Raw genomic sequence first — 107830 nt, 5'->3', positions numbered from 1 at the left:
CTCCGAGACCTCGAAAGGCGGCAGGTCGCGCACCGCCGCTTGTCGTGCCATTTCCAGCCGGTCGGCGCGGATCGCGAAATCACCCGCGGCGAGCCAGGGGACATCGGGCAGCGCGGCCATTGCCGGTGTCCAGTGGTCCTGGCCCGCGTGGTGGCGGATCATGTCGGCGAGCGTGGGGTAAGCGCCGTTGTGGCCGTAAGGAGCCGTCAACGCGACGTTGCGCAGGCTGGGGGTGCGAAAGAGGTAGGCGTCTTCGGCGCGGTTGGTAAAGCCCATGCGGCCCACGTCGCGCGGCATGGGATCCCATTGCCGCGTGCGGCCGGGGCCGAAGGCGGGAAGACCCAGGGCATGGAACTGCTGATCGGTAAAAAGCGGGCCAGAGTGACAGGCGGCGCAGCGCAGGTCTTCGAAGAACAGCTGGCGCCCGCGTTCGGCATCTGCGGGCAGGGGGGTGCCTGTCAGCCAGGCGTCGTAGGGGCTGTCGTTCGAGCGCCACTCGGAGGTGATGAAAGCGCCCAGGGCATTGCCGATCTCGACGATGGTCACGTCGCTGGGTTCGTCAATATGATCAAAGGCCTGCACGAACATATCGCCGTATTCCGGGATCGTGCGCACGCGCTTGGCGAGGATCGGCCAGGCGGTGTCGATCCGGTCGTGGATCGCGCCCGCGATCTCGTTCTCGCGGGGGTTGCCGGCCATCTCGAACTGTGCTGTCAGCGGGAAGAGCGCCTGCGCCGCGACGAGGTTGTCGAGGCCGGGCGGCAGCCATTCCTGCGCGGGGCTGTCGTAGCCGTTGCCGTAGATGTCGGAGTGCGACAGGCGGCCATCGTGGAACAACACGTCGATAGAATTATGACCGAGATTCCAGAGGCTTGGCGCGTTGCGCGGGATGCGTTTCGGGATCGCGTCAGGGCCGGTACCGGCGGTGCGCAGGGGGCCGACACCCGTGCCGCCCTCGCCGATGCCGAGCGACAACCCGTCGGTGCCCGCGTGGTCGTGATGGTGGCAGGTGCCGCAGGAGATATTCCGGTTGCCCGACAGGATCTTGTCGTAGAACAGAAGCTGCCCGATGCGGGCTTGATCGGGGTCGAAGGGGATGTAATCGTCGTCGGTGATGACCTGCGCTGTGGCCGTCGCCACGCCGAAAACGAGGCCGAGGAGAGCGGTATGAAACACGTGCACAAGGCGTGCACCGGGCGTGCACTGGTTTTTGCGCTTCTTGCTTTCGCGACTCCGGTTGCTGCCGACATGGAAGAGGCGCGCGATCTGATGGAGGCGGGGGAGTTCGAAGCGGCGCGCGGGCTGCTCGACATCTACGCCCGCTCCGGCAACGCCGAGGCGGAGGAGTTGATCGGCGTCATGTATGCGCTGGGGCTGGGGGTCGCGCGCGACGACGAACGGGCGTTCGACTGGTATCTGCGGGCGTCTTTGAAAGGCCATGCGGGCGCGCAATCCGGTCTAGGCTGGTACTACGAAGTCGGCCGCGGCATCCCCGCGCCCGATCCGGTCAGAGCGTATCTGTGGTATGCCTTGTCGGCAATAGGCGGGGACGTGGACGCGCCGGATTCGCTGGAGGAAATCACGCCAAGGTTGACGGCGGAGGAGCGGGCGCGGGCGCAGCGGCTGGTGGATGACTACAAGGGGTGGATGTATCCGTTTCGGTGAGGGCGGAATTAAATATTCGTTAACCGTGAGTTGCGAATTTCGCAACTTCATCGTTGCGTTTATTTCGTTTGTGCCTAGGTTATGGGCACAGGAGAACCACTATGACTGCTTATTCCAACATTGCCCGACCATTCGGTGATGGTCTGCCATCTGGTGATGCACAAGCTGCGGCGCAGACCTTGCGCCGTGTCATTGCAGCTGCTCAAGACGCAGGATCCGATTTGGAATTGTCGACAAAGAATGGCGACAAGGCGACCTTGACACTCACCCCGGAAATGTCGGCGTTGTTGATGTCTGTCCTGCGACCGATCTCGCAGGGGGAGGCAGTTGCCTTGGTGCCCTTGGGCAAACAACTGACGACGCAAGAGGCGGCGGATATTTTGAATGTATCGCGCCCTCACCTGATCAAGTTGATCGACGAAGGTGAATTGAACTGCACAATGGTGGGCAGGCATCGCCGTGTGCAGTTTGCAGAATTGCTGGCTTACAAGGCGAAAAGAGACAACGCGCGCTCCGATGCGCTCGATGAACTGATGCATCTGGATGCGGATATCATCTAGACGTGTTTGCCAATCGCTTCACGGTCGTCATTGATGCATGTTCTTTGGTCCCCGCACTACAACGCAACCTGCTATTGTCGTTTGCCGAAGTAGAATTGTTCCGGCCACGTTGGTCAGCGATCATTTTGACCGAAACCGAACGTGCAATCTCAAGGGTGATGTTCCAGCATGGAATGCCAGACCCGGATCGTGCTGCGCGGGCTGCGATCACTGCTATGAACAAGGCATATGGCGATGCAATCGTGACAGGGTTCGAGCCCTTGATCGAAGGCGTCCGTGGGCTCGCTGACGAGGCCGACCGCCATGTGGTTTCCGCCGCGATCGAGACGCGAGCTTCTGTGATTGTCACAGAAAATCTCCGCGACTTTCCGGCGCAGATACTGGAACAACATATGCTCGAAGCGCAATCGGCAGACACTTTTCTCGCCAACTCCATCGACCTCGATCCGGTTCGCGCGATGCAGGCGGTCGACCGAATGCTTGGACGGCTGAAAAAGCCTGAAGTGAGTTACACTGACTTGCTCTCCAAATTGGAAGCGAACGGACTGCTGCAAACGGTGGATCAATTGCTGGAACGCAGGAGAACTTGAGCAGCCGTGTCTTGTCGTAAGTGGCGGGTCAGAGCCCTGCCCTACGGATGATCATGACGGTTGTGGATTGCGGCTGGGTGGGGCTTCGACCCGCCGTTTGCGCAAGAAAAAAGGGCCACCCGATGGGGTGGCCTTTTCCTTGGTATATGACGCGAAACTCAGTTCAAATCGCTCTCATACGCAGCCTCAAGCTCGGCTTCGGCCTCGTCCACCGCCGCGATCAGCGCGTCGAGGATTTCGTTGCCGCCGTCGACGTTTTCACGGAACCAGTCCTGCACGGGGGCGGCTGCTTCGGCGAAGGCGGCTTTCTCTTCGGGGGTCGGCACGTAGAGGTCACCGCCGCCGGCGACAAAGGCCTCATAAGCCTCGATCGACTTGCGCTTGGGCGAAGCGAATGTGGCCTGCTGTAACTCGGCAAAGCCGTCGACCACGACGCGGCGCAGGTCTTCGGGCATCGCCATGAAGTTCTCGTTGCTCATCCACCAGAGCGCACCCATGTAGGCGTGGCCGTCAAGCGTCAGGTACTGGAGGCCCGCGTCGGGGAATTTCATGCCCATGATGTCGGTGATGCCGTTCTTGGAGCCTTCGACGACACCGGTCTGGAACGAGGTGAAGAGTTCGGGCCATGGGATCGGCGTCGGCGAGGCACCCAATGCGCGAACCAGTTCCTGCGGCAGGTCGGCCACGACGGTGCGGATCTTCAGGCCTTCCATGTCGGCAGGTGCGGCGATGCGGCGCTGCGTGTTGGCAAAGTTGCGCCAGCCGCCGGTGTTGCCGATGGTCATCAGGCGGATCGCGCCGTCGGAGGTTTCCAGCGCCATGTCACGCATGGTGCGGGTGAAGTCGCCGGTCAGGACGGCCTCGGCCACGCGGTCGTTCGCCATCAGATACGGCAGGTCGAGGACCTGGACGTAGGGGAAGATGCCGGCGGCACCGCCGGAGGTGGAGATATAGACGTCGATGGAGCCTTCGGCGACGCCTTCGAGGCATTCCGCACCGGTGGAGCAGAGCTGCGTGCCGATGAAGAGTTCCACGCCGATGCGGCCGTTCGATGCGGCCTCGACGTAGTTCTTGAACACGACCAGACCGTCATAGTCCTCGTCGTTTTCGTTGGAGTTGGCCGTCGCGCGGATCGTGAATTCCTGATGGGCATCGGCCCATGCGGAAGACGCTCCGGCAAGCAGCGTGGCGGCAAGTGCGCCCTTGATGATGGATTTCAGCATGTGATCCTCCCTATGGATATTGCTGGGCCTTGGGTTTTCCCCGCAGCCTTTGGGCGGTTAGCCACCCGGGGTTGGGCTTATACAAGCCGTGAAACCGACCTCGGGGCCGCAGCCCAGAAAACCGGTGAGGTATGGCACTGTCATCGAAATGGCAGGGACATAGGTGATCAGGAATATGACGGCGATCTCGACCGCAAGGAACGGTAAAATCGCGCGCGCGATGGTTTCGACCTTTTCGCCGGACACGGTCGAGGCGACAAAGAGCACAAGCCCCATCGGCGGTGTGGCCAGACCCACCGTCAGGTTGACCGACATGATGATAGCGAAGTGCACCGGATGCACGCCGAGGTCGACGAAGATCGGCCCCAGGATCGGGCCGAGGATGATGATCGCTGGCCCGGCATCGAGGAACATGCCCACGATGAACAGCAGGATGTTGATCAGGAACAGCAGGATCAGCGGGTTTTCCGACAGCGACAGGATGTAGTCGGACATGATGATCGGAGCGTTCGACAGGGCCACGACGGTCTTGAACGACACGGCAGCGCCCACCAGCAGCAGCACGGCGGAGGTGGAGAGCGCCGATTTCGCCAGCACCTCCCACAGGTCCTGCCCGTTCATGGAGCGCAGGACGAGGAAGCTGACGATGAGCGCGTAGGCGACCGCGATGGCCGACGCCTCTGTCGGGGTCATCACACCGGCGAGGATACCGCCCAGGATGATGATGGGCGTCTGCAACGGGGCTACGGCTTTTTTCGCGACCATGCGGAAGTCGTGGGACGCGGCCTTGCGGTATTGCATCAGGATCAGGTGTGCGGCGACCAAAGCGGCGACGAAAAGCGCCCAGCCCGCGGCGGCCCCGGCAGGCAGAAAGAAGCTGCCAAGCCACCAGAGCAGGCCCGCGAAGTTCAGGCGCAGCAGGGCGAAGCTGACCCAGTATTCGACCGGCGTAATGCTCTGGCCCTTGTTCACGATCCGCTCCGCCTTTGGCAGGTCGTAGCGGTCGGCCATCAGGCGCACCATGACCATGAGCCCCACGCCCACCAGCACACCCGGCACGATGCCGGCGAGGAACAGCGCGGCCACGCTTTCGCCCATGACATAGGCATAGATGATCATGATGCCCGAGGGTGGGATGATCGGGCCGATGACGGAGGAGGCGGCGGTGATCGCGGCGGCGAACTTGCGGGTGTAGCCGTTTTTCTCCATCGCGGGGATCAGGGTGGAGCCGAGCGCGGAGGTGTCGGCCACGGCAGAGCCGGACAGACCGGCGAACAGGATGGACGAGAGGATGTTCACATGCGCCAGACCACCGCGCAGGTGCCCCATGAAGGCCTGTGAAAACTCGACAAGACGGGTGGTGATCCCGCCACGGTTCATCACCTCGCCTGCCAGCATGAAGAAGGGCAGCGCCATTAGCGGAAAGCTGTCCATGCCGTTGTAGAGATTGCGGTAGAGGCCCGCGACGACATTGCGGGTATCGCCCTCCAGCATGATCAGCGAAACGGGGGCGATCAGCAGGGCGAAGACGACGGGCAGGCCGACGAGGATCAGGACCAGAAAGAAGGGCAGGAACCAGAGCAGCATGTCAGGAGGCCCCCGCGATTTCTTCTTCGGGGGCAAGCCGTGTCAGACGATGCCCCTGACCTGCGGCCGTGATGATCTGGCGCAGGACGAGTTCGATATTCACGAGGATCAGCAGGTTGATACCGACCCAGAGCGAGGCGTATTGATAGCTGTTCTGGAATTTCGCCTTGCACTTGCCGATCTCGATACCGAAGGGCCAGCGCAGCGACGACGAACAACCGCGCCCGGAGAGCGTATCGACGTGGTTGTTCAGGCCCCTTTCCCACAGGATCAGCAGCACCCAGAACGACAGCGCCAGCAGCGTCAGCGACAGGACGGCGGACAGCACACGCGGCAGGGCGCGTTCGAGCATGTCGATGGCCACGAACCCGCCGAGGCGGTAGGCCAGCGGTGCCATCAGCCCGGTCATCCAGAGCATCCCGAAGCGGGCGCCTTCCTCCGTCCAGTTCGGTGCGTCGTTCATGACGTAGCGAAAGAAGACCTGCCCTAGGATGAGCGCCACCATGATCGCCAGCGCGATCACCGCGATCACCCGGCCGATGGCCAGCACCGCCGTGTTGAGCCGCTCCAGCGGCCAGAGTAACGCAAACAGGACCGACATTCCGGCTCCTCCCCTGTTTTGACCGAACGGAGATCGGGCAAGCCCGATCACGCCATTATTTTGTTTTCGGGGGCTTTGCCCCCGCCGCTTGCGCGGCTCCCCCAAGGTATTTGCGACCGGAAGAAACGATCAGGTCGCCGATCTGAAACGTCCGTATTTGCCGGCATGAAAGACCAGCGGGTCGCCGCCCTTGTGGTGTGCCTTGGTGACACGGCCCACGACGATGACGTGATCGCCCGCATCGTGTGTGGTTTCCAGATTGCATTCGAACGTCGCCAGCGCGCCCTCGATGATCGGCATGCCGCAGTGCGACTTGTGCGTTGGTACCTTGGTGATCGCGGTTTTGGAACCGATGATCGCGGCGCAGATGTCGCGCTGGTCGGCGGCCAGCACATGCACGGCAAAGCGGCGCGAGCCCGCGAAATGTTCGAACCGCTTGGAGGCCTTGGCAGGCGACCAGAGCACCAGCGGCGGGTCGAGCGATACGGAGGCGAAGCTGTTTGCCACGATGGCGACCGGGCCTTCGGGGCTGTCGGTGGTCACGACGGTGACACCGGTGACGAAGCTGCCCAACGCGCCACGAAAACTGTCAGCGTCGGTGGCCGGGTTGAAGGTCGCCAGTGTGCCTGCGTCCATTACGGGACCTCCTGTCCGAGGGCTGCGGTATAGAGTTCGAACCAGGTCTGGCGGTCGATGTCGACTTTCAGCGCGTCCGAGAGTTTCGCGATCCGGCTCAGGTTGTTGGTGCCCATCACCGGCATGATCCGCGCGGGGTGGGCCAGCAGCCAGGCCACGGCGACGGCGGCGGTGTCGACACCGGCGGCATCGGCAATCCTGCCCATCATGTCGCGGGTGTTGGAGTTGGAGGTGAGCAGCGACCCGCCACCCAGGGGCGACCACGCCATGATCGGCACATCGCGTTCCTGCAGGTAGGCCACATCGCCGTTTGTGAAACCGTCATGCGCCGTCAGGCTGAGTTCGATCTGGTTGGTGACCAGCGGTGTGTCCATGGCCGATTGCAGCAGTGTCCAGTCGTGCAGCTTGAAGTTCGACACGCCGACAGCGCGGACCTTGCCGGATTTCACCAGCGCGTCCAGCGCGGCACCCGTGTCGCGGTGGTCCATCATCGGGTCGGGGCGGTGGATCAGCAATGTGTCGATCCTGTCCACATCCATCAGCCGCAGCGAATGATCGACGGAGGTTTTGATATGGGCCGCAGAGGTATCGTAGTACTTCACCCGCTTGTCGGCATAGCGGCCCATGGGGGCCACGATATCGCATTTGGTGACAATCTCGATCCTGTCTTTCAGGTGCGGCGCGGCCTTCAGCGCGGCGCCCAGCACCTCTTCGGCCTCGTAGCCGCCATAGATGTCAGCCTGATCCATCGTCGTAATGCCCTGATCGAGGCAGGCTTCGATCTTGGCCTGCACGTGGGCAGGGGAGGTATCGTCGTCGTCCGACAGCCGCCACATGCCATAAACGATCCGGCTGAAGCTGAGGTCCTTGGTGATCTGGATGCGGTCCATCTTAGGGGCGGTCTCCTGCGCCAAGCGGCGTCATCGGTGTTGTCGCTGGAACGCGGCCATAAATCTCTGGCAGCGATACGTTTTTCAGGTCGGGCAGGCAGCGGCTTCCGAAATGCTGTGCCTCGTCGATATGCGGATAGCCCGAGAGGATGAAAGCACGGATGCCCATCTTACGATAGTCCTCAAGTTTGCTCATCACCTGATCGGTGGAACCGACGATGGCGGCCCCGCAGCCCGACCGCGCGCGCCCGATGCCGGTCCACAGGTTGTCTTCGGTATAGCCGAACTGGTCGGCCAGCTCGCGGGCGCGGGCCTGATGCGACACGCCGAGAGAATGAGCGTCATGGGCGCGTTCGCGGATGAGCTTTCCCAGCTCGTCGTCGAGTTTAGACACGAGGCTTTCGGCATATTCGCGGGCCTCGGCTTCGGTATCCCGCACCACGACGTGCACGCGCAGCCCGTAGTCCAGCGTGCGACCATGGGCGGCAGCGCGTTCGTTCACCGCTTTCATCCGCTCGGCCAACTGATCCTTGGTTTCGGGCCACATCAGATACACGTCACACTGTGCGCCGCACAATTCCAGTGCGTCGGGGGAGTAGCCGCCGAAATACAAAAGCGGACCGCCGTTCTGCTGGTAGGGTTTGGCGGGGGCGGTCGTGACCTGATCGAATTTGTAGAATTCACCGTCGTAGGTCACTTCGTCCTGGGTCCAGCATTTGCGCAGGATCTCCACGACCTCGTGGGAGCGGCGATAGCGGAGCGCGCTTTCGGCCATTTCCCCGGGGAAATCGGAGGAGATGACGTTGAGCGTCAGCCGCCCCTTCATCATGTGGTCGATGGCGGCGACCGTCCGGCCCAGCATGAGCGGGTGCAATTCGCCGCAGCGGATCGCGGCCAGCATGTTGATGTCTGTCGTCAGCGGCGCCATGCCCGACACGAAGGTCAGCACGTCCTGGCCGACCTGATAGGACGAGGGGCAGAGTACGTTCTTGAAGCCCTGCTTTTCGGCCTCCAGCACGATGTCGCGGCAGTGTTCCCAGGTGGGCGCGAGCGATCCTTCCGGCACGCCGAGGTAGCGGTAGTCATCGCCGCAGAGCGCGGAAAACCAAGAGACTTCGGCCCCGTCCAGATCGGGGCTGGTGATCGGCACGATTGTCATTGATTCTTCTCCCCCGGCGGCTGTCTCGGGACTTGCGTAGCACGCGGAGTTGTGTGCATCAATACTATATCAATTTGCAGGGCAGGCCAGAGGAGGGCGTGTCGTGGCACAGCGCCCCGGGCCAGTCGTGCTTCCCAAATACGTGCAGGTCAGCGAGATGCTGATCCGCGAGATCGCCGCCGGGCATCTGGCGGACGGCGCGCGTCTGCCGCCCGAGCGGGACATGGCGGCGGACCTGGGTATCTCCGTCGGCACGCTGCGCAAGGCGCTAGACGATCTGGCGGGCAAGGGGTTGCTACGGCGGGTGCAGGGGTCGGGCAACTACGTGCAGCGCCGGGCCGAGGTCGCCTCTGTCTACGCCTTCTTCCGGCTGGAACTGCTGGGTGGCGGCGGGTTGCCGACGGCAGAGGTGCTGTCGGTCGACAGGCTGGCAAAGCCCGCAGATGTGCCCGATTTCGGCCCCGACCGCGACGGGCACCGGATCAGACGGTTGCGGTATCTGGGTGCGACGCCGATCGCACTGGAGGAGATCTGGCTCGATGCGAGTTACGTCGATGCGATCACACCCGCGGACCTGTCGGATTCGCTCTACTACTTCTACCGGCACACTCTGGGGCTGGTGATCGGGTCGGCGGTGGACGAGGTCGGCGTCGCCCCTGTCCCCGACTGGCGGCCCGCGCGGTTCCCGCTGGCGCCCGGCACCGATGCCGGCTTTATCGCGCGGATCAGCCGGTCGCAGGACGGCACTGCGGCCGAGTATTCACGCACATGGTTCGACCACAATACCGCGCGCTATGTCGCGCGCATGGGAAAGGGATAGGGCACAAATGGTCAGATACGGGATCATCGGCTGCGGGATGATGGCGCGCGAGCACATCCAGAACATCAATCTGCTGCCGCATGGCAGGGTGACGGTGGTGTACGATCCGGTCACGGAACTGGCGCAGTCAGCCGCCGTGCTGGCCGAGGACGCGCATGTGGCGGACAGCCTCGATGCGCTGCTGACCTTCCCGGATGTCGACGCCTTCGTCATCGTCAGCCCGAACTACCTGCATGTGGAGCAGTTGCGGATGATCGCCGCCAAACGCCCGCTGCCGGTCCTTTGCGAGAAGCCGCTATATACCGATCCGCAGGATGCCGAAGGGGTCCGGGCGCTGGCGGCGGCATATCCGGCCCCGTTCTGGGTCGCGATGGAATACCGTTACATGCCGCCCGTCGCGGCCTTCATCGAGCAGGCGGAACAGGCGACCGGCGGCATCAGGATGCTGACCGTGCGCGAACACCGCTTTCCGTTCCTACCCAAGATCGGCGACTGGAATCGCTTCAACGCCAAGACCGGCGGTACGCTGGTGGAAAAATGCTGCCACTTCTTCGATCTGATGCGGCTGATCCTCAAGGACGAGCCGGTGCGCGTGATGGCCAGCGCCGGGCAGGGGTTCAACCATCTGGAGGAGCGCTACAACGACCGGACGCCGGATATCTGGGACCACGGCTATGTGATCCTCGATTTCGCGGGCGGGGCGCGGGCGATGCTGGAGCTGTGCATGTTCGCCGAAGGATCGCGCTATCAGGAGGAGCTGATCGCCATCGGCCCGAAAGCCAAGATCGAGGCGCAGGTGCCCGGGCCGGGCCGGTTCTGGCCCAAGGCGCTGGGCGAGGCCCCGGTGCCGCAACTGGTGATCTCGCCGCGCGCGCCCAAGGGGCCGTTCGTGGCCGAGATCCCGGTGGACCCGACCTTGCTGGCCGCGGGGGACCACAACGGATCGACCTTCTACCAGCACCAGCGGTTCAACGCGGTGGTGCGCGGCGAGGGCGTGGTCGAAGTGACGGCCGACGACGGCGCGCGCGCGGTGGCCATGGGCATGGCCGCACAGGAAAGCGCGCGGACGGGGCAGGCGGTGCTGCTCTAGGACGGGGCATATTTCGGTTTCGATGGCGGGTAGATGCGTGGCCTTTTGCGTTGCTGCGCATGACTGGTTTGAGACCACGGTGTTAGATGCTGTATTCTGTCCAAATAGCTGTTTTCAGGTGGGGCAAAACCCAACAAAATCAAGGCGATTGTATATTTGACAAACCCTTGCCGTAAGTCTTCAACCTATGCTACCTCTGCCCTATGAAGCGGATTGCGACAAAAAACGATGAAATCGACGTGTTCACCGATTGGCGGCACGTGCTTTGCTATACCCGCCGCCCAAGGGTGAAAAAGTCGATTCGAAAGGGCTACAACAAGCGATTCCGCAAAGCGGCCAAAAATGATTCCCAGCAAAGACTGGACGACTAGTCGTCTTTCTTGTCGTCTGGATTCTGCTTCACCAGCTTGCCCAGCTTTTCGTTGAACTTCGCTTCGTCGTCGTCCGTCCCGATCTCGCGGGCGGCTTCCTTGAACCTTTTGAGCTGTTCTGCTTGTTTGACATCCATAGCGTAGCCTCTTTGGAGTGAAGTGTTTGGGAGAAAAAATTTCTGAAGATCGAGTAAAGGAATTATTTCAGCAGTATATAGGTGAAGACGGCATATTTGAACTAGCTACGGTCACTTTCAACGATCACGAAGGCAGCGAGGAACAGGGTTACTTCCTCAAGCATCCCTGGCAAGACCCAATTCTTGTGCTGAATGTGCCAACCGATGAAGCTGAAGCTAACGAACTTGTATCCGTTTTTGAGAGAGTCGAATTGCCCGACAACTACTCGGCAATTTTTCACAAAGATAGTAGTTCCCTTGAGGTCTTTTGGACGGCCTTCAAGATGCGACAAAAGCACGAGGGACTGGCGGGACGCACGTTTTCATTTTGGTGGAGGGGTGTCCAGCGCGAATGTAGATTTGGTCCCGCAAGTGCTGATGCCCTAACAATCGCCAAAAATGCACTTCCATATGCTGCTGCTAGCCATACTGAGCACAGAAGTATCATTTCATTCGTACAAGCAGCCCATGATCCTGAACATCACAACATGGGCGATCCAATGTGTTTTTGGGTGGATTGCGCTGATGTCGAAGAATGCGACTTGGATGAATATCTTCGAACCATAAATTTTTACATGACTTACTACGACCGAGAGACGCCGCGGGTCCTCATCCACGAGCAGGGCTTAAAGGTGAACGGTAGCACCCGCCCTCGATACGTTGAGGGCGCCTTTCCGGCTGAAATCGTAGCTGGCGATATCGACCCTGCTGTTGCGTCATTCTGGTTGGGGGCCTTTGAGACTCGAGATCCAGCGATGAAGTATCTTCTGCATTATCGTTTGCTTGAGTTCCTTGCTATGTCGCATATCAACGCCGAACAACGGAAAGACCTGATTAGCATCTTGCGACGACCTCATTTGATCGCATCTACCGAAGGCGCAGCAGCAGAAATCGCCAGCCTGTTTTCAACAAAAAGGGGCGATACAGATAGGATGAAGCACTTTGTTCAAGAATCTGTGGGGGCCGAGAAGGTCTGGGCTGTCTTAGAAATGAACAAGGCAGAGTTCTCAGCGGACTCGACTTTTGACGGTGGCTACGTTGCTAAGTCCGTGCTTAATGAAAATTCTACGTTTGAGTCTTGGAAGAAAGGCGGACCCATCGGCTTAGTTGACAGACTTCGAGCCGTTAGGAATTGCTTAGCACACGGACAAGATGAAGGCACTCGAGGCGTCATACATACGACACAAAGGAACCGTAGGACCCTTATGCCGTGGGTTAATCTTATTGAAACCTTTGCGGCAGAGTCTATGTTATATTCAAGACGAACCTACGTCATAGGAGACACGACATGAGCACAACTGATTAAGCCTTTCAACTAAATGTTGAAAAATCGTGGGAACCCGCCGAAACAGTTTCGGCGGGTTTTGTGTTTTTTAGTGAGGCTGATCGTATGTCAGTCGCTTGCCAACTGCCCCTGTTAGCGCGATCTTGCCACGTTCTGTATCGTCCACACCGTTACCAGCGCGGTTGTTGTAGCGGAGTCAAATTCTGCGGCGTAACGGTGCAAGTGCTGCTTGCCACAGTGCTGATACACGCCCTTCATGCCGCGCTTATAGATGCTGTAGAAGCCTTCAACCGTGTTCGTGTGGATTTCGCTGTCGCTGTAATCGACATACTGGCCAGTACCGTGCTGGGTCCAACCGTGGGCCTCAAACACGCGACCAGCGCCGATGTTCTCATACTGCTTGGCCTCGTCCGTCATAACGTAGGCTTCCTTGGCGATGTTCTCTTGCAGGATTGGGATTAGCGTTGCCTTGGTCAGATCATCAACAACGATGGACTTTGTGCGCTTTGTGTCACGATCCAGAAGCGTCAGCATCTTCATCTTGTGAGCATAGCCACGGGCGTTCTCCGCCTTGGTTATGTTAGGCTCTTTGCCGATGAAGGTTTCATCCACTTCAACGATGCCGCCACCGCCACCAAAGCCCGCCAACGCACCGTCACGCATACACTCGCGGATGCGGTGGGTCAGGAACCATGCGGACTTGTAGGTAATGCCCAGAACGCGGTGTAGCTGGTGGCTGCTGATACCCTTCTTGCTGGATACCATCAGGTGAATGGCTTGTAGCCACAGGTGAAGCGGCAGGTGGCTTTCTTCAAAGATGGTGCCCTTGCGGACGGTGAATTGCTTGCGGCACTCGCGACACTTCCAAAGGCCGTGACGCTCTTTGCCTTCTGGGTTCTTTTGGGAAGGCTTCGTGCGGACGCCCTCAAGGCGATACGCCTTATCGACTACGCCACAGTGGGGACAGACCGGACCGTCAGCCCAGAGGATGCATTCAACGTGCGCAAACGCTGATGCTTCGTCGTGCATGTAGGGAGCGGAAAGAACGGACATTGGAATAACCTCTGACTTGTTGAGATTAAACTATCCATTCAGAGTGGGTTTGTCAAATATATAATCGCCAAAATCAAAGATGTTTCTGCTAGGAGATTGTGTTGCGAGTCTTCAGGGAGCAGGCTGTATTGCCAACGATGATTGGATTTAGGCGATAAACTGCAAGAAATAAAATATTTAAGGTTTTTACTCGAGTGGTCTGGGTAAACCAAAAGTATTTTCAAATTGACACGCTATGGTATAGTGAGCAATATATAAATATTAGCTACTTACTATAAATTTTTTTGGAGTATAGCATGCCATTTGAGAACGGAAAATATGACCAAGCTACGGAAGTAAATCTACTGCATTCCGGGAATAAAATAATTCCGAAGGCTATTGCGATGCACTACACAGTTACCGACACGCTACAGAAGGCGGTTGATGCTCTGAATGCTCGTAGACTAAGCTATACTTTCTTGATTGATCGCGACGGCACGGTGGCTCAAACGCGAAAGCCAGATGTTCATGCAGCCCATGCGGGGCGCAGTCACTGGAAAGCTACACAAGGCTTGCAAAACACCTCAAGCTTAAACCGGCAATCTGTAGCTATCTCTTTCGTTTCGCGTGGTTACTTTGGGCATTTAGACAATGGTTTCGCTTATGATACAGATGCGCATGGCAACATTTTCGGAGGGGAATATACAGATAGTGAAGTAGAACGCGCTCCCTCCCTTTATGATCCGGGATGGCGACCTATCTGGCACAAATACACCGATGAACAGGTTTCTGCTGCAGAGCGTCTTGTCAACTCGCTAAAAGAAAATTATCCTTCTATTGAAGAAATTTATGGGCATGATGACATTTCTATTTCTGGGAAATCCGATACTGGTCCGCTTTTCCCTATGCAGCGATTCCGCGAACAGTTCAACCTCGAGGGTGGACTTGGCTTTAAGACGGCTATCCAATCACACGATGGAATAGCAGAATTGCGTAGAGGCCCATCTACCCGGCACAGTTCATTGGGTCAATTACATAGCGGCGACACCGTATTCGTGCGAGCCTTTGCTTACACATACAGAAAAAGCAATGCGCTCGTCGTGGATAGTCCGAGGAGGCGCTATCTAACCGGCTGGGCATCGGTTGATACTGACGGTAGCAACTCCCATGCCGGTTTTGTTCATGCCAGTCTATTTTCCGATACACCGCTGGTCAGTCAACTTGCAAGCCGCCTTCATGTTTAGTGAAGCGCGTGAAACTAAGCTATGAATCCGCCTCGCAAAACAGGCTTGAAATGAAACATGAGCTTGATTTTCCGACCCACAAAGAGTCTTCTGCGTCGACCGGCTGACCGAAAGCGGCCTTTGGTGCGGCCACAGCGAATTGGCGCCTCGTCCGGCAAAGCGGGCGTCGGACAATCCGCCTGTATTCTGTCGGACATCACGCTAGCGCCCCCGTCCGGTGCAGCGTCACCCGGATTCCGCCGTGCGGCACCGGTGTGCCGGTCGGTTTGAACGGCAGTCCAGTCGCCTTTGCCAGCCCGTTTTCGCTGGTGATCAGCCCGACGCGCCAGCCCGCGAACCACTCTTTCAGAGTGGTGCCAAGGGCGGCGTATAGACCGTAGAGCAGATTCTTGTTGCCGATCCGTCCGCCGTAGGGCGGGTTCACGATAACGAGGCCGGGCGGGCCGTCGGGGCGCGCAAGATCGCTGATCGCGTGGGTCTGGAACCGGCACAGGTCGGCGACACCGGCACGGGTGGCGTTGGCAAGGCTCATCCGGGTGGCACCGGCATCGCGGTCGGACCCGTGGAACAGCAGATCGGTGGGCCGCGGCGTGTGCGTGCGCATTGCGTCCCATGCGGCAGGGTCGAAGCTGGCGAGGTCCTCGAATGCGAAAGACCGCGAGCGACCGGGATATAGGCCCCGCGCGATCTCCGCCGCCTCGATCACGAAGGTGCCGGAGCCGCACATCGGGTCGAGCACTGGCTCGGTGCCGTCATAGCCGCATTGGCGCAAAAAGAGTGCTGCGAGGTTCTCGCGCATCGGTGCCTTGTTCACCGCCTCCTTGTGGCCGCGGATGTGCAGGGCCGGGCCGGTCGTGTCGAGTGAGACGGTCACGAGGTTGTCGTCGATCCGCACTTTCAATACGGTTTCGGCTTCCGCAGAAACGGGGATGCCGGCCTCTTCTTTCAAAGCGGTTTCAATCCGTTGTGCGGCGGCCTTCGCGTGATAGATTTTCGACGCGCGGGTAGTGACGTCCACCTTTACCGGCTGGCCCGCGCGCAGGGTGTCACCCCATGGAAACTTGCGCGCGCGCTTGTCGAGTTGCGCCAGATGGAAGGCGCGGAAGCTGCCGATGCGGGCCAAGACGCGGGTCGCGCCGCGCAGCACCAGATTGGCGCGCCAGACGTCCGGCCAGCCGCCGGTGAAGGTGACGCCGCCGGGTGTGGCTGAGGCACCGGCGAAACCGGCGGCCATCGCTTCCTCCAGCAGGGTTGGTTCCATGCCGGGCGCGGTAACCAGGAAGATGTCGAAAGTGGCTGTCATGGCCGCACCTCTAGCGCCAATCGTGCGGCGCGGCGAGGGTTATCCGTTTGCGCGCAGGAATTCCAGCAGGCGACGTTCCGCTGCTTTCAGCCCGCTGGGCGTGGACTGCGGCGGAATCTCCGGCTGATCGCCGGCAAGGTCAATCACCGCGGGGTGGATATAGCTGTTCCGCGCGATGGTGGGTGTGTTGTGCAGCCGGTCCGCCGCGGCCTCCGCCATCGCCTTGATCGTGGCTCCGCCGGTTTCTGCCACCTCGAAGGCGGCCAGTGTGCCGGACCATGTGCGGAAGGTCTTGGGGGTGATGCCGTCGCGATCCGCCGCCTCGCACAGATAGGCGCTCAGGTCGCCCGCGTGCAGCGGATGCGGGTCACCGTCGCCATCGACCCAAGTGAGCAGTTCCGCGCCGTCCAGCTCTCCCAGATCGTGCAGGCGGCGGGCGAGCGACGTGTCCGACAATTGCTTGCGCACTCTTTTGCCGCCCTTGGCCTTGTAATCCACGGCAATACGGTCTTCCCGTAGTTTCAGATGCTTGTTGCGCAAAGTTAAAGCGCCGTAGCTGCCGTTTTCAGCCGTATAGTCGGGGTGACCCACGCGCATCGCGAAGCGGTCGATCATCGCGACGGCGCAGGCCAGCGCAAAGGATTTCTCGCCCGCTTCGGCATCAAGATCGCGGCGCACGCGGGCGCGGATGCGCGGCAGGCGTTCGCCGAAACCGGCGAGGCTGTCGAATTTCTGGGCCGCCCGCGCGGTGGTCCAGTCGGGGTGATACCGATATTGCTTGCGCTTGCGCACGTCGCGGCCCGTGGCCAGCAGGTGCCCGTTTTCGATGGGCGACATCCAGACATCCTCATAGGCGGGTGGCACCGCCATGGCGGCCAACCGTGCGCGTTCATCCTTGTCGGCGATGGTGGTGCCGTCGGGTGCGCGATAGCTGAAGCCGCGCCCGCGGCGCAGGCGTGTGATGCCGGGGCGGTCGTCGGGAAAATATACGAGGCGGGTCATGCGGCGGGGTCACTCCGGCGGTGTCATGGCGATATAACCTGCACCTTGCCGGGCAGGTTCCGTCGTGCCGCATCTTTTGCCCGTTCGACCTGCGTGCTATGCGCGGAACCGACCCGACCCCGCGATGGATGGACCGACAGGTGGCGCAGACAGACCCGACGACTGGACAGCCGATGCCGCTGACGCAGGCCGCGCGCCTGTCCGTCGCGCCTATGATGGACTGGACCGACAGGCATTGCCGCTACCTGCACCGGCTGATGAGCCGTCATGCGCTGCTCTATACCGAGATGGTGACGGCACCGGCGGTGATCCACGGTGACCGGGACCGGCTGCTGGGGTTCGATGCGGCGGAACATCCCGTCGCGGTGCAGTTGGGCGGGTCGGACCCGGGGCAGTTGGCGCAGGCCGCGGCGATCTGCGCGGATTATGGCTATGACGAGGTGAACCTGAACTGCGGCTGCCCGTCCGACCGGGTGCAATCGGGGGCCTTCGGCGCGGTCCTGATGGAAAGCCCGGCGCTTGTAGCCGATTGCGTAGCCGCGATGCGGGCGACGGTGGATATTCCGGTGACGGTCAAGTGCCGGATCGGCATCGACGATCAGGTGCCTGAGGCGGTGCTGCCCGATTTCATCGCACAGGTAAGTTCCGCGAGTGTCGACCGCTTTACCATCCACGCGCGCAAGGCGTGGTTGCAGGGGCTGTCGCCCAAGGAAAACCGGGACATTCCGCCGCTCGATTACGATCTGGTGCGGCAGATGAAGGCGGTGTTTCCGCATCTGCACCTGTCGATCAACGGCGGCGTGAATACGCTGGACGCGGCGGCGGCGCATCTGGACGTGATGGATGGTGCGATGATTGGGCGGTCCGCCTATCACACACCCTGCGATGTGCTGCTGAACGCGGATGCACGGATATTCGGGGACGACAGCGCGCCGCGCGCGGCAGAGGAGGTCGTGCATCTGATGCTCCCCTATGTCGCCGCGCATCTGGCGGCGGGCGGCAGGCTCAACCACATCACGCGGCACATGCTGGGCATGTTCCAGGGCCGCCCCGGCGCGCGGCTGTGGCGGCGGCACCTGTCTGAACAGGCGCACCGCGAGGATGCGGGGCCGGAGGTGATCTTGCAGGCGCTGGCCCATGTCGAACGGCTGGCGGCATGACGACGCTCGTCGCCATGGGCGCGCTGCTGCTGGTGATCGGGGCCTTCGCGGGCGTGCTGGCCGGGTTGCTGGGCGTCGGCGGCGGGATCGTGCTGGTGCCCGCGTTCTTTTATGCCTTCGCTGCCCTCGGTTATGACAGCCCGCAACTGATGCAGATGTGTCTGGGCACTTCGCTGGCGACGATCATCGTTACGTCGCTGCGCTCGCTCCATGCGCACCACAAGAAGGGCGCCGTGGACTGGACGATCCTGCGCGGCTGGGCACCGGGGATCGTGATCGGGGCGGTGCTGGGGTTCTTCACCGCCGCATCGCTGCGATCGGACGCGCTTCAGGCGATATTCGGAGTGCTCGCGGTGATCGTCGGGCTTTACATGGCGCTGGGCCGGGCAAGCTGGCAAATCGCGCCGCAGATGCCCGCAGGCCCGGTGCGCGCGGTGCTGTCGCCGCTGCTGGGCTTTCTGTCGGTGCTGATGGGGATCGGCGGCGGGTCCTTCGGCGTGCCGGTGATGAGCCTTTACGGCGTGGCGATCCACCGCGCGGTGGCGACGGCGGCGGGGTTCGGTGTGATCATCGCGGTGCCGTCGGTGGCGGGATTTCTGACCGTCGACATGGCCGTGGCCCCGCCGTGGACGGTGGGTGCGGTGAACGGTGTGGCCTTTGCGTTGGTGATCGCGATGACGCTGATCACAGCGCCATGGGGTGCTGCATTGGCGCACCGGATGGACCCGAAACCGCTGAAACGGGTCTTCGGCGTGTTCCTGATCCTCGTTGCGCTGAACATGCTGCGCAAGGCGGTCGGGTGGTAGCGGCGGATTATCGGCGCGACGGCTACGTGCGGCTGCCGCAGGATGTGCGGGTTGTGGCATGGGCGGCTGCGGCGCTGGAGGCCGCGCGCGCGGTTTGCGAGACACCGGGTGACCTGCGGCATGGCGGCACGTGGCGTGTCGGGGTGGATGAGCTGCCCAATGCGCCAGACGGCAGCATCGGCGGCGCGCCGTTGGCAGGGCCGTGGGCGGCGCTGGTGCCTGCGCCCGACGTCTGGCACCGGGCGCAGTTATCGGTCGTCTATCCCGGCTACCCCCTGCAAGACGAAGGCGAGAGCGACGCCGCACACCGATTCCGGCTGCGGCGCGACGCGGCCCATGTGGACGGGCTGCTGCCCGAGGGGCCGGACAGGCGGCGGCACCTGCGCGAGCCGCATATGTTCATCCTCGGCCTGTCGCTGAACCCCACGGCGCAAAGCCCGCTGGTGGTCTGGCCGGGCAGTCACCGGATTATCGCAGCGGCGTTTCGCGCCGCGTTCGACGGCGTGCCACCCGCGCGGTGGGGCGATGTGGACGTGACGGAGACCTATCAGACGGCCCGCCGCCGGGTCTTCGACACCTGCGCGCGGGTGGAGGTGCCAACCGTGCCCGGTGAGGCGGTGCTGGTGCATCGGCATCTGGTGCATGGCGTGGCCCCCTGGGGCGGGGCGGAGGGGCCGGAAGAGGGGCGCATGATCGCCTATTTCCGACCGCAGTTCACCGATCCGGGCGATTGGCTTACGGCGGAGGCCTGATTTTTTGAGTATTTCCGGCAAGATAATACATGCGTCGGGCGTCATGTCTGCGCTTTGCGATAGGCGGCCAGCGACTTCCCCGGCTCGTCAACGAAAAGGCTGGGCAGTGTGGTGAGTGCGTCGATCTGGTCGACCCGCAGTTCGGCAAAGCCGCGCGTGGTTTCGCACCAGACCACGCAGGTCCACAGCCGCCCCCAGTAGTCCAGTTGCAGGGGCCGCACGGTGCGCGTGCGGTCTGGCAGCACCAGCCGCAGTTTCTGGCGACTGCGGATCGCCTGCCGGATCGCGGGCAGGTGCTGGAACCCGCGGGCGGCGTCGGCAAAAGGATAGACGGCGAACCCGTAGCCTGCGGGCGCGCGGGTCCGGTCCTCTGGCATCACCGCGTCGATCTTGGCCGACAGGCTGGCGGCGGCGGCAGAGAGTTCCGCATCGCCGCCTTGCCCCACGGCGGTCAGGCCCAGATGCAGCGCCTCCATCTCCGTCATGGTCAGGTTCAGCGGCGGCAGGGTGACCGCCGCCGTGACACGATACCCTTGCCCGCGCTCGCCCTCGATCGGAACGCCCGAGGCGGCGAGCGTTTCCATGTCGCGATAGATGCTGCGCAGGGACACACCGGTGGCGCGGGCGATATCCTCGGCCCGGTGCAGGGTGCCGCCGCGCAGCAATTGCACGATCTGCATCAGGCGGTCAGCGCGTCGCATGGCGATTCTCCGGTTGGTCGGAGCAGTTTTGCCAATTTTCCGACAACTGACAAGTATTTGTCACAATTCGACGGAACACCTTGCAAAAAAGGGGTGATCTGACCGGACGATTACACGATTGCCGCTTTCAATGGGCGCGCTTCGGCCCTATCTAGCAGGAACGGACAAATGTGACCGGGCCGTATGCGGCCCCTGTGACGGAGACTTCACATGTTGAACAATATCGGCCTGCCTGGCCTTCTTTTGATTGCGGTCGTCGTGCTGGTGCTGTTCGGGCGCGGCAAGATTTCATCGCTCATGGGCGAGGTCGGCAAGGGCATCACCGCGTTCAAGCGCGGCGTGGACGACAGCAAGAAAGAGCTCGACGACAGCTTTGCCGACGCCCGCGACGTGACGCCGGAAAACGAGACCGACAAAGACAAGGTCTGAACGCCGCACCGCGCTTTCGGCAAGATAGGATGATCCGCTGATGTTTGGCATGGGCTGGAGCGAAATGATGCTCGTGGGCATCGTGGCCCTGATCGTGATCGGGCCAAAGGACCTGCCGGGCCTGTTCCACCAGATGGGACAGTTCGCCGGCAAGGCCCGCGGCATGGCGCGCGAGTTCACCAACGCGATGAACGACGCGGCCCGCGAAAGCGGCGTCAGCGACATTCAGAAAACGCTCAATGCGGCGGCCAATCCCAAGAAATTCGGCGTCGACAAGATTCGCGAGGCGACGGGCACGATGAAGCCCGGCGGCGCGACAGAGGCACTTTCTGCCGAACGTGCAGAGGCCAAGGCGAAATACGAGGCCGCCGCCGCCGATCTGGTGACGAAGCGGCAGGGGTTGAAGCCCGATCCCGAGGCCCCCGCAGCGCCTGCGGCAGCGAAAACAGCGGCAGCAAAGCCGAAAGCCGCCGCCAAGCCAAAAGCGGCAGCGAAGCCAAAAGCGGCTGCAAAGCCGAAGGCAGCGGCAAAACCCAAGGCGACGGCCAAGCCAAAGGCGAAGCCGGCCTCTGCACCCAGCGGGGATAAATCATGAGCGCCGCCGACGAGATCGAGGACAGCGCCGCCCCGTTGATCGAGCATCTGGCGGAATTGCGCACGCGGCTGATCTATTCTGTCATGGCGTTCCTTGCCATGATGATCCTGTGTTTTACCTTCGGCAGCGCGCTTCTGGATTTCCTGCTCGGTCCGATCGAACGGACCATGCGCGGCCTCGGCAACCCCAACCCTGTGATGCAGTACACCGCACCGCAGGAATACTTTTTCACCTTGATCCGGATTTCCGTAGTCGGCGGCCTGACGCTTGCCTTTCCGGTGATCGCCTATCAGCTGTGGCGGTTCGTGGCGCCGGGCCTCTATCGCAATGAAAAGAACGCCTTTCTGCCGTTCATCATAGCCTCGCCGATGCTTTTCGTGTTGGGCGCGGCATTCGCGCATTATATCGTCGTGCCTTTGGCGATGGCGTTTTTCCTGGGCTTCGCCGATCTGCCTTCCTTCGTTTCCGCGATCATGGCAGAGGCGGTGCCCGCGCCCGACGGCACGCTGTTGCTGCCGGGGGCCGAAGGCGGCGCGGCATTGCCGCCGCCGGCGATCACCGGACGCACCGAAGGCGTGGATATCGTCTTCAACGGCAAGGTGAACGAGACGCTGGACATCACGCTGAAGATGATCGTGGCCTTCGGCATCTGTTTCCAGCTTCCGGTGCTGCTGACGCTGATGGGGACTGCGGGGCTGGCAAGCTCGCGCGGGCTGCGGCGGGTGCGTAAATATGCGGTCGTGGGTATTCTGGTCGTGGCGGCCCTTGTGACACCGCCTGATGTGACGACACAGTTGATCCTGTTCGTGGTGGTGTACGGGCTCTACGAAATCTCGATTCATCTGGTGAAGGCGGTGGAACGGCGCAAGGACCGGCAGGCGCGCGCCGACGGTGTGATCGGCGAGGGCGAAAGCCTCTTCGACGATATGCCCGACGATGACTTCGACGACGAGGACCCGGAAGCGGTCGCCGACGCCGCAGAGGACGAGCCGCGCCAATGAGCGACGACGCGCTGGAACGGATCGCGGCGGCGCTGGACCGGCTGGCCCCGCCGCCGCAGCCCGCGCCTGACCTGAGCGCCGCGCCCGCCTTCGTCTGGCACACCGATCCAGACAGGCTGGTGCCGGTGGACAAGGTGAACCGCGTGGACGTATCGCTGCTGATCGGCGTCGACCGCGCGCGCGATACGCTGCTGAAGAATACCGAACAGTTCGCGCGCGGCTTGCCCGCCAACAACGCGCTTTTGTGGGGCGCGCGGGGCATGGGAAAGTCCAGCCTTGTGAAGGCGATACACGGCGCACTTCAGGCAACGCATGAAGATCTGAAAATTGTCGAGGTCCAGCGCGAGGACCTGCCCAGCATCACCCGCTGTCTTGACATCCTGCGCGGCGCGCCGCAGCGGTTCATCCTGTTTTGCGATGACCTGTCGTTCAGCCATGACGACGCGCATTACAAATCGCTCAAGGCTGTGTTGGACGGCGGGATCGAGGGGCGGCCGGAGAACGTCGTGCTTTACGCCACGTCCAACCGCCGCCACCTGATGCCCCGCGACATGATCGAGAACGAACGCTCCACCGCGATTTCCCCGTCTGAGGCGGTGGAGGAAAAGGTGTCGCTGTCGGATCGTTTCGGGCTGTGGCTGGGCTTTCACCCCTGCGATCAGGATCAGTACCTGGCGATGATCCGGGGCTATTGCGATGCACACGGGGTGCAGATCGACGACGCAACCCTGCGGGCCGAGGCGATCGAATGGCAGGCCACGCGCGGATCGCGGTCGGGACGGGTGGCCTGGCAGTATTTTGTGGATTTGGCCGGGCGGTTGGGTGTGGCGGTCGGCTGAAGAGCCAGACCGTTCCAAAGCTACTGTCGGGACCGGCCAGAATTTTCGAAAATTCTGAGCAAAATCCTTGGAAGGATTTTAGGGCAGGAAGTCCGCCGGGTCGACAGATTGCAACCCGCGCCGCACCTCGAAGTGCAGGAAGCTGGGGTCGGCGTCCCGCACGCGGGCGATCTGCTGGCCGCGGCTGACGCGGTCGCCCTTGGCCACGGACAGCCCTTCAAGGTTGGTATAGACCGTCAGCAGGTTGTCGGCGTGTTTGATGACCACGATGGCGACGCCGCTGGTATCGGTCGTCACTGCGGCGACCTCGCCCGCGTCGGCGGCCTTGACGGCGGTGCCAGGGGGCACGCCGATGTCGATGCCTTCGTTCCGGCCCGCGGCATAGGCGCGGATGATCGTGCCCTGCACCGGATAGACCAGACGGGCGTTGTCGGCGGCAGGGGCCGGAGCCGGGGTGCCGATGTCCGGCGTGTCGGGTGCCGCAGGCGTGGCCTCCGGCGCGTCGGGGTTTTCGTCCGGTAGGGGGGCTGCGGCACTGGGCGGCACCGGCGTGACGGAGCCTGTACCGGGCTGTTCGACGACCGGTTGCGTTGGCGCGGGGGCAGGTGTCGCGCGTGCGCCCTGCGGAATGAGCAGGAATTGCCCCTCGCGTACCGTCAGTTCCGGCCCCAGCCCGTTCCAGCTTGCGATATCGCGCACCGGCACGTCGTAAAGCCGTGCCAGCGAGAATACCGTTTCGCCGCGCGCCACCTGGTGGCGCAGCGGTTCGGCCCCCGCTGGGGCGGTGGGGGTCACGCTGGCCTGCGGTGCGGCCACGGCGGTCTGCGGTCCTGCGCGGTCCAGCGCGGAGGTCGCGATAGCGGTCACGTCGAGCGGGCCGGTGGTGGCGGAGCCTGTCGCGGGCGAGGGTTCGGTCACGCGGCTGGGGAGGGCGATGATCTCGTCGCGGCGCAGGATCGTATCGGCGTTGATGCCGTTGTAGCGGGCCAGTTCGCCCGCGTTCAGCCCCAGACGCTGGGCGATGGCGGCGATGGTATCCTGATCGCGGGCCACGACGACCTGATAGGTGGGGTAGGAGATCACGCCGCGGTCGTCGGGCGCGGGGCGGTTGGGCAGGTTGGCCACCGCCTCGGAGGTATCGAAACCGTTGCCGATATCGCGCATGTCGAAATCGAAATCCGCACAGCCCGCCAGTAGCGCGGTCGTGGTCGTCAGCATCAGAAGGCGGGTCGCCATGGGTCTGCTCCTCGTCTGTGGCTTTGCGCGTCTTATCTGCACGCTTGCCTGAAATCCTGTTGCCCGTCAGTCCTGACCGATCCCTTCGAGCAGGGGCACAAAGCGCACGGGGCGCAATTCGTCGTAGTCGTAGCCGGTTTCCGTGCGCGTGACACGGATCAATGTCTGCACCGCATCGGACTGGCCGACCGGCAGGACCATGATACCGCCGACGCGCAGTTGCGCCAAGAGCGGGCTTGGCGGGTCCTCGGCGGCGGCGGTCAACAGGATCCGGTCGAACGGGGCCTGTTCGCGGTAGCCGTGGCTGCCGTCGGCGGTGAAGGTGGTGATGTTGGTCAGGCCCATCAGATCGAATGTCGCGCGCGCCTCTGCCACCAGCCGTTTGAACCGGTCGACGGTATAGACCCGGCGCGCCAGCAGCGACAGGATCGCAGCCTGATAGCCGGAGCCTGTCCCGATTTCGAGCACCTTGTGACGCGGCTGCACATCCAGCGCCTGCGTCATAAGCCCCACGACGGACGGCTGGCTGATCGTCTGGCCGCAGGAGATCGGCAGCGGCATGTCCTCGTAGGCGCGGTCGGCGAAGATGCCTTTGACAAAGGCCGCGCGGTCGATCTTTTCCATCGCCGTCAGCACCCGCGCCGCCGTCACCCCCTTGGAGCGCAGCGCAAAGAGGAACTGCATCTTGATGTCGGCGTCGGCGTTCACGCAAGCGCCCTTTGCAGATCGTCGAGCAGGTCGTGGGCGGTCAGGTCCACGCGCATCGGTGTGATGGAGGTATAGCCGTCCATGTTGGCCTGCGCGTCGGTGCCGGGCAGGGTGGGCGTGGTCTGGTCGCCGCCCTTGATCCAGAGGTATTTGCGCCCTGACGGGGCCTCGTGCGGGACGGTGGTGAAACGCGCGTCGCGGCGATAGCCCTGTGCCACGACCTTGTGGCCCTTCACCTCTGCCGCCGGGACAGGCGGAAAATTGACGTTGTAGAACACACGGTAATCGGCCTGATCCCAGACGCCGTTGTCGAGCAGGTTGCGGATCAGCGGTGCGCCATGCTCCGCCGCCGCCTCGAACGGGTTGTCGAGATGGGCGTTGCGCTTGCCATAGTATTGCGACAGCGCGATGGCGGGCACACCCTGCAGCGCGCATTCGATGGCGGCCCCGATGGTGCCCGAATAAAGCGTGTTTTCGGCGGCATTGTTGCCGCGGTTCACGCCGGACAGCACCAGATCGGGGCGGTTGTCGGCCATGATCTCGTAAAGCCCCGCCAGCACGCAATCGGCAGGCGATCCTTCGGCGGCGAAACGGCGGGGGCCGAATTCTGAGATCATCGTGGGTTTGGTGTAATTGATGCAGTGGCCGACGCCTGATTGTTCGAAGGCGGGTGCGACTGTCCAGACCTCGCCGCCGTCGCCCGCGATTTCGGTCGCGATGTCATGCAGGACCTTCAGTCCCGGCGCGTTGATCCCGTCGTCGTTGGTGATGAGAATGCGCATTGTGCCCCGCCTGTTGTTGCACCGTTCCTAAGCCAGCGTGGCAAGGGCGGCAAGCGATGCGGGGCGGGAATTGCCGGCTGTTGCGCGCGGGACTCTACCCCGGTGCGGCCGTCAGCCGGTGATCTGCGGCAAAAGGCGCTGTGCCTCGTCCTGTGGCGTGGCTAAGACGGTGCGGTCTTCACCGGGGAAGAACCGCGCGCGGGTGGCGGTGGGCATCGGATTGGGGCGCAAAATGGCGACGCGCGGACCGGTCTTGGCGGTCTCCTCCTGCCAGCTTTTGGCAAGTGCTGTCTGCGCGGATTTGGTGGCACCGTAGGCGCCGAAGAAAGGCTCTCCACCGCGCGGATCGTCGAAGAGCACGGCCTTGCCATCGGTGCCGAGCAGTGGCGTGAGATACCCGATCAGGCGCGCGGTTGCGCTGACGTTCACGTCCACCGACTTTTGCAAATCCTTGGGCGCGATATGTCCGGCGGGGGCCAGCGGGGCCGCGTGCACGGCGCAGTGCACCCAGAGATCCAGCTTTCCCCAGCGGTCGAAGATCGAGCGGCACAGCTGCTGCATCGCGGCCTCGGTGGTGATGTCCATCGGGGCCAGCGTGGTCTGGCCACCCGCTTTCTGGATGCGGTCGTCCAGCTCTTCCAATGCGCCGGTGGTGCGGCCCACGGCGACGATGTGGTGCGTGGCGGCAAGGGACTCTGCCAGTGCCGCGCCGAGGCCGCGCGATGCGCCGGTGACCAGTGCGATTTTGCTGTCTGTCTGTGTCATTATCAGCGCATCGCACCCTTGGTCGCGTCAGGTCAAGAGGCGTCTTGCCTGGCGCGCTTCTCCTCCGCCCGTTCGCGCAGTGCGTCGGCCATACGCCGTGGCTTGGGGTCGTCGCCGGTGCTGGGCCAGCCCTCGCGCTGCTTGGCGCGGTCGCCGTCGTGTTCGTCGGTCTGGTCGTGGAACAGGTGCACCTGCGTCGGGTAGGGCATGTCGATGCCGTCCTCGTCGAGCGCGATATAGACGGCCTGCAACACCTCGCCGAAGGTATGGATCTGGCTGGCGCGGTCGGATTTCGTCCACCAGCGCAGGCGGATGACGTTGGCGAAATCGCCCAGTTCGATGGGGATGGTTTCGGGCGCGGGGTCGTCCAGCACGCCTTCGACGCCCTTGGCGGCCTTGATCATCAGGGTGCGGGCCTTTTCCCAGTCGTCATTGCAGCCGACGCCGATGTCGTATTGCGATCGGCGCACATCGTAGGCCGTATTCACGATCACGCTGTCGGTGTAGATGTCGGCGTTCGGGATAACCACGCGGCGGCCGTCGTATGTCTTGATCAGGGTGGCGCGTGTCTCGATCCGCTCCACCGTGCCTTCGTGCCCGCCGGAGACGATCTGGTCGCCCACCTCGAACGGCTGGCGCAGCAGGATCAGGATACCGGCGAGCATGTTCTGCAGGATGTCCTTGAACGCGAAACCGATGGCGACGGAGCTGACGCCAAGGCCCGCGATCAGGTCACCGGGTGTCAGGGTCGGGGCCACGATGGTAACTGCCAGCATCACGCCGATGATGGTGATGGTCCAGCGCACGAGGCTGCCGCCGACATCCGCCAGAGACGGGCGGTCGCGTTTGCGAGCGGCGCGGCGGATTAGGGCGGAAACACCCTTTGCGACGAACCAGAACACCAGCAGCACGACAAGTGCGACAGCGATGTTGGGGAGCAGTTTGAACAGGCCGTCAAGCCAGGCATCCAGCTTGTCGAAAATCAGGCCGGGGTTGGCTTCGACGTCTTCCATGGTGTGATCCTTGCGCGTTGAAATTCAGGGTCAACGCGCAGGGCTTTGGGCGGTTCCGCAGGGTCGTCAGCCCGACGCGATCTGCAGGACATGGGCGGTACCGGCGGCATCGACCAGATGCACGGCGTCGTCGCCGATGGCGGCGATGGTCATGCCGAGCGTTTCGTCGCCCGGCGCAACGCTGACAATCGCACCGCTGTCCTGCCGCAGCAGGGCGGTGTTGCCGTCAGGCTTGCCAAAGATGCCGATCAGCGTCAGCCGGTCGAGTGGCAGTGCATCGGCGATCTGCGCGGTTTCGGCGACATTGGGCGGGGTCGGACCGGCGATCTCGAAAGACATCGTATCGTCGTCTTGGGTCACGGGCGTGGTCATGATTACCTTCGCATTTATGTGGAAGGCATCGTCTGATGCCGCGCCGCAGCATCGTAAAGTGTGGGTCAGTATTGACGCAGGGGCATGTGCAGAAAGGCGCGCATCGGCATTGGAAAGCCGGCGCTATTCCGCCGCTTCCTTTGCGCGGAAGCCCTGTTCGATCATGTCGGAGGGGGCGACAGGATACTCACCTGAAAAACAGGCGTCGCAATAGGCCGGATTGGCCGAATCGCGGCCCCGTGCTTCGCCCACGGCGCGGTAAAGCCCGTCGAGCGAGATGAACTTGAGACTGTCGACGCCCAGATGTTCGCGCATCTCGTCCTCCGACATGGTCGCGGCCAGCAGTTTTTCGCGCTGCGGCGTGTCGACGCCGTAAAAACAGGGCCATGCAGTGGGCGGGGACGCGATGCGGAAATGCACCTCTGCGGCACCGGCATCGAGGATCATGTCCTTGATCTTGCGGCTGGTGGTGCCGCGCACGACGCTGTCGTCGACAAGGATCACCCGCTTGCCGCGAATGAGCGCGCGGTTCACATTCAGCTTCAGCCGCACACCCATATTGCGGATCGATTCCGTGGGTTCGATGAAGGTGCGACCCATATACTGGTTGCGGATGATCCCCATGGCGTAGGGGATGCCGGATTCCAGTGCATAGCCGATGGCGGCGGGGGTGCCGCTGTCCGGGACGGGGCAGACCAGATCGGCTTCGACCGGGGCTTCCTTGGCCAATTCGCGGCCGATGTTTTCGCGCGTCTCGTACACCGACCGGCCGCCCAGCTGGCTGTCGGGGCGGCTGAAATAGACGTGCTCGAAGATGCAGAAGCGCGATTTCGCGGGGCGGAAGGGGAAATGACTTTCCACGCCCTTGGCGGTGATGACGACCATCTCGCCCGCCTTGATCTCGCGGACGAATTCCGCGCCGATGATGTCGAGCGCGCAGGTCTCTGACGCCAGTACCCAGCCGTCGCCGACCTGTCCCAGCACCAGCGGGCGCACGCCCAGCGGGTCGCGGCAGCCGATCAGTTTCGTGCGGGTCATGGCGACGACGGAAAACGCGCCCTCGACCTTGCGCAGCGCCTCTTCCATCCGGTCGGGGATGGTGCGGCCCATGGAGCGCGCCATGAGGTGAATGATGCACTCGGAATCGCTGGAGCTTTGGAAGATCGAGCCGCGCTCGATCAATTCGCGGCGCAGCGACATGGCGTTTGTGATATTGCCGTTGTGGGCGATGGCCGCACCGCCCATGGCGAATTCGCCGAAAAACGGTTGCACGTCGCGCATCGCGGTATGCGCCTTCGATCCAGCGGTGGAATAACGCACATGGCCGATCCCGATGCCGCCGGGCAGTGCCTCCATCATCGCGGCGTTGGTGAAGTTGTCACGGACCAGCCCCATACGGCGCTGCTGGTTGAAACCGGTGTCAGGGTGATGCGTGACGATGCCGCCCGCCTCTTGCCCGCGATGCTGCAGCGCATGTAGGCCGAGGGCCACGAAATTTGCCGCGTCCGCGACGCCGACGACGCCGAACACGCCGCATTCCTCGCGCAGTTTATCGTCGTCGAAGGGATGGGCGGGGGGCATGGCATGGGTCAAGAGTGGCAGCTCCGAGCGATTCCGATGTGTCCTTGGGGGTCATGTATCGGGTTCGGTCGGGACTGTCACGACAGGATGCGGGGCCGTTCGCCAAAAGCGCGCCGCGCTGTTGCATCTGATCCGGGTCAGCCGCCGGACACGTCGTCCAGCGATCGGGTGGCCGGAATTTGCGGCACCCGGAACCCCATCGCGATCCATGCCGTGAGCAGGCGGCGGAAGAAGCCGAAACTCTGCCGGTTCGCGTTCGGGATATCCGTCGGCAGTGCGCTGCGGTCGGGGTGGTTCACCGCCATGGTGCGCATCTGCGCGGGCGGGTGGGTGCCGTCGGGCCAGAGAGTCGCGAAGATGCTGAGCCAGTGCCCGTGCGAGAATTCCAGAAAGGCCGGCGTATTGCAGCAGGTCGCGACGACCCGGCGGGTCTTGGCTGTGGGTGACAGGCGGAATTCGGCGAGGTGTTCCGTGCCGGACAGAAACGACACACGGTCCTTGCGATACATCACGTAGGGCACGGTCTGGTGGTCCGTCATGATGGCGGGTGTGTCGCCGAACGTGGCGATCCGCGCCGCACCGGCACGACAGGAGGTGCAACAGCATTCCACGCTGGCAATCGGTGCGCCGGTCAGCTCAAACCGGGTCTGGCCGCAGGCGCAGCCGATGATCGTCGTCTCGGACATGCGCAAACTTTCCGTTGACTGTTACTGAGTGGCCGCGCCGCATTCACCGACAAGCTGTTCGTATTGCGTGGTGATCCAGCCCAGTGCCGCCTCGGGATCACGGTCCTCGATCTGGCCGGTGAACTGCTTGAACACGGCGGCCGAGCGGCTGTTTTCCACCATTTCGATCTGCTGGGACGACAGCACGGTCTGGTAGACGAAGAACGCCACCGCGACGAGCAGGATGCCCCGGAACACGCCGAACAGGAAGCCCAGGCCCTGATCCAGACCGCCGAGTGCGGAGCGTTGCACGAGGCTGGAAAAGAGCGGCGTGAAGATCGACACGACGACGAGTGCCACGGCGAAGACGGCGGCGAAGGCCGCGATGATCGACAATTCGCAGCTGTCACCGATGAAATCGCCCAGCACGGGGATCTGGCGGACCAGCGGCTGCACCTGATCGGCAAAGATGAACGCCAGAATCGTGGCTCCGATCCAGCCCGCGATCGCCATCGCCTCGCGCACGAGGCCGCGGCTGTAGGCCAGTAGGGCCGACAGCACGATGATGATGGCGACGACGCCGTCGATGATGGTAAAGTCCATGTTCGTCTTACTCCTGCCGCACCGGCAGGATCAGCTGCGCGGCCCGAAAATCTCTTCCACGAAACCGGCCAGATCGGTGGTCTGGCGCTGGTCTATCCCGTCCACGGCCACCTTCTTGTTCATCTGCGGCGTGATTGCGGAGGTAAAACCAAGTTTTTGCGCCTCTTTCAATCTATTTTCGGTCTGCACCACCGGGCGCAGCGCCCCCGATAGGCTGATTTCCCCGAAAACCACCGCTTCCTGTGGCAAGGCTGCATCTTCGCGGGCCGAAACGAGCGCCGCCGCCACGGCCAGATCGGCGGCGGGTTCGGAAATCCGCAGCCCGCCCGCGACGTTGAGGTAGACATCGAGCCCCGTGAACGGCACGCCGCAGCGCGATTCCAGCACCGCGAGGATCATCGCCAGCCGGCCGCCGTCCCAGCCCACGACGGACCGGCGCGGCTGGCTGTGGGGCGAGGGGGCGACGAGCGCCTGGATTTCGCACAGCATCGGGCGCGACCCTTCGATCCCCGCGAACACCACCGATCCGGGTGCGGGCGTGCCGCGATCCGACAGGAACAGGGCAGAAGGGTTCTTGACCTCCGCCAGACCCTTGCCCGTCATCTCGAACACGCCGATTTCGTCCGCCGGGCCAAAGCGGTTTTTCACAGCGCGCAGGATACGGAACTGATGGCCGCGCTCGCCCTCGAAATAGAGCACGGTATCGACCATGTGTTCGACGACGCGGGGGCCGGCGATGGCGCCTTCCTTGGTGACATGGCCAACCATGACGACGGCCATGTTCCGTTTCTTGGCGAAATTCGTCAGCTCATGCGCGGAGGAGCGGACCTGACTGACCGAACCGGGTGCGCTGTCGACGTTATCGGCCCACATCGTCTGAATGGAGTCGATGATCGCCAGATCGGGCTTTTCGTTTTCCAGCGTCGTCAGGATGTCGCGCAGGTTGGTTTCGGCGGCCAACATCACAGGGGATTTTTCCAGCCCAAGACGGCGCGCGCGCATCTGGACCTGAGCCGCCGATTCCTCGCCCGAGACATAGATCACCTTCAACCCGTTGCGGGCGAACCGGGCGGCGGCCTGCAACAGCAGGGTGGATTTGCCGATGCCCGGATCGCCGCCGACCAGCAGGGCAGAGGCTTCCACCAGACCGCCGCCCAGCACACGGTCGAGTTCGGCCACGCCCGAGAGCGTCCGTGGCGGGGCCTCTGTCTGGGTGGCCAGATCGGTAAGCGCGATGGATTTGCCGCGTTTGCCACCCAGCGATTTCTTGGACGGACCTGCGGCCAGCGGCACCTCTTCTACGATGGAGTTCCACGCGCCGCAGGCGTCGCATTTGCCCGACCACTTGCCGTGGGCCGCGCCGCATTCACTGCATTTGAAGTTGAGGTCTTTCGCCATGTTCCCCTTTTGTGCCAGTTTTAGGGGTTTGGCAACGATTGATTGTGTAACCTCATGGTCATCGCAGAAATGAAGAGGGAGGCCAGAATACATGCCGTGAACAGCCATAGGCCCCAAGCGATTTCCACGGTGCCGACGCCGACACCTTTCACCACAACGACATAGAGGGCGATCAGGAACACATCGGCCATGGCCAGCTTGCCCAGATAGGCCAGCACCGGGAGCGTCGATTCCTTGAGCAGGTCGAAATGCACCAGCGCCAGGCCGATGGTTTTCAGATAGGGCGCGAAGAGCGCGAAGACGGTGACCAGCAGCGCAAGGGCCACGTCACTGTCCCACAGGCTTTGCAGGCCGGAGATCACGCTGATTTCCGACAATCCGAAAAGCGGCAGCAGCCCTGCGCGCATCAACGGCGCGAACCATGCCAGCGGAAACAGCACCAGCAACGTCAGATTGAAGAAGCGCAGAAACGTCGGCATGTCAGGCCCCCGAGTGGCGGTCACCCTCACATGGGTGGCGGACGGTGCAACCTCAAGCCTTATTCGGCGGCCGGTTTCTTGGGCAGCTTGACGATATTGTCGTCCTTTGGCGGTGGCGACGCGTCGGCCACGGTCTCTGCCTCGGAGATGTCGTCGTCCAGATCGTCGTCATTCATTTCCTCGACGATCTCTTCGGGCTCATGCTCCAGGCTGTAGCCAAGGGCCGGCAGCGCGGCCTGCAACTGTTCATCGAGCTGGGCCAGTTGCGAGGCGACGATGCTTTCTTCAAGCTCTACCTGCTGCGCCCACTTGCGGATTTCGGTGCAGGCGTGCAGCGCCTCGACGATGCGTTCCTGCTGGCGTTCGGCGTCTTCCTGACGCTGGCGCAGGAAATCCTTGGCGCGGGCGACCTTGTCGTCGTTATAGACATCGGCCAGATGCCGGGCCTGCTGGCTCATCTGGGCGGCGACCTCCATCACCGCCGGTTCCAGCCGTTCCAGATCGGGGTGGTCACGCAAATAGGACAGACGCTCGCGCACCGCGTCGAATTCGGACGAGAGCGAGAACAGACCCGCGCGATCGGCGGTATGCACGACGTGATAGGCATGCGCGACATCCTCCATCCGCACCTGAAAGTTGCGGTGGCTCTGTTCCAGCGCGAGCACGCGGCGGCTTCCTGGGATGAAGAACAGGAGCGATCCGACCAATGCGGTGATCACAAGCTGCAGGTAATAACCCGCGTCGGGGAAGGTATATTCGCCGAAGGTCGCGCTGAGGCTGAACCACGGCGCATAGCCGAGTGCGGACAACGCGGTATAGCTCATGGCGAAGATGGCGATCACAGCGACCACGAAAAGCGCGACCGCGTGCAGCAGCCGCGTGAAGTTCTGGAGTCCTGTCAATCGCAAGGCCTGTTTCCCCCGTCGCGCTCACGTCAATCATAGGCTACGGCAGACTACGACAGTTCCCCAAGCGGAAAAACGCCGATTGGTTCCCCGTGAAATGCAAATCGGGACAATGAGAGGGCGGCGCGGTCATTGTTTCGGCGGTGTCGCGGGAATCGGCGGGACGGGTAGTGCGCTGTGCGCATGGTCACCACTATGGGGTGTGGTCAGGGGTCAGGGTGCTACCATGTATTGATCACGGTGCTCGCAGCGGCATACCCGGAAAAATCCGTGCAGATACAACACATTCGCATATTTTTCCGCGTGTGAGGGCGGACATATCGCGAAAACGCGTCTGCGTCGGCCACGCAAGCGCGCGTCAAGGACGAATCACCGCGGTGGCGTCTCCGGCGGGCCGACGGGTGCGACGAACCGCGCGACGACCGGGTCGTCGACCGCCATCAGTGCCTTTGGCGTGCCGGTCCAGTGTGCCCGGCCGTCGTGCAGCAGCGCGACCCGATCGGCGATGGCGTGCACGGAAGACATATCATGGGTGATGGTGATCGCGGTGACGCCAAGGTCGGTCACCACGGTGCGGATCAGGGTGTTGATCGCCTGCGCGCGGATCGGATCGAGGCCGGTCGTGGGTTCGTCGAAAAAGATCACGTCCGGGTCAGCGGCGATGGCGCGGGCGAGGCCCACGCGCTTTTGCATGCCACCGGACAGTTCGGCGGGCAGACGGTCGGCTACATCGGCCTCAAGCCCGACACGGGCCAGCTTGTCGATGGCCAGCGCACGGGCCTCAGCCTTGGGCAACGTGCGCAATAAGCGAAACGCCGCGTTCTGCCAGACTGGCAGACTGTCGAACAACGCCGCCCCCTGAAACAGCATCCCGAAGCGCGTCATGAAAGCATCGCGGTTAGCGGGCGTCGCGGGCTGGCCGTCGATGGTGATGGTGCCCGCGTCCGGCGTCAGCAGCCCGAGGATACATTTCAGCATCACCGATTTGCCACTGCCGGACGCGCCGATCACCACCATGCTTTCACCGTGCGCGACATCTAGATCAATTCCGCGCAGCACCGGTTTGTTTTCAAACGTCTTGTGGATGCCGGACAGGGTGATCATGCGGAAAAGAACGCCTCTGTCAGGAAGAAGTTGGTGGCGAGGATCAGGACGGAGGCGGCGACGACGGCCCCTTTCGTCGCGGCACCGACGCCCGCAGCCCCACGGGTCGAGCGCATGCCGTAGTAGCAGCCCATCAATGCGGCGATGAAGCCGAAGACCGCGCCTTTGACCAGCGATGACGCCAAATCGCGCGCCTCCAGAAAATCGACCGTGTTCTTGATATAGCTGGCCGGGTTGAAGCCCAGCCGCTCCGTGCCGACGATATAGCCGCCCATGATCCCGATGGTATCGCCCACCGCGACCAGCAGCGGTACCACCAGCGTCGCAGCCAACACGCGCGGCACGGTGAGGTATTTCATTGGATGGGTGGACAGCGTTACCAGCGCGTCGATCTGTTCGGTCACTTTCATGGTGGCAATCTCTGCGGCGATGGAGGAGGTGACGCGCGCCGCGATCATCAGCCCCACCAGCACCGGGCCCAGTTCGCGCACCATGCCGATGGCGACGATCTGCGGCACCACAGCCTCTGCGCTGAACCGTGCGCCGCCGGCGTAGATTTGCAGCGCCAATGCGCCGCCGGTGAACAGCGCGGTCAATCCGACGACGGGCAGCGACAGAAAACCGATCTGCCACAGCGCCTTGCCGAATTCACCGCCAAAAAACGGCGGGCGGATGAGGTGCATGAACGTCTGGCTGAGAAAGATCGTCACACGGCCCACGGCGGCCAGCAGCGCCAGCACGGCGGCCCCGATGGCAGCTAGCAGGCGCACCTATCCGGTGGTCCGGCGCGAATAGCGCGCGCCCAACGAAGTGAGGATTTCATACCCGATGGTGCCCGCCGCGCGGGCCAGATCATCGACGGTTTGCTGCGGCCCCAGCAGGGTGAGCGCCTGCGGGGTTTCCGGCAGGTCGGTCACGTCGACGGTGATCAGGTCCATCGATACGCGGCCCACAAGGCGGCAGGGCGTGTCGTCATACCAGAACCGCGCCCGGTCCGACATCGCGCGGATCAGCCCGTCGGCATACCCGGCAGAGACCGTGGCGATTTTCGTCGGGCGCTCGGCCTGCCAGGCGTTGCCGTAGCCCACAACCTCGCCCTGTTCCAGATCGCGTATCTGGATCACCGGCAGGTCGAGCCGGGCCACGGGCCGCGCCTGCGCGAAGGGCAGACCGCCGTAGAGGCCGACACCGGGGCGCGTAAGGTCAAAGTGGTATTCCTTGCCCAGCAGGATCCCGCCCGTCGCGGCCAGCGACCGTGGCGTCGTGATCCCGTCCGTCATCTGGTGAAAGACGTCGAGCTGGTAGGCGTTCATCGGATGGTCCGGTTCGTCGGCGCAGGCCAGATGGCTCATCACCAGCGTCGGGCGCTGGGCCAGCGCCAGTTCCGCGATGGCGGCCCATTCCTCCCACTCCATGCCAAGCCGGTTCATGCCAGTATCAAGCTGGATGCCGAACGGGTGGCCCGGCAGGCTTTCCAGATGGCGGGTGACCTGATCGACGGAATTGAGCATGGGCGTCAGGTTCAGATCGCCGATCATGTCGGTGTCGCCGCGCATGTGACCGGAAAAGACGCTGATTTCGGCATTGGGGCCAAGCGCCTGCCGAACGGCGGCGCCTTCCTCGGCCATGGCCACGAAAAACTTGCGCGCGCCCGCGCGGGCCAAGGCCTTGGCGACGGTGCCCGCCCCCAGGCCATAGCCATCGGCTTTGACCACGGCGGCGGTCTCGCAATTGGTCTTCTTGTCCAGCGCGCGCCAGTTGTCGGCCAGTGCGCCAAGGTCGATGGAAAGATGTCCGGTGCTCATGCGCACTCTCTTGTTGTCAGGCGCGCGCGCCGTCAAGGGGGCAGCGGTCTATTCCGGCGGCTCCGGCAGAAAACCGTAGGTGACGAGTTCGTCCTGCGTGAGCAGATAGATCTCGTCCGGCGGGGTGGCCAGCGCGTGCTGCATGACCAGCGGGTCGATGCCCATATCGTTCAGATAGGCCATCACACGGGCCTGTCCGCGCTGGATGTCCTCGACCGCCAGAAAGGCGGGCAGGGCCACGTTTTCGTCGAAGAAATGCTGGTGCACGCCGACCCATGCGCCTTCGGGGATGGTGCGGGTGGTTCCTGCCGCCAGCATGTAGGGGCAAGCGGACAGGCACACGTCGCTGTCGGACATCGCCGTCGCGGCCCCGATGGCGCGCAACTGCCGCCCGATGGCAAGCGCGTCGCTGACCGACCCGCCGGGGGAGTTGAGGAACACCAGTTCCGGGTCCTCGCGCGTGGCGATGAAATCGGTGAAGCGGTCGGCGTCACCGCCCGCGATGGCCCCGGTGACGACCAGCGCGCGCTGGCCTTCCCACTGTGTCGCCTCGAACAGCAGGCGCGACGGCATGTCGCCGGTGTTGGGCAGCGGACGACTGCCGGGGTTCGCCTCTCGCGTGGGCACGCGGGAGGGATCATAGCGGCGGGTCTGGTCGCCGGGGCGCAGCGGTTCGGTCAGCGCGGGCGCGCTGGACGGGCTGGCGATCTGCGGCAGCACGCGCGCCAGATCGCCGCCGAAGAGTACCGCGGCAAAGCCGAACTGCACCAGCAGCACCGCTTTGAGCATCCGCGATGCTGTCCAGAACGGGGCGCGGGGCGGTTTGGCCACGGGATGCAGCGTCGCGCTCATTCCGCCGGTTGCTTTGCTTCGACCGGGGTAAACTTCGTGGGCGGCGGCGGGGCCTTTGCAGGGCCGTTGCTCTGCTCGATCTCGCGCAGGGCGACCATGGCGGCGCGCAGGTCGGCCAGCGTCATCATGTTCTCGGACGTGGACCCGTCACGCCCGGCCCGGATCGCCGATTGCGTCACCGCGATGATCAGCACCAGCACCATCGGCAACAGGTCGATGGCGATGGCCCCGGCCCAGGACGGAATGAAATTCCCCGCATAGCGGATCACCGCGTCGGCGGTGGAGATCGGCGTGTAGATCGTGTCGGGCGCCGGGGCCATTTCGGTGACGGATGTCGCCGCAAGGCGCAGGGTTTCAGCCCGCTGGCCCAGCACGACCAGCACCGAATCGACCGTTGCGGCCTGCTGATCGCGGGTTTCGGCGTTGCGGGTGTTGAGTTGCGGTGTGACGACGGAGGCCGACAGGTCCTGCGCCGCCCGCACCACCAGCGGGGCAACGGACAACTGCCGCAATTGCGTGATGATATTGGCCAGACGCACCGCCTCTTCGCTGAACAGGACGGATCGCGGCTCGACCGGCCCGGCCTCGACCGTCAATGCGCGCATCCGACTCAGGATTGCGTTGCCCTCGGCAAAGGCGGCATCGACGAAGGGCTGCTGGCCGGCGATCTGGTTTTCCAAGGCGGCGAGTTCGTCGGATTTCTGCTGCAAGAGGCGGAACACGGCTCCTTCGCCCGCGATCCCGGACAAGTTCCCGGTGGCCTCCTGCGCACTCAAATCCTCGAACCCCTGCCTTACGCGGGCCACGTCGCGTTGCAGGCCCTGTGCGGACACCGCGATGGTATTCGCCCGTTCCAGCGCGGTCTGATAGTCTTGCACCGTGGTCGCCAGATGCTGTTCGACCGCCGCCGCCCCGGCCAGTGCGGCGGCGTTCAGCCAGGACGACATCGCGATGATCGCAAGGCTGCCCATGCACATGGACAGGAACAGCCCGATCCGCGCACCCGCGGTGCGCACGGCGGGCAACAGCCGCATCAGGTAGGACCAGAACACGAAGATCGCGACCGACACGGCCACCGAATAGGCCATCGCCGCAAAGAAGCTGAGCGCGCCGGTGTCATCGAGCAGCGAGGACACACCGAGGTAGGTATAGATGCCCGACGCCACCGCCAGCACGCCAAGTGCCGTGCCGGTGATCCCGTCGAGCCAGGACAGATGCCCCTCCAACTCGCGCGCGTGGCGCAATGCCTGTGTCTGGGAGCGGCCGGTCTGCGGGTCGTGATCTGTCATGCGGGGATTCCCTGATGGTCCGGCGCACAGGATAGGCGCGGGCGACGGCAGGCGCAAATCACGCTTTGTCGCGTGGAGCGCGCCGAAAACTCAGCTGCCTGACGTAGGCTCGCCGATATGCGCCAGCCGGGACGCAAGCGATCCCGCGTGCAGTTCCAGCTTGTGATCGTCGGGGTCGAGAAAATAGACCGACGCGCCTTCACTGCGGTTGGCCTTCCAGCGGGGTGCGGTGATGCGCGCGGCGTCCGCGTCGAAATCATCGGTGGAAAAGGCGATATGGGTGTCGTCCGCGCGCGGGGCGACGCGATCCGCGTGTTCCAGACACAGCCAGAGCGGGCCGATTTCAAGGTAGGCCCCGCGCTCCCAGCGGTGGCGCAGGGCCGCCCCCAGCTGATCGCGGTAGAACGCGACCGACCGGTCGAAGTCGGCCACGCACAGGGTGACGTGGTTCACGCCGGTCAGCGCCACCTTAGAATTCCTGATCGCCACCGCCCGCGCTTTGCCACGGCTTCACCAGATTGCCGAAGCGTGTGAAGCGACCCTCGAACGACAGTTCGACCGTGCCGATGGGGCCGTGGCGCTGCTTGCCGATCACGACCTCGGCCTTGCCGTGCAGACGTTCCATCTCTTCCTGCCAGGCGGCCATCTTTTCCATCTCGTGATCGCCGGGCTTCTCGCGTTCCTTGTAGTATTCTTCGCGGTAGACGAACATCACCACGTCGGCGTCCTGCTCGATGGAGCCGGATTCGCGGAGATCGCTGAGTTGCGGGCGCTTGTCCTCGCGGGATTCGACCTGACGTGACAACTGCGACAGGGCGACGACGGGGATTTGCAGTTCCTTGGCGATGGCCTTGAGGCCCATGGTGATTTCGGAAATCTCGTTCACCCGGTTTTCAGACCGCCCGGTGCCGCGCACAAGTTGCAGGTAGTCCACGATCAACACGTCCAGCCCATGCGTCCGTTTCAGCCGGCGGGCCCGCGCGGCAAGCTGTGCGATGGGCAGGGCGGGCGTGTCGTCGATGAACAGCGGGCAGGCTTCCAACTCCTTGGCGGCATCGACGAAGCGGCGGAATTCGGCCTCCGTCATGTCGCCGCTGCGGATCTGGTTCGACGGCACTTCGGAGGCTTCCGACAGGATGCGCGAGGCAAGCTGATCGGCGGACATCTCCAGCGAGTAGAACCCGACGACGCCGCCGTTCACCGCTCCTTCGGTCCCGTCGGGCAGGGTGCCTTTGCGGTAGGCACGCGCGATGTTGTAGGCGATGTTGGTGGCCAGAGAGGTCTTGCCCATCGACGGACGCCCGGCGAGGATCAGCAGGTCGGACTTGTGCAGCCCGCCCAGTTTCTTGTCCATGTCGATCAGACCGGTAGAGACTCCCGACAGCCCGCCGTCGCGCTGATAGGCCGCGTTGGCTGCATCAACTGCGGTCGTTACCGCCTTGAGAAAACTCTGAAATCCGCTTTGCACCGTGCCCTGTTCGGCAAGCCGGTAAAGCTCCTGCTCGGCCTCGACGATCTGCTCGCGCGGCTCTGACGCGACATCGACCTTGGCGGCCTTGGCGGCGATGGTCTGGCCCACGGTGATCAGCTCGCGCCGGGTCGCCATGTCATAGATCATCTGGGCGTAATCCTTGGCCGCGAAGGCGGAAATCGCCGCCGCCGCAAGCCGCGCCAGATAGGCCGGACCGCCCAGTTCCTTCAGGCCCTCGTCGTCCTCCAGAAACGCCTTGAGCGTGACCGGGCTGGCCAGCGCGTTCTTGGCGATGCGGTTGGCCGCGACCTCGAAGATGCGGGCATGTACGGGATCGTAGAAATGCTGTGGCCCGATGACCGACGCGATGCGGTCAAATACATCGTTGTTGGTCAGAATCGCACCCAGAAGCTGCTGTTCCGCCTCGATGGAGTGCGGCATGGTATCCGCCTCTGCGGTCTCCACGCCGGTGGCGTTGAATGTTGTGATCTCGTTCATTGGCCCGCTGTCCCCGCCTGTTTTTTCTGTCCCGCGTGGGTCTTACCGCACAGCCCCGCGGACAGCCCATCTGGATAAGTGCCGCGTGGGTGTGGATGGTTTTGCCGATACTAGCAGATCATGCGCGAACCTGCCAACATCTGGTAGTTGTCGGGGGTGTCGGGCGCAGATGATGTAAATTTGATCCACATCCTGTGGAGGATTTTCAGCCCGCCCGCGCCGCCGACCAGCCTGCGGGATCGCGCAGATAGGATTCGACCTCTGCCAGCGTGGCCGGGTCGTAGGCGTTGCGCGCGCGGGCCTCTGCCAGGACATCCCACCACGTGCACAGGTGGAGCAGTTGCACGCCGTGATCCGCCAGCGTCTTCTCCACGCCGTCGAAGATGCCGTAGTAGAAGATCACCGCGGTGGCGTTGCAGGTGGCCCCGGTATCGCGGATCGCATCGACGAAGGACAGTTTGCTACCGCCGTCGGTGGTCAGATCCTCGACCAGCAGCACCCGCTGGCCTTCGGTCATCACGCCCTCGATCCGGGCGTTGCGGCCATAACCCTTTGGTTTCTTGCGCACATAGGTCATCGGCAGGGCCAGCCTGTCGGCCACCAGCGCCGCGAATGGAATGCCCGCCGTCTCGCCGCCCGCAATGTTGTCGAAGGCCTCGAACCCCGCTTCGCGCATGATGGTGACGGACAGGAAATCCATCAGCGTGGCGCGGATGCGGGGAAAGGAGATCAGCTTGCGGCAATCGACGTACGTAGGCGCCTGCTTGCCCGAGGCGTGCGTGAACGGCGTTTGCGCATTGAAATCAATCGCGCCGATTTCGATCAGCATCCCGGCGGTCAGGCGGGCCATTTCGTCTTTGGTGGGAAAGCTGGTCGGGATCATCTTTTTCTTTCTGTGTCAGTGATATGCGCGACGTTCTTCATTCAATTCGAGACACGCCAGTGCAACGGAAATCCCGGATCGAACACGGTCACGGGGCCGTCGCCGGTGGGGATGTGGCCGGGGTAGTCGACAGGATCGCCCTTGGTCAGGGTTATCGTCCCGGCGTTCGGCTCCAGCCCGTAAAAGCGCGGGCCGTTCAGCGAGGTGAACGCCTCCAGCTTGGGCAGCGCGTCCGCGGCCTCGAACACCTCTGCCAGGCAGGACAGCGTGTTGGTGGCGGAAAAGACACCGGCGCAGCCGCAGGCCTGCAATTTCAGAGGGTCGGTGTGGGGCGCGGAATCGGTGCCCAGGAAGAACCGTTTGTCGCCCGAGATCGCGGCCTGCACAAGGGACACACGGTGCTGTTCGCGCTTGGCGACGGGCAGGCAGTAATAATGCGGGCGGATGCCACCGGCCAGGATATGGTTGCGGTTGATGATCAGGTGATGCGTCGTGATCGTTGCGGCCAGGTTTTTCGGCTGGTCGCGCACGTAATCCACCGCGTCCTCGGTTGTGACGTGTTCCATCACGATGCGCAGATCGGGGTTTTTCTTGCGGATCGGTTTCAGCACCTTGTCGATGAACACCGCCTCGCGGTCGAAGATGTCGACGCTGCTGTGGGTGACCTCGCCGTGGATGCAAAGCGGCATGCCGATATCGGCCATGCGGTCCAGCACCGGGCGCACCTTGTCGAAGTCGCGCACACCGGAGGCAGAGTTGGTGGTGGCCCCGGCGGGGTAGAGTTTCACCGCCGTGGCGATCCCGTTCTCATGGGCGGCCTGCACATCGTCGGGGTCGGTATCCTCGGTCAGATAAAGCGTCATCAGCGGTGTGAACGCCATATCGGCCGGCAGTGCGGCCATGATCCGCGTGCGGTAGGCGCTGGCATCGGCCGCGGTCACGACAGGCGGCACAAGGTTGGGCATGACGATCGCGCGGGCGAAATGCCGGGCCGTTTCCGTCAGCACGGCCCGCAGCATGGCACCGTCGCGGAGATGCAGATGCCAGTCGTCGGGGCGCCGGATCGTCAAGGTGGTCGTCTGTTTGTCTGTCATAAACGCCTCTTAAAGCGAAACCATGGCCGCTGACCAGCCAAAGCTATCCGATTGCGGCAAGGTCAGGAATACGCGGCCTTGGCAGATTGGCGATTTTTTGGAACATTGAAGCGAGCGACAGGAGATTTTCATGAACAACACATTTTTTGCCCCCGTTTTCGCCGCCGCCTGCCTGGCAGCGCCACTGGCTGCCGCCGAATGCTTCGACGCCCGCGATCTGGGGCGCGGCCTCGTCGTCACCTTCGAGGACGGCAATCAGGTCTATATGCAGCGCATGGGAACGGGCGATGTGGCGGTGACGGAAACCTATAACAACGACGACATGGATACACGGTTCACCGGGCCGCATGGTTTGTATTTCACCGAAGAGATCAACGTACTGAACGGTGTGCTGCAGCCAGACTCGCGTTTGGTCATCGATTTCAGCACGGCCGACAGCTTTCCGCCGCCACCTGCGATCGGCGTCGACTGGCGTGGCCCGACCGTCAACATCTGGGCCGACGGTGGCACGCGCGACGAGATCTACAGCGTGAAGATCGCCGACAAGACCACCTATGACATTTCGGGCTGCACCTACGAGGCGCTGATCGCGCAGGTGCGTTACGAATGGCCGGGCGAGGGCGGCGGGTTCGGTCTGGAATATGCCTATCTGCCCGCCATCGGGTCGGCGTTCCTGCTGTCGAGTGCTGTCGACGACGGATCAATTCCGCCCAACGTGCCGGCAAGTCTCGACCGGATGGCGAAGTGACTACTCCGCCGCTTCGGTATTGAGGGGGATCGTGGGGGCGTGACCCTTGGCGACCAGTTCTTCCAGTTTCTTGCTGAAGAACCCGTCCGGACCCTCGCGCAGCACGTAGGCCGCCACATTGGCCGCCAGCACCGGATGGTCGCGGCGGATCATCTGTGCGAACAGCCCCCGGCGATAGCGCACGTGGCCGCGGCGCGCGCGGATCAGCCTGGCGAAACTTTCCGTGGAAAGCGTGCCGTCCATCGCGGTGCGGATCATGTCGTCGTGGATACCCATCTCGTCCAGGCTGAATTCCAGCCGGTCGCCCATGCAAACGCAGCGCAACGGCGTCATGTTCTTGCGGGTGAAAAGGGCGGCGTGCACCGCATCCATCTGCAACAGCGGGTCGAAGGCGATGAATGCCCGGTCCGTCGCGTCGATCATGTCGGGGGCATAGCCGTAGCGGCTTGAGAAATCATGCTTGCGCTGGTCGGTATGGCGCGGGTCGAACCCGGTGATCTGCGGGTCCAGCGTGGCCTGCGGGCGGATCGCAAGCACCGTGCAGCCGGGGGCGGCGACGCTGTAGGCGGCAGCGGCATAGCCCGCAGCATTGGCCCCGTGAAACAACACGCGGTCGAAATCCTCGAAAAACCCGTCGTCGATCAGCCGGTCGAAATAGCGATAGACAGCCGGGTCGCGGAACCAGCTTTCGCTGTGCGAGATGATCGCAAGATGCGACCAGCCATCTTCGCGCACATAGGCAAAGCCGCGCGGTTCGGCGTCGGGGTAGTGTTTGCGGATCGTTTCGGCATCCTCGAAGGTGACGAGCAGTTTGGGGCCCGCGTCAATGAAGGCGGCGGAGTGGGCATCGCCCAGCGGTTCGAAATAGCCAAGCTCGTCCACGACCGTGTCGAGTTGCTCGACCCAGGCGTCGTGATCCAGCCCTTTCAGGCCCGCTTCGAATGCGATCCGCGTGTCTTTCATCTCAATGCCCTTACTCGTCAATCTTGCCCTTTGCGTCAGCTTATACCGATCCAATGCGGCAGAATTGGGCAATCAAATTGCCCGTATTGCGGTTTTGGGGTCAAAAAAACGCCTGCAGACCTGTCTGCGCGCGACCCAGGATGAGCGCATGCACGTCATGCGTGCCTTCGTAGGTATTGACCGTTTCCAGGTTCACCATATGGCGCATGACTTGGAACTCCTCCGATATGCCGTTGCCGCCGTGCATGTCGCGGGCGTGGCGCGCGATCTCCAGCGCCTTGCCGCAGTTGTTGCGTTTCATCATGCTGATCATTTCGGGTGCGGCGTGGCCTTCGTCCATCAGGCGGCCCAGACGCAGCGCGCCCTGCAGGCCCAGCGTGATTTCGGTCTGCATGTTGGCGAGTTTCAGCTGGAACAGCTGCGTCTGCGCCAGCGGTTTGCCGAACTGCTTGCGATCCAGCCCGTATTGCCGTGCCGCGTGCCAGCAGAACTCCGCGGCCCCCATCACACCCCATGAAATGCCATAGCGCGCCCGGTTCAGGCAGCCGAACGGCCCCTTGAGGCCCTGCACGTCGGGCAGCAGCGCATCCTCGCCGATTTCGACGTCCTTCATCACGATCTCGCCGGTGATGGAGGCGCGCAGCGACAGTTTACCGCCGATCCTGGGGGCGGTCAGACCGGGGGTGTCCTTGTCCAGCACGAAGCCGCGGATTTTGCCGTCATGCGCGTCGGACTTCGCCCAGACGACGAAGACGTCTGCGATGGGCGCGTTGGAAATCCACATCTTCGATCCGTTCAGCACATAGCCTTTTTCGGTCTTTTTCGCCGTCGTTTTCATACCTGCGGGGTCGGACCCGGCATCGGGTTCGGTCAGGCCGAAACAGCCGATCAGATCGCCCGCCGCCAGACCGGGCAGGTATTTGCGTTTCTGCTCTTCGGACCCGTAGGCGTGGATCGGATACATCACCAGCGACGACTGCACCGACATCATCGACCGGTAGCCGCTGTCCACACGCTCGATCTCGCGCGCGACAAGGCCGTAGGTCACGTAGGACGCGCCGAGGCCGCCGTATTCCTCGGGGATCGTCAGGCCCAGCAGACCCGCATCGCCCATTTGCTTGAAGATGCCCGCATCGGTCGTGGCCTCGCGGTAGGCCTGCGTGACCTTGGGCTGCAACACGTCCTGCGCGAATTCCTGCGCCGCGTCGCGCAGCATCCGCTCGTCCTCGGTCAGTTGGTCTTCCAGCCGGAAAGCATCGGCCCAGTCGAACGGGCCGAGGTCGGGGCCATGCCCTGCGGTGTGAACGGCGTCTTTCATCGAACCGGCTCCTGTCATCTCGGGTCGCGTCCAAACTAGGGCTTTGCCCGGCTGACGGCAATGGGGCGGGGCGGCGGCCCTTGACCTTGGGCGCAGGGGGTGCAGCTATGGCCGGTATGGGTTGGAACGACATCGACAGCGTGCAGGCGGCACTGGCCGCACAGGACTATGTCTGCGGCAGGCCGCTGGCCACGGTCGCCTTTCTGGCGCTGAAGCTGGGCCGCCCGCTGTTTCTGGAAGGCGAGGCGGGGACCGGCAAGACGGAGATCGCAAAGGCCATCGCGGCCGCATTGGGTCGCAGGTTGATCCGGTTGCAGTGCTACGAGGGGCTGGATGCGTCCAGCGCCGTCTATGAATGGAACTTCGCCGAGCAGATGATCGCGATCCGCGCGGCAGAGGCGGCAGGCGGGGCCGACCGCGACACGCTGAAATCGGAACTCTTCACCGAGGATTACCTGATCGCGCGGCCCTTGCTGGAGGCGATGCGCCCGCAACCGGGCGGTGCGCCCGTGCTACTGATCGACGAGATCGACCGCACCGATGCCCCGTTCGAGGCGTTCCTGCTGGAAGCGCTGAGCGATTTTCAGGTCACCATCCCGGAACTGGGCACCATCAAGGCGCCAGAGCCGCCCATCGTGATCCTGACATCGAACCGCACGCGCGAGGTGCATGACGCGCTGAAACGCCGGTGCCTCTATCACTGGGTCGACTATCCCGATTTCGACCGTGAGATGGCGATCCTGCAGGCGCGCGCGCCTGAAGCCTCTGCCGCGCTCAGTCAGGAGGTCGTTGCCTTCGTTCAGCGCCTACGCGGCGAGGACCTGTTCAAGACACCCGGCGTGGCCGAAACCATCGACTGGGCGAAATGCCTGCTGGCGCTCGACGTGATCGACCTGTCGCCGGAGGTGATCAGCGATACCCTGGGGGCCGTGCTGAAATATCAGGACGACATTCAGAAATTGCAGGGGTTAGAGGCGAAGCGCATTCTGGACGACGCCCGCAGCAGCGTGCCGGGGTGATGCTTCTTTTGGTCAAAAATACCTCACGGGGGTTTGGGGGTGTGAAACCCCCAATCAGCACAGGGTGCTGAAACATCCGGCCCTCGATCTGCCGGACGATCCCAGGCTGGCGGGCAACATCACCCATTTCGCCCGCGCCCTGCGCCGCGCTGGGCTTTCCATCGGGCCGGGACGGGTGATCGACGCGATCGCGGCGGTGCAGGCGGCGGGATTCACCAAACGCGCCGATTTCTACTGGACGCTGCATGCCTGTTTCGTGTCCCGGCCCGAGGACCGGGTGATCTTTGCGCAGATCTTCCGCCTTTACTGGCGCGACCCGCAGTTCATGGAACATATGATGGGGTTTTTGACGCCGATGGTGCGCGGGATGCACGAAGAACGGCTTGCCGCCCCCGCCGAACGCCGCGCGGCGCAAGCGTTGCTGGACGGCAAGGACCATGAGCTTCCCGAACCGGAGGGCGGCGGCGATGAGGTTGAAATCGACATCGACGCGAGCCGGACCGCCAGTACGGAGGAGCGGCTGAAGACGCTGGATTTCGAACAGATGAGCGTTGCGGAGATGGCGCAGGCCAAAGCGATGCTGGCCAAACTGCGCCTGCCGGTAAAGCCCTTGCCGGGACGACGCACGCAAAACCTGCACGGTCCGCTGCCCGACTGGCGCGGTACCATGCGCCGCGCGATGCGCCACGGCGGCGAGATCACCGCACTTGTGACCCGGCGCAGGCGGCCAAACCCGCCCAACCTGATCGTGCTGTGCGATATTTCGGGGTCCATGTCGCAGTATTCCCGCGCGGTGCTGCACTTCGTGCATAGTGTCGCCAACCGGCAGGAGCAGGGCTGGGGTGCGGTGCATGCCTTCACCTTCGGCACCCGGCTGACCAATATCACCCGCCACCTGCGCCAGCGCGACGTGGACGCGGCCCTGGCCGCCGCGGGGGCAGAGGCGCAGGACTGGGAGGGCGGCACGCGGATTGCGGCCTGTCTGGACCGGTTCAATCGCGACTGGGCGCGGCGCGTGATGGGGCCCGGGGCCGTGGTGCTGCTGGTCACCGACGGGCTGGACCGCGATGCGGATGCCGATCTGGGGGCGGTGATGCGCAAGCTGGCGCTGTCGGCGCGGCAGGTGATCTGGCTCAATCCGCTGCTGCGCTGGGACGGCTTTGTGCCGAAGGCGCGCGGCGTGGCGCAGATGCTGCCGCACGTGACGAACTTTCGCGCGGGCCACAATATCGCGTCGCTGGAAGGGCTGGCGCAGGCGCTGTCGGGCGGCGATGATGGCGGGCAGAAAGCGCGCTTCATGGCGTTGCTGGACGGGACGAAGGCGCAGGAAACGGATCGTCTGGGCTGGTCGCTGGCTGGTAAACTGCCGGGGCAACATAAAGGAACTGTGCCATGACACTGACCTATCTGCCCTACGATCAAGCGACCGTCGATGCCCTGCGCGCGGGCGGGCCGGATGCCTATGGCCAGCCAGCCGAACACGCCGTGTCGGACGGCGACGGTAATCCCTGCCGGTCCTGCCTGCACTACATTCCCGCAGGCGCGGAGATGCTCATTTGCGGCGCGCGGCCGTTCCCCGCGCCGCAACCCTATGCCGAAACCGGGCCGATCTTTCTGTGCGCCGAGGCCTGCACACCCTACGCGGGCCGTGGATTGCCGCCGGTTTTGCAAACTTCGCCGGACTTTCTGGTAAAGGCTTATGGTGCGGATGACCGGATCGTCTATGGCACCGGGCGGATCACGCTGTCGGGGGATATCGCGGATTACGCGGCGGACCTGTTGTCGCGCGATGGGATCGCCTATGTCGATATACGCTCTGCCCGCAACAACTGTTTCCAGACGAGGATTGTACCCGCCGATGACTGACCCGCTTGCACTGGCGCTTGACTGGAACGACGCGGGCCGCCGCGTGGCGCTGGCGACCGTGGTGGAGACCTGGGGCTCCGCCCCGCGGCCCACCGGAAGCCATCTGGTGATCGACGCGGACGGCGCGATGGAAGGTTCCGTCTCCGGCGGCTGTGTCGAGGGCGCGGTGATCGTCGAGGCGCAGGAGGCGCTGGGCGACGGCAAGGCCCGGTTGCTGGACTACGGCGTGAGCGATGACGAGGCCTTTGCCGTGGGACTGGCCTGCGGCGGGCGCATCCGGGTGCTGGTGGAGCCGGTCGGCGACGCGCTGCCTGTGGACCTGCTGCGCGATCTGGTCGCGCGACGGCAGGCGAAGGACCCGGTGGCCTATGTCGTGGACTTTGAGGGGGCCGACAGGCGGCTTGAGGGGCAGACGGACCATCCTGACAGGTTCCGCTCCGACAGGTCGGGCGTGGCTGAGGACGGGCGCACCTTCGTTCGCATCTACAACCCACCCCTGCGGATGATCGTGGTGGGAGCCGTGCACATCGCGCAGCATCTGCTGCCGATGGCGCGGGCCTGTGGCTATGACCCGGTGCTGATCGATCCGCGCGGGGCCTTCGGGTCCGAGAGCCGGTTTCCGGGCGAAAGGATCGTCGAGGACTGGCCGGACGAGGCGATGGTCGCACTTGCCCCCGATGCTCGCACGGCCGTGGTCACCTTGACCCACGATCCGAAACTGGACGATCCGGCAATCCGCGCGGCTCTGGACAGTTCCGCGTTCTATATCGGCTGCCTCGGGTCCACCCGCACCCATGCCAAGCGTGTCGCCCGGCTGGGCGGTGACCTGAGCCGCATCCACGCGCCCGTGGGCCTCGACATCGGCGCGAAAAACCCCGCCGAAATCGCGGTCAGCATCATGGCGCAGGTCACAGACGTGCTGCGCCGGGCATGAAGTTCGGGGCCGTGCCACTGGAAGAGGCGCTGGGCGGTATCCTCGCCCACAGCGCCAGCCTGCGCGGCGGTCGGCTGCGCAAGGGCAAGGTGCTGGACCAGGTCGATCTGGACCGGATGGCCGCGGATGGCTGGCAGGACGTCGTGATCGCGCGGCTGGGCCCTGATGATATGGGCGAGGACGCGGCGGCGACGATGCTGGCGCAGGCCCTCGTCGCGCCGTCGGAGGATGGTTTTCGCCTGACGCGGGCCGCGACCGGACGGGTCAACATCTACGCGACGGCACCGGGGCTTGTGCAATTCGGCGCCGCCATGATCCACGCGGTCAACAGCGTCGATCCGATGGTGACGGTGGCGACGTTGCCGCCGCTGCACCGGGTCGCTGCGGGCGATATGGCGGCGACCGTGAAGATCATTTCCTACGGTGTGCCGGAATCCGCTGTCGTGGCGGCATCGCAGGCCGGGCAGGGGGCGCTGACGCTGTCCCGCCCGGCGATCCGTACGGCGACGCTGATCGAAACGGACGGTGGGGCGGCGCTGGGGCTGGAGCCACGCGACAAAGGGCGGAGGGCGACGCAAGAGAGGCTGTCACGACTGGGGGTCGCGCTGTCGGAGCGTGTGGTCGTGCCGCACGACGAGACCGCGCTGGCCCGTGCCATGACCGCGGCGGCGACCGATCTGGTGCTGATCCTGACCGCGTCTGCGACATCGGATGCGCATGACGTCGCACCGGCGGCGCTGCGGCGGGCGGGCGGCACGGTCACGCGCTTCGGAATGCCGGTCGACCCCGGCAATCTGTTGTTTCTGGGCGCGCTGGACGGCAGACCCGTGATCGGCCTGCCCGGTTGCGCGCGGTCCCCCGCACTCAACGGGGCGGATTGGGTGCTGGAGCGGGTGATCTGCGCTATCCCTGTGACTTCGGCGGATATCGCCGAAATGGGTGTCGGCGGGCTGCTCAAGGAAATTCCCACCCGGCCGCGCCCCCGTGCCCTGCGCAACCCGGACGGGTAGCCCGGATCGCCGCCGACCGTGCAGGTGCAGCGACGTTTATGTGTTCTCATATGCAGACTTGCGTGGTTTAGTCGGGCGGACAGCGACGCAAATCTGGGAGGATCACATGCCGCAAGTGACGATGACGGTGAACGGGAAGGAAGTAACCGGTGAGGTCGAGGGCCGCACGCTGCTGGTCGACTTTCTGCGCGGCAACCTGCGCCTGACCGGCACCCATGTGGGCTGCGACACCAGCCAGTGCGGCGCCTGCGTGGTGCATGTGGACGGCGCATCGGTGAAATCCTGCACCATGTTCGCCGCGGAAGCCGAAGGTGCCACGGTAGACACCATCGAAGGACAGGCCAACGCCGACGGATCGCTGAACGTGATCCAGCAGGCGTTTCAGGACCATCACGGGCTGCAATGCGGGTTCTGCACACCGGGCATGGTGATGACGGCGGCGGCCCTGCTCAAGGAAAATCCCAAGCCGTCCGAGGCCGAGGTGCGCAAGTATCTGGAAGGTAATATCTGCCGCTGCACCGGGTATCACAACATCGTCAAGGCGATCATGGCTGCGTCCGGGCAGGATGTATCCGCCATCGCTGCGGAATGATCCGCGCGGCGCTGTTTTCCGGCGCGGCCCTGTGGGGGGCTGCCGCGACGGCCGAAGGATTCTCGATCGAGGATTTCGGCCCCTTCGACAGCCGTGACGCCTGCATGGGCACGATCCAGCGCACTCTCAATACCTATGCCACGCGCCACGGCGTCGCCGACGAAATCGACGTGGGCGTCTGGACGATCATTGCCTGGGACCTTGAACCGGGGCTGATCGACGTCGTGTTCAGCTGCCCCAGCGTCGCGGGCAACATCAATGCTTTCGTGCACGCCTACAACGTTGATGCGGATGGCGACGAGGCCCGGATGACGACAGTGGCCCGACTGCGCGAAATTTTCGAAAAGGGCCGTTGATGGCCATGGGTCGCACCGCCCGGGGAGGGGCGGCGGCCGCATATATCTGGAGGAACCGACCGAATGCCCAAGGATCATGATGGAATTGGCGCCGACACCAAGCGCCGCGAAGACGTCCGCTTTCTCACGGGGCGGGGCAAATACACCGACGATATTCAGATCGCGGGGCAGGTGCATGCCTGTTTCGTGCGCTCCAACGTGGCGCATGGCGAAATCGTGTCGATTGACGCCAGCGCGGCGGAGAAGATGCCGGGTGTGCTGGCCGTCTTTACTGGCGCGGATTTCGCGGAGGTCGGTGGCAATCCCGCCGGCTGGCTGATCAATTCGCGCGATGGCGAACCGATGAAAGAGCCGAAGCGCCCGGTGCTGGCGCATGGCAAGGTGCGTCACGTGGGCGATGCCTATGCCGCGGTCATCGCCGAAACCGCCGAGCAGGCCCGCGACGCAGCAGAGGCGATCGAGGCTGACATCAAGGAACTGCCCGCCATCGTGGATATGGCCGAGGCGCTGAAAGGCGATAGTTTCGTGCACGACGAGATTGAAACGAACCAATGTTTCGACTGGGGCTGGATCGAGGACAATCGGGCCGCGACGGACGAGGCGATCAAGAACGCGCCGCATGTCACGACGCTGGAACTGGTCAACAACCGGCTGGTCCCCAACGCGATGGAACCGCGCGCATCGACCGGCATCTACGATCCCGGCACCGATGAATACAAACTCTACACCACCTCGCAGAACCCGCATCTGACGCGGCTGCTGATCTGCGCCTTCGTCATGGGCATCCCCGAGAACAAGCTGACGGTGATCGCACCCGATGTGGGCGGGGGGTTCGGGTCGAAGATATATCACTACGGCGAAGAGGCGCTGGTGCTGGCCGCCGCCAAGAAGCTGGGCCGCCCGGTGCGCTGGACTGCGACACGCGGCGAGGCGTTCCTGACCGATGCCCATGGTCGCGACCACGTCACGAAGATCGAACTGGCCTGTGAAAGGGATGGCACCTTTATCGCCTTCCGCACGGAAACCATGGCGAACGTCGGTGCGTATTTATCGAACTTTTCGACCGCCACGCCCACGTTTTTGCATGGCACCTTGATGGCGGGCAATTACACCGTGCCGAACGTCTATGTGAACGTGAAGGCTGTGTTCACCAACACGGCACCGGTGGATGCCTATCGTGGGGCGGGGCGGCCCGAGGCGACCTATTCGCTGGAGCGGGTGATCGACAAGGCTGCGCGCGAGCTTGGGGTCGACCCGATGGAGATGCGGCGCAAGAATTTCATCAAGCCCGACCAATACCCCTACGCCAGCGCCGCCGGGCTGGAATACGACACCGGAAACTATGACGCGCTGGTCGACAAGATGGACGAGATCTCCGACGGGGCCGGTTTCGCTGCCCGCCGCAAGGAAAGCGAGGCCAAGGGCCTGCTGCGCGGGCGCGGCGTGAACACCTATATCGAGGCCTGCGGCATCGCGCCATCGAACCTTGTCGGTATCCTCGGCTCTCGCGTCGGGCTTTATGATGCGGCCACCGTGCGGGTGAACGCGACCGGCACACTGTCGGTCATGGTTGGCGCGCACAGCCACGGGCAGGGGCACGAGACGGCCTTTCCGCAGGTCGTGGCCGATATGCTGGGCATCGACGCAAGCTCCATCGACATCGTGCATGGTGATACGTCGAAAATCCCTTTCGGCATGGGGTCTTACGGGTCCCGCTCGCTGGCCGTCTGCGGGTCCGCCGTGGTGCGGGCCACCGAGAAGGTGATCGCCAAGGCCAAGAAGATCGCAGCACACATGCTGGAAGCGGCGGAAGGCGACATCAGCTTCGAAGACGGCAATTTCAGCGTCGCGGGCACCGACAAATCGGTCAGCTTCGGCGAGGTCGCGTTCAAGGCCTACGTGCCGCACGACTTCCCGCTGGAAACGGTGGAACCGGGGCTGGAAGAAACGGCGTTCTACGATCCGGCGAACTTCACCTATCCCTCGGGTGCCTATACCTGCGAGGTGGAGGTCGACCCGGAGACCGGCAAGGTCACCATCGACCGGTTTACCGCCGTCGACGACTTCGGCAACGTCATCAACCCGATGATCGTCACGGGTCAGGTGCACGGCGGTCTGGCACAAGGGATCGGGCAGGCGGTGTTCGAGGAGACGACGTACGACGAGAACGGTCAGCTCACCTCGGCGTCCTACATGGATTACTGCATGCCGCGCGCTGACGATCTGCCCTGTTACACGGTCGACCATTCGTGCGCCACGCCTTGCACCCACAACCCGCTGGGCGTGAAGGGCTGCGGCGAGGCTGGGGCCATCGGATCGCCGCCGACCATCGTGAACGCCGTGATCGACGCGCTGCAATCGGGCGGCAGGAACATCACCCATATCGACATGCCGCTGACGCCGAACCGCGTCTGGCAGGCTATGAACGCAAGCTGAAGGAGACCGCATATGTATGCATTTGAAATCGAGCGGCCGACCACTATCGCCGATGCCGTCGCCGCGCTGAAATCCGAGGACGCGCAGGCGCTGGGCGGCGGGCAGACCCTGATCCCGACGCTGAAGGCGCGGCTCGCGATGCCGTCGTCGCTGGTCAGCCTGACGGCGATCCCCGAGATAAAGGGCGTGTGCAAGACCGACGACGGGGCGGTCTGTATCGGCGGCGGCACCACGCATTACACGGTGATGAAGGAATGCGCCGACAGCTATCCGGGCCTGTCCGAAATGGCGCGCCACATCGGCTGTCCGGCGGTGCGCAACCGCGGCACCATGGGCGGTTCGCTGGCCAACAACGACCCGTCGGCCTGTTACCCGGCGGCGCTTCTCGCCTCAGGCGGAACGGTCGTGACGAATAATCGCGAAATCGCGGCGGATGATTTCTTTCAGGGCATGTTCACGACCGCGCTGGAGGAAGGCGAGATCATCACTGAGGTCCGTTTCCCCGTGCCGGAATGTTCCAACTACCAGAAATTCGTGCAGCCGGCCTCGCGCTTTGCGCTGGTCGGGGTTTTCGTCGCCAAATATGCCGATGGCGTGCGGGTCGGTGTCACCGGGGCGTCAGAGGACGGCGTATTCCGCTGGTCCGAGGCCGAAGAGGCGCTGTCGGGTAATTTCAGCGCCGACGCGCTTGACGGGCTGACCGTGTCCTCCACCAACATGATCGCGGATCTGCACGGCTCTGCCGATTATCGCGCGCATCTGGTGAAGGTGATGACCGGGCGCGCGGTGACCGCAGCGACATAAACCACCGCTATGGAAGGGTTCGCCAGTGGGCGGACCCAGATCGTTCTCGCGGACTGTGCCGGGATCGTGTAAAACTGGCCTACTGACGCAACTGATCATAATCGGCGGTTGCTCGGCCACGAAGACCGTCAGGTGGCGGGCTTTCGACCATCAAGAGCAGATCGTCGGCGTACGGCATCGACCGCCTGAATGCGTCAGCGTACAAAATCCAGTTCCCGCGAGCGGTATCAGGCGCGCTGCCGTCGGGCCTGTGCATCCAGCGCGTCGGAAAACGCCGCCGCCTCCCACCCCTCCGACAAGGCCTGTCGCATCAGATCGGCCTGTGACGGCGGGGCCAGACCGCCGACCGGCGGATCGGTGTCGAGGTTCGTAGGAAAAGAGTATCCTTCGGCGCAGGCGGCAATCGCGGCGGCAGTGTCGGGTGCTGCAAAGTCCGTTATACGCAACACGGGATATAGCGCCTTGCACATCGCCAGCCGGTCCACATTTTCCAGCGCGCGGCCAAATGCGGACGAGACCTGCAACAGGTTCGCCATGCGGTCGATGTCCGTCGTGCGGTTTTCGCCGGCTGCGTGAAACAATGCAGGATTGAAGAACAGGGCGTCGCCTTTTTCCAGCGGCAGTTGGATATGGTGGTCTTCGAAATAGCTTTGAAACGCGGGCAGGCGATAGGCCTGATAACCGGGGCGGTAGAGCTGGGAGAACGGCAAAAGTTTCGTCGGTCCGCTTTCAACTGGCATGTCGCAATGCGCCACTGCACCCTGCAACGTCAGCACTGGCGACAGATCGTGCACATGGGCCGGATAGGCGGCAGAGACGGCGTTCGTCTGAAACCCCAGATGATAGTCACGGTGACAGGTCTGTGCGGCTCCGCCCGGGTAGACCAGATTGATCTGGGCCGTCATTTGATAGTTCGGTCCCAGCCACGCTTCCGATGCGGCTTGCAGGGCGGTGTTGCCAAAGTAGCGGGCGAATACATCAGGGGCCGCCTGACACAGCTTCTGGAGCGCGTTCCAGACACGATCGTTCGTGCCTTTGGAAAAGTGATCGGCCTTACCCGCGCCCTCCGCTTTTTCCCGCGCGATCATATCGGTGTAGATCGCGGTCGCGGCGTCGATGGCGGTATGATCGGTGAAGGCCCGCCTGAGCACGATGGCACCCGCGCCATCGCGCATCACCCGTGCCCATTCCGCCAGCACGGCGGGGCGATCAGTCCCGGTCAGTGTCTCCTGCAAGGCGGGCATGTCGTAGATCGGGACAGCGTGCATCGTCTTCATCGCATGGGGCGTCGCGGTCGGGGCGGTGTTTTCGCACAGCGTGGCGAAAGCCGCCGGATCGCAGGACGATTCGTCGAAATAGGCGGGCATGATATACGAGTCCTTTTTTGGATGGTGCGAGACCTGCGTAGATCACGACAGATGCATACCATTGCACTTTACGCGCGAACGTCCCACAGAAATATCGGCCAGAGCATCGGGGCCAAACGGTTTTGTCCCTGGTCCCGTGTGAGACCGCCTTTTACCGACGTAAAAAAAGCGCCCGATCGCCGGGGCGCTTCTTGTGCTAAAGATGGGGCAATGGCGCCGCTGGCAAAATGGACCTACTTCGAGAGTGGCCCGATCAGCATGACCATTTGACGGCCTTCCATCTTCGGAAAGTTCTCGACCTTGCCGTGTTCCTTGGTGTCCTCGGCCACGCGTTCGAGCAATTCACGGCCCAGCTGCTGGTGCGCCATTTCGCGACCACGGAAGCGCAGGGTGATCTTCACCTTGTCGCCGCCTTCGAGAAACCGGAAGACGTTGCGCATCTTCACGTCATAGTCGTGGCTGTCCGTATTGGGGCGGAACTTCACTTCCTTGATCTCGATGGTCTTTTGCTTCTTGCGGGCCTCGGCCTCTTTCTTCTGGGTCTCGTATTTGAATTTCCCGAAGTCCATGATCTTGCAGACCGGCGGCGAGGCGTTGGGCGAGATTTCAACGAGGTCGAGTCCGGCGTCCTCTGCCATGGCCAGCGCACGTTCGGGCGTCACGACGCCGACGTTTTCGCCGTCCGCCCCGATGAGGCGAATTTCCGCGACCCTGATCCGCTCGTTGATGCGGGGGCCTGTGTCGCGCTGTGGTGGCGCGTTGTGTGGTCTGCGTCCTATGATACTTATCCTTTGATGGTTCAGCAGGGTGTTGGCGCAAGGTAGAGCCGCGACAGGGCGTCTTCAACCCGCAAACGCGCCTGAAAAAGGGGTGAGGCTGGCAATTTTCCCCCCGTGTGGATACTTTTCCTCTGCCGCGCGTTCTGCCATATGACGTGCAAGGCCCGCACCGGGCTGCTGCCTGTCAGGATTTGAAAGGATTATTCCCATGAGAGCACTTATCATTGTCGTTGTCGCCGCGATTCTCGGCTTTTTCGGTTACCAGTGGGCGGTCAACGATCGCGCCCCGGCCGAGGCGGTCGGTGTGCTGACCGGCGCAGCCGAGCAAATGGGCGCTGATGCCGCCGATACCGCCAGCGATGCTGCCGATGCGACGGCGGATGCGGTCGATGACGCCGCCGAAGCCACCGCAGACGCCGCCGCCGACGCGGAAGTGGCGCTCGACGATGCGGCACAGGCCGCCGAGGACGCGGCGTCGGATGCCGCCGCTGCCCTTGACGATGCCGATACGCTCGAAGCCGACAACACCAACGACGCGACGTCCGACGTCGAGTTGAGCGACGATGCGCCGGCGACCGAAGCGGCGGATGCCACGACCGAAGCCGAAGGTCCGTCGGATGAGGAGATTGCCGCGGCTGCCGCCGAGGCGGAAGCCGCCGCTGCGACGGAAGCCGCCGAAGCGGAAGCTGCCGCCGAAGCGGAAGCCGCAGCCGCCGAGGAAGCTGCCGCCGCCGAAGCCGCCGCTGAGGAAGCTGCTGCCGCTGCCGCCGAAGAAGCCGCTGCTGCGGAAGCTGCCGCCGCTGAGGAAGCCGCTGCCGCCGAGGCCGCCGCAGAAGAAGCAGCAGCCGCCGAGACGGCTGCTGCCGAAGAAGCGGCTGCTGCCGCAGCTGAGGAAGCCGCCGCCGCAGAGGCCGCTGCGGAAGAAGCCGCATCTGCCGAAACCGCAGCCGAGGAAGCCGCAGCCGATACCGCCAACGCAGCCGCTGACGCCGGTGCGGAGACGCTGTCACCTGCCGAGCTGCTGACGGCCGAAAACTTCGATGCCGACAAGGTCTTGGCGATGATCGAGGGGTCCGACCTGTCGGCGGTGCAAAAGACAGCACTCGCAACAGCCGTGAATGCCGTCAAGGACAACCCGGCGCTGCTCGATGCGACGCTGACGCGCCTGCGCGAGGCGATGGGTCTCTGATCCTCGTTTGCCGGTGAAAAACAATGGGCCGCGTCAGCAATGACGCGGCCCTTTTCCGTTTCAGGTCGGAAATGAATCGTCAGCCGACGAAGGCTTTTTCGATCACGAATTCGCCCGGTTCCGAATTCGCCCCTTCGCGCAGACCCACCTTTTCCATCAGCGCCTTGATGTCGAGGTTGAACGCGAGCGACCCGCAGACCATCGCGCGGTCGGTGGCCGGGTCAAGCGATGGAACGCCCAGATCGGCGAACAATTCACCGTCTTCGATCAGCGTCGTGATGCGGCCCATCTTCGGGCTCTGCTCGCGGGTCGTTGTGGGGTAATAGCGGATCTTGTTCAGGTTCTCTTCGCCCAACAGTTCGATCATCATTTCGTCGCGCTTGAGATCTTCGATCAGGTCTCGACCATAGGTCAGCTCGTCCACGTCGCGCACGGTGTGGGTGATGATGACCTCGTCATAGTTCTCGTATGTTTCCGGTTCGCGCAGCAGGCTGGCGAAGGGGGCGAAGCCCGTGCCGGTGGCGAAGAAATAGAGCCGCTTGCCGGGCAACAGCGCATCGTGCACCAGCGTGCCGACAGGCTTGGGCCGCAGGATGATTTCGTCGCCGGGCTGGATATGCTGCAGCTTGCTGGTCAACGGGCCGTCGGGCACTTTGATCGAATAGAATTCCAGCTCCTCGTCCCAGGACGGCGATGCGATGGAATAGGCACGCAACAGCGGTTTCTGTTTGCCGGTGTCGGGGTGCGGGTCGCCCATCAGGCCGATCATCACGAACTCGCCCGACCGGAACCGCAGGCTGGCGGGCCGGGTCACCCGAAAGGAAAACAGCCGGTCGGTGTAGTGTTTCACGGATGTCACCACCTGCGCGTCGGGCAGGGTGGGGACGGGTTTGGCGGCGGTCTCGTTCACGGGGCGTTGCTCTGTCATATGTCATGCGGCGACCCTGTTGCGGGCCGCCCTCCATCTAGTCGTTGATCGGTGTGGGGGAAAGGGTGCTTATCCGCGCAGGCGCGCCTGATAGTCATGCGCGCACCAGTCGGCACGGGCCAGCCATTGGTCCTGTGGCTGCCGCGCGGCCAGATCGTCGGAAATCTCGACCTCGTCGAACCCGGACCGCCGCGCCATCGCGTATTGATCGGCGATCACGTGCCCCTTGGCGCGTAGTCGGCCCTTGTATCCCAGCCCACGCAGCCGCGTCGCCAGCGTGAACCCGCGCCCGTCCGCGAAAGACGGAAAATCAATCCGCACCATCGCCACGTTCATCAGCCCGGCCAGTAAGTCGGGGGCTGTGTCTGACTGCAGGTCCACGCCCTGCGGACAGTCGTTCGCAGGCTGCGTTTCCAGATCGCGAAAGCCGCACTCCCAGTCATCGGCCACAAAGCCGGTGTCGTTCACGATGACGCTCATCTTCTGTCCTTTCGCGGGGCATTCAGCATTATCTTGCCAAAAATACTCACCCTTTTGGCGGTCCATTAGAAATGGATGCCACATTCCGTTTTGCCGCTGTTCTCCCAACGCCCGGCACGGGGGTTGCGCACGTCGCTGGTGCGCGTGGTGCAGGGCATGCAGCCGACCGACGGATACCCCTGCGCCACCAGCGGATGCCGGGGCAGGGCGTGGGTGTCCATGTAGGTTGCGATTTCCGCGCGGCCCCATTTGGCCAGCGGGTTCACCTTGATCCGCATCGATCCGTTTTCCTTTTCGAAAAACGGCAGGTCGGCGCGCTGGCCGCCTTGGTATTGCTTGCGCCCTGTCACCCAAGACCCGAACCCCGACAGTGCGCGGTTCAGCGGCACGGTCTTGCGCAGCGCGCAGCAGGCATCGGTATCGGCCAGATGCAGCAGGCCCTCGTTGTCATGCACCAGCACATCCGTCCGGTCGGGCCGGATCACGCGCACGTCGGTCAGGCCCAGCGTTTCAGCCACCTCGACCTGATAGTCGAGCGTCTCAGGGAACAGCATTTCGGTGTCCAGAAAGATCACCGGCACGTCGCGGTTCACCTGCGCCGCCATATGCAGCAGCACGACGCTTTCCGCGCCGAAGGAACTGACGATGGCGGTATCCCCTATGCGCACGTCTTCCAGCGCGTGGGACAGGATCATCTGCGGCGTGCTCTTGCGGTGCAGCAGGTTCTGGCGGTCTGCGATTTCCTTAAGCGGCATTTTTCTCTGCCTTTTCTGGATAAAGGATGTCCTTGAACGGGGCGGCCCCCAGACGACGGTAGGCTTGCAGGAACGTCTCGTCGGCGCTCTCGCGCAGGTCGAGGTAGCCCAGCACCAGCCGCTCGATGGCCGGCACGATATCGTCGGCGCCGAAACCGGGGCCGGCGCGTTCGCCGATGGTCGCGTCCTCGGTCCCGTCGCCGCCCAGCGTGATCTGGTAGTTTTCCACGCCCGCCCGATCAAGGCCCAGGATGCCGATATGCCCGACATGGTGATGCCCGCAGGCGTTGATGCAGCCGGAGATCTTGATCTTCAGCGGACCGACATCGTGTTCCAGCTTCAGCTCGTCAAAGCGTGTGGCGATCTCCTGCGCCACGGGGATGGACCGGGCCGTGGCCAGCGCACAGTAATCCATGCCGGGGCAGGCGATGATGTCGCTGACCAGCCCGATATTCGCCGTGGCAAGATCGGCGTCGCGCAGCGCGGCATAGACGGCGGGCAGGTCAGACTTGTGCACATGCGGGATGATCACGTTCTGCTCGTGGCTGATGCGCAACTCGTCGTGGCCGTAGGTTTCGGCAATCTCGGCCAGCGTGCGCATCTGGTCGGATGTGGCGTCACCCGGCGTCGCCCCGTGCTTCTTGATGCTGACGGACACGATGGCGTAGCCGTCCGCCTTGTGCGCGGTCAGGTTCGTATCGGTCCATGACCGGAACGCGGGGTTGGCAAGGCGCGCGGCCTCGTAGCCGTCCACGCTGCCGGTCTTGAAGGCAGGTGGCGCGAAATGCGTCTGGATTTGCGCCAGCAGGTCCTGATCGAACCCGGTGAAATCCGGCCTGATCTCGGCAAAGCGGGCCTCGACCAGCTCCAGCATCTTGTCCAGCCCGTTTTCGTGCACGGTGATCTTGATGCGCGCCTTGTACTTGTTGTCGCGGCGGCCCAGCAGATTGTAGACGCTGACGATCGCCTCGCAATAGGCCAGCAGGTCGGCGACGGGCAGGAAGTCGCGGATCACCTTGCCCACCATCGGCGTGCGGCCCAGGCCACCGCCGACGATCACCTCGAACCCGGCCTCGCCCGCGTCGTTGCGAACCATGCGCAGCCCGATGTCATGGGCGCGGGTGACGGCCCGGTCGTTGGGGCTGCCGGTCACGGCGATCTTGAACTTTCGCGGCAGGAACTGGAATTCCGGGTGGTCGGTGGACCACTGGCGCAGCAATTCGGCATAGGCGCGCGGATCGGCGATTTCATCCGCCGCGGCCCCGGCGAAATGGTCGGCGGTCACGTTGCGGATCGTATTGCCGGACGTCTGGATCGCGTGCATCCCGACCTCGCCCAATGCATCGAGCATATCGGGCACGTCGGGCAGTTTCGGCCAGTTATACTGGATGTTCTGACGCGTGGTGAAATGGCCATAGCCCTTGTCCCAGCGGTCCGCGATCTCGGCCAGCTTGCGCATCTGCGCGCCGTTCAGCGTGCCGTAGGGGATCGCCACGCGCAACATGTAGGCGTGCAGTTGCAGATAAAGGCCGTTCATCAGGCGCAGCGGCTTGAATTCGTCCTCGGTCAGCGATCCGTCGACGCGGCGTTCCACCTGCGCGCGGAACTGCGCGTTGCGTTCGGCGATGAATGCGGTGTCGAAGTCGTTGTATTTGTACATGATATTAGACCTCTGCCTGCTTGCCGTGGGGGTAGTTGGATGGCCCGCGCGTGCGAAACGCCTCGCGGAAATGCGTGGGCTGCGGGCCGTCGGCGGTGGGTTTCACGTCGGCCAGATAGGCACCTGCGATTTTGTCACGCTGCGATTGTGCCTGCAGCAGCCGCAGGTCGGCGTCCGCCTCGTCGGTCAGGACTTCGGCGTCGGTGATATCGGGCGACCACGTGTCGTTAGCGGTGAACCAGACGGCGTCGCCTTCCAGCAATGCGTTGGCAGTGATGACCTTGGGTGTGAACGGACGGCTCATTGGGCGGCCTCCTTGAATGGCAGGGTGTCGGCGGCGGCCAGCGCGTGACGCGGGGCCAGGCCGTAGAAGGTGATCGCGGGGCCGGTCAGGCGCGCATTGCTCAGCGTCGGTTCCAGTTGCGCCAGCGTTGTCGCAAGGATGCGCTGATCGGTTCGGCTGGCGTTTTCAATCACGGTGACAGGTGTCGCCGGGTCGGCGCCGTGCATCAGCAGACGGCCCTGGATGAAGCGTGCGGTTTTCTTGCCCATGTAGATCGCGGCGACCTCATCGGGTGCGGCCAGCGCGCGCCAGTCGTGCTCGGCGAAGCCGCGCGTGTCATGCCCGGTGATATAGCGGATGGCAGAGTTGCGACCGCGTTTGGTGAGCGACTGGCCAATCCCCGCCACGGCGGCGGATGCGGCGGTGATGCCCGGCACGATGCGCCAGGACACGCCTGCGGCGTCGCAGGCCTCGATTTCCTCGTCCAAGCGACCAAAGACGGTTGGATCGCCTGCTTTCAGGCGCACCACGTGCAGGCCGCGTCGTGCATGTTCCACGATCAGCGCGTCGATGTCCGTCTGCGCCATGGACGCACCGAAGCCTTCCTTGCCCGCGTCGATGATTGTCGCTTCGCGGCGGGCGAGTTCGAGGATTTCGGGCGTAACAAGACGATCGTGAATCACCACGTCGGCCTTGTCGAGCGCGTTGCGGGCCTTGAGCGTCAGAAGCTCCGGGTCGCCGGGGCCGGCACCGACCAGATCGACATGGCCTGCCTTGTCGTTGGCCATGATGTGATCGTCCAGCAGGGTTTCGAGCGTGGGGATCACCGCATCTTCGCCCGCTTCGGCGGCCTTGGGGCCTGCGTTGAAATAGAAATCAGACCAATAGGCACGGCGTTTCGCGCCCATCGGCAGCACGTCGACTGCATGGCGGAAGGTCTTGCCGATGCGCGCCAGCAGACCCAATGAGGCGGGCAGGGCGGCCTCGACATCGGCCTTGATCTTGCGGGCCAGCACGGGAGCGGCACCCTCGGTTCCGATGGCCACGACGACCGGATCACGGTCCACGATGGCGGGGGTGATAAACTGGCTGTCATGCAGGTTATCGACGATATTGACCAGCGCGCCCTCGGCGTTTGCGATGGCGGCGGTGCGGGCGTCTTCCTCTGCGTCCTCGTTGGCGGCGTAGAACAGCGCGGCACAGATCGCATCGCCGGTGTCCATGGCGCGCGGGAGCAGCGTCAGCTTGCCCGCATCGGCCCAGCGGTGGATCTCGGGGGCCGCGTCTTCGGCGAGCACGGTGATGCGCGCTTCAGTTTTCATCAGCAGGCGCAGCTTTGCCAGTGCCGCATCGCCACCACCCGACACGACGATCCGGCGACCGGCGACGGCAAGGAAGATGGGAAAGTGTTGCATGGCGCACCTCGGGGCTGTTCGTTACGCCAAGACATAGAACTTTATTCTGGATCATGCGATATATCGGCGCTACTTAAGGACATTCGTTCCAGTTGCGGGCGAATTTGGACGCTCTGTTTGGCAATGACGGGAAAAATGGAATGAACGTGCGGATCGACGACACCGACCGGAAAATCCTTTCGGAACTGCAGCGCGATGCCGCGCAATCGCTGGACGAAATCGCCAAAAATGTAGGCAGTTCGAAGACGCCGGTGTGGAATCGCGTCCGCAAGATGAAGGACGCGGGCATCATCGGGCAGCACACGGTGATGCTGGATGCCGAGGCGCTTGGGTTCGAGGCCTGCTTTTTCGTGCTGATCCGCACGTCCGAGCATGAAGCTGACTGGCAGAAGCGGTTTCTGGCGGCATTGAAGGCGCGCCCCGAGGTGCAGGAGGCGCACCGGCTGGCGGGCGATATCGATTATATCCTGAAAGTGCGGGTCAAGAACGCCCGCGCCTACGACGCCTTCTATCAGGCGCTGATTTCAGAGGTGCGGGTGCATAACGTCACAGCGCTCTTGTCGATGGAAGAGATCAAATCCACCGTCGCCCTGCCGTTGTGATGGCTTGATCCAAAGGAGCGCTACCGCGCGTTTCTTTTCAGAAGCGGGTGGAGAGGCGACGCATCTCGGATAGGATGTGAGCCTGGATCGTTTGGCCCCTTCTGCTGAGAGGCGGTTTATGGGCAGGTCTGCCATAAATGCGCCATCACAAGGGTGCTGTGGCGATTCTGCAAAGCCTCAAGGACGAGCCGCTGCGCGGTGCTGCGCATCCTTGACCCTTTGCAGAATCACCGGGTGACCATGAGGCGTTCTAACCCGTGGAAATGAAAGACGTCGGCGTAGCGGGGCGTTTCGGTCAGCGCGAGGTTCGGGCAGCGGGCGAAGAGAGTTTGCAGCGCGATCTTCACCTCCAGCCGGGCCAGCGGCGCGCCGACGCAGAAGTGGATGCCGCCGCCGAAGCTGGTGTTTTGCCGCGCTTTCCGCGCCGGATCGAACGTCGCGGGGGCGGGAAAGGCTGCCGGATCACGGTTCGCAGCCCCCAGCAGGCACCCGATCTGATCGCCGCGTTGCAGGGTGACGCCGCCGATCTCGACATCCTCATAGACCCAGCGGGTGAACATATGCAGCGGCGGGTCGTGGCGGAACACTTCCTCGATGCCTGTGTCGTCGAACATGCGGTGGCCGGTGTCCAGCAGCGTCTTGATGCCGTTGCCCAGCGTATGCACCGTCGCCTCGTGGCCGGCGTTCAGCAGCAGGATGCAGGTGGTGATCAACTCTTCTGTCGTCAGCTTTTCGCCGTCCTCTTCCGCCGCGATCAGGGTCGAGATCAGATCGTCGCGGGGCGCTTTGCGCTTTTCGGCGATGTAGTCGGTCAGGAAATTGCTGAATTCCAGCGTCGCCGCCACCGCCGCTGCCTCGATCTGCGGCGTGCGGCTTGCCTGATACATCGCGACCATCGCGTTCGACCAACGCAGCAGGTCGTCCGACGCATCCTCCGGCACGCCCAGCAGGCGGGCGATGATGCGCACGGGCACCGGCTGCGCATAGGCCGCGAGCAGGTCGAACGGGCCGTCCGGGAAGCGGTCGATCAGGTCGTGGCACAGGTTTTCGATCTCGGGTGCCAGTTCCGCGATCCGGCGGCTGGTGAAGGCGCGCAGCACCAGTCCGCGCAGGCGGGTGTGGCGCGGCGGTTCCAGTTCCAGCATCGAATGCGCCTCGACCGCGTAGAACGGGGCGAGGGCCGGGGGGATGGCGGGCGCACATTCCGGCGGGGCCTCGCGCCCCATGCGGCGGTCTTTCAACGCCGCGCGCACCGCGTCGTAGGAGACCGCGCAGGCTATGCCGTAGTCGTCCCACCAGAAGACCTCTGCCTGCGCGCGGGCGCGGTCGTAGAAAGGGTAGGGGTCCTGCACGAAAGCCGGATCGGTCGGGGACTGGGACAATCTGATCATGCCCGGTGTTTTGGCCGGTGGCGCTGGTCAAGGCAAGCGCGCCTGCGCTATGACGGCACCCATGTCGCCCGCATCCCCGCGTTTCCTTGCCGTCGTCGCCGCCTTTCTGGTGGCGGTCGCGGGGTTTTCTGCTGCCGTGTGGTGGGCGGGTTACGGTGCGGCGCTCGATGCGCTGGAGCGCCGAGCGCGCAGCGATCTTGCCCTGGCCGCGGACCGGCTGACGGGAGAGCTGGAACAGTTTCGCGCGCTGGCCGTGCTGACGGCGGATCATCCGGCGATCCTGCCCGCTCTTGCGCGCGGTGTGCCGGATCGGGAGATGCAGGCACTGTTGCGCGGGATCGCAGACAAATCCGGGGCGTTCGATATCCTGCTGGCCCGGACCGATGGCGCTGTCATCGCCGCCACCTACCCGGAGGCTTTCGGCACCCTTGCGGCCGAGCCGTTTTTTCAACGTGCGCTCGACGGGGCGATGGGGGCTGCGCACCAGCAGAACCAGGCCTATGGGCGACGTGCGTTCCAGTTCGCGGCGCCTGTCTTTTCCGGAGTGGGGCCGGTGGCGGGTGTGCTGATCGTCGCGGTCGATATCGAGGCGCTTGAGGCCGCCTGGCGTGGGGATCGCCCGGCGGTGTTCTTTACCGATGCCGAGGGGCTGATTTTCGTCTCCAACCGGTCGGAGCTGCTGCTCCGGCAGCGGTATGATACGACCCAGAGTTTTCTGCCCTATGCATCGCATGCGGTTCGCGGCCACGATATCTGGCGGATCGACGGCGAACGCTATCTGCCGGATCGCGCGCTGCATCTGACGCTCGATCTGCCGGTGATCGAAATGACCGGGGAAATCCTGCTCGACGTGGCCCCGGCGCGCAGGACGGCGTTCCTGCAGGCTGCGGTGGCGGCAGCGCTGTGTCTGGCGTTCGGTGCGCTGCTGTCGCTGGCGACCGCCCGCAGGCGCGCCCTGGCCCAGGCCAATCAGGTGCTGGAGCGCCGGGTGGCGCAGCGGACGCAGGCGCTCGAGGTGATGAACACCGACCTGCAGCACGAGGTCGCGGAGCGCAGCGACGCCGAGCGGCGGCTGAAGCAGGCACAGGCCGAACTGGTGCAGGCCGGCAAGTTGAGCGCGCTAGGGCAGATGTCGGCGGGCATCAGCCACGAATTGAACCAGCCGCTGATGGCGATCCGGTCCTACGCCGAGAACGCGCAAGGCTATCTTTCGCAGGATCAGCCCGAGGTGGCGGCGCAGAACCTGGGGCGGATATCCGAACTGGCGCGGCGGATGGGGCGGATCATCCAGAACCTGCGCGCCTTTGCCCGGCAGGAAAGCGCGCCGATACGCCCGGTCGATCTGACGGCTGTCGTGGCGGCGGCGGTCGAGACCGTGTCGCCCAAGGTCGCGCAGACCGGAACGGTCCTGCACTGGACGCCGCCAGCGGATCCGGTGCGCGTGATGGGCGGAGAGGTGCGCCTGCAGCAGGTCATCGTCAACCTGCTGTCCAATGCCATGGATGCGATGGCGCGGCAGGACCGGCGCGAGGTCACCATCGCCGTGGCCCGGACCGCGGCAAAGGCGCAGCTGACCGTCACCGACACCGGCCCCGGGATCGACGCGCCCGAAAAGATATTCGAGCCGTTCTACACCACCAAGCAGGTGGGCGAGGACGACGGCATGGGGTTGGGGCTGTCGATCTCCTACGGGCTTGTGCAGAGTTTCGGCGGCGCGATCCGCGGGCGCAATCTTGACGGGGGCGGGGCGGCCTTTACGGTCGAGCTTGATCTGGCGCCGCCGGATGCCACGCAGGATGGGGCGACATGACGAAACAGGTTTTGCTGGTCGATGACGACCGCGATATCCGCGATGCGCTGGCACAGACCATGACCCTTGCCGGGCTGGAGCCACGGCTGGCCGGGTCTTTTGTCGCGGCCAAGGACCTGATCACCCCGGCCTTCGATGGCGTCGTGGTGACCGATGTGCGGATGCCGGGCCGTGACGGTTTCTTTCTGCTGGATCACGTGCGGCAGGCCGACCGCGACCTGCCCGTGATCCTGCTCACCGGCGAGGCAGATGTGCCGATGGCCGTGCGGGCGATGGCGGCGGGGGCCTTCGATTTTCTGGAAAAGCCCTGCGCGCCGCAGGATTTCCTGTCCGTGATCGAACGCGCGCTGGCCGCGCGGGCGCAGGTGCTCGACGCGCGCCGCCGCAAGATCGCGCTCGACAGTGGCGACGCGGCGGCGCGGATGCTGTTCGGCAATTCGGCCAAGGCGGAGGCCCTGCGCGCCGGCGTCCGCAGCGTGGCGCGCGTCGGTGGCGAGGTTCTGGTGACGGGCGAGCCGGGGTCCGGCACCGCGAAAGTGGCCGAGGTGATCCACCTGCTGTCTGCCGCCGCGCGGCACCCCTTTGCGAAACGGGCGGGCGCGGCGCTCGATCACGGGGCGGTGCAGGCGGCGCTGGCCGCCGCAGGGGACGGCACGCTTTATATCGACGAGGTGGGCGCGATGCCGCCGTCAGGTCAGTATGCGCTGCTGGAACGGCTTGAGGGCGGCGGCGGACCGCGTGTCATCGCCGCCACGACCCGCGATCTTGAAGCCTGCGTGCGCAGCGGGGCGTTTCAGGGCGATCTGTTCTACCGGCTCGATGTCTTGCGCGTGCACATCCCGGCCCTGCGTGACCGGCCCGAAGATATTCCGGTCATCTTTCGACGCTATGTCGCGCAGGCCTGCGAACAGGCCAACCTGCTGCTGCCCGACGTGCCCGACCATACCATGACACGGCTCATGGCACAGGACTGGCCGGGCAATGCGCGCGCTTTGATGAATACGGCGATGCGTTTCGTGATGGGGCTGCATCAGGTCGATGCGGCGGCGGGTCTTGGTCTGGCCGAACAGATGGCGCAGATGGAACGGGGCCTGCTGATCAGTGCGCTGGAACGTCATCAGGGGCGGGTCACGGATGTGGTCGCCGACCTGCAGCTGCCCCGCAAGACCTTCTACGACAAACTGACGAAGCACGGCTTGCGGGCCGAGGATTACCGCGCCTGACCAACTGTGCGGATTTTCGCACAGGTTGCGGTAACGGCTGTGTGATTTTCCGCCCGTGCTGAAAGGCCTGCACAGTCTGTCTATAGAAACTGTCTGCCTAATGCTTTGATAGGCTTACATAAATTATCACGCGGTTTCCAGTCAAACTGTCCGTTTGCCGCAGGTGGCACGGCATGATTTACTCTACGTAGCTCAAGACAGAGCCTATTCTTGTCTCAGGGAGGGACCCATGAAATTCTTGAAAGCCGCCGCACTGGCAGCCGCTGCATCCGTTGCCGCAAACTCCGCATCCGCCGATGCCCATTCCGGCCCGGCCGGCTGCGACGAAGGCGAAATCGTCGTCAAGTTCAGCCACGTCACCAATACCGACCGTCACCCAAAGGGTATCGCTGCCCAGTTGCTGATGGAGCGCGTGAACGCCGAGATGGACGGCACCATGTGCATGGAGGTCTTCCCGAACTCCACGCTCTACACCGACGAGCAGGTTCTGGAAGCGATGCTGCGCGGCGACGTGCAGATGGCCGCACCGTCACTGTCGCTTTTTGAATCGATCACCAAAGCCTACCGCCTGTTCGACCTGCCATTCATGTTCACCAACATCGAGGCCGTCGACGCGTTTCAGGCCTCCGAGACCGGCCAGAACATGCTGGACGCCATGCAGCGCCGCGGCGTGCAGGGTCTGGCCTACTGGCACAACGGCATGAAGCAGATTTCGGCCAACGTACCGCTGATGGAGCCGACGGATGCCAACGGCCTGAAGTTCCGCGTGCAACCGTCCGAAGTGCTTGTCGCACAGATGGAGGCGCTTGGTGCGTCGCCACAGCCGATGGCGTTTTCCGAAGTCTACGGCGCGCTGCAGACCGGCGTCGTGGACGGGCAGGAGAACACATGGTCCAACATCTATGGCCAGAAGTTCTTTGAAGTGCAGGACGGGATCACAGAGTCCAACCACGGCATCATCGACTATATGGTCGTGTCCTCGGTAGACTTCCTCGACAGCCTTGACGCCGATGTACGCGACCAGCTGCTGAGCATCGTCGACGAGGTGACCGAGACCCGCAACACCGAATCCAGCCGCGTGAACGCAGAAGCGCGTCAGGCGATCATCGACGCCGGCGGCGAAGTGCGCCAGCTGACGCCGGAACAGCGTGCCGCATGGGTCGAAGCGATGAAACCCGTCTGGGAGCAGTTCGCCGACGAAGTCGGTCAGGAGAACATCGACGCGGCCCAGGCAATCAACGACAGCCTCTAGGCCACGTCTGAAAGGATACTTTGGCCCGGCCCGTCGGTCGGGCCAAAGTCACATATACCTGCGGGGGAGGGTGCCATGAGTGCCGGGTATAAATACGAGCCGCAAGGCGGCTTTGCGCGTTTCATCCATGCTTTCGAAGAAAATGCCATCGCACTGGCCCTTGGCCTGATGACGGGGCTCACGTTCGTGAACGTCATCCTGCGCTACGCTTTCAACTCCAGCATCATCTGGTCGCTGGAAGTGGTGCTGGTGCTTTTTGCCTGGCTGGTGCTGTTCGGTATCGCCTACGGGTTCAAGATCACCGCCCACCTTGGCGTGGATGCGCTGGTCAACGTGCTGCCCGCACGGGGCAAACGTATCATGGCGGTGGCGGCCGGTATCCTTACGCTCTTCTATGCGCTGCTGCTGTTCAAGGGGGCCTGGGATTACTGGGCACCGTTCGCAGAATTGCCGCCCACAACCGGTCGCTGGTTCCCCACCGGGTTCAACTGGGATGCGCGCGGCACATCGTATTTCGAGACCGACCAGATTCCGATGCTGTCGTGGCTGCGCTGGCTCGAGGATGCGATCAACTACGGCGACCGCTATGCCAAAATGCCGCGTGTGGTGCCCTACGTCATCCTGCCGATCGCCACGGCGCTGATCCTGTTGCGGGTCGTGCAGGCGTTTGCGCGTGTGCTGCGCGGCACGCAGGATTCGCTCATCGTCTCTCACGAAGCTGAAGAGGCGGTCGAAGAAGCTGCCGCCCTGAACAAAGAGTAATCGCCATGGATGTCATTCTTCTGTTTTCGATGATCATCGGCATGCTGCTGATCGGCGTGCCGATCGCGGTGTCGCTGGGCCTGTCTTCGATCATCTTCCTGCTCGCGTTTTCCGACACGTCGCTCGGTTCGGTCGCGCAGTCGCTTTATCAGGCCATGGCCGGACACTACACGCTGCTGGCGATCCCGTTCTTCGTGCTGGCCTCCAGCTTCATGTCGACGGGCGGTGTGGCCAAGCGGATCATTCGTTTCGCCATCGCCTGCGTGGGTCACCTGCAGGGCGGGCTGGCGATTGCGGGCGTGTTCGCCTGCATGATGTTCGCGGCCCTTTCGGGGTCGTCCCCCGCCACGGTGGTCGCCATCGGCTCCATCGTGATCGCGGCGATGACGCAGGTCGGCTATACCAAGGAATTCGCCGCCGGCGTGATCTGCAACGCGGGCACGCTCGGCATCCTGATCCCGCCGTCCATCGTGATGGTGGTCTATGCCTCCGCCACCGACGTGTCGGTCGGCCGCATGTTCCTGGCGGGCGTGATCCCCGGTCTGCTGGCCGGTCTGATGCTGATGGTGACGATCTATGTCATCGCACGGGTCAAGAACATGCCCAAGGGCGACTGGCTCGGCTGGGGCGAGATTTTCGACAGTTTCCGCGATGCGCTCTGGGGCCTCCTGCTGATCGTGATCATCATGGGCGGTATCTATGGCCACCCCTGGGTGCGGTTCGAGGAAGGGCTGAGCCTGATCTACTGGAAGGGCGGGGCCTTCACCCCGACCGAGGCCGCCGCCGTCGCTGCCGTCTATGCCTATATCGTCGCGACCTTCATCTACCGCGATATGGGGCCGCTGGCCGCACGCGACCTGTCGGATGCCGAAATCTCGGTCCGCAGCATCAACGCGGCCTATGCAGGAACGACCGACAGACGCTCCAGCCTGCTGCGCAAGCCCTGGACGATCGTCACGGCGCTCTGGCACGAAGACACGCGGCGCACGCTGTTCGAGGGCGGCAAGCTGACGATCACGCTGATGTTCATCATCGCCAACGCGCTGATCCTCAAGCACGTGCTGACCGACGAACAGATCCCCCAGCATATCGCAGAGGCGATGCTGGCCGCAGGCCTCGGGCCGGTGATGTTCCTGATCGTCGTGAACGTGATTCTGCTGATCGGCGGGCAGTTCATGGAACCCTCGGGCCTGATCGTGATCGTGGCACCGCTGGTCTTTCCCATCGCGATCGAGCTGGGCATCGACCCGATCCATCTGGGCATCATCATGGTGGTGAACATGGAAATCGGGATGATCACGCCGCCGGTTGGGCTGAACTTGTTCGTGACCTCCGGGGTTGCGGGGATGCCGATGATGAGCGTGGTGAAAGCTGCGCTGCCGTTCCTTGCGGTGCTTTTCGTCTTCCTGATCATGATCACCTATATTCCGATCATCTCCACCTTCCTGCCCACGACGTTCATGGGACCGGAGATCATCACGAACTAGCCTTGATCCAAAGGGGCGCTACCGCGCGTTCCTGATATTGAAAACGGCAGAGGCGACGCATCATTGATGGTGCGTCGCCTTCGTCGTTTTGTGGGATGCCTCCGGCGGGAATATTTTTTGGCAAAGTGATACTAGGCGTTTTCAAGCGCCGTGATGATCGGCGAGAAATCCGCGGCTTTCAGGCTGGCCCCGCCGACGAGCGCACCGTCGACGTCTGCCACTGCAAATATCTCGGCGGCATTGCTGCCCTTGACCGACCCGCCGTAAAGAATGCGCATCCCGTCGCCGTCACTGAAACGTGCGGTCAGGCGGGTGCGGATGTGGCCGTGCACCTCTGCGATCTGGTCAGTCGTGGGCACCTTGCCGGTGCCGATGGCCCAGACGGGTTCATAGGCGATGACGATGTTGGCGGCGGTGGCGGTATCGGGGATGGAACCCGCCAGTTGCCGGTCGATTACGTCGAGCGTGGTGCCACCCTCGCGCTCCTCCAGCGTCTCGCCGATGCAGATCACCGCGATCAGGCCCGCGTCGTACGCGGCCCGCGATTTGGCGGCGACGGTGGCATCATCCTCGCCGTGATCGGTGCGGCGTTCGGAATGGCCGGTCAGCACCGCCGTGGCCCTGGCATCGGCCAGCATCTGCGCGCTGATATCGCCGGTATGCGCGCCCGACACATTTGCGTGGCAATCCTGCCCGCCGACTATCAGCGCGTGGTTTTCTCCGGTGTGGCACATCTGCGTGATCAGCGTGGCGGGCGGGCAAAGCAGCACGTCGACCTGCGGGTCGGGGTGTGCAGACATAAGCGCCGCGACCTCGGCCAGGCTGGCGGTGGTGCCGTTCATCTTCCAGTTTCCGGCGGCGAGTTTGCGGCGCATGGGACTGTCTCCTGTTGTCTGCGACGTGGCTATCAGACGGGAGGGGGCTTGCAAAGGCAACGGCGGGTGGGCATGTGCGGCGCAACAACGGCAGGAGGCCCCCATGATCCCGCGTATCGACGCCGCAGCCCTGATCGACCCGACGCACCCCGGCCACCGGATCGCGGCGCAGGATGCGTTGCGCGGGGCAACCGACATCGGTTTCCTGACCGTGCATGGCACGCCGATCGACACCGCCGCCGTGCGCGACGTGATCGCGGCCTACCGCGCATTCTTTCACCTGCCAGCGACGGCGAAAGAGGCCGTGAACATGGCGCGGACCGGATCGAACAGGGGCTGGGGGGCGTCGGGGTCCGAACAGGTCGACCCGGAGGCCAACCCCGATTACAAGCAGGTGTTCGACTGCGGTTTGCCCGCATCGCGCTGGGGGTCCGTGCCGCGACCCGATCTGCCCGCCTATGCACCGAACGTCTGGCCTGACATGCCAGCGGGCTTTGCCGATTCCCTGCGTGCCTACTATGACCGCGCGACCGGTTTCGCGCTTGATCTGCTCTGCGCGATCGCCGATGCGGCGGGGGAGAATGGGGACTATTTCCGCGACAAGTTCAGCCATCCGATGGCGCTTCTGCGCGGCAACTACTATCCCAAGCGGCCGGCATGGGCGACGGACAGGGATTTCGGCATCGCGACGCATACCGATTACGGCTGCCTCACGCTGCTGGCGACCGACGGATCGCCCGGGCTGGAGGTGCGCAGGCGCGGGGGCGGCTGGATCCCGCTGTCGGCCCCGCCGGGCGAATTCATCATCAACTTCGGCGAGATGCTGGAGATGTGGACGGCAGGGCGTATCAAGGCGACACCGCACCGGGTGATCGGCACCGCGCAGGAACGCATTTCGGTGCCGCTTTTCTTCAATCCCAACCACGATGCGAATGTTGCACCGGCAGGCAAGCCGCCGATCCGCGCGGTCGATCATCTGCAAAAGCGGTTCGACGAGACTTATCTGCATCTGAAAGATGCAAGGCGCTGAATTCTAGAGATGATCCAGCGCGCGCCGCGCCCAGTCGCAGGCCAGTTCCGGGTCGTCTAGCGCGTCCTCGGGCAGGGTCCAGTAGCCCATGGAGCGGCCGTCCTCCATCGCGAAGATGCGCGATCCGGCGGCTTCAATCTCTTGCGCGAAGTCATCCTTGGCCTTGAGGTAGATCACGCCGTCGCTGCTCAGGATCGCGAAGATCTGGCCCGCGTGGTAGATCGACAGCCCGCCCATCATCTTGCGCTTGCTCAATGACCCGAGATCGGAAAACAGCTCCATCGCGAAGTCGATCTCGTCGTCGGAGACACTCATTTCGCGGCCAGCTTTTCGTCGAACTTGATCGACTCGCCGCAGCCGCAGGCATCGACGACATTGGGGTTGCGGAACTTGAAGCCGCTTTCCAACAGGCTGATTTCATAGTCGATTTCGGTGCCGAAAAGGAACATCTGCGCCATCGGCGCGATCATCACGCGGGCCCCGTCCTGTTCGACGACCTCGTCGTTGGCATCCACCTCGGTCACATAATCCATGGTGTATTCCATGCCCGCGCAGCCGCCTTTCTTCACGCCGATACGCAGGCCCTGGTGGCCGTCCTTGGCCATCAGTTTCGCGATCTGCTTCGCGGCGCGATCAGTGATGGTGACGGCCTGCTTTCCGGGGATACCGAACATCTTTCGTCTCCTTTTCCGCCCCAGAAATCAGGGGCTTGGCCTCACATGAAGCCGAGTTCCAGCCGTGCTTCGTCGGACATCATTTCCATGCCCCATTGCGGTTCGAACACCATTTCGACGTCGACCTGCTTGACACCGGGCAGCGGTTCGACCGCGTCGGCAACCCAGCCCGGCATCTCGCCCGCCACAGGACAGCCGGGAGCGGTCAGCGTCATGATGACGTTCACCGCGTTATCATCCTTGATGTCGATGGTGTAGATCAGGCCGAGGTCGTAAATATTCACCGGAATTTCAGGGTCATAGACGGACCGGATCGCCTGCACGACATCCTCGTAAAGCGGGTGATCCGTGGTCGATGGCGCGATCATCGGGGTGCCTTCGAGAGGGGGCGTGGCGTCGTTCATCTGGGCTGTCCTGCTATTCCTGAGTCGTTATATAGGAATTGCCGGCAAGGCGGTAAAGGCCCGCAAATCGGACCGTATAATTTGCGTGCACAGCGCGTGCACCGGGCGTGCACCGGTTTTCGCCTTGGCATTGATCGCCGGTTCGGGGCATATCGCGGCCATGACCGCATTTTCTTTCGCCCTGAGCGCCACCGACGGCAAGGCCCGCACCGGCGTAATCCGCACGCCGCGCGGCGACATCCGCACGCCGGCCTTTATGCCCGTCGGCACCGCGGCCACCGTGAAGGCGATGTTGCCCGAGAGTGTGGCGGCCACCGGTGCGGATATTCTGCTGGGGAACACCTATCACCTGATGCTGCGCCCGACGGCGGAACGGATCGACCGGCTGGGCGGGCTGCACAGTTTCATGAACTGGGACAAGCCAATCCTGACCGACAGCGGCGGGTTTCAGGTGATGAGCCTTGCCGGGCTGCGCAAGCTGACCGAGGACGGCGTCACGTTCAAAAGCCATATCGACGGATCGAAGCATTTTCTGTCGCCCGAAACCTCCATGGAAATCCAGAGGCTGCTGGGATCCGATATCGTGATGTGTTTCGACGAATGCCCGGCATTGCCCGCGGACCGCGCCCGGCTGAACGACAGCATGCAGATGTCGATGCGGTGGGCCGCCCGGTCAAAGGATGCGTTCGGAGACAGGCCCGGCCACGCGCTCTTCGGCATCCAGCAGGGCGGGCTGGAGGAAGACCTGCGCGCGGAAAGTGCTCAGGCGCTGATCGATATCGGCTTCGACGGTTACGCCGTCGGCGGGCTGGCCGTGGGCGAGGGACAGGAAGCGATGTTCTCCTGTCTGGATTTCGCGCCCGATCAGTTGCCGGTGGACAAGCCGCGCTATCTGATGGGGGTGGGCAAACCCGATGATATCGTCGGTGCCGTCAAGCGCGGCATTGACATGATGGACTGCGTGCTGCCAAGCCGATCAGGGCGTACCGGGCAGGCGTTCACGCGGCATGGCGTGGTGAACATCAAGAACGCGCGGCACATGGACGACCCGCGTCCGCTGGATGAAAACTGCGCCTGTCCGGCCTGTTCGAGCTATTCGCGGGCCTACCTGCATCATGTGTTCCGGTCTCAGGAGATGATCTCGGGCATGCTGCTGACATGGCATAACCTGCGGTATTTTCAGGACATCATGGCCGGGATGCGCGATGCGATCGCCGCTGGCACCTTCGCCGCGTGGGAGGCAGATTTTCACGGCAAGCGCGCGCAGGGTGATATCGACTCGATTTAGGGGATCGACCTGTCACGACCCGCAGTGCGGCGGATTGCAGACCGGGATGCGCGGTGCGGGTTTCTGGTGAATTGCCCGGTCGGTTGTGCCATGGTTTCCGCATTCAGTTTTCGGCATTTTCAGAAGCGGGCGCGGATTATGAAACAGACGGACGATCATATCGGCTATGTCTCCGGGGATAATTCTCCGGTCTCTTTGATCGCAGCATTGGTCACGGGCGGGATCGGGCTGGCGCTGGTCTATGCGGGGACACGCATGTTCGGGCTGCGCGACGGCTACGTCTTCGGGGTGCCGTTTTTGCTGGTGGCGGCGTTCTTTTTCTGGATCGCATATACCGTGCTCTATTCCGCGTTCGGCAAGACGATGCGACTTTATGCCGAGCGGATCGTCAAGACCGGCGGCACGTTCAGCAAAACCGTCCCACTGGGCGACACACCGCGCGGCGGCACCTATGATACGACCCGCTCCGTCGGGTCGGCGCAGCCGGGAGAGCGGCGCGTGCGGCGCGATGTGACGGAGTTCTACGTCTGGGATGCGGAGCGGAAGAAGGCGGTCAATGTGCTGATCACACCGCGCCGCGCGCCGCGCATGGCAAATTTCGCACGCGATTTTGCCGAAATGACCGGCGGCACGGTGGAAGAGTTGACCAAGGACACGCAATCGAGCAGCGACAGGCCGGATACGGCGCACTGGGCAAAAGCATCCGGGTGAGAGCGCGCGCAGCCTCAAATCGCGCCGTTGTGATCCCCCTCTTGCGGGGGTTTGTCCCTGCCCGCCGATTGCACGATAATGCCGCGATCGGATACCTTCGCAGGAGTGCGCACCCATGTTTCGTAATGCCTTGATCTGTGGCCTGATATCGTGTGTGTGCGCTGCACCCGTCGTGGCCGAGGAAGAGGTGGCACCCTGGGACCATCCCGCGCTGGAGGCCCTGTCGGACGCGGAATATGATGCCGTCCTGTCGCGGGTGGCCGAAAGGCTGGATGCCGTCGACGACGGCACCGCGACCCTTGAAGATGTGGTCTTTGCGTTCTCCGAGATCGAGTTCCTGCTCTTCAAATCCATCGTGCCCGACTATGAGCTTGAGAGCTTCGACATTTGCGATCTTGGCGCGGCGGGCCGCATCCTCGGGCTGGAAGGAACGCTGGGCGGTGACGACTGGACGATGACGATCACGCGCCATTACGTCACCCACAAAGGTATCCTGATCCCCAAGGATGCCGACGAGACGATCATCCCGAGCCTGCCGGCACGGCTGGACCGGCGGCGCGGGGGCTATGATGTCTTTATCGATGGGCGCATCGTGCCGGACGAGGTCCGCTGGCAGGAGCCGGGCGACATCGGTGTGGATGTGAGTGTCGACGTGGCTTTTGCCGGCGCGCAGGACTTGCGGGACAGTATCGAGGTGGTGCAGGATTGCGAGCTTGAGGATATGCCGACCATGATCGCGGAGCGCACTAGCAACCGTGGGCAGGAGATGATGATCCTGTGGCCGCAGACGCCCGACGACATCATCGGCCTGATGCAGACGCAGGTGCAGGATGCAGTGGCGACATATCACTTCCAGATGACGCGCTGACCCGGTAACCGCAAAATCCCATGTCATGACGTAAAGCGATCTTCACTTTCGTGACCTAAAGGAATGCGTGGAAAATTCACGGATCGGGATGATTTGACCGGTTGCGCAGCCCTGCGCGACAGGTCATTTTGGCGCAACCCCGATGCACAAGGGATTGAAAAACGCGGGCAGGACACACAACTGCTTGTTCGTAGAGAGGAGACGGCCATCGCTGCCGCCAAGCGGGGCATAGCCGTCTGCCAATATAAGGAAAAGAGCATGCAAGAACGTCTCAGTTCATCCTACCCCGTCCTGCCGTTGCGCGACATTGTGGTATTTCCCCATATGATCGTGCCGCTGTTCGTGGGGCGCGACAAATCGGTCCGCGCCCTCGAAGAGGTGATGCAGGACGACAAGCAAATCCTGCTGTCCAGCCAGATGGACCCTGCGGAGGACGAACCGCAGACCGGTGGCATCTACCGCGCCGGCGTGCTGGCCAACGTGCTGCAACTGCTGAAACTGCCCGACGGTACCGTGAAGGTGCTGGTCGAGGGCCGCGCCCGCGTGCGGATCACCGATTTCATCGAGAACGACAGCTTTTTCGAGGCCTCGGCCGAATACCTGACCGAAATGCCGGGCAACGAGGATGAGATCGCAGCCCTCGTGCGGTCTGTCGCGTCAGAGTTCGAGCGCTACGCCAAGGTGAAAAAGAACATCCCCGAAGAGGCGATGGCCGCGATCAGCGACGCGACGGAGCCTGCGAAACTGGCCGATCTGGTCGCAGGGCATCTGGGTATCGAAGTCGCGCAGAAACAGGAATTGCTGGAAACGCTATCCGTGTCGGAACGTCTGGAGAAGGTCTATGGCCTGATGCAGGGCGAGATGTCGGTGCTGTCGGTCGAGAAAAAGATCAAGACCCGCGTGAAATCCCAGATGGAACGCACGCAGCGCGAGTACTATCTGAACGAACAGATGAAAGCGATCCAGAAGGAGCTGGGCGACGGCGAGGAGGGCGAGGGTGAAATGGCCGAACTCGAAGCCCGCATCGCCGAGACCAAGCTGTCCAAGGAAGCGCGCGAAAAGGTCGATGCGGAGCTGAAAAAGCTCAAGAATATGTCGCCGATGTCGGCGGAGGCGACGGTGGTGCGCAACTACCTCGATTGGATCCTGTCGGTGCCGTGGGGCAAGAAATCCCGCACCAAAAAGGACCTGCGCGCCGCACAGAAGGTGCTGGACGACGACCACTACGGGCTTGAGAAGGTCAAGGAACGGATCGTCGAGTATCTGGCCGTACAGCAGCGGTCGAAAAAGCTGAAAGGTCCGATCATGTGCCTTGTCGGCCCTCCGGGCGTGGGCAAGACCTCGCTGGGTAAGTCGGTTGCCAAGGCCACGGGGCGCGAATTCATCCGTATCTCGCTGGGCGGCGTGCGCGACGAAAGCGAAATTCGCGGTCACCGCCGGACTTACATCGGGTCCATGCCCGGCAAGATCATTCAGGCGCTGAAGAAGGCGAAGACGACGAACCCGCTGATTTTGTTGGATGAGATCGACAAGATGGGCCAGGATTTCCGTGGCGACCCCGCGTCGGCCATGCTGGAGGTGCTGGATCCCGAACAGAACAGCACGTTCGTCGATCACTACCTCGAGGTGGAATACGACCTGTCGAATGTCATGTTCCTGACTACGTCGAACTCCTACAACATGCCCGGGCCGCTTCTGGACCGGATGGAGATCATCCCGCTGTCGGGCTACACCGAAGACGAGAAGCGCGAGATCGCGCGCCAGCACCTGCTGCCCAAGGTGATGAAGAACCACGGGCTGAAGCCACGCGAGTTCAGCGTCTCCGACGACGCGCTGACGGCGATGGTACGGGTCTATACCCGCGAGGCCGGCGTGCGGAACCTGGAGCGGGAACTGGCCAAGGTCGCCCGCAAGGCGGTCACCAAGATTGTGAAGAAAGAGCTGGAAACTGTTGAAGTGACGGCGGAAAACCTCTCCGACTACCTTGGCGTGGAGAAGCACCGCTTCGGTCTGGCCGAGGAAACCGACCAGATCGGTGTCGTCACCGGGCTGGCCTGGACGAGCGTGGGCGGAGAACTGCTGAACATCGAGGCGCTGCGCCTGCCGGGCAAAGGCCGGATGAAAACCACCGGCAAGCTGGGCGATGTGATGAAGGAAAGCATCGACGCCGCGTCAAGCTATGTCCGGTCCATCAGCCCCAAGATCGGGGTGAAGCCGCCGAAGTTCGACACGCTCGACATTCACGTGCACGTGCCGGACGGTGCCACACCGAAAGACGGGCCGAGCGCCGGTCTGGCAATGGTGACCTCCATCGTGTCGGTGCTGACCAAGATCCCCGTACGCAAGGATATCGCCATGACCGGCGAGGTATCCCTGCGCGGCAATGCAATGCCGATCGGCGGGTTGAAAGAGAAGCTGCTGGCGGCGCTGCGCGGCGGTATCACCACCGTGCTGATCCCGCAGGACAACGCCAAGGACCTGCCGGACATCCCCGACAACGTGAAAGAGGGGCTGACCATCATCCCCGTCAGCCACGTGTCGGAGGTGCTGGAACACGCGCTGGTGCGCAAGCCGGAACCCATCGAATGGGACGAGGCGGCGGAAGAGGCCGCGGCGGCCAAGGCGGCCCTGACCAAAGGCGGCGACACACCGGGTGCTGTCGCGCATTGAGCGGGTCACCGTCAGTGAATAGAAAGGAAGGGCGCGGACATGATCCGCGCCCTTTTTGCATCTGCAAGACCGGTGACTTGCGGTCGTGCAGACGCCTCTCCGTGGTGGATCAGTCCGCGCGCCGCATCTCCAGCCCGAGCATGTCGTAGTTCACGGCGTAGAAGCCGTTGTCCATCGTCACCACCGCCTCTGGCGTGTGCAGCAACACGTCCTGCGCCATCACGCCCTCATAGACGGTCGTGTCGCCGAGATAGCTGAACGTATAGAGCGGCAGACCGTCGGCCGTCTCGCCGATGCGGGTGATATCGTGCTTCAGGCGGATGTCGCTGGCGTTGCCGACGTTGCCCGGTATGGGCGCGGGGGCGATGGGTGCCGCAGCGCCGCCGTTGGTGGCCCCGCTGCTGTTGGCTGCGGCGACGAGTGCGAGAAAGATCAACGGAACGATATAATCGCTCGCCGATGACGCGGGTGCGTCTTCGATGATGATCATCGGTTCCTCGACCTGCGGGGCAAGGCCCCCGGCCTGTGCGGTGCCGGCCATCGCCAGCGATGTCGCCAAGCAAAAATGTGTCAATGATTTCATGTGAACCGCCCTCCAGATCGGTTGTAATGCGACCACTTTAGACCAGCGGCGCCGTGGATTTCATCACCCAGATGGGGGCTGCACCGCGAAATTCCCCCGTCGCTGCATGGTTTCGCCACAGTTGCATGGCACATCGCGGGCAATCTGGTAGCATAAACCAAACACGGAGGTGGATCATGGCAGGCAAGTCAGACGACAAGGACGGCAAGGACGGCACGGTAAAACTGACGGCAGTAAAACCCGGGAAATCCGGCCCGCCGCCCGTGGCGAAAGTGGCCGCCGCGCCGAAAGCGGCAGTCGTGAAACCGGTCGTGGTCGGCGGTACCGAGGGCAAATCGGCCGGTGCCACCCCAAAAACCCGCCGGATCAAGAAACCCGATTTCTTCGATCTGGTCATGGCGAAGGGCGATCTGAAGAAAAATCAGGCCAAACCTGCAGTCGAGGCCGCGATCGAGGTGATCGCCGAGGCGCTGGCGGCGGGCGACGAGTTGCACCTGCCGCCATTGGGCAAGCTGAAAGTGCAGAACGTCAAGGACGTCGGCAGCGGGGCCAAGGCCTATACGCTGAAACTGCGCACGCCCAAAGAGTTCTGACGCCCTGCAAAACGGGACTTGCAGAGACCGCGACAGGGCGCTAAATCCACGCGGAAGGGCGATTAGCTCAGTGGTAGAGCGCTTCGTTCACATCGAAGATGTCGGGAGTTCGAATCTCTCATCGCCCACCATATTACACTAGCGTTTTGCGGAAATTTACAATGTGCTCTCCGGTTCATTGAACCTAGCTCCTTGCTTTCTTGATCGTGGTGAAGTTCAGAATATCCGCCGCATCCTGCATGTGTGACGGAGCATAACGTGCGTATACGCGCTCTGTCGTTTGCGTATTGCTGTGGCCCAGATACTGACTGACCTTGGACATAGGAACGCCCGCGCTGACCATGTGCACGGCAGCGGTATGCCGCAAGGTGTGGATTGTCACGTCAGTCAGGCCAGACCGTTCAACGGCCTTCGAAAAGCCCGTGCGGATTTTTTTGACTCGTCCGCCAGCGTATTCGATCACATAGTCCGAAAGCGCAGCGTCGTATGCCGTCCGCAATGCGGTGCGGGTCATGCCGTTCATCGGCACTATAGCGCGTCCTTTACGTGTCACCGCGTCGGGCAGGCGCAGGTTGATAGTGCCGCTATCAAAGTCCACCCGGTCCCATTCCAAATCAAGGATTGCGCCGACGCGGCAAGCGGTTCCAAGCATCAAGATAATCGCCAAGCGAATGTGCGGTGTAGTTGTAGCGCCGATCAGCTTGTCAATTTCGTCACGATCAAGAAAGCGGTCCTTTGGCATCGGTTTTGCTGGACGCCAGATATGCGGTGCGCGTTCGATCATGCGATCCCGCTCTGCAAATCGCATCGCACTCCGCAAGTGGCCCAGCTCCGTATGGATCGAACCTTGGCTGATACCGTGGTCTCGGCGCTTGCGGTCGTAATCTATACAAAGCGCGCGTTCAATCTGGTCGGGCCTCAAATGCCCGAAGTGCTCCAGTATCGACTTGCCAGTGTATTTCAGCGTCGTTGCAGTGGGGCGATTGCCCAGGCTGTCGATGTAGCCATTCCAGCAAGTCATGACTGTTGCCTGTCCCGTCGGTTTATTTTTGCTCCGATAGACATCTATTGCTTCCGCCTCTGCTTCCTTTCGGGTGCGTGCCGCAAGCTGATAGCGCAGTCGCTTACCGTTTTCGTTCCGCCAATAGACGCTGAATCCACCCCGCAGGCGTCCGATACTGATTTCCGACATTCGTAGTCCTCCACTGCTTTCGCGGGGATTCGATAGAGTTTTCCTAGGCGGAAATGCTCGATTTCACCGGACCCGCACATATTGCGGACCATGGTTGCACTGACACCCCAGCGCATAGCAAGGGTGTCTGGCGTGAACGGACGATCCATCAAGCCACCTCCATCACGTTCTGGTGGATCACGCGATCCCCGGCGGGGTTGAATTGCTTGGGGATCATGCGGGTCATGGGGTGGTCTCCGCTTTGATCGGCATTGTGTGGCTCTCGATCAACCATGCGCACGTTGCCGCTTTAAGTTCGTGCGGCGGTTCAAAAGAAGACATCAGTGCGCGCAGAGCCGTATGGAACGCTGCATGGTCCGTTCCGGGTTTCAGCGTGAGGCCGTGGTCGGATAGTTTGCCGCCTTCGAAGAACAGCGCCGAGAAAACGGCGACACCCTTGCCGCGCCCGCGACGGAATTCTTCAGGAATATCTTCCATCGCCGGATAGTCCACCAAGCGCGCACCAAAAGCAGAATCAAGCGTTGAGAATTGTTTGATTTCGAATTGCTGCGTCATGCCGCGCCCTCCCCTTCGGTGGCTTGGGCGAGGAGGGTTTTCAAAATTTCGAGAAGCCATGCGCGGGCGGGAAAAGTGCTTTCGGACATACAGTTTCTTTGCCTATGTGGCGCTAATCTCGGATTCCAGATCAATGCTTGAGCGCCGCCGAACCCGCTACTCCTCAACTCCCAAGACATGCCCGGCAGCACCGCCTCATGCAGCGCCACGGCAGCGTGGAGCGATCCTCGAAAGGCTTCTGCTGGATACCCCTCTTGATGAACATGCCCGGAGAAAATGAAGTGCGATAGCTTGTGTTCAAACTGCCCCGCCATAACACCTGCAATCATCACCCGCAGTGCATCGGTCCTATCCATCGGTGTCTCCTTTCAGGACGGCGTGGGCGATGCTCTCGATCTTTGCCACGTCGCCTTCATTAAAGTTCCGGCGATACCGCCCCATGTCGTTATCGTAGGAGTGGCAATCGGCGCGATAGGTGGAAATGCTCTGCAGCGCCCGCTCCAATTCATTGATCCACGCCACCAGCAACGCGCGAGCGATGCCAATTTTCGGCTCTGATGATACCCGTGACGCAAGCGCGTTCTGTATTTCCACATGACCGGCGGCGCGTTCTTTCCATGCATCCCGGCGGCGAGTCATTTCCTCTAACGCCCTCTCTAACTCCGCGATCTCTGCATCCTTGGCGTCGGACAGGTCGGCGCGAATGTATTCGGTGCCACCAAATCCTACGGTGATCGACCATCCACCAAACCTGTCCCAGCTATCGTATCCAGGCTTGGTCCATATCCGCTCCGGCGCGTCTGTGTTGGGGTTACTGGTCATGGGGGTGGCTCCGTGCTGCAATCATGGCGTCGGCCATCTCGTAAGCCCAAATCGCTGTCGCTGGCGTCGACAGCGACCATTGGCTGTCCCCAAGAGCGCCGGCTATGCACTGCCCCGCGAACCAGTCGCGCAAACTCATGCCTTCAAAGCCTTCCTGCCAATCCGTGTGTGGTCTCGGGAACGCTGGCCCGCCATCCTTGGAATCCATCACGCACCGCCCTTCATCGCCCATGCGCAGACATGCGCAGGCGGGGTAACGTCGATCAGGCGAGAACCCGGAATGACGATCCCATCGGGCGTGACCTCGAAGTGCGACCACGGCGGAATGGGCCGGTATGTCGGTGGCTTGGGGAGGGTTGGGGTTTTCATCACAGATCCCCTTCATCGACGACGTAGGGAGCCGCGGCTTCCTTCACGGGCCGCTCGAGCGACACCATTGCGTTGACGATGTTCCGGAAGTCCATCAACTCGCGCAGCGCGAAACAGACTTCGGTCGTCATTTCTCGCTTTTCATCGTCTGGCAACGAATCCCAGTGCGCCTCCAGTATTTGGGATTTTGTTATGGCCAGCATCATTTTTGACTCGTGGCTTTGTTCTCTTGGCATGGTAGTTTCCTTTCAAAATTCAATCGTGCCGGTCAGCGCGCCGATCCGGGCCTTCACCCATGGCTCGAACGTGTAGTCCGGGCCAAACTGCGCCTCCCAAGCCTTCTGCCCGTTGTGGAATCCGGTGATGTGTTCATCGCCGGGGTAGGGTTGCAGCTTGTTGTGGTGGCTGTGGCAGAGGGGCATGGTTTTTTTCGTCGCTGACACGGCGTGATCCGTAGCGACCGCTCTTGAAGTGGTGCACTTCGGTTGGTGCGTTCTGCGTCCGACCCATCAGGAAACACGCAGCGCACGGAAGCTGTGCTACCATCGCCATGTAGACGGTCCCGGCCTTGCCAGCGTCTGATTTCCGGTGTGCGGCCTTCTTGAGCGACACCTGACGCATCCGCTTGCGGGGTGGTTTCGAGGCCTTGGCGGGCTTCTGGTGAACGGGCTGTCGGGTGAGGTTCATCACGCAAACCCCAGCATCTGATTGACTGCGTGATCCATGTCTCCCGCCTGCCAGTTGGTCAGAAATTCCCGCAGAATTACGTCAAGCACATCGCTGTAGAGGCTGTGAAACTCGGTCTCATCCATCTTCGACCAAGCGATGGACTTGGGTGAAACGCGCACTTCACCGGACGGGGTAAGGTCCGCCTCGTAGTGACCGGCCCTCACGATCACATACCGGCGGAACATATCGCGGCTGGTCGTGACCTTGCCCCATTTGGATTCGATCTCGGGCCACTCGTGATTGCTGTATGCCACGTCAAGCATCGCGAAGAATTTGCGGTGAAACTTGCCGTTTCGCGGCTGCGACACCTTGGCATTCACAGGTCTGCCAATGCCGATTTTCGCCAGCATTTCGGCGGCGTCCGCCGTGGCGGGGGATAGCCCCTGCGGGGTGCGGGTCATGTGTATGTCGGCCATTACGCGGATTCCTGATCAGACTTGGGAAGGGCGTCGATCTTGTCGCTGTATGCCTTTGTCACCTCGTTCTGCATGGGTTCAGGCAGTTCATCGCGCAGGGCGACGATGTTTTCGCGGGTCCACCATTCCTTCAATTCATTTGCTGAATTGGCCTTGGATACGTTCGACTTGATGAAATCGCGCACCGCCGCTGGCGTTCTTTCCTGTTTCGGCACACCAACCTCCCGGTTGGCCTTGTCTTTTTCGTAAAGCGCTAGCCCGAACGTGTTTCCAAACGTCCGCAGCGCCCGCTTGAGTGCGTCTGTTTCGGCTTCCTTTACCGCGCTCTCGATCACGTCGCCCGCGTTTTCTGGCTTTCCGTTGCCAACGCCGACAGCCAAGCCCTCGCGGATCACACCATCCACATTCACCCGAACGGCGCACAGAAACGAGCATCGCAGTTGCTCATACGGCCCGTTGCTGCCGGAAAGCTGTTCGACCTTCATGTGTGTTTGCTCAAGTCGTTCGACGGTGTAGGACCATCCGTTGAAACCAAATATGCGGTTTGCCTCACGGATCACGTGCAGTCCGTCCACGTATTCGCCAAACTTGCCCTTGGGCGGGGGCTTGATCGCGGCGGGGTTCAAAGGTGCCGCGAGCGCCTTGCTGACTTCATCCCAATCCATCATTTCACCCTCACGGAAACGCCGGGTTCACCGGTGACCAGTTCCGCACCGGGAACGTCCACGCCAGCCTCAAGCTGGGCTTTAATCGCGGCGTTATCCGGCACCGTATTGCAAAGCTGGCGCGGCACTTCGGTGTCATTGATGATGGAAAGGGACTGACGGGGTTTCAGCCTCGAAACGGTCGCAATTGTGTGTGCGATCTTAGCCTGACCGGTCGCGTCGAGCAGCTTGCCAAGACCCTTGTTGATCGCAGTCACCTGATCGGCGTGACGTTTGGCGCGGGCCGTGTATGTCGCAGCAATGGCCTTGTTGGCCTTTTCGATTTCCTGCGCCTCAACGCGCGACTTCACCAGATGCTCAAGCATGTCCATCGCGTCGGTTTCGCCGTCCAGCGTATCCAGAAATGTCTGGTCGTCAAAATCCTCGCCAAGCATGTCGCGAATGGTGGCGGACACGCTCTTGATGACTTCGATGTGATTATGCACATTCATGGTGGTATCCTTTCCTTGTGAGCGGTCGGTGCGGCTCTGAATTTCTCAGGCTAATCGGCGTCCAACCTTCGCACCTTCCGCGTTCACCCCTTTTCAGGGATAGTTGAGCCAAGCCGACAGCAGCGACCCGGCGATGTAAGCCAGCCCCGGCCCCATGATGCCCCAGAAGGCATACCAAGCGCGGTCTGCGGGGGTCACAGAACCACCCCTGCCAGCAGGGTCACGGACGCGACGACGACAAAGATCAGGAAGCCGATGGCCACGCGACGGCGGCGATTGTCTGCCGCGATCCGGTCGGCGTTTTGCGCTTCCAGCATCCGAGCAAAGTGTGGTTGTCCGTTCATGTCACTCTCCAATCTTCGTGGCGTCATGGCGGGGGCGGCATGTATCGACATCGCACCCCATTTCAAATTCCGTGCGCGCTTCCAGAAATGCGATCCAGTCAGCCCGTGACGGCGGAACGGCGATCTTGCGCAGGGCAGCGTCGATCCCGCTGTCCTCTGGCCCCCGGCGGTCGGGTGTGGGTGCGCCGCCGGGGGACTTTCCCGCTTGGCCGTGAGTGGCGCGGGTGTGGGGGAAGGGGGTGGTCATGTCACCAAGTCCGCCATGACAGCCTCAGCCCAAGAGGACTCGGCCCACGCTTTCTCTGCGGCTTTGATGGTCTCCTCACCAAGCAGCGCGACCATGGCGGCGCGGGGCAGGTCCAAGCGACCGACATATGCGCTGACGAGGACGACATCGCTCTCGACGTATGCAGGCGAGCCGTCGCCATCTTGAAACCGGGTGACCTCGACCAGTAGATTGCACACGCAATCCTCCAGCACTTCACCGCTCACGTGATCGTGGAAATGCATGTAAGTCGTCACGTTCGCGACCGGAGCCTTGGCAAGCATTGCTTGAGCGTTGGCCGCGAGGTTCTCGAAAATGGTGTGCGTGTTCATCGTCTATCTCCTGCGCCGTCCTTACGGGCGGTGACCCTTGAAAAGGCGTGGAAGCAAAACCGTGCTGGAACGCCGTTTTGGCTTTGCCGGGGTCCCGCGCGGCGCATGTGGCGCTTTCTGGGAATCCACGACGTTCTTTGTTTGGTCCGTGGCGATCCGCGCTGATTGCGCGTCGTAGTAGTCCGGGTCCACGCCGAGCCACGCTGCGTTCATTTTCTGTGCTGTGTTCACCGTCTATCTCCTATGCGGCGAAAGCAGAGACGCTCTCGCGAGCGGCCATAGCGGCGCGATCCGTCCTGACGGCGTAACTGCGCCGACGGTTGATGTAGATGGAGGCAAAGCCTTCGATCACGCTCAACTCACCGCGACCAAGGACGCGCGGGACGTTGTGTGGAATTTCCACATCCCCACCGTCAGCCGCGGTCATGCGACCTTCTACGGACATCCGTTGCGCCTCATCGGCGGGAACACCAAACAACGCCAAGCGGCGGGCGATGTATCTGGATACTGCGGGTCTCATTGCCATCGTCTATCTCCGTGCAGCGGGGTGCTGCATTGGGGATAGGTATGCATGACGCATAGAAACTTGTCAATGCGAATTGCATAGAAATATGCGGTAGGTTCGACTTTTTGAAATGCAGGGAATCGCGCGCACAAAAAAACCCGCCGGTCAGGGCGGGCTTGAAGCAGAATCTAGGTTCGGTCTGATCTTAAAGCGGCGTGATCAAGCCTCGAATTTGGTCAAGGGAAACAACCGTCATTCTCCGTCACACCTTTCCCCCCGCCCAAAGCACCTTGCCGATCACCTCGACTTCACCTCGCGGCCATTCTTGCGGCGGATACAGTTCCCGGTTGTCGGACAGGATCGTGATGCTATCCGGCTTCGCTGACCGGGTGACGCGCTTGACGTGCAGCGTTCCACCGAATTGCAAGACGAACAGGCCATCAAAACTTAGGTCGCGCTTACTGGCATCCAGCATCACGATATCATCGTCGTGCAGCGTGGGCAGCATGGAGTCGCCCTTGACGCTGATGATAGCCAGGTCGCGCGGGTTCGCGCGCGTCAGCTTGCTAAGGTATCCGGGCGGAAATGCAAGTGAATGCGAAACGGCCTCGTAATCGTCCACAACGCTTCCATGTCCTGCGCTGGCGGAAATGTCGAACACCGGCACTAAATCAGACCCCTCGCTCGCATCAACGGCGCTTTCGACCTGTTGCGGCTTCTGTTGACCAAAGAGTAGCCAGTCAGGCTGCACACGGAACGCTCTGGCGTATGTTTCGGCGGCATCGACTGTAATTCCCCGAGAGCCGTTTTCGTGCCCGGCGTAGGTCGGATAAGACCAACCGTGCCGCTCTGCCGCTGCCGCTGCCGTTTTGAATCCAGCCTTCTTACGGGCATCTCTTAAGCGTTCGTAGTTTTCCATCAGGGCTTTCTATCCGAAACAGCTATGCAATAGGCATTGACCTTCGGATTGCTGTGATGCATATATCTATGCATGGAGCATATCACTCATATTTGGCCTACGCCTGCGGCCCTGGCTGCTGCGCTGAATGCGCCCTATCAAACTGTCGCTGCATGGAAGCGGCGTGGCACTATTCCAGCAACTTACGACTTCCGGCTGATCGACGCCGCGAAGGCGGAGGGCAAGTCTCTGACCCTTGAAGAACTGGCTCGGGCGCGATGCAAAGAAAACGAGGCCGCGCCATGAACGCGGCCCCGTCTCCATCTGACTTCCAAGTTTCTTGCTCACACCAGAAACTTAGGAACCAACCCATGAAAAATCTTGCAGATTGTGCGGGCGACAACGTTTCGTCGGCCCGTCGCGCCTTCGCCGCTCTTCTTTGGCGGGCCTTTCCGTCACCGTCCGAACACGACCTGTCGCACAAGGCGGCACGGGTTTTGGACGTATCGCCCCGGCAGGTCATCAACTGGCTGCGGTGCGAAAACAGCGCGGCAATTCACTACCTTTTCGCCGTCGCTGCCCTTGCTGGCGCGGAACTGGTTTTCGACAGGATCGAGGGGCGGAAATGAAGCCCCTCAGCTATGCCCTTGCCCGCTTCTATGAGGCCCGGTCACGCCGGGCTTTGCGTCGGTATTTCGCCCTCAAGGACCTAGCGGAAAAATATTTCCGGAGGGTGGGGCTATGACCGGCGGGGGCGATTGCTACCTATACTGCATCGAGTGCGTCGGCGAGGTCGTTGGCAAGGTCGGCATCACTGGAAACCCGGCTTATCGGATTGGCCAGTTGCGGGCTTCGTCCCCTTTTGAATTGGTGTTCTCGCGCCTACTGATGCTGCCAAATCACCAAACTGCATCGGCCTATGAGCGTCACATCCTTGCCAACGCCAATTCGTGTCGAGCGCGCGGCGATTGGGTGACCATAGACAACACGCTACATGACCTTTTTGCCGAGGTTGCACCATGCGTTGATGCGCTTGAGGACTATTTCACCACTGACGAAACAGGCCGACAGAGAAAAGCGAGTTCAGGCGATACGCAGCGCGATATTTCGATTGCCACCCTTAACAATCGTGTCTCTGCGCAAGCGGTTCACCGCCTTGCTGACCTTGCCGACTATGACGATCACACGGCTACAGTGATCCGTGCGCGTTTGCGCGAGGGATACGGCGTCGAGGACATTCAGGTGTTGGACGCAATTCCGGTTGACGTGTCGCGCTCGGAAATAAAGCGGCTGGACAAGGCCGATAAGCTACGCGCCGTTCTGGGACTGTCGCAGGTTCAACCCCCCGACCGCAAAACGCAATCGGGGGTGGCGTGATGATCCCTCAAAGCACTTCGTCCGAATGCGCGTCTTCGACTGCGAGTTCCAGCAATTCGGCTATGTGGAATATCTCCTTAGAGTCCTCCTTTGTGCCGATGCCCTCGAGTTGGAATTGGAGTGCCAACCTTCGCAGCCTTCGAGAGGCTGAAATTATGTCCCCCCTCTCGGCGGCGATTGTAAGGTTGACCACTGCCGCTTCCAGTGCATTGACCCGCGCCTTCAAATTGCGCCGCCGTCGAAACCACATCGGTTCGCCCCTCCCGTTTTCCCCAGCCTGCCACCTATCCACACAGGGAGCAACGCTATGACGCTTACCATCCAAGAGTGCCTTGATCGCGATATGTCCTGCAAAGAAGCCGCAAATGCGATGGGGGTAACTCCCCACGCTACATATCAGCGCGCGAGGCGCATTGGGCGCAAGTTCCGGCGCGACTATTCGGCTCATGCCGAACGCTTTCGCCAACTGAACGCCGATCCAGAGTTCAACCCGCTTGCGGCCCTGACACCAGAGCAACGCGCCGATTACGACGTTTTGAAGCGCAGTGGCTACACGCGGGCCGAAGCATTTGAGGCGATTGGATATACACATGGTTGATTTCCCTCGCACCCGTAATGCCTACCGCGAGGTCGCGCAGAGCAGCGTCACCCTGCCGCCGTGCGATCTGCCGATCCCGCCCGCCACGCCGGAGCCGACGCGCGCCGCGCCGATGCCCGTCACTGGCACGGATCCCGGCGAATACCGCAACGGACGCGGCTTCTCGTTCGAGGACCGGCCCCCTGTTGACTACCTGATCGGCGGCAAGGGCCTGCGCGCGGAGGTGGAGGTATGACCGAACGCTACGGTCCATGGATTGACCACGATGGGAAGGGCTTCCCGTTTAAGACCAACAACGAAGCGCTGAAAAACGGCGCTCGCTATATTGAGCGACATATTAGGGGAGAGGGCCGCGGGGAGACTCCTTGGGAGCAGGCAAATCAGCCGCGCGGTGACGCTTCCTCACCTTCGTGGACTTGGACGTGGCAACGAAAGGGTTGGTTCTCGCGCCAGCGCGTTCGCGTCTGCGCCGATCCGGCCTACGCGCCGGTTGTTCGCTATCGTTTCGTCTACCCCGGCGATCAAGCAACGGCAGCAACTGAAAAGCAGGTCCGCAAGCTGCTGGACCCGTTGAGGGCGGGGAAATTCCCGCAGGGGGTCGATCAATGACGCCACGCGAGCGAGATGAACTTTACCTTTCGTGGCTTTCTGCACGCCGTGCGGGCGAAACATCGCGACAAATTGCGATGCGCATTGGAACCCACAAAGCGCAATCTATTGAGGCTATGACCTCCGCAATTCGCAAAGCGGACATTGATGAAAGCGGCGAGCCAGAAGGCCGCGTTCGTGCGGGGTATCGGTGATGGCTTCCACTCAATCCCACGGCTCCGGCTTGTTCTCCGGCGACACATCGACGGGCGGCGGTGGCCGTGGTGATCCGCCCAACCTTTCCCCCAGCGCACTACCTCCCGGCCTTTCCGGTCGCGCTGGCAACTGCCGTGACGTTGATGAACCTCGTCCGTCACGGCCTTCTTATTCACGTCGCAGGGCAAACCCTCCTGCTCTGGTAACAGCTACGGGGGCGGCTGGCGGCGCTGATACCCCCACATGCCAACGCTGCGCACTGGAAGCCCTACGGATACGCGCTGACAGCCTCTGTGAGAGCGCAGAGCACATGGCGGGGCAGTCCGGGGTGGCCCGGATGCGCTTTCTCGCCACACAGGCACGTCATACCCAGCTGCGGCAAGAATTGGGATGGGTCTGATGGCTGATCCATGGAAGCGCAAAGAGATCATCGGTGATTGCACGCTCTATCTGGGCGATTGCGCGAATGTGATTCCCTTGTTGGAGAATGTGGACGCTGTGGTGACATCTCCCCCCTATGACAATTTGCGCGAATACGGCGAAAATTTCCACGGGGTTGATCTGCTGCACTGCATCAAGTTGGTCGCATATCGCCTAAAGTTGGGCGGCGTATGCATGTGGAACGTGGCAGACGCTACAGTGAATGGATCCGAGACAGGCAGTTCATTCAAGCAAGCGCTACACGCCATTGAGTGCGGTTTAAATCTACACGACACAATGATCTACGTCAAAGACAACGTGAATTTTCCCGAAAGCGTCCGCTACTTTTCGGGTCATGAATATATGTTCATATTTTCCAAGGGCGCACCAAAGACTTTCAACCCGATCAAAGACCGCGCAAATAAGTGGGCTGGCACTAAGATGCACGGCACCGACCGGCAGCCAAACGGATCCACCAAGCGCATCAGCGGGACGGGGAGAGAAATTAAGCCTTTCGGTATGCGATTCAACTGGTGGCATATCAAGAATAACAATAGCACCAGCGGTCATCCTGCGCCTATGCCTTACAGCATGGCCCACGACCAGATTCTTAGCTGGTCAAACATGTCCGAAACCATCCTTGATCCATTTATGGGCGGCGGCACAACCCTAGCCGCCTGCGCCAAGTTAGGCCGCAAGGGCATCGGCATCGAACTGGACCCCGACTATTTCAACATCGCGTGCAAGCGTGTTGAGGAGGCTTATAGTCAGCCGGATTTGTTCGTCGCGCCACCTCCAGCGCAAGTGCAGGAGGGCTTCCTATGATTTTGGTTAGCGCGAAGAAACAAACCGCTACGGACAACGACCGGATCAAGTACGCCATTCACCTCATGCGATGTTTCTATGGGCGCGAGGATATCGGCAGCAAAGGCGTGCGCGCGGAAACAGGGTGTATCTGATGGGTAAGCGATCTTCATTCGCCCGTGTCGCACGGGACTACTATCCGACGCCAGCGAAAGCGGTCCAACCTCTGTTGCCACACCTGCCGCCCAACGTATCGTTCTGGGAGCCGTGTGCTGGAAACGGTGCGCTGATAAATGCGCTCGAAGCAGAGTTTCACCAGTCGTTTGGCGCATGTGACATCGAGCCACAAGGGCCGTGCATCGACCGGGCTGATTGCCTCCAACGGGAAGCGCCCGTCGGTGCAAGCTACATCATCACAAACCCGCCGTGGGATCGCAAGATTCTGCACCCCATGATCGCGCATTTCAGCGTCATGCGGCCAACCTGGCTGCTGTTCGATGCCGACTGGGCGCACACCAAGCAATCAGCACCCTTCATCCCGTGGCTGCGCAAGATCGTGCCGGTCGGTCGGGTGAAGTGGATTCCTGACAGCAAACATACCGGCAAGGACAACTGCGCATGGCACCTGTTCGATCAGACGGGTGTGTTCAATGGCAGCGCCGAGTTTTGCGGATGGATGGCGGCATGACCCTGATACGCTGCCCATGGCCCGACCGTGCTCTTTGGCCCAACGCCCGCGCACACCACTTCGCAAAGGCGCGGGCCGCGAAGGCATACCGACATGCCTGCAAGATGTTCGCCATGGAGCAGAACGTCCACAAGCTGATCTGGCCGGGTGAAATTCGCATCCACCTGACGTTCCACCCGATGCGCAACCCCGACGACGACAATCTCGAGGCTGCGTTCAAGGCGGGCCGGGACGGGATTGCCGATGCCATGGGCGTCGATGATGGCCGGTTCACGGTCACGCGGTCCATCGGCGGCAAGGTGAAGGGTGGATGCGTCATGGTTCGGATCGTCACGGAGCCACTTGTCAGCATCCCGCATCGGGGGGCTATCGAGTGAGCGATCCGTGGCTGAAATTCTACACCGGTGACTGGCTTGGCGAACCAAAGTTGAAACTGGTGTCCCGTGCCGCTCGGTCGTTGTGGATCGACATGCTCTGCCTGATGCATGGCGCAGGCACTGGTCGGCTGGAAATTTCGGGCCGTCCGATGACCGAAAAAGAGCTTGCCAAGATGCTTGGCGACAACCCCAGAACCATCAGAAAGCTGTTGTCGGAATTGTCCGAAAATGGCGTTTCGATCATTGTTGACGGTTCATTCATCGCTTCTTCGCGCATGATTGAGGACTTTGAAAAGACTGAACGTGACAAATCAAATGGTCGAATGGGAGGCAACCCAGCCTTAAAAACAAGGGAAAATGATGAGTCTAGGGTTAACCCCGAGGTTAAAGCCCAGAAGCCAGAAGCCAGAAGCCAGATAAGTAGCAGCAGCAGTGCGCGAGGCGCGCGCGATTCGTCTGACGACGATCCACCGGAGGTCGAAAAACCGGCACCCTCTGAGCAAAAGAATTCTGATGATCTGCTGTCCGACCTCATGGCGGCTGTCGGCCTCCAGAACGGTTTCATTCCGACCCACTGGATGCCGCCCGCCGCGTCCATCCACGTCATCCGGTGGCGTACCGATCTTGGTCTGACCGACGCGGAAATCATCGACACGGCCCGCAACAGTCGCGCCAGGCACGCCGATCCGCCGAGCGGCCCGAAAGCGCTGGACCGGGCGATGCAGACTTTGGCGGGGGCCAAGGCGGCCGATCCGCTCCGGCCCACGACCAGCAGCGGTTTTGCCGCAATCCCACCCCGCCAGACCTTCAAAGCAGATTTCAGCCATATGACCGACGGAGACGATTGATGAGCGTTCGCAAGCAACACATCGCCAGCACCTTTTCCTCTTGGCTGGAGCGCTACAGCCCGCCGCGCAACATGTCCGACAAGCTGGAGGTCATGGAGGCCGAAACGGAATCGCTGGTGGCGGTCCTGTTCAAATTCGCCCCGATGGACGGATACGAGGGATGGGTGAGCCGCGCTCTGGATCAGGTCGAGTACCAGATGAAAACACGGGCGTGGCCGACCAAGGGCGAGTTGGGAGCGGTGTGCTCGAATCTGCGGAAGGAAGCTGGTCCCGGCATGGCTGGCGGCCAGTGGGAGGTGGACCCGGTGGCGATCCTTGCGAGACGGATGAACGCGGGCGAACCGGTCGGCGAGGGTTGGCTATACGGCAACGACTGCGTCGCCCTCATGGCGACCGGCGAGGTCAGCCGAGATACGCTTCGGCGGTATCGGTCGAACTCGTATTTCACGGCTAAGAGCCTCTACGGCGAAGAAACGGCGCGCGCCAAAGAAGCGAAGTTGATTGCTAGGCATGACGCGGCGGAAAAGCTGGCGCGTGACGGCGGCAATGGCCGCAGGTTCCAAGCCCCAACGTACCACCAAAAGGCGTTCCCAAAAACGGGAGACGGCCAATGGCAGGGGGCAGCGGAATGACCCCCACCATCGCACCTTCGATCATCATCCACTGCACAGCGGAACACTTCGGCGTGAGCATCGCCGACATACGCGGACCGAACCGCAGGCAGTCGCTTTGCCGTCCGCGCCATTTGGCCATGCACCTGATCCGGTCACTGAATCCGGTTGGCCATTACAGTTACCCGGAGATTGGTCGGCACTTCGGCGACCGCGACCACACGTCGGTGATGCACGGCATTGACCGGGCCGTATGTCGGCTAGAACACGATCCAGAATTTCAAGCCGCAGCGATGCTTGTCTCGGGGGCTGCCAGAAAGATGGCTGGTGATGTTGTTTTTCACAGCAGCAGAGCGTCGCCACCGCTTTTCACGACCACACGGGCATCCGCCCAGACACACACATAGGAGGGGAAACCCATGAATGAAGTAACCGACATATCAAGCGCAAACGGACAGGAACTACGCCAGTTCATCGAACGGTTCGAGCGTCTTGCCGCCGAAAAACAGGACATCGCGGAAAGCCAGAAAGAGGTGATGGCCGAGGCCAAGGGCCGCGGCTACGACACCAAGGTGCTGCGCAAGGTGATCGCCCAGCGGAAACGCGATGCCGATGATCTCGCCGAAGAAGAAGCGGTGCTGGAAATGTATAAATCCGCGTTGGGGATGTGACGATGGCCGGATCAGTCAACAAATGCATCGTCGAGCCATCCCAGTTGTATCGGGACGGGTTGAGCATACCACAATTTTCCAAAATTACAGGTGTTGCCCGATCTACGCTGCGTTTCCTGAAACGGAAGGCAATAACAAAGCACTGGAGACACGCACATGACCATTGATCTGAAATGGCTGGTGCCTTTCGTGACCCCGTTCATTTTGACCATGCTTGTTCGTGTGAATTTTTGGTTTGCTGGTGCAGAGATAACGCATGAATGGTTCGTCGCTATATTGTCTTTAATTGCCTCTCTGATCGCCTCTGTGGCGGTTTCAATAATGCACATCGAAGGCGTCAGGTGGCGCTTTGTGATCTGGAGCCGCGATTCCAGTCCATCCGACGCAGGCAAGACGTGGGGGAGGGGATGATGGAAACCGCAAGTCAGATGGCTGCTCGCCTTATGGTCGAGGTCGGAAACACCACCAAATCGCAATACAGCAAAGGCGAGGTGAAAACGATTCTAAACACGATCAGTCAGTTAAAAGACGTGCTTGAAAAAGATGTTTCACCGGATGTTTCTGGGTGCCGATCTCCGGCGCAAGTAGGCCATGTAAAAAGGGGCGATGTTTTTATTCACAAAACGGTTGGAGGTAAAGTTCGCCCGTGGATCGTTCTTCGGGTGAACAACGATATCGTCACCGCACTGTCTATTTCATCGGGGGATAGCGCGCCCAATATGACACAATCAAAGTGCAGATTTTGGCCCGGCAGTTGGATCGGCTCCGCGGTTATCCAAGTGGACCGGGAAACGGCAGGTCGAGAAGTGACCCGGCCATACACCAACTCTGCGCACCTTCGAGAAGTAGAGCAGAACGTGTTCGAAAATATGGGCGTGTTCGGAGGTGTGAAGCGGAAGACTCTCAAGGAAATCGCAGAAAAATTCTCCCAGACCGCGTGACCGATCAGCGATAAATCGGCGTCCAGCGGGCGGTGGCGGGTCGCAGTCCCGAAACACCCGGTGCCGGGTATGCGTTCTCCTTTCGCGCAGAGACCGGCAGACAACAGGCAGAGGACAGGCAATGGCAGCATTCATAACCAAGACAGATCGTGGATGGGCGGTTCTGAGAACGGGTCGAACCAGAGCCTCCAGATTTTTTTCCACCATGGATTCGGCGCGCGAGTGGGCAAAGCAGCGTGAAGACGTGGTTAACGTCATGGATACCGGCGGGCGGATCGCGTCGCGTGAGGTCAGTAAATCGGTTGTGATGAAACGCGGGGCTGGCTCTTAAAACTCTGGGGCAGATTACAGGCAAGGACACGGGCATGGCAAAAAAGCACAAGATCACACGCAAGGGCAGGGTGCGGGCGCGGCGCAGCGTCAGCGTGAAGCCGATACCCTTGGGCGGGGATCACGGCACCGGCACAGCGGCTGCGATCGCAGGGACCGAGATCGAGCCAGTGGACCGCGATCACAACCCGAACAACATGGGCAGGCGATACCGCAAGGACGTATATAGGGCGCTGTCCCTGACCATGAAGCAAGAGCAGGCGGCAAAGCTGCTCAGGGACGCCTACTGTCGCGTGGGGATGCTTTCAAGCGGCGGTGCGCTGAAAGAGCGGGTGCAGTCGTCACCCAAGCCAGATGCCGCCGTGGCGCAGCAGTGCGAGGCCGTGTCGCACTTGGTATACATCACCAAGCGGGCGACCCGGATGGACCTGGCGTTGTTCGAACATATCTTGCGAGACAACAGGCCGGTGTCTGAGTTTCGTCGGGGGAACACTCACGCGCTCATTCCGCTTTTCAAGGACGGGCTGGATCGGGTGGCTATCCACATGCGCTATTGATGGTGGATTTGGTGTTGACCAAATACCTTATGTGCCGTAAAAGCAATTTCGCAAGAGGCCTGTCACAGACGGGCCTTTCGCAATTCTGATGCGTCGCCTTGCTTGGGGGGGCCAAGGCAATCCAAGATCAGCAACATGCTGGCGGCGCTTCTGAGGTGCGAAGGATGGTGGCATAGGCAACAACGCGGCGTAACACCACAGCAACCCGCCGCAGCGCCTCACCACATCGTGGATAAGCACACGGGTTGTGTCGCTGGCCTTCCAAGCCATGCTGGGTGCGGTTCGACTCCGCCTATCCGCTCCACAGGTCGGTGTAGCTCAGAGGTAGAGCAGCGGTCTCCAAAACCGCGTGTCGGTGGTTCGAATCCACCCACCTTCGCCACACACAGGTCGCAGGCTGTCAGGGGGCTTCGGCGGTGGCGATACGCTCAGCCGCACGAGGTGAGATCAAAGGGTCCGTCAGATACCTTCATCAGGTCGGAAAGGCTTTCGACTTTTCTCTCAAGTTCACCGTGCGTCTCCGAGAACGCGCCATCTCTGACTTCTGGCTTGGTGATCCAGTAACCCCATCCGTAGTCGTCGCGATGCGCTTCAATTTCGATACCCAGCGGCTTTGCTATCTTTCGGATTTTCGCAAGTGTCATTTTAGGCCTCGTGCTGAAGTTATTCAACATATATAACATATATATCTCTCGATGTCAATACGATACTTATGTTGCATAACATGCATAAGCATGGTAAGCCTTTCGTATGACTATGGATACAAAGCTAAGCCTGCCGATCTCAAAGGATATGGTAGAGGCGATAGATAGGTGGAGGGGGGTGCAGCCGGGCGTCCCTTCTCGATCGGAAGCGATCAGGCTAATGGTCCAGCGTGCGCTGGACACTGGGTTCGTGATTGAAGGATCGCGGCCCGACTAGGGTTGCTGATTATTAACCAGGTAGACCGCCGTAAGGGCGGGCAGGGAGCCAAGCCCGCAATTCCCGTCCCCGCTAACGAGGTGACGGCTGCAACTTGGAAGGGCCGTGCACGGCTCGCGTGATGGGCAGCACGGTAAAATGCCTGGCTATTCACACTGGATCGCGATAGAACAATGCGCAGCTACTATATGGCGGCTCTGGGACGCCCAGCGAAACTTACATCATAGAAGGCCGGTAGGTTGAAGCCCTACAGCCGCCAACCAAAGTCACACAGGATCACCATCGCGTAAGCCGCAAGCCATGATGGGCGCTGCGGTGGTGAAATATTTCAAAGGATTTCATAATGGCGACCGGACGAGGTGGCGCTCGCCCCGGTGCCGGTCGCCCGAAGGGCAGCCGGTCGGCGGCGACGAAAGATGAAATCGCAACGATTAGCGAACTTGCCAAGGCGCACGCGCCGATGGCACTGGAATCGCTGGTCAGCATTGCGCAGTCAGGCGAAAGTGAGGCTGCGCGAGTAAGTGCAGCAAACGCGATCTTAGATCGTGGCTATGGCAAGCCACAACAGACGGTGGACAACACATCAAGCGACGGCACCATGACGCCGCAGGTGATCACGCGAACCGTCATCGACCCAAAGGCGAATGACGACACTTGATATCCCGACGCCACGTTGGGCCGTTCCGATCTATGCCGCCGAGACTGCGGCTGGTCTGGTCGTTCGCTACATCGGTGTCTGGGGTGGTCGCGGTTCGGGTAAGTCGCACGAACTTGCGGGGTATGTCGTAGAGGCAATGGTTGCCGATCCTGATTGCAGTGTGGTCTGCATTCGGGAAATCCAGAAGTCACTGGCACTGTCTGCGAAAAAGCTGATCGAGGCCAAGATCGCCGCTTTTGGTGTGCAGCACCTGTTTCGCGTTCTAAAGACGCATATCGAGCGCATAGGCGGAACGGGCCTGTGCATCTTTCAGGGGATGCAGGACCACACTGCGGACAGCGTGAAGTCGCTGGAAGGATTCAATATCGCGTGGGTCGAGGAGGCTCAAAGCCTTTCCCAGCGGTCCATGGACCTGCTGCGCCCCACGATCCGGGCGGAGGGGTCGCGGATCATATTCAGTTGGAACCCGCGTCGCCGCGGCGATCCGGTCGAAAAGCTGCTGCGTGGCCCAAACGGCCCACGAGACGACGCAATCGTCGTGAAGGCGAATTACACCGACAATCCGTTCCTGCCCGAAACACTGCGACTGGAAGCGCAGACGGATATGGAAATCAACCCGGAAGGATTCGGCCATACCTGGCTGGGGGAATACGAAAACCTAGGTTCGAAGGTCGTTATCCCGGCGGCTTGGGTGCAGTCGGCAATCGGCCTTGCAGAAGATTTGAATATCGAAGTGACCGGCAAGCATTTCGGCGCGCTGGACGTGGCGGGTGCCGAAGATGGTGGCGATGAAAACGCCTTCGCGCATCGCAAGGGGATCGAACTGCAATCGGTCACACCATGGAACGGGCTGGATACGTCCGCCACGACCAACAACGCGGTCAAGCTGTCGGTCGAGAAAGGCATTACGGAGACCTACTACGACTGTGTGAGCGTCGGTGAAGGTGTCACCGGTGAATGGGCGTCCATGGGGCGACGCGGAGACCAGCCGAAGGGCTTGAAATTACATCCATGGTCTGGCGGGGCGGCGGTTCTGAATCCGGATGATCGGATCGAGCCTGACAACAAGCAAAGCCCGCTGAACAAAGATCAGTATCACAACATGAAGGCGCAGGCGTGGTTCTCGCTGCGAAAGCGGTTTGAGAACGCCCACAAGGCGCGAAATGGAAAGCCATACGATCCCGAAATGCTGATCAGTCTGCGGCGTGATATGCCAAACTTGATCCAGATCGAAGAAGAACTGACGCAGCCGCAGCACAAGCCAAGCGCCACGGGCAAGACGATGGTGGACAAACAGCCGGACGGGGCGCGGTCACCTAACCTGGCCGACGCAATTGTCATGGCCTTCTTTCCGTGTGCTGACGCGGACTTTTCCTACACAGGAATATTCTGATGAAAGTATGGGATGGCTTTGTGAACCTTGTTTCCGGCTTGGGCACGGGCCGGGACAAAGCGGGGCAGGCGGCATACACGCTTCCGACGATGACTTCGCAGCAGGCACTGGTTGCCTACAAGGCTGCACCGCTGGCCCGCCGCATCGTGGACCTGCCCGCACAGGATTCTTGCCGGGAGTGGCGCGAGTGGCAGGCCGAGGCGGCGGATATCAGCGCTGTGGAGGCCGAGGAAAAGCGTCTGGGCTTGCAGGGCAAGGTCATGGAAGCACGGCGTCAGGCCCGCCTGTTCGGTGGCGCTGCCATTCTGATCGGAACAGGCGACTCGAACCCGTCGCTGCCGCTTGACCCGAGACGGGTGAAAAAGGGGGGACTCAAGTACCTGACCGTCTTGGGGCGCGACGACCTGACAGTTGGCGAGATCGAGCGAAACATCACTGCGGAGGGCTATGGCCAGCCGAAATTCTGGAAAGGCTTCGATCAGGAGAGAATCCATCCATCGCGCTTGGTGATTTTCCACGGGATTCGGCCGCTTTCCGGGGCGCAACACAATACGCAAACCGGCTGGGGCGAAAGCGCATTGATGGGCGTTCTGGACCGCGTGACGGCTCTGGATGAAGTGGCGGGCAACATCCTGTCACTGGTCTATGAAGCAAAGGTCGATGTGATCAGCATCGAAGGCCTGATGGAGAGTATGCAATCGCGCGGCGACGAGTTCACGAACGAGGTTCTGAAACGCTTGCGCCTTGCCGCGACGGCGAAGGGCATCAATGGCACGCTGCTTTTGGACAGCAAGGAAGTCTATAGCCAGAAAAGCGCCAGCTTCGGAGCCTTGCCGGAAATTCTGGATCGCTTCATGCAGCTGGCGTCCGCCGCATCAGGCATTCCGATGACGTTGCTATTCGGGCAATCTGCGGCGGGTTTGAACAGCACGGGTGAGGGCGACGCCCGAAATTATTACGATGCGGTGAAGGTCGAACAGACGTTGGAAATGCAGCCCGCCATGTCGGTGCTGGACGAATGCCTGATCTACTCTGCGTTGGGAAGCCGTCCCGCCGATCTGCACTACACGTGGCGTCCGCTGTGGCAACCGACAGCGAAAGAGCGGGCTGAAACCGGTAAGCTGATGGCTGACACGCTGAGCGCGGTGGACAAGATGCAGGCGCTGCCCCGCGAAGTGCTGGGCAAGGCGGCGGTCAATGGGCTGACCGAAAGCGGCGCGTTCCCCGGCTTGGAGGGATATGCGGCGGAGTTTTACAAGGCGAACAAAGAGCCTGATGATCCTGCGGAGAGCGGGTTGATCGAGCGGACGCAGCCCGAAGGCGAGGTGACAGAATGACCATGCAATTCACAGACCGCGCCACCTTGGCCAGCACCCGCAAGACGAACGACGGCTATCTGGTGACGGAGGCGTTCGCCGTTCGCACTGGCATCCAACTTTATGCAGGGTCCGAGGTCGGCCTGACAGATCGTGACGTGGTGCGCGTTTACCGGCCCGAGGATCAAGTCCGCGACCCCAAGAGCCTCGCAACCTTCTCGCACGCGCCGATCACGCTGGGCCACCCGACAGAGGCCGTGACGAGCGACAACTTCATGGCCCTATCCCGTGGCGAGGTCAGCACGGAGGCGACGTGGGACGGCGGCAAGATCAAACTGCCGCTGATCGTCAAGGATTCAGAAGCGATTGCCGCGATCGAGGCGGGCACTCGCGAACTGTCGGCAGGCTATACCTGCCAGTTGAAATTCGAGGATGGCGTCACACCCGAAGGGGAAAAATACGACGCAGTCCAGCAGGAAATCCGCGTGAACCACTTGGCCATCGTTCCAAAGGGACGGGCCGGGGCGGAGTGCCGCATCGGTGACGGTGCGGAAACATGGGGCACATCGCCCATAACCCCGAGCGCGAAAGGAAATGCTATCATGGCAGACGCACTCATTACTGTGGTTCTGGGCGATAAGGCCGTTTCGGTCACCGCAGCAGACAAGGCCACAATCGAAGCCTTCAAGGCCGACGCCGCGAAGAAACAGAAAGACGCAGAGGACGCCCACAAGGCCGCTCTGGACGCCAAGGATGCCGAACTGGCGACCAAGGACGCCAAGATCAAGGAATTGGGCGATGCAGCCCTTTCCGACGCCGATATGGACGCCAAGGTGCAAGCCCGTGCCGATCTGATCGACACCGCTCGGTCCATCTCTAAAGACCTGGACACGAAGGGTCTGTCAGACGCCGACATTCGCAAGGCCGCTGTTGTGGCCGTGATGGGCGATGACGCCGTGAAGGGCAAGTCTGCGGCTTACGTCGATGCAATGTTCGACATCAAAGCCGCTGACGCCGCCAAGGGTGCCGAGGCCGATCCGCTGGCCACAATCCATAAGGACGCCAAGCCGAAACTGGTGAGCCTCGATCAGGCATATGCCGACCGTGACGCCGGGCTGTCCGACGCATGGAAACTCCAAGCAAAGAAGGAGGCATAAGCAATGCCCATTTCTGATTTTCAAGGTGCATACGATATCGACATGGCTGAAGGCTATGCCGGTATGGAGGCTGACCTTTCCGGCCCGCGTGATGTCGCATCGCGCTTGATCGAGACCGCCGACGTCGCGTTCGGCCTGGCGGTTGGCGCTGGCACTGCCGATGGCTCTGCCAAACTTGGTGGCGCTGGCTTCCAAGGTATCACCGTCGCCGACAAGACGCGCACCGCCGACCAATACACTGTTGGCGAGGTCGCAGGCGTGAAGCGCAAGGGCGCAATCTGGGTCACAGCTTCCACCGATGTGGACCCGTCTGATCCCGTGACCTTCACGGCTGCGACCGGCGTCATCGGCGCTGGCCTTGCTACCACAATCGCAAACGCGAAATTCGAGACGACCGCCACGAGCGGCAATCTCGTGCGCGTCTATCTGGGCTAAGGGGGCCACAGAAGATGAACATGCAAGTCAACGTGCGGGATTCCGCACAAGCAGCACTGGGCTTTGCGATCTCGCAGCAGTCCCATGTCGAAACGGGCGTTCTCAAGCGCAAGTATCCGGCCATTCGCTACGCCGAACTGATCCCCGTGGATACGTCCGCCAATCCGTATGCCGCGTCGGTCACGCACTTCTCGCAAGATAGCGTGGGCAAAGCCAAATTCATCAACGGAAAAGGTGACGATATCCCGCTGGTGAACCTGCTGCGCCAGAAATTCGAGCAGGGTGTGAACATGGCCGGTATCGGCTACTCGTTTTCTGTCGAGGAAATCGGGCAAGCTCAGATGCTTGGTCAAAACCTGTCGTCTGACGGTGCCGAGGCCGCAAATCTTGCCTTCAACCAGTTGGTTGACGAGGTGGCACACGTCGGTAGCGCCGACCTTGGCGTCGAGGGTCTGCTGAACACCACGGGCATCACGACCGTCGCAGCCGCAAAAACGTTCGCCGCCTCGACTCCGCAGGAAATCCTTGCGGAAATCAACGCGACCCTGACCAGCATCATGACTGCGACCAATGGCGTGGAAATGGCGGATACGTTGCTGATGCCGCTGGCGCAGTATGGTGATATCGCTACGCGCCAGATTGCGCCCGAGTCGTCCATGACGATCCTGAAATTCGTGCAGGCATCCAACGTCTACACGGCGATGACCGGCCAGCCGCTGACAATCGTGGCAACGCACCGCCTGACGAACAAGATGGTGGCCTACAAGCGCGATCCGTCTGTCGTGAAGATGCACATGCCGATGGCGCTGCGCTTCCTTGTGCCGCAGATGGTCAACCTGCAGATCAACGTGCCGGGCATGTTCCGCTTTGCGCCGATCAACATCCGCACGCCAGGTGCGATCCGCTACAAGACGGGGATTTGATCATGGCGAAGTTTGATGCAACAGGCACACGCCTGATCCTTCCCGATGGCAGTGAGATTGCGCCGGACGCGAAGGGTGTCGAGTTGAGCGAAGAAGCGTTGGAAAACGCGGGTGTTCAGGCGTGGATCGATGACGGACTGCTGGTGGATGCGGTCCCTGAAAAGCCGACGAAGGCCAAAAAGCCGACGAAGGCCGAGATCGCCGCGCGCGCTGAACTCGACAAGCAAGCCGCCGAGCTTGAAATCGATGGTGCAGCGGACATGGACGATGATGCCTTGAAGGCAGCAATCGACGCCAAACTGGCTGAATGAACGAAGGGCGCGGGCTGTCATGGACCGCGCCTTGACGTGAGGTATTCCGCATGACCGATCAATTGCCTGACGTTACCGGCGGAGGGGACCGCAGGATTGAAGCCACGCCAGTCGTTTTCATTGATGTGGATGGAGCGGCCAGCACGGTCGTCGATACGCAGACCAAGTTCGACCGGTCCATCGATGACGGTCGGGCCTTTTCGGTCGGGACGAACCTGCAAGCGGTCGCCAATGGCAAGGCCCTCATCGCAAAAATCACAAACCCTGAAGACAGCGGCAAGCGCATCCGCATTGTCGGTCGGTTCTTTTCCAACAACCGCCGCTCAAACCAGACGTGCGCAACGCGCGGCCTTATCGTCCAGCCCGGCGCGATCACGGGCGGCTCCACGGTAACCCCGAACCCATTGCAGCCGCGATCCGCATCTCCTTCCGTTGCATGGATGGACATGGCTGTTTCCGATCAGGAAATCGGCGATATCGTCGTAGAGAGCGTGATGCGAACCGGCGGCGGCACCGAGGAAATCTCCGTGCAGCGGATCGTGATGCCGGGATCAGCCTTTGCCTATCGGATTCCCGGAATTGGGACCGGCAGGAACGCGATGCTTGCATCAATCTCATTCACTTGGATCGAGGAGGCGCTCTGATGGCGAACATGACCGTTAACCTTGCGCCTTCGCCCGACAATTCGAACCAGGACGACGACCCGGATATTCGCGTCACCGACAACGGCGACGGGACACACTCCGTTTCCGTATCGTCCGACCAGATGGATACGATGATCGCAAATCAGGTCACGATCATCGCTCTACTCACGTCAATCGAAGCGCGCTTGCAGGTGGGCATCAACGTCAAAACGGTGATGTCGCTATGATCTACGGCACCACGGGCGACATGATCGCATACCACGCCGCACGCGGCACGGTCATTGCGTCGGGTGACGCGGCTGATCAGGCGATACAGCGTGCGAGCGACTACATCCGCACCCGCTATGTCATGCGCCTCGGATATGAGGCGACGGACGAGCGCGTGATCGAGGCCACATACATTGCCGCCGGATACGAGGTCACGACGCCGGGTTTCTGGTCCAAGACGTTCACGCCGTCGCAACAAAAGGTGCTGACCGAGGTGAACGGCATCAAATGGACCGTGATCGGCAATGCGAATGGATCTGATGCAGCCCTCCCCACGTCGCCTGCAATCGACAATCTCCTGATGACTGGCAGCGGATGGGGTCTGCCCGTGGTGGCGGTCGTATGAGCAACGCAAGCGAAATCGCCGCCGAGATCGCAGCCGCATTCGGGGAAGCGTCTGCCGCAGTTGGGGATGGCGAACTAATCGTGACGATCCTGCGCAAAGGTGCGGCGATTGGCCCGGTTTATGAGCCGACCCATGCCGCAGACTTGGAATTCCCGGTGAACGCAATCCTTGGCGATTGGACTTTTGCAGAGGTCAACAACGACCTGATCGACGCGACGAATATCAAGCTGGATGTGGCGGCGGGGCAGGGCGTGGTGCCGACGACTGCGGATCGGGTGCGAATGCCCGGCGATACCAATGGGCGGGCAATCAAGAACATCATGCCTTTCAATCCCGGCGGCGAGGCTCTATTTTATACACTTGAGGTGCAATCATGACCAAAGAAAAGCGCACGATACCGGCGACCAAGGGCGATGCGAAAGCAATGCTCACACCGGATCAGGTGGAGGTCTGGGAGGCGGCGGGCTGGACCGTCGAGAGGCCCGCAAAACCGAAAGCGAAAAGCGCGTGATCGAGGCGACAGCGCTCGATGCTGAGGTCGTCGGTGAGAGTGGCCCTGCGAAGCCGAAGCAACTGAACCAATCGAAGGCGAAAAGTGATGACGGCGGAAAGTGATGACGGCGGAAAACGAGAATGACGAAATTCAAATTGTTGACGTGCATTCCAGTATGACTGTTAGTGAGTTGCGGATCGCGACCGGCAGTT

At 62.2% G+C, this 107830-nt stretch carries 131 protein-coding genes, 2 tRNA genes and 1 pseudogene (2 of these 134 cut by a window edge); 68 read left to right on the top strand and 66 right to left on the bottom strand.

What is annotated here, in order from left to right; translation table 11 throughout:
* Positions 1-1176, bottom strand: partial view of a cytochrome-c peroxidase gene (locus AC04PH_RS11590; protein WP_483065892.1) — the 5' portion only. It extends 111 nt beyond the left edge of the window; the window shows 1176 of its 1287 coding nt (coding positions 1-1176); the start codon lies at positions 1174-1176; its stop codon lies off the left edge, out of view.
* On the opposite strand from AC04PH_RS11590, the gene AC04PH_RS11585 reads away from it, so the two are divergent.
* The 3 genes from AC04PH_RS11585 (at position 1168) to AC04PH_RS11575 (ending at position 2815) form a co-directional block, all read left to right on the top strand.
* Entirely contained in the window at positions 1168-1665 is a 498-nt protein-coding gene (locus AC04PH_RS11585; protein WP_483065891.1) for a tetratricopeptide repeat protein, read from the top strand. The two genes, AC04PH_RS11590 and AC04PH_RS11585, sit on opposite strands and share 9 nt — an antisense overlap.
* 101 nt (positions 1666-1766) lie before the next feature.
* Positions 1767-2225, top strand: coding sequence for a helix-turn-helix domain-containing protein (locus AC04PH_RS11580; RefSeq protein ID WP_483065890.1), 459 nt, complete (start codon positions 1767-1769; stop codon positions 2223-2225).
* Between the two features lie 2 nt (positions 2226-2227).
* Entirely contained in the window at positions 2228-2815 is a 588-nt protein-coding gene (locus AC04PH_RS11575; RefSeq protein WP_483065889.1) for a PIN domain-containing protein, read from the top strand.
* Between the two features lie 158 nt (positions 2816-2973).
* Here the strand turns inward: AC04PH_RS11575 and AC04PH_RS11570 are convergent, their stop codons facing one another.
* The 6 genes from AC04PH_RS11570 to AC04PH_RS11545 form a co-directional block, all read right to left on the bottom strand.
* The gene (locus AC04PH_RS11570) at positions 2974-4038 is read right to left on the bottom strand and encodes a TRAP transporter substrate-binding protein (RefSeq protein ID WP_483065888.1); all 1065 of its coding nucleotides are present in this window, start codon (positions 4036-4038) and stop codon (positions 2974-2976) included.
* 57 nt (positions 4039-4095) lie between these two features.
* Positions 4096-5625 carry a TRAP transporter large permease gene (locus AC04PH_RS11565; protein ID WP_483065887.1) on the bottom strand — a complete coding sequence of 510 codons (1530 nt, stop codon included), beginning with the start codon at positions 5623-5625 and terminating at the stop codon, positions 4096-4098.
* A gap of 1 nt (position 5626) precedes the next feature.
* Positions 5627-6226 carry a TRAP transporter small permease gene (locus AC04PH_RS11560; protein ID WP_483065886.1) on the bottom strand — a complete coding sequence of 200 codons (600 nt, stop codon included), beginning with the start codon at positions 6224-6226 and terminating at the stop codon, positions 5627-5629.
* A 129-nt stretch (positions 6227-6355) separates the two neighbouring features.
* On the bottom strand, positions 6356-6862 hold the full coding sequence (locus AC04PH_RS11555) for a flavin reductase family protein (protein WP_483065885.1): 507 nt from the start codon (positions 6860-6862) through the stop codon (positions 6356-6358).
* The gene (locus AC04PH_RS11550; RefSeq protein ID WP_483065884.1) at positions 6862-7752 is read right to left on the bottom strand and encodes an aldo/keto reductase; all 891 of its coding nucleotides are present in this window, start codon (positions 7750-7752) and stop codon (positions 6862-6864) included. The genes AC04PH_RS11555 and AC04PH_RS11550 overlap by 1 nt, the downstream gene beginning before the upstream one ends.
* 1 nt (position 7753) lies before the next feature.
* Positions 7754-8911: an LLM class flavin-dependent oxidoreductase gene (locus tag AC04PH_RS11545; RefSeq protein ID WP_483065883.1), complete on the bottom strand. Its 1158-nt coding sequence runs from the start codon at positions 8909-8911 to the stop codon at positions 7754-7756.
* Between the two features lie 103 nt (positions 8912-9014).
* Between AC04PH_RS11545 and AC04PH_RS11540 the strand changes: the two genes are divergently transcribed.
* Together AC04PH_RS11540 and AC04PH_RS11535 are read left to right on the top strand one after the other, a co-directional pair.
* Positions 9015-9731: a GntR family transcriptional regulator gene (locus AC04PH_RS11540; RefSeq protein ID WP_483065882.1), complete on the top strand. Its 717-nt coding sequence runs from the start codon at positions 9015-9017 to the stop codon at positions 9729-9731.
* Positions 9732-9738: 7 nt separating this feature from the next.
* The gene (locus tag AC04PH_RS11535; protein ID WP_483065881.1) at positions 9739-10821 is read left to right on the top strand and encodes a Gfo/Idh/MocA family protein; all 1083 of its coding nucleotides are present in this window, start codon (positions 9739-9741) and stop codon (positions 10819-10821) included.
* A 367-nt stretch (positions 10822-11188) separates the two neighbouring features.
* Here the strand turns inward: AC04PH_RS11535 and AC04PH_RS11530 are convergent, their stop codons facing one another.
* Positions 11189-11329, bottom strand: a complete 141-nt coding sequence (locus AC04PH_RS11530) for a hypothetical protein (protein WP_483065880.1) — start codon at positions 11327-11329, stop codon at positions 11189-11191.
* A gap of 26 nt (positions 11330-11355) precedes the next feature.
* On the opposite strand from AC04PH_RS11530, the gene AC04PH_RS11525 reads away from it, so the two are divergent.
* Complete coding sequence (locus tag AC04PH_RS11525; RefSeq protein ID WP_483065879.1) at positions 11356-12660, top strand: hypothetical protein; 1305 nt, start codon at positions 11356-11358, stop codon at positions 12658-12660.
* A gap of 81 nt (positions 12661-12741) precedes the next feature.
* On the opposite strand, the pseudogene AC04PH_RS11520 reads toward AC04PH_RS11525, so the two are convergent.
* Positions 12742-13706, bottom strand: a pseudogene (locus AC04PH_RS11520) (IS1595 family transposase).
* A gap of 296 nt (positions 13707-14002) precedes the next feature.
* Here AC04PH_RS11520 and AC04PH_RS11515 point away from each other — a divergent pair.
* Positions 14003-14929 carry an N-acetylmuramoyl-L-alanine amidase gene (locus AC04PH_RS11515; protein WP_483065878.1) on the top strand — a complete coding sequence of 309 codons (927 nt, stop codon included), beginning with the start codon at positions 14003-14005 and terminating at the stop codon, positions 14927-14929.
* Positions 14930-15125: 196 nt separating this feature from the next.
* On the opposite strand, the gene AC04PH_RS11510 is transcribed toward AC04PH_RS11515, so the two are convergent.
* Together AC04PH_RS11510 and AC04PH_RS11505 are read right to left on the bottom strand one after the other, a co-directional pair.
* On the bottom strand, positions 15126-16232 hold the full coding sequence (locus AC04PH_RS11510; protein WP_483065877.1) for a THUMP domain-containing class I SAM-dependent RNA methyltransferase: 1107 nt from the start codon (positions 16230-16232) through the stop codon (positions 15126-15128).
* Between the two features lie 39 nt (positions 16233-16271).
* Positions 16272-17234, bottom strand: a complete 963-nt coding sequence (locus AC04PH_RS11505) for a DNA topoisomerase IB (protein ID WP_483065876.1) — start codon at positions 17232-17234, stop codon at positions 16272-16274.
* A 173-nt stretch (positions 17235-17407) separates the two neighbouring features.
* Between AC04PH_RS11505 and dusA the strand changes: the two genes are divergently transcribed.
* From dusA to AC04PH_RS11490, 3 genes are read left to right on the top strand one after another with little or no spacing between them, the layout of a single operon-like run.
* Positions 17408-18394: a tRNA dihydrouridine(20/20a) synthase DusA gene (gene dusA / locus AC04PH_RS11500; protein ID WP_483066189.1), complete on the top strand. Its 987-nt coding sequence runs from the start codon at positions 17408-17410 to the stop codon at positions 18392-18394.
* On the top strand, positions 18391-19200 hold the full coding sequence (locus AC04PH_RS11495) for a sulfite exporter TauE/SafE family protein (RefSeq protein ID WP_483065875.1): 810 nt from the start codon (positions 18391-18393) through the stop codon (positions 19198-19200). The genes dusA and AC04PH_RS11495 overlap by 4 nt, the downstream gene beginning before the upstream one ends.
* Positions 19194-19952 (top strand): hypothetical protein, encoded by a 759-nt coding sequence (locus tag AC04PH_RS11490; protein ID WP_483065874.1) that lies wholly within the window; start codon positions 19194-19196, stop codon positions 19950-19952. Before AC04PH_RS11495 ends, AC04PH_RS11490 begins: the two co-directional genes overlap by 7 nt.
* A gap of 41 nt (positions 19953-19993) precedes the next feature.
* On the opposite strand, the gene AC04PH_RS11485 is transcribed toward AC04PH_RS11490, so the two are convergent.
* Positions 19994-20653: a helix-turn-helix transcriptional regulator gene (locus AC04PH_RS11485; protein WP_483065873.1), complete on the bottom strand. Its 660-nt coding sequence runs from the start codon at positions 20651-20653 to the stop codon at positions 19994-19996.
* A gap of 210 nt (positions 20654-20863) precedes the next feature.
* On the opposite strand from AC04PH_RS11485, the gene AC04PH_RS11480 reads away from it, so the two are divergent.
* Genes AC04PH_RS11480 through AC04PH_RS11465 form a run of 4 tightly spaced genes read left to right on the top strand, consistent with a single transcriptional unit; the run spans position 20864 to position 23517 of the window.
* On the top strand, positions 20864-21082 hold the full coding sequence (locus AC04PH_RS11480) for a twin-arginine translocase TatA/TatE family subunit (protein ID WP_483065872.1): 219 nt from the start codon (positions 20864-20866) through the stop codon (positions 21080-21082).
* 40 nt (positions 21083-21122) lie between these two features.
* Positions 21123-21677: a Sec-independent protein translocase protein TatB gene (tatB, locus tag AC04PH_RS11475; RefSeq protein ID WP_483065871.1), complete on the top strand. Its 555-nt coding sequence runs from the start codon at positions 21123-21125 to the stop codon at positions 21675-21677.
* Entirely contained in the window at positions 21674-22678 is a 1005-nt protein-coding gene (gene tatC, locus AC04PH_RS11470) for a twin-arginine translocase subunit TatC (protein WP_483065870.1), read from the top strand. Before tatB ends, tatC begins: the two co-directional genes overlap by 4 nt.
* Positions 22675-23517 (top strand): ATP-binding protein, encoded by an 843-nt coding sequence (locus AC04PH_RS11465; RefSeq protein WP_483065869.1) that lies wholly within the window; start codon positions 22675-22677, stop codon positions 23515-23517. Before tatC ends, AC04PH_RS11465 begins: the two co-directional genes overlap by 4 nt.
* Positions 23518-23595: 78 nt before the next feature.
* Here the strand turns inward: AC04PH_RS11465 and AC04PH_RS11460 are convergent, their stop codons facing one another.
* The 21 genes from AC04PH_RS11460 to pyrC all read right to left on the bottom strand — a co-directional run bounded on the left by AC04PH_RS11460 (position 23596) and on the right by pyrC (position 43020).
* Complete coding sequence (locus AC04PH_RS11460; RefSeq protein WP_483065868.1) at positions 23596-24753, bottom strand: peptidoglycan DD-metalloendopeptidase family protein; 1158 nt, start codon at positions 24751-24753, stop codon at positions 23596-23598.
* Between the two features lie 66 nt (positions 24754-24819).
* Positions 24820-25461 (bottom strand): protein-L-isoaspartate(D-aspartate) O-methyltransferase, encoded by a 642-nt coding sequence (locus tag AC04PH_RS11455; protein ID WP_483065867.1) that lies wholly within the window; start codon positions 25459-25461, stop codon positions 24820-24822.
* Positions 25458-26243 carry a 5'/3'-nucleotidase SurE gene (surE, locus tag AC04PH_RS11450; RefSeq protein WP_483065866.1) on the bottom strand — a complete coding sequence of 262 codons (786 nt, stop codon included), beginning with the start codon at positions 26241-26243 and terminating at the stop codon, positions 25458-25460. The genes AC04PH_RS11455 and surE overlap by 4 nt, the downstream gene beginning before the upstream one ends.
* A 111-nt stretch (positions 26244-26354) precedes the next feature.
* Entirely contained in the window at positions 26355-27008 is a 654-nt protein-coding gene (locus AC04PH_RS11445) for an SDR family NAD(P)-dependent oxidoreductase (RefSeq protein ID WP_483065865.1), read from the bottom strand.
* A gap of 32 nt (positions 27009-27040) precedes the next feature.
* The gene (locus AC04PH_RS11440) at positions 27041-28021 is read right to left on the bottom strand and encodes a mechanosensitive ion channel family protein (protein ID WP_483065864.1); all 981 of its coding nucleotides are present in this window, start codon (positions 28019-28021) and stop codon (positions 27041-27043) included.
* Positions 28022-28087: 66 nt separating this feature from the next.
* The gene (locus tag AC04PH_RS11435) at positions 28088-28393 is read right to left on the bottom strand and encodes a hypothetical protein (protein WP_483065863.1); all 306 of its coding nucleotides are present in this window, start codon (positions 28391-28393) and stop codon (positions 28088-28090) included.
* Positions 28394-28516: 123 nt separating this feature from the next.
* Complete coding sequence (gene purF / locus AC04PH_RS11430; RefSeq protein ID WP_483065862.1) at positions 28517-29974, bottom strand: amidophosphoribosyltransferase; 1458 nt, start codon at positions 29972-29974, stop codon at positions 28517-28519.
* Positions 29975-30111: 137 nt separating this feature from the next.
* Positions 30112-30660, bottom strand: coding sequence for a GFA family protein (locus tag AC04PH_RS11425; RefSeq protein ID WP_483065861.1), 549 nt, complete (start codon positions 30658-30660; stop codon positions 30112-30114).
* A 21-nt stretch (positions 30661-30681) separates the two neighbouring features.
* Positions 30682-31242, bottom strand: coding sequence for a CvpA family protein (locus AC04PH_RS11420; RefSeq protein WP_483065860.1), 561 nt, complete (start codon positions 31240-31242; stop codon positions 30682-30684).
* 30 nt (positions 31243-31272) lie between these two features.
* On the bottom strand, positions 31273-32640 hold the full coding sequence (gene radA, locus AC04PH_RS11415; protein ID WP_483065859.1) for a DNA repair protein RadA: 1368 nt from the start codon (positions 32638-32640) through the stop codon (positions 31273-31275).
* A gap of 20 nt (positions 32641-32660) precedes the next feature.
* Complete coding sequence (locus AC04PH_RS11410; protein ID WP_483065858.1) at positions 32661-33119, bottom strand: paraquat-inducible protein A; 459 nt, start codon at positions 33117-33119, stop codon at positions 32661-32663.
* Positions 33120-33178: 59 nt separating this feature from the next.
* Complete coding sequence (locus AC04PH_RS11405; protein ID WP_483065857.1) at positions 33179-34021, bottom strand: DNA repair protein; 843 nt, start codon at positions 34019-34021, stop codon at positions 33179-33181.
* 372 nt (positions 34022-34393) lie between these two features.
* Positions 34394-35128, bottom strand: coding sequence for an ABC transporter ATP-binding protein (locus tag AC04PH_RS11400; protein WP_483065856.1), 735 nt, complete (start codon positions 35126-35128; stop codon positions 34394-34396).
* Positions 35125-35898 (bottom strand): MlaE family ABC transporter permease, encoded by a 774-nt coding sequence (locus AC04PH_RS11395; RefSeq protein ID WP_483065855.1) that lies wholly within the window; start codon positions 35896-35898, stop codon positions 35125-35127. Before AC04PH_RS11395 ends, AC04PH_RS11400 begins: the two co-directional genes overlap by 4 nt.
* Positions 35899-36933, bottom strand: a complete 1035-nt coding sequence (gene alr / locus AC04PH_RS11390) for an alanine racemase (RefSeq protein ID WP_483065854.1) — start codon at positions 36931-36933, stop codon at positions 35899-35901.
* 48 nt (positions 36934-36981) lie between these two features.
* Positions 36982-37785 (bottom strand): COG3904 family protein, encoded by an 804-nt coding sequence (locus tag AC04PH_RS11385; RefSeq protein ID WP_483065853.1) that lies wholly within the window; start codon positions 37783-37785, stop codon positions 36982-36984.
* Complete coding sequence (locus AC04PH_RS11380) at positions 37782-39074, bottom strand: hypothetical protein (RefSeq protein ID WP_483065852.1); 1293 nt, start codon at positions 39072-39074, stop codon at positions 37782-37784. Before AC04PH_RS11380 ends, AC04PH_RS11385 begins: the two co-directional genes overlap by 4 nt.
* 90 nt (positions 39075-39164) lie before the next feature.
* The gene (locus AC04PH_RS11375; protein ID WP_483065851.1) at positions 39165-39542 is read right to left on the bottom strand and encodes a VOC family protein; all 378 of its coding nucleotides are present in this window, start codon (positions 39540-39542) and stop codon (positions 39165-39167) included.
* Position 39543: 1 nt separating this feature from the next.
* Positions 39544-41043: a replicative DNA helicase gene (locus AC04PH_RS11370; RefSeq protein WP_483065850.1), complete on the bottom strand. Its 1500-nt coding sequence runs from the start codon at positions 41041-41043 to the stop codon at positions 39544-39546.
* Positions 41044-41248: 205 nt separating this feature from the next.
* On the bottom strand, positions 41249-41926 hold the full coding sequence (locus AC04PH_RS11365; RefSeq protein ID WP_483065849.1) for an orotate phosphoribosyltransferase: 678 nt from the start codon (positions 41924-41926) through the stop codon (positions 41249-41251).
* 41 nt (positions 41927-41967) lie between these two features.
* A complete protein-coding gene (gene pyrC / locus AC04PH_RS11360; RefSeq protein ID WP_483065848.1) occupies positions 41968-43020 on the bottom strand; it encodes a dihydroorotase in 1053 nt (350 codons plus the stop codon).
* A 130-nt stretch (positions 43021-43150) separates the two neighbouring features.
* Between pyrC and AC04PH_RS11355 the strand changes: the two genes are divergently transcribed.
* Positions 43151-43768 carry a hypothetical protein gene (locus AC04PH_RS11355; protein ID WP_483065847.1) on the top strand — a complete coding sequence of 206 codons (618 nt, stop codon included), beginning with the start codon at positions 43151-43153 and terminating at the stop codon, positions 43766-43768.
* Here the strand turns inward: AC04PH_RS11355 and AC04PH_RS11350 are convergent, their stop codons facing one another.
* Positions 43769-44731 carry a hypothetical protein gene (locus AC04PH_RS11350; protein WP_483065846.1) on the bottom strand — a complete coding sequence of 321 codons (963 nt, stop codon included), beginning with the start codon at positions 44729-44731 and terminating at the stop codon, positions 43769-43771.
* A gap of 100 nt (positions 44732-44831) precedes the next feature.
* Positions 44832-46049: an acyl-CoA dehydrogenase gene (locus tag AC04PH_RS11345; RefSeq protein ID WP_483065845.1), complete on the bottom strand. Its 1218-nt coding sequence runs from the start codon at positions 46047-46049 to the stop codon at positions 44832-44834.
* A gap of 107 nt (positions 46050-46156) precedes the next feature.
* Here AC04PH_RS11345 and AC04PH_RS11340 point away from each other — a divergent pair, with 107 nt between their 5' ends.
* The 9 genes from AC04PH_RS11340 to AC04PH_RS11300 all read left to right on the top strand — a co-directional run bounded on the left by AC04PH_RS11340 (position 46157) and on the right by AC04PH_RS11300 (position 55066).
* Positions 46157-47068, top strand: a complete 912-nt coding sequence (locus AC04PH_RS11340; RefSeq protein WP_483065844.1) for an AAA family ATPase — start codon at positions 46157-46159, stop codon at positions 47066-47068.
* 64 nt (positions 47069-47132) lie between these two features.
* Positions 47133-48464 (top strand): vWA domain-containing protein, encoded by a 1332-nt coding sequence (locus AC04PH_RS11335; protein WP_483065843.1) that lies wholly within the window; start codon positions 47133-47135, stop codon positions 48462-48464.
* On the top strand, positions 48461-48934 hold the full coding sequence (locus tag AC04PH_RS11330) for a DUF1203 domain-containing protein (RefSeq protein WP_483065842.1): 474 nt from the start codon (positions 48461-48463) through the stop codon (positions 48932-48934). Before AC04PH_RS11335 ends, AC04PH_RS11330 begins: the two co-directional genes overlap by 4 nt.
* A complete protein-coding gene (locus AC04PH_RS11325; protein ID WP_483065841.1) occupies positions 48927-49868 on the top strand; it encodes an XdhC family protein in 942 nt (313 codons plus the stop codon). The genes AC04PH_RS11330 and AC04PH_RS11325 overlap by 8 nt, the downstream gene beginning before the upstream one ends.
* On the top strand, positions 49865-50878 hold the full coding sequence (locus tag AC04PH_RS11320; protein ID WP_483065840.1) for a molybdopterin-binding protein: 1014 nt from the start codon (positions 49865-49867) through the stop codon (positions 50876-50878). Before AC04PH_RS11325 ends, AC04PH_RS11320 begins: the two co-directional genes overlap by 4 nt.
* Before the next feature lie 106 nt (positions 50879-50984).
* Positions 50985-51470 (top strand): (2Fe-2S)-binding protein, encoded by a 486-nt coding sequence (locus AC04PH_RS11315; RefSeq protein WP_483065839.1) that lies wholly within the window; start codon positions 50985-50987, stop codon positions 51468-51470.
* A complete protein-coding gene (locus tag AC04PH_RS11310) occupies positions 51467-51826 on the top strand; it encodes a hypothetical protein (protein WP_483065838.1) in 360 nt (119 codons plus the stop codon). The genes AC04PH_RS11315 and AC04PH_RS11310 overlap by 4 nt, the downstream gene beginning before the upstream one ends.
* Positions 51827-51889: 63 nt before the next feature.
* Positions 51890-54262, top strand: coding sequence for a xanthine dehydrogenase family protein molybdopterin-binding subunit (locus AC04PH_RS11305; RefSeq protein WP_483065837.1), 2373 nt, complete (start codon positions 51890-51892; stop codon positions 54260-54262).
* Between the two features lie 12 nt (positions 54263-54274).
* The gene (locus AC04PH_RS11300) at positions 54275-55066 is read left to right on the top strand and encodes an FAD binding domain-containing protein (protein WP_483065836.1); all 792 of its coding nucleotides are present in this window, start codon (positions 54275-54277) and stop codon (positions 55064-55066) included.
* A gap of 227 nt (positions 55067-55293) precedes the next feature.
* Here the strand turns inward: AC04PH_RS11300 and AC04PH_RS11295 are convergent, their stop codons facing one another.
* A complete protein-coding gene (locus tag AC04PH_RS11295) occupies positions 55294-56433 on the bottom strand; it encodes a phytanoyl-CoA dioxygenase family protein (protein ID WP_483065835.1) in 1140 nt (379 codons plus the stop codon).
* Positions 56434-56666: 233 nt separating this feature from the next.
* Positions 56667-57161: a translation initiation factor IF-3 gene (gene infC, locus AC04PH_RS11290; protein WP_483066188.1), complete on the bottom strand. Its 495-nt coding sequence runs from the start codon at positions 57159-57161 to the stop codon at positions 56667-56669.
* A 259-nt stretch (positions 57162-57420) separates the two neighbouring features.
* Between infC and AC04PH_RS11285 the strand changes: the two genes are divergently transcribed.
* On the top strand, positions 57421-58401 hold the full coding sequence (locus AC04PH_RS11285) for a hypothetical protein (RefSeq protein ID WP_483065834.1): 981 nt from the start codon (positions 57421-57423) through the stop codon (positions 58399-58401).
* A gap of 79 nt (positions 58402-58480) precedes the next feature.
* Here the strand turns inward: AC04PH_RS11285 and AC04PH_RS11280 are convergent, their stop codons facing one another.
* The 6 genes from AC04PH_RS11280 to cysG form a co-directional block, all read right to left on the bottom strand.
* A complete protein-coding gene (locus AC04PH_RS11280) occupies positions 58481-59329 on the bottom strand; it encodes a ferredoxin--NADP reductase (protein ID WP_483065833.1) in 849 nt (282 codons plus the stop codon).
* Positions 59330-59398: 69 nt separating this feature from the next.
* Positions 59399-59809, bottom strand: coding sequence for a DUF934 domain-containing protein (locus tag AC04PH_RS11275; protein ID WP_483065832.1), 411 nt, complete (start codon positions 59807-59809; stop codon positions 59399-59401).
* A 65-nt stretch (positions 59810-59874) separates the two neighbouring features.
* Positions 59875-60564 carry a phosphoadenylyl-sulfate reductase gene (locus AC04PH_RS11270; RefSeq protein ID WP_483065831.1) on the bottom strand — a complete coding sequence of 230 codons (690 nt, stop codon included), beginning with the start codon at positions 60562-60564 and terminating at the stop codon, positions 59875-59877.
* The gene (locus AC04PH_RS11265; RefSeq protein ID WP_483065830.1) at positions 60554-62224 is read right to left on the bottom strand and encodes a nitrite/sulfite reductase; all 1671 of its coding nucleotides are present in this window, start codon (positions 62222-62224) and stop codon (positions 60554-60556) included. The genes AC04PH_RS11270 and AC04PH_RS11265 overlap by 11 nt, the downstream gene beginning before the upstream one ends.
* Before the next feature lie 4 nt (positions 62225-62228).
* Positions 62229-62528 carry a DUF2849 domain-containing protein gene (locus tag AC04PH_RS11260; protein WP_483065829.1) on the bottom strand — a complete coding sequence of 100 codons (300 nt, stop codon included), beginning with the start codon at positions 62526-62528 and terminating at the stop codon, positions 62229-62231.
* Positions 62525-63922 (bottom strand): siroheme synthase CysG, encoded by a 1398-nt coding sequence (cysG, locus tag AC04PH_RS11255; RefSeq protein ID WP_483065828.1) that lies wholly within the window; start codon positions 63920-63922, stop codon positions 62525-62527. The genes AC04PH_RS11260 and cysG overlap by 4 nt, the downstream gene beginning before the upstream one ends.
* Positions 63923-64062: 140 nt before the next feature.
* Between cysG and AC04PH_RS11250 the strand changes: the two genes are divergently transcribed.
* Entirely contained in the window at positions 64063-64524 is a 462-nt protein-coding gene (locus AC04PH_RS11250) for an Lrp/AsnC family transcriptional regulator (RefSeq protein WP_483065827.1), read from the top strand.
* 227 nt (positions 64525-64751) lie between these two features.
* On the opposite strand, the gene AC04PH_RS11245 is transcribed toward AC04PH_RS11250, so the two are convergent.
* A complete protein-coding gene (locus tag AC04PH_RS11245) occupies positions 64752-65915 on the bottom strand; it encodes a cytochrome P450 (protein WP_483065826.1) in 1164 nt (387 codons plus the stop codon).
* A gap of 61 nt (positions 65916-65976) precedes the next feature.
* Here AC04PH_RS11245 and AC04PH_RS11240 point away from each other — a divergent pair, with 61 nt between their 5' ends.
* From AC04PH_RS11240 to AC04PH_RS11220, 5 genes are all read left to right on the top strand, one after another.
* Complete coding sequence (locus AC04PH_RS11240) at positions 65977-67725, top strand: sensor histidine kinase (RefSeq protein ID WP_483065825.1); 1749 nt, start codon at positions 65977-65979, stop codon at positions 67723-67725.
* Complete coding sequence (locus AC04PH_RS11235; protein ID WP_483065824.1) at positions 67722-68948, top strand: sigma-54-dependent transcriptional regulator; 1227 nt, start codon at positions 67722-67724, stop codon at positions 68946-68948. The genes AC04PH_RS11240 and AC04PH_RS11235 overlap by 4 nt, the downstream gene beginning before the upstream one ends.
* 229 nt (positions 68949-69177) lie before the next feature.
* Positions 69178-70200: a DctP family TRAP transporter solute-binding subunit gene (locus AC04PH_RS11230; RefSeq protein WP_483065823.1), complete on the top strand. Its 1023-nt coding sequence runs from the start codon at positions 69178-69180 to the stop codon at positions 70198-70200.
* A 75-nt stretch (positions 70201-70275) separates the two neighbouring features.
* Positions 70276-70962, top strand: a complete 687-nt coding sequence (locus AC04PH_RS11225; RefSeq protein WP_483065822.1) for a TRAP transporter small permease — start codon at positions 70276-70278, stop codon at positions 70960-70962.
* A gap of 5 nt (positions 70963-70967) precedes the next feature.
* Positions 70968-72449, top strand: a complete 1482-nt coding sequence (locus AC04PH_RS11220; RefSeq protein ID WP_483065821.1) for a TRAP transporter large permease — start codon at positions 70968-70970, stop codon at positions 72447-72449.
* Positions 72450-72580: 131 nt separating this feature from the next.
* Here the strand turns inward: AC04PH_RS11220 and tpiA are convergent, their stop codons facing one another.
* Complete coding sequence (gene tpiA / locus AC04PH_RS11215) at positions 72581-73324, bottom strand: triose-phosphate isomerase (protein WP_483065820.1); 744 nt, start codon at positions 73322-73324, stop codon at positions 72581-72583.
* Between the two features lie 103 nt (positions 73325-73427).
* On the opposite strand from tpiA, the gene AC04PH_RS11210 reads away from it, so the two are divergent.
* Entirely contained in the window at positions 73428-74354 is a 927-nt protein-coding gene (locus AC04PH_RS11210) for an isopenicillin N synthase family dioxygenase (protein ID WP_483065819.1), read from the top strand.
* Positions 74355-74357: 3 nt separating this feature from the next.
* Here AC04PH_RS11210 and AC04PH_RS11205 read toward each other — a convergent pair whose 3' ends face one another.
* The 3 genes from AC04PH_RS11205 to AC04PH_RS11195 are packed head-to-tail and all read right to left on the bottom strand — an operon-like array spanning position 74358 to position 75432.
* Entirely contained in the window at positions 74358-74669 is a 312-nt protein-coding gene (locus AC04PH_RS11205) for a TfoX/Sxy family protein (protein WP_483065818.1), read from the bottom strand.
* A complete protein-coding gene (locus AC04PH_RS11200; RefSeq protein WP_483065817.1) occupies positions 74666-75028 on the bottom strand; it encodes a HesB/IscA family protein in 363 nt (120 codons plus the stop codon). Before AC04PH_RS11200 ends, AC04PH_RS11205 begins: the two co-directional genes overlap by 4 nt.
* 41 nt (positions 75029-75069) lie before the next feature.
* On the bottom strand, positions 75070-75432 hold the full coding sequence (locus tag AC04PH_RS11195) for an SUF system Fe-S cluster assembly protein (RefSeq protein ID WP_483065816.1): 363 nt from the start codon (positions 75430-75432) through the stop codon (positions 75070-75072).
* A 160-nt stretch (positions 75433-75592) separates the two neighbouring features.
* On the opposite strand from AC04PH_RS11195, the gene tgt reads away from it, so the two are divergent.
* The 4 genes from tgt (at position 75593) to lon (ending at position 80969) form a co-directional block, all read left to right on the top strand.
* A complete protein-coding gene (gene tgt, locus AC04PH_RS11190; protein ID WP_483066187.1) occupies positions 75593-76720 on the top strand; it encodes a tRNA guanosine(34) transglycosylase Tgt in 1128 nt (375 codons plus the stop codon).
* 138 nt (positions 76721-76858) lie between these two features.
* The gene (locus tag AC04PH_RS11185) at positions 76859-77431 is read left to right on the top strand and encodes a hypothetical protein (protein ID WP_483065815.1); all 573 of its coding nucleotides are present in this window, start codon (positions 76859-76861) and stop codon (positions 77429-77431) included.
* A gap of 154 nt (positions 77432-77585) precedes the next feature.
* Positions 77586-78299, top strand: a complete 714-nt coding sequence (locus AC04PH_RS11180) for a hypothetical protein (protein ID WP_483065814.1) — start codon at positions 77586-77588, stop codon at positions 78297-78299.
* Positions 78300-78557: 258 nt separating this feature from the next.
* Complete coding sequence (lon, locus tag AC04PH_RS11175) at positions 78558-80969, top strand: endopeptidase La (RefSeq protein WP_483065813.1); 2412 nt, start codon at positions 78558-78560, stop codon at positions 80967-80969.
* A gap of 109 nt (positions 80970-81078) precedes the next feature.
* Here lon and AC04PH_RS11170 read toward each other — a convergent pair whose 3' ends face one another.
* Positions 81079-81552 (bottom strand): tail fiber domain-containing protein, encoded by a 474-nt coding sequence (locus AC04PH_RS11170; protein WP_483065812.1) that lies wholly within the window; start codon positions 81550-81552, stop codon positions 81079-81081.
* Positions 81553-81728: 176 nt separating this feature from the next.
* Here AC04PH_RS11170 and AC04PH_RS11165 point away from each other — a divergent pair, with 176 nt between their 5' ends.
* Together AC04PH_RS11165 and AC04PH_RS11160 are read left to right on the top strand one after the other, a co-directional pair.
* Positions 81729-82145 (top strand): HU family DNA-binding protein, encoded by a 417-nt coding sequence (locus AC04PH_RS11165; RefSeq protein WP_483065811.1) that lies wholly within the window; start codon positions 81729-81731, stop codon positions 82143-82145.
* 56 nt (positions 82146-82201) lie between these two features.
* Positions 82202-82276, top strand: a tRNA-Val gene (locus AC04PH_RS11160).
* Between the two features lie 53 nt (positions 82277-82329).
* Here the strand turns inward: AC04PH_RS11160 and AC04PH_RS11155 are convergent.
* From AC04PH_RS11155 to AC04PH_RS11080, 16 genes are all read right to left on the bottom strand, one after another.
* Positions 82330-83166 carry a tyrosine-type recombinase/integrase gene (locus AC04PH_RS11155; protein WP_483065810.1) on the bottom strand — a complete coding sequence of 279 codons (837 nt, stop codon included), beginning with the start codon at positions 83164-83166 and terminating at the stop codon, positions 82330-82332.
* Between the two features lie 44 nt (positions 83167-83210).
* A complete protein-coding gene (locus AC04PH_RS11150; protein WP_483065809.1) occupies positions 83211-83486 on the bottom strand; it encodes a helix-turn-helix domain-containing protein in 276 nt (91 codons plus the stop codon).
* A gap of 73 nt (positions 83487-83559) precedes the next feature.
* Positions 83560-83892 carry a hypothetical protein gene (locus tag AC04PH_RS11145; protein ID WP_483065808.1) on the bottom strand — a complete coding sequence of 111 codons (333 nt, stop codon included), beginning with the start codon at positions 83890-83892 and terminating at the stop codon, positions 83560-83562.
* Positions 83889-84248 carry a hypothetical protein gene (locus AC04PH_RS11140; RefSeq protein WP_483065807.1) on the bottom strand — a complete coding sequence of 120 codons (360 nt, stop codon included), beginning with the start codon at positions 84246-84248 and terminating at the stop codon, positions 83889-83891. Before AC04PH_RS11140 ends, AC04PH_RS11145 begins: the two co-directional genes overlap by 4 nt.
* Positions 84241-84714, bottom strand: coding sequence for a hypothetical protein (locus AC04PH_RS11135; protein ID WP_483065806.1), 474 nt, complete (start codon positions 84712-84714; stop codon positions 84241-84243). Before AC04PH_RS11135 ends, AC04PH_RS11140 begins: the two co-directional genes overlap by 8 nt.
* 207 nt (positions 84715-84921) lie before the next feature.
* On the bottom strand, positions 84922-85083 hold the full coding sequence (locus AC04PH_RS11130; RefSeq protein ID WP_483065805.1) for a hypothetical protein: 162 nt from the start codon (positions 85081-85083) through the stop codon (positions 84922-84924).
* A complete protein-coding gene (locus AC04PH_RS11125; protein ID WP_483065804.1) occupies positions 85083-85319 on the bottom strand; it encodes a hypothetical protein in 237 nt (78 codons plus the stop codon). The genes AC04PH_RS11130 and AC04PH_RS11125 overlap by 1 nt, the downstream gene beginning before the upstream one ends.
* A gap of 12 nt (positions 85320-85331) precedes the next feature.
* Positions 85332-85526, bottom strand: a complete 195-nt coding sequence (locus AC04PH_RS11120) for a hypothetical protein (protein ID WP_483065803.1) — start codon at positions 85524-85526, stop codon at positions 85332-85334.
* A 243-nt stretch (positions 85527-85769) separates the two neighbouring features.
* A complete protein-coding gene (locus tag AC04PH_RS11115) occupies positions 85770-86228 on the bottom strand; it encodes a DUF1367 family protein (protein WP_483065802.1) in 459 nt (152 codons plus the stop codon).
* Positions 86228-86893, bottom strand: coding sequence for a Rad52/Rad22 family DNA repair protein (locus AC04PH_RS11110; protein ID WP_483065801.1), 666 nt, complete (start codon positions 86891-86893; stop codon positions 86228-86230). The genes AC04PH_RS11115 and AC04PH_RS11110 overlap by 1 nt, the downstream gene beginning before the upstream one ends.
* Positions 86893-87384, bottom strand: a complete 492-nt coding sequence (locus AC04PH_RS11105; RefSeq protein ID WP_483065800.1) for a siphovirus Gp157 family protein — start codon at positions 87382-87384, stop codon at positions 86893-86895. The genes AC04PH_RS11110 and AC04PH_RS11105 overlap by 1 nt, the downstream gene beginning before the upstream one ends.
* Before the next feature lie 194 nt (positions 87385-87578).
* A complete protein-coding gene (locus AC04PH_RS11100) occupies positions 87579-87728 on the bottom strand; it encodes a hypothetical protein (RefSeq protein ID WP_483065799.1) in 150 nt (49 codons plus the stop codon).
* A gap of 1 nt (position 87729) precedes the next feature.
* The gene (locus tag AC04PH_RS11095; protein WP_483065798.1) at positions 87730-87975 is read right to left on the bottom strand and encodes a hypothetical protein; all 246 of its coding nucleotides are present in this window, start codon (positions 87973-87975) and stop codon (positions 87730-87732) included.
* Positions 87972-88325: a hypothetical protein gene (locus AC04PH_RS11090; protein ID WP_483065797.1), complete on the bottom strand. Its 354-nt coding sequence runs from the start codon at positions 88323-88325 to the stop codon at positions 87972-87974. The genes AC04PH_RS11095 and AC04PH_RS11090 overlap by 4 nt, the downstream gene beginning before the upstream one ends.
* 241 nt (positions 88326-88566) lie before the next feature.
* Positions 88567-88752: a hypothetical protein gene (locus tag AC04PH_RS11085; RefSeq protein WP_483065796.1), complete on the bottom strand. Its 186-nt coding sequence runs from the start codon at positions 88750-88752 to the stop codon at positions 88567-88569.
* A gap of 340 nt (positions 88753-89092) precedes the next feature.
* Positions 89093-89749, bottom strand: a complete 657-nt coding sequence (locus AC04PH_RS11080) for an XRE family transcriptional regulator (RefSeq protein ID WP_483065795.1) — start codon at positions 89747-89749, stop codon at positions 89093-89095.
* Positions 89750-90099: 350 nt separating this feature from the next.
* Here AC04PH_RS11080 and AC04PH_RS11075 point away from each other — a divergent pair, with 350 nt between their 5' ends.
* The 17 genes from AC04PH_RS11075 (at position 90100) to AC04PH_RS10995 (ending at position 99058) form a co-directional block, all read left to right on the top strand.
* Positions 90100-90357, top strand: coding sequence for a hypothetical protein (locus AC04PH_RS11075; RefSeq protein WP_483065794.1), 258 nt, complete (start codon positions 90100-90102; stop codon positions 90355-90357).
* 112 nt (positions 90358-90469) lie between these two features.
* Positions 90470-91105: a GIY-YIG nuclease family protein gene (locus AC04PH_RS11070; protein WP_483065793.1), complete on the top strand. Its 636-nt coding sequence runs from the start codon at positions 90470-90472 to the stop codon at positions 91103-91105.
* A gap of 307 nt (positions 91106-91412) precedes the next feature.
* A complete protein-coding gene (locus AC04PH_RS11065) occupies positions 91413-91703 on the top strand; it encodes a hypothetical protein (RefSeq protein WP_483065792.1) in 291 nt (96 codons plus the stop codon).
* Entirely contained in the window at positions 91696-91938 is a 243-nt protein-coding gene (locus AC04PH_RS11060) for a hypothetical protein (protein ID WP_483065791.1), read from the top strand. The genes AC04PH_RS11065 and AC04PH_RS11060 overlap by 8 nt, the downstream gene beginning before the upstream one ends.
* On the top strand, positions 91935-92312 hold the full coding sequence (locus tag AC04PH_RS11055; protein WP_483065790.1) for a hypothetical protein: 378 nt from the start codon (positions 91935-91937) through the stop codon (positions 92310-92312). Before AC04PH_RS11060 ends, AC04PH_RS11055 begins: the two co-directional genes overlap by 4 nt.
* 594 nt (positions 92313-92906) lie before the next feature.
* The gene (locus tag AC04PH_RS11050; RefSeq protein WP_483065789.1) at positions 92907-93752 is read left to right on the top strand and encodes a DNA-methyltransferase; all 846 of its coding nucleotides are present in this window, start codon (positions 92907-92909) and stop codon (positions 93750-93752) included.
* Between the two features lie 133 nt (positions 93753-93885).
* A complete protein-coding gene (locus tag AC04PH_RS11045; protein WP_483065788.1) occupies positions 93886-94419 on the top strand; it encodes a class I SAM-dependent methyltransferase in 534 nt (177 codons plus the stop codon).
* The gene (locus AC04PH_RS11040; protein ID WP_483065787.1) at positions 94416-94796 is read left to right on the top strand and encodes a hypothetical protein; all 381 of its coding nucleotides are present in this window, start codon (positions 94416-94418) and stop codon (positions 94794-94796) included. The genes AC04PH_RS11045 and AC04PH_RS11040 overlap by 4 nt, the downstream gene beginning before the upstream one ends.
* Positions 94793-95644 (top strand): helix-turn-helix domain-containing protein, encoded by an 852-nt coding sequence (locus AC04PH_RS11035; protein WP_483065786.1) that lies wholly within the window; start codon positions 94793-94795, stop codon positions 95642-95644. Before AC04PH_RS11040 ends, AC04PH_RS11035 begins: the two co-directional genes overlap by 4 nt.
* Positions 95644-96276, top strand: a complete 633-nt coding sequence (locus AC04PH_RS11030; RefSeq protein ID WP_483065785.1) for a hypothetical protein — start codon at positions 95644-95646, stop codon at positions 96274-96276. Before AC04PH_RS11035 ends, AC04PH_RS11030 begins: the two co-directional genes overlap by 1 nt.
* Positions 96273-96662, top strand: coding sequence for a helix-turn-helix domain-containing protein (locus AC04PH_RS11025; RefSeq protein WP_483065784.1), 390 nt, complete (start codon positions 96273-96275; stop codon positions 96660-96662). The genes AC04PH_RS11030 and AC04PH_RS11025 overlap by 4 nt, the downstream gene beginning before the upstream one ends.
* 12 nt (positions 96663-96674) lie before the next feature.
* Complete coding sequence (locus AC04PH_RS11020) at positions 96675-96926, top strand: DUF2312 domain-containing protein (protein WP_483065783.1); 252 nt, start codon at positions 96675-96677, stop codon at positions 96924-96926.
* 156 nt (positions 96927-97082) lie between these two features.
* The gene (locus tag AC04PH_RS11015; RefSeq protein ID WP_483065782.1) at positions 97083-97337 is read left to right on the top strand and encodes a hypothetical protein; all 255 of its coding nucleotides are present in this window, start codon (positions 97083-97085) and stop codon (positions 97335-97337) included.
* On the top strand, positions 97337-97867 hold the full coding sequence (locus AC04PH_RS11010; RefSeq protein ID WP_483065781.1) for a hypothetical protein: 531 nt from the start codon (positions 97337-97339) through the stop codon (positions 97865-97867). Before AC04PH_RS11015 ends, AC04PH_RS11010 begins: the two co-directional genes overlap by 1 nt.
* Before the next feature lie 121 nt (positions 97868-97988).
* A complete protein-coding gene (locus AC04PH_RS11005) occupies positions 97989-98198 on the top strand; it encodes a DUF2188 domain-containing protein (RefSeq protein ID WP_483065780.1) in 210 nt (69 codons plus the stop codon).
* A 34-nt stretch (positions 98199-98232) separates the two neighbouring features.
* A complete protein-coding gene (locus AC04PH_RS11000; RefSeq protein WP_483065779.1) occupies positions 98233-98754 on the top strand; it encodes a hypothetical protein in 522 nt (173 codons plus the stop codon).
* A 228-nt stretch (positions 98755-98982) separates the two neighbouring features.
* Positions 98983-99058 (top strand) — tRNA-Gly (locus AC04PH_RS10995).
* 124 nt (positions 99059-99182) lie between these two features.
* Here the strand turns inward: AC04PH_RS10995 and AC04PH_RS10990 are convergent.
* A complete protein-coding gene (locus AC04PH_RS10990; RefSeq protein ID WP_483065778.1) occupies positions 99183-99398 on the bottom strand; it encodes a hypothetical protein in 216 nt (71 codons plus the stop codon).
* A 620-nt stretch (positions 99399-100018) separates the two neighbouring features.
* Between AC04PH_RS10990 and AC04PH_RS10985 the strand changes: the two genes are divergently transcribed.
* The 13 genes from AC04PH_RS10985 to AC04PH_RS10925 form a co-directional block, all read left to right on the top strand.
* The gene (locus tag AC04PH_RS10985) at positions 100019-100333 is read left to right on the top strand and encodes a hypothetical protein (protein WP_483065777.1); all 315 of its coding nucleotides are present in this window, start codon (positions 100019-100021) and stop codon (positions 100331-100333) included.
* Positions 100320-101726: a PBSX family phage terminase large subunit gene (locus AC04PH_RS10980; protein ID WP_483065776.1), complete on the top strand. Its 1407-nt coding sequence runs from the start codon at positions 100320-100322 to the stop codon at positions 101724-101726. The genes AC04PH_RS10985 and AC04PH_RS10980 overlap by 14 nt, the downstream gene beginning before the upstream one ends.
* Positions 101726-103063 carry a DUF1073 domain-containing protein gene (locus AC04PH_RS10975; RefSeq protein ID WP_483065775.1) on the top strand — a complete coding sequence of 446 codons (1338 nt, stop codon included), beginning with the start codon at positions 101726-101728 and terminating at the stop codon, positions 103061-103063. Before AC04PH_RS10980 ends, AC04PH_RS10975 begins: the two co-directional genes overlap by 1 nt.
* A 2-nt stretch (positions 103064-103065) precedes the next feature.
* A complete protein-coding gene (locus AC04PH_RS10970) occupies positions 103066-104199 on the top strand; it encodes a DUF2213 domain-containing protein (protein ID WP_483065774.1) in 1134 nt (377 codons plus the stop codon).
* A gap of 3 nt (positions 104200-104202) precedes the next feature.
* The gene (locus AC04PH_RS10965; protein ID WP_483065773.1) at positions 104203-104634 is read left to right on the top strand and encodes a structural cement protein Gp24; all 432 of its coding nucleotides are present in this window, start codon (positions 104203-104205) and stop codon (positions 104632-104634) included.
* Between the two features lie 14 nt (positions 104635-104648).
* Positions 104649-105557 (top strand): DUF2184 domain-containing protein, encoded by a 909-nt coding sequence (locus AC04PH_RS10960; RefSeq protein ID WP_483065772.1) that lies wholly within the window; start codon positions 104649-104651, stop codon positions 105555-105557.
* Positions 105558-105559: 2 nt separating this feature from the next.
* Complete coding sequence (locus tag AC04PH_RS10955; protein WP_483065771.1) at positions 105560-105868, top strand: hypothetical protein; 309 nt, start codon at positions 105560-105562, stop codon at positions 105866-105868.
* 50 nt (positions 105869-105918) lie between these two features.
* Positions 105919-106512 carry a hypothetical protein gene (locus AC04PH_RS10950; RefSeq protein ID WP_483065770.1) on the top strand — a complete coding sequence of 198 codons (594 nt, stop codon included), beginning with the start codon at positions 105919-105921 and terminating at the stop codon, positions 106510-106512.
* Positions 106512-106739, top strand: coding sequence for a hypothetical protein (locus AC04PH_RS10945; protein ID WP_483065769.1), 228 nt, complete (start codon positions 106512-106514; stop codon positions 106737-106739). The genes AC04PH_RS10950 and AC04PH_RS10945 overlap by 1 nt, the downstream gene beginning before the upstream one ends.
* Positions 106736-107125, top strand: coding sequence for a hypothetical protein (locus tag AC04PH_RS10940; RefSeq protein ID WP_483065768.1), 390 nt, complete (start codon positions 106736-106738; stop codon positions 107123-107125). Before AC04PH_RS10945 ends, AC04PH_RS10940 begins: the two co-directional genes overlap by 4 nt.
* On the top strand, positions 107122-107502 hold the full coding sequence (locus AC04PH_RS10935; RefSeq protein WP_483065767.1) for a hypothetical protein: 381 nt from the start codon (positions 107122-107124) through the stop codon (positions 107500-107502). Before AC04PH_RS10940 ends, AC04PH_RS10935 begins: the two co-directional genes overlap by 4 nt.
* Positions 107499-107636: a hypothetical protein gene (locus AC04PH_RS10930; RefSeq protein WP_483065766.1), complete on the top strand. Its 138-nt coding sequence runs from the start codon at positions 107499-107501 to the stop codon at positions 107634-107636. Before AC04PH_RS10935 ends, AC04PH_RS10930 begins: the two co-directional genes overlap by 4 nt.
* 103 nt (positions 107637-107739) lie before the next feature.
* Positions 107740-107830 carry the 5' portion of a hypothetical protein gene (locus AC04PH_RS10925; RefSeq protein WP_483065765.1) on the top strand. Its footprint extends 68 nt past the window's final position, so the window shows 91 of its 159 coding nt (coding positions 1-91); its start codon is at positions 107740-107742; the stop codon falls past the right edge of the window.

This window comes from Yoonia sp. KMU-150, from assembly GCF_056858355.1.
The sequence above is the reverse complement of the archived record's forward strand: the minus strand, read 5'-3'. Positions and strand labels throughout refer to the sequence as shown.

Bases quoted from the DNA above. Each gene is read 5' to 3' on its own strand.
- AC04PH_RS11585 (WP_483065891.1), top strand. From the start codon at position 1,168: ATGAAACACGTGCACAAGGCGTGCACCGGGCGTGCACTGGTTTTTGCG.
- AC04PH_RS11580 (WP_483065890.1), top strand. From the start codon at position 1,767: ATGACTGCTTATTCCAACATTGCCCGACCATTCGGTGATGGTCTGCCA.
- AC04PH_RS11570 (WP_483065888.1), bottom strand. From the start codon at position 4,038: ATGCTGAAATCCATCATCAAGGGCGCACTTGCCGCCACGCTGCTTGCC.
- AC04PH_RS11565 (WP_483065887.1), bottom strand. From the start codon at position 5,625: ATGCTGCTCTGGTTCCTGCCCTTCTTTCTGGTCCTGATCCTCGTCGGC.
- AC04PH_RS11560 (WP_483065886.1), bottom strand. From the start codon at position 6,226: ATGTCGGTCCTGTTTGCGTTACTCTGGCCGCTGGAGCGGCTCAACACG.
- AC04PH_RS11555 (WP_483065885.1), bottom strand. From the start codon at position 6,862: ATGGACGCAGGCACACTGGCGACCTTCAACCCGGCCACCGACGCTGAC.
- AC04PH_RS11550 (WP_483065884.1), bottom strand. From the start codon at position 7,752: ATGGACCGCATCCAGATCACCAAGGACCTCAGCTTCAGCCGGATCGTT.
- AC04PH_RS11545 (WP_483065883.1), bottom strand. From the start codon at position 8,911: ATGACAATCGTGCCGATCACCAGCCCCGATCTGGACGGGGCCGAAGTC.
- AC04PH_RS11535 (WP_483065881.1), top strand. From the start codon at position 9,739: ATGGTCAGATACGGGATCATCGGCTGCGGGATGATGGCGCGCGAGCAC.
- AC04PH_RS11530 (WP_483065880.1), bottom strand. From the start codon at position 11,329: ATGGATGTCAAACAAGCAGAACAGCTCAAAAGGTTCAAGGAAGCCGCC.
- AC04PH_RS11515 (WP_483065878.1), top strand. From the start codon at position 14,003: ATGCCATTTGAGAACGGAAAATATGACCAAGCTACGGAAGTAAATCTA.
- AC04PH_RS11510 (WP_483065877.1), bottom strand. From the start codon at position 16,232: ATGACAGCCACTTTCGACATCTTCCTGGTTACCGCGCCCGGCATGGAA.
- AC04PH_RS11505 (WP_483065876.1), bottom strand. From the start codon at position 17,234: ATGACCCGCCTCGTATATTTTCCCGACGACCGCCCCGGCATCACACGC.
- dusA (WP_483066189.1), top strand. From the start codon at position 17,408: ATGCCGCTGACGCAGGCCGCGCGCCTGTCCGTCGCGCCTATGATGGAC.
- AC04PH_RS11495 (WP_483065875.1), top strand. From the start codon at position 18,391: ATGACGACGCTCGTCGCCATGGGCGCGCTGCTGCTGGTGATCGGGGCC.
- AC04PH_RS11485 (WP_483065873.1), bottom strand. From the start codon at position 20,653: ATGCGACGCGCTGACCGCCTGATGCAGATCGTGCAATTGCTGCGCGGC.
- AC04PH_RS11480 (WP_483065872.1), top strand. From the start codon at position 20,864: ATGTTGAACAATATCGGCCTGCCTGGCCTTCTTTTGATTGCGGTCGTC.
- tatB (WP_483065871.1), top strand. From the start codon at position 21,123: ATGTTTGGCATGGGCTGGAGCGAAATGATGCTCGTGGGCATCGTGGCC.
- tatC (WP_483065870.1), top strand. From the start codon at position 21,674: ATGAGCGCCGCCGACGAGATCGAGGACAGCGCCGCCCCGTTGATCGAG.
- AC04PH_RS11465 (WP_483065869.1), top strand. From the start codon at position 22,675: ATGAGCGACGACGCGCTGGAACGGATCGCGGCGGCGCTGGACCGGCTG.
- AC04PH_RS11460 (WP_483065868.1), bottom strand. From the start codon at position 24,753: ATGGCGACCCGCCTTCTGATGCTGACGACCACGACCGCGCTACTGGCG.
- surE (WP_483065866.1), bottom strand. From the start codon at position 26,243: ATGCGCATTCTCATCACCAACGACGACGGGATCAACGCGCCGGGACTG.
- AC04PH_RS11445 (WP_483065865.1), bottom strand. From the start codon at position 27,008: ATGACACAGACAGACAGCAAAATCGCACTGGTCACCGGCGCATCGCGC.
- AC04PH_RS11440 (WP_483065864.1), bottom strand. From the start codon at position 28,021: ATGGAAGACGTCGAAGCCAACCCCGGCCTGATTTTCGACAAGCTGGAT.
- AC04PH_RS11435 (WP_483065863.1), bottom strand. From the start codon at position 28,393: ATGACCACGCCCGTGACCCAAGACGACGATACGATGTCTTTCGAGATC.
- purF (WP_483065862.1), bottom strand. From the start codon at position 29,974: ATGCCCCCCGCCCATCCCTTCGACGACGATAAACTGCGCGAGGAATGC.
- AC04PH_RS11425 (WP_483065861.1), bottom strand. From the start codon at position 30,660: ATGTCCGAGACGACGATCATCGGCTGCGCCTGCGGCCAGACCCGGTTT.
- AC04PH_RS11420 (WP_483065860.1), bottom strand. From the start codon at position 31,242: ATGGACTTTACCATCATCGACGGCGTCGTCGCCATCATCATCGTGCTG.
- radA (WP_483065859.1), bottom strand. From the start codon at position 32,640: ATGGCGAAAGACCTCAACTTCAAATGCAGTGAATGCGGCGCGGCCCAC.
- AC04PH_RS11410 (WP_483065858.1), bottom strand. From the start codon at position 33,119: ATGCCGACGTTTCTGCGCTTCTTCAATCTGACGTTGCTGGTGCTGTTT.
- AC04PH_RS11400 (WP_483065856.1), bottom strand. From the start codon at position 35,128: ATGATCACCCTGTCCGGCATCCACAAGACGTTTGAAAACAAACCGGTG.
- alr (WP_483065854.1), bottom strand. From the start codon at position 36,933: ATGAGCACCGGACATCTTTCCATCGACCTTGGCGCACTGGCCGACAAC.
- AC04PH_RS11385 (WP_483065853.1), bottom strand. From the start codon at position 37,785: ATGAGCGCGACGCTGCATCCCGTGGCCAAACCGCCCCGCGCCCCGTTC.
- AC04PH_RS11380 (WP_483065852.1), bottom strand. From the start codon at position 39,074: ATGACAGATCACGACCCGCAGACCGGCCGCTCCCAGACACAGGCATTG.
- AC04PH_RS11370 (WP_483065850.1), bottom strand. From the start codon at position 41,043: ATGAACGAGATCACAACATTCAACGCCACCGGCGTGGAGACCGCAGAG.
- AC04PH_RS11365 (WP_483065849.1), bottom strand. From the start codon at position 41,926: ATGATCCCGACCAGCTTTCCCACCAAAGACGAAATGGCCCGCCTGACC.
- pyrC (WP_483065848.1), bottom strand. From the start codon at position 43,020: ATGACAGACAAACAGACGACCACCTTGACGATCCGGCGCCCCGACGAC.
- AC04PH_RS11355 (WP_483065847.1), top strand. From the start codon at position 43,151: ATGAACAACACATTTTTTGCCCCCGTTTTCGCCGCCGCCTGCCTGGCA.
- AC04PH_RS11350 (WP_483065846.1), bottom strand. From the start codon at position 44,731: ATGAAAGACACGCGGATCGCATTCGAAGCGGGCCTGAAAGGGCTGGAT.
- AC04PH_RS11345 (WP_483065845.1), bottom strand. From the start codon at position 46,049: ATGAAAGACGCCGTTCACACCGCAGGGCATGGCCCCGACCTCGGCCCG.
- AC04PH_RS11340 (WP_483065844.1), top strand. From the start codon at position 46,157: ATGGCCGGTATGGGTTGGAACGACATCGACAGCGTGCAGGCGGCACTG.
- AC04PH_RS11330 (WP_483065842.1), top strand. From the start codon at position 48,461: ATGACACTGACCTATCTGCCCTACGATCAAGCGACCGTCGATGCCCTG.
- AC04PH_RS11325 (WP_483065841.1), top strand. From the start codon at position 48,927: ATGACTGACCCGCTTGCACTGGCGCTTGACTGGAACGACGCGGGCCGC.
- AC04PH_RS11320 (WP_483065840.1), top strand. From the start codon at position 49,865: ATGAAGTTCGGGGCCGTGCCACTGGAAGAGGCGCTGGGCGGTATCCTC.
- AC04PH_RS11315 (WP_483065839.1), top strand. From the start codon at position 50,985: ATGCCGCAAGTGACGATGACGGTGAACGGGAAGGAAGTAACCGGTGAG.
- AC04PH_RS11310 (WP_483065838.1), top strand. From the start codon at position 51,467: ATGATCCGCGCGGCGCTGTTTTCCGGCGCGGCCCTGTGGGGGGCTGCC.
- AC04PH_RS11305 (WP_483065837.1), top strand. From the start codon at position 51,890: ATGCCCAAGGATCATGATGGAATTGGCGCCGACACCAAGCGCCGCGAA.
- AC04PH_RS11300 (WP_483065836.1), top strand. From the start codon at position 54,275: ATGTATGCATTTGAAATCGAGCGGCCGACCACTATCGCCGATGCCGTC.
- AC04PH_RS11295 (WP_483065835.1), bottom strand. From the start codon at position 56,433: ATGCCCGCCTATTTCGACGAATCGTCCTGCGATCCGGCGGCTTTCGCC.
- AC04PH_RS11285 (WP_483065834.1), top strand. From the start codon at position 57,421: ATGAGAGCACTTATCATTGTCGTTGTCGCCGCGATTCTCGGCTTTTTC.
- AC04PH_RS11280 (WP_483065833.1), bottom strand. From the start codon at position 59,329: ATGACAGAGCAACGCCCCGTGAACGAGACCGCCGCCAAACCCGTCCCC.
- AC04PH_RS11275 (WP_483065832.1), bottom strand. From the start codon at position 59,809: ATGAGCGTCATCGTGAACGACACCGGCTTTGTGGCCGATGACTGGGAG.
- AC04PH_RS11270 (WP_483065831.1), bottom strand. From the start codon at position 60,564: ATGCCGCTTAAGGAAATCGCAGACCGCCAGAACCTGCTGCACCGCAAG.
- AC04PH_RS11265 (WP_483065830.1), bottom strand. From the start codon at position 62,224: ATGTACAAATACAACGACTTCGACACCGCATTCATCGCCGAACGCAAC.
- AC04PH_RS11260 (WP_483065829.1), bottom strand. From the start codon at position 62,528: ATGAGCCGTCCGTTCACACCCAAGGTCATCACTGCCAACGCATTGCTG.
- cysG (WP_483065828.1), bottom strand. From the start codon at position 63,922: ATGCAACACTTTCCCATCTTCCTTGCCGTCGCCGGTCGCCGGATCGTC.
- AC04PH_RS11250 (WP_483065827.1), top strand. From the start codon at position 64,063: ATGAACGTGCGGATCGACGACACCGACCGGAAAATCCTTTCGGAACTG.
- AC04PH_RS11245 (WP_483065826.1), bottom strand. From the start codon at position 65,915: ATGATCAGATTGTCCCAGTCCCCGACCGATCCGGCTTTCGTGCAGGAC.
- AC04PH_RS11240 (WP_483065825.1), top strand. From the start codon at position 65,977: ATGTCGCCCGCATCCCCGCGTTTCCTTGCCGTCGTCGCCGCCTTTCTG.
- AC04PH_RS11235 (WP_483065824.1), top strand. From the start codon at position 67,722: ATGACGAAACAGGTTTTGCTGGTCGATGACGACCGCGATATCCGCGAT.
- AC04PH_RS11230 (WP_483065823.1), top strand. From the start codon at position 69,178: ATGAAATTCTTGAAAGCCGCCGCACTGGCAGCCGCTGCATCCGTTGCC.
- AC04PH_RS11225 (WP_483065822.1), top strand. From the start codon at position 70,276: ATGAGTGCCGGGTATAAATACGAGCCGCAAGGCGGCTTTGCGCGTTTC.
- AC04PH_RS11220 (WP_483065821.1), top strand. From the start codon at position 70,968: ATGGATGTCATTCTTCTGTTTTCGATGATCATCGGCATGCTGCTGATC.
- tpiA (WP_483065820.1), bottom strand. From the start codon at position 73,324: ATGCGCCGCAAACTCGCCGCCGGAAACTGGAAGATGAACGGCACCACC.
- AC04PH_RS11210 (WP_483065819.1), top strand. From the start codon at position 73,428: ATGATCCCGCGTATCGACGCCGCAGCCCTGATCGACCCGACGCACCCC.
- AC04PH_RS11205 (WP_483065818.1), bottom strand. From the start codon at position 74,669: ATGAGTGTCTCCGACGACGAGATCGACTTCGCGATGGAGCTGTTTTCC.
- AC04PH_RS11200 (WP_483065817.1), bottom strand. From the start codon at position 75,028: ATGTTCGGTATCCCCGGAAAGCAGGCCGTCACCATCACTGATCGCGCC.
- AC04PH_RS11195 (WP_483065816.1), bottom strand. From the start codon at position 75,432: ATGAACGACGCCACGCCCCCTCTCGAAGGCACCCCGATGATCGCGCCA.
- tgt (WP_483066187.1), top strand. From the start codon at position 75,593: ATGACCGCATTTTCTTTCGCCCTGAGCGCCACCGACGGCAAGGCCCGC.
- AC04PH_RS11185 (WP_483065815.1), top strand. From the start codon at position 76,859: ATGAAACAGACGGACGATCATATCGGCTATGTCTCCGGGGATAATTCT.
- lon (WP_483065813.1), top strand. From the start codon at position 78,558: ATGCAAGAACGTCTCAGTTCATCCTACCCCGTCCTGCCGTTGCGCGAC.
- AC04PH_RS11170 (WP_483065812.1), bottom strand. From the start codon at position 81,552: ATGAAATCATTGACACATTTTTGCTTGGCGACATCGCTGGCGATGGCC.
- AC04PH_RS11165 (WP_483065811.1), top strand. From the start codon at position 81,729: ATGGCAGGCAAGTCAGACGACAAGGACGGCAAGGACGGCACGGTAAAA.
- AC04PH_RS11155 (WP_483065810.1), bottom strand. From the start codon at position 83,166: ATGACTTGCTGGAATGGCTACATCGACAGCCTGGGCAATCGCCCCACT.
- AC04PH_RS11150 (WP_483065809.1), bottom strand. From the start codon at position 83,486: ATGGATCGTCCGTTCACGCCAGACACCCTTGCTATGCGCTGGGGTGTC.
- AC04PH_RS11145 (WP_483065808.1), bottom strand. From the start codon at position 83,892: ATGACGCAGCAATTCGAAATCAAACAATTCTCAACGCTTGATTCTGCT.
- AC04PH_RS11140 (WP_483065807.1), bottom strand. From the start codon at position 84,248: ATGGATAGGACCGATGCACTGCGGGTGATGATTGCAGGTGTTATGGCG.
- AC04PH_RS11135 (WP_483065806.1), bottom strand. From the start codon at position 84,714: ATGACCAGTAACCCCAACACAGACGCGCCGGAGCGGATATGGACCAAG.
- AC04PH_RS11130 (WP_483065805.1), bottom strand. From the start codon at position 85,083: ATGAAAACCCCAACCCTCCCCAAGCCACCGACATACCGGCCCATTCCG.
- AC04PH_RS11125 (WP_483065804.1), bottom strand. From the start codon at position 85,319: ATGCCAAGAGAACAAAGCCACGAGTCAAAAATGATGCTGGCCATAACA.
- AC04PH_RS11115 (WP_483065802.1), bottom strand. From the start codon at position 86,228: ATGGCCGACATACACATGACCCGCACCCCGCAGGGGCTATCCCCCGCC.
- AC04PH_RS11110 (WP_483065801.1), bottom strand. From the start codon at position 86,893: ATGGATTGGGATGAAGTCAGCAAGGCGCTCGCGGCACCTTTGAACCCC.
- AC04PH_RS11105 (WP_483065800.1), bottom strand. From the start codon at position 87,384: ATGAATGTGCATAATCACATCGAAGTCATCAAGAGCGTGTCCGCCACC.
- AC04PH_RS11100 (WP_483065799.1), bottom strand. From the start codon at position 87,728: ATGAACGGACAACCACACTTTGCTCGGATGCTGGAAGCGCAAAACGCC.
- AC04PH_RS11095 (WP_483065798.1), bottom strand. From the start codon at position 87,975: ATGACCACCCCCTTCCCCCACACCCGCGCCACTCACGGCCAAGCGGGA.
- AC04PH_RS11090 (WP_483065797.1), bottom strand. From the start codon at position 88,325: ATGAACACGCACACCATTTTCGAGAACCTCGCGGCCAACGCTCAAGCA.
- AC04PH_RS11085 (WP_483065796.1), bottom strand. From the start codon at position 88,752: ATGACCGCGGCTGACGGTGGGGATGTGGAAATTCCACACAACGTCCCG.
- AC04PH_RS11080 (WP_483065795.1), bottom strand. From the start codon at position 89,749: ATGGAAAACTACGAACGCTTAAGAGATGCCCGTAAGAAGGCTGGATTC.
- AC04PH_RS11075 (WP_483065794.1), top strand. From the start codon at position 90,100: ATGAAAAATCTTGCAGATTGTGCGGGCGACAACGTTTCGTCGGCCCGT.
- AC04PH_RS11070 (WP_483065793.1), top strand. From the start codon at position 90,470: ATGACCGGCGGGGGCGATTGCTACCTATACTGCATCGAGTGCGTCGGC.
- AC04PH_RS11065 (WP_483065792.1), top strand. From the start codon at position 91,413: ATGACGCTTACCATCCAAGAGTGCCTTGATCGCGATATGTCCTGCAAA.
- AC04PH_RS11060 (WP_483065791.1), top strand. From the start codon at position 91,696: ATGGTTGATTTCCCTCGCACCCGTAATGCCTACCGCGAGGTCGCGCAG.
- AC04PH_RS11055 (WP_483065790.1), top strand. From the start codon at position 91,935: ATGACCGAACGCTACGGTCCATGGATTGACCACGATGGGAAGGGCTTC.
- AC04PH_RS11050 (WP_483065789.1), top strand. From the start codon at position 92,907: ATGGCTGATCCATGGAAGCGCAAAGAGATCATCGGTGATTGCACGCTC.
- AC04PH_RS11045 (WP_483065788.1), top strand. From the start codon at position 93,886: ATGGGTAAGCGATCTTCATTCGCCCGTGTCGCACGGGACTACTATCCG.
- AC04PH_RS11040 (WP_483065787.1), top strand. From the start codon at position 94,416: ATGACCCTGATACGCTGCCCATGGCCCGACCGTGCTCTTTGGCCCAAC.
- AC04PH_RS11030 (WP_483065785.1), top strand. From the start codon at position 95,644: ATGAGCGTTCGCAAGCAACACATCGCCAGCACCTTTTCCTCTTGGCTG.
- AC04PH_RS11025 (WP_483065784.1), top strand. From the start codon at position 96,273: ATGACCCCCACCATCGCACCTTCGATCATCATCCACTGCACAGCGGAA.
- AC04PH_RS11020 (WP_483065783.1), top strand. From the start codon at position 96,675: ATGAATGAAGTAACCGACATATCAAGCGCAAACGGACAGGAACTACGC.
- AC04PH_RS11015 (WP_483065782.1), top strand. From the start codon at position 97,083: ATGACCATTGATCTGAAATGGCTGGTGCCTTTCGTGACCCCGTTCATT.
- AC04PH_RS11010 (WP_483065781.1), top strand. From the start codon at position 97,337: ATGGAAACCGCAAGTCAGATGGCTGCTCGCCTTATGGTCGAGGTCGGA.
- AC04PH_RS11005 (WP_483065780.1), top strand. From the start codon at position 97,989: ATGGCAGCATTCATAACCAAGACAGATCGTGGATGGGCGGTTCTGAGA.
- AC04PH_RS11000 (WP_483065779.1), top strand. From the start codon at position 98,233: ATGGCAAAAAAGCACAAGATCACACGCAAGGGCAGGGTGCGGGCGCGG.
- AC04PH_RS10990 (WP_483065778.1), bottom strand. From the start codon at position 99,398: ATGACACTTGCGAAAATCCGAAAGATAGCAAAGCCGCTGGGTATCGAA.
- AC04PH_RS10985 (WP_483065777.1), top strand. From the start codon at position 100,019: ATGGCGACCGGACGAGGTGGCGCTCGCCCCGGTGCCGGTCGCCCGAAG.
- AC04PH_RS10980 (WP_483065776.1), top strand. From the start codon at position 100,320: ATGACGACACTTGATATCCCGACGCCACGTTGGGCCGTTCCGATCTAT.
- AC04PH_RS10975 (WP_483065775.1), top strand. From the start codon at position 101,726: ATGAAAGTATGGGATGGCTTTGTGAACCTTGTTTCCGGCTTGGGCACG.
- AC04PH_RS10970 (WP_483065774.1), top strand. From the start codon at position 103,066: ATGCAATTCACAGACCGCGCCACCTTGGCCAGCACCCGCAAGACGAAC.
- AC04PH_RS10965 (WP_483065773.1), top strand. From the start codon at position 104,203: ATGCCCATTTCTGATTTTCAAGGTGCATACGATATCGACATGGCTGAA.
- AC04PH_RS10960 (WP_483065772.1), top strand. From the start codon at position 104,649: ATGAACATGCAAGTCAACGTGCGGGATTCCGCACAAGCAGCACTGGGC.
- AC04PH_RS10955 (WP_483065771.1), top strand. From the start codon at position 105,560: ATGGCGAAGTTTGATGCAACAGGCACACGCCTGATCCTTCCCGATGGC.
- AC04PH_RS10950 (WP_483065770.1), top strand. From the start codon at position 105,919: ATGACCGATCAATTGCCTGACGTTACCGGCGGAGGGGACCGCAGGATT.
- AC04PH_RS10945 (WP_483065769.1), top strand. From the start codon at position 106,512: ATGGCGAACATGACCGTTAACCTTGCGCCTTCGCCCGACAATTCGAAC.
- AC04PH_RS10940 (WP_483065768.1), top strand. From the start codon at position 106,736: ATGATCTACGGCACCACGGGCGACATGATCGCATACCACGCCGCACGC.
- AC04PH_RS10935 (WP_483065767.1), top strand. From the start codon at position 107,122: ATGAGCAACGCAAGCGAAATCGCCGCCGAGATCGCAGCCGCATTCGGG.
- AC04PH_RS10930 (WP_483065766.1), top strand. From the start codon at position 107,499: ATGACCAAAGAAAAGCGCACGATACCGGCGACCAAGGGCGATGCGAAA.